The 109,131-nt window shown below is 71.2% G+C and carries 91 protein-coding genes and 2 pseudogenes; 50 read left to right on the forward strand and 43 right to left on the reverse strand.

The window, feature by feature from the left end; translation table 11 throughout:
* Positions 1–253: 253 nt before the first annotated feature.
* Positions 254–784 carry a Dps family protein gene (locus D0Y53_RS09625; protein ID WP_117203091.1) on the reverse strand — a complete coding sequence of 177 codons (531 nt, stop codon included), beginning with the start codon at positions 782–784 and terminating at the stop codon, positions 254–256.
* An 84-nt stretch (positions 785–868) separates the two neighbouring features.
* Here D0Y53_RS09625 and D0Y53_RS09630 point away from each other — a divergent pair, with 84 nt between their 5' ends.
* From D0Y53_RS09630 to D0Y53_RS09640, 3 genes are all read left to right on the forward strand, one after another.
* On the forward strand, positions 869–5,140 hold the full coding sequence (locus D0Y53_RS09630) for a DUF3418 domain-containing protein (RefSeq protein WP_117203014.1): 4,272 nt from the start codon (positions 869–871) through the stop codon (positions 5,138–5,140).
* 116 nt (positions 5,141–5,256) lie between these two features.
* Positions 5,257–7,449 carry a RelA/SpoT family protein gene (locus D0Y53_RS09635; RefSeq protein ID WP_117203015.1) on the forward strand — a complete coding sequence of 731 codons (2,193 nt, stop codon included), beginning with the start codon at positions 5,257–5,259 and terminating at the stop codon, positions 7,447–7,449.
* A gap of 96 nt (positions 7,450–7,545) precedes the next feature.
* Positions 7,546–9,081: a hypothetical protein gene (locus tag D0Y53_RS09640; protein WP_233511737.1), complete on the forward strand. Its 1,536-nt coding sequence runs from the start codon at positions 7,546–7,548 to the stop codon at positions 9,079–9,081.
* 633 nt (positions 9,082–9,714) lie between these two features.
* Here the strand turns inward: D0Y53_RS09640 and D0Y53_RS09645 are convergent.
* The gene (locus D0Y53_RS09645) at positions 9,715–11,823 is read right to left on the reverse strand and encodes a glycosyltransferase (RefSeq protein ID WP_117203016.1); all 2,109 of its coding nucleotides are present in this window, start codon (positions 11,821–11,823) and stop codon (positions 9,715–9,717) included.
* A 136-nt stretch (positions 11,824–11,959) separates the two neighbouring features.
* Here D0Y53_RS09645 and mrcB point away from each other — a divergent pair, with 136 nt between their 5' ends.
* Genes mrcB through tsaB form a run of 4 tightly spaced genes read left to right on the forward strand, consistent with a single transcriptional unit; the run spans position 11,960 to position 17,673 of the window.
* A complete protein-coding gene (gene mrcB / locus D0Y53_RS09650; protein ID WP_117203017.1) occupies positions 11,960–14,419 on the forward strand; it encodes a penicillin-binding protein 1B in 2,460 nt (819 codons plus the stop codon).
* Complete coding sequence (locus D0Y53_RS09655; RefSeq protein ID WP_117203018.1) at positions 14,416–14,949, forward strand: hypothetical protein; 534 nt, start codon at positions 14,416–14,418, stop codon at positions 14,947–14,949. Before mrcB ends, D0Y53_RS09655 begins: the two co-directional genes overlap by 4 nt.
* Before the next feature lie 7 nt (positions 14,950–14,956).
* Positions 14,957–16,984 (forward strand): DNA repair helicase YoaA, encoded by a 2,028-nt coding sequence (gene yoaA / locus D0Y53_RS09660; protein WP_117203019.1) that lies wholly within the window; start codon positions 14,957–14,959, stop codon positions 16,982–16,984.
* The gene (tsaB, locus tag D0Y53_RS09665; protein WP_117203020.1) at positions 16,981–17,673 is read left to right on the forward strand and encodes a tRNA (adenosine(37)-N6)-threonylcarbamoyltransferase complex dimerization subunit type 1 TsaB; all 693 of its coding nucleotides are present in this window, start codon (positions 16,981–16,983) and stop codon (positions 17,671–17,673) included. The genes yoaA and tsaB overlap by 4 nt, the downstream gene beginning before the upstream one ends.
* Before the next feature lie 122 nt (positions 17,674–17,795).
* Here the strand turns inward: tsaB and D0Y53_RS09670 are convergent, their stop codons facing one another.
* A complete protein-coding gene (locus D0Y53_RS09670; RefSeq protein WP_386724870.1) occupies positions 17,796–18,674 on the reverse strand; it encodes an energy transducer TonB in 879 nt (292 codons plus the stop codon).
* A gap of 133 nt (positions 18,675–18,807) precedes the next feature.
* Positions 18,808–19,755 (reverse strand): glutathione synthase, encoded by a 948-nt coding sequence (gene gshB, locus D0Y53_RS09675; protein ID WP_117203022.1) that lies wholly within the window; start codon positions 19,753–19,755, stop codon positions 18,808–18,810.
* Positions 19,756–19,937: 182 nt separating this feature from the next.
* Here gshB and pilG point away from each other — a divergent pair, with 182 nt between their 5' ends.
* From pilG to D0Y53_RS13275, 5 genes and pseudogenes are all read left to right on the forward strand, one after another.
* Entirely contained in the window at positions 19,938–20,339 is a 402-nt protein-coding gene (gene pilG, locus D0Y53_RS09680) for a twitching motility response regulator PilG (protein ID WP_117203023.1), read from the forward strand.
* A 20-nt stretch (positions 20,340–20,359) separates the two neighbouring features.
* Positions 20,360–20,725, forward strand: a complete 366-nt coding sequence (locus tag D0Y53_RS09685) for a response regulator transcription factor (RefSeq protein ID WP_117203024.1) — start codon at positions 20,360–20,362, stop codon at positions 20,723–20,725.
* A gap of 1 nt (position 20,726) precedes the next feature.
* Positions 20,727–21,281 (forward strand): chemotaxis protein CheW, encoded by a 555-nt coding sequence (locus D0Y53_RS09690; protein ID WP_117203025.1) that lies wholly within the window; start codon positions 20,727–20,729, stop codon positions 21,279–21,281.
* Between the two features lie 36 nt (positions 21,282–21,317).
* Positions 21,318–23,339, forward strand: a complete 2,022-nt coding sequence (locus tag D0Y53_RS09695) for a methyl-accepting chemotaxis protein (RefSeq protein WP_117203026.1) — start codon at positions 21,318–21,320, stop codon at positions 23,337–23,339.
* 94 nt (positions 23,340–23,433) lie between these two features.
* Positions 23,434–25,698 (forward strand): annotated as a pseudogene (locus tag D0Y53_RS13275) (FimL-related protein); the annotation flags it as partial.
* A gap of 946 nt (positions 25,699–26,644) precedes the next feature.
* Here D0Y53_RS13275 and D0Y53_RS13280 read toward each other — a convergent pair.
* The gene (locus tag D0Y53_RS13280; RefSeq protein WP_386724868.1) at positions 26,645–27,259 is read right to left on the reverse strand and encodes a pentapeptide repeat-containing protein; all 615 of its coding nucleotides are present in this window, start codon (positions 27,257–27,259) and stop codon (positions 26,645–26,647) included.
* 149 nt (positions 27,260–27,408) lie between these two features.
* Between D0Y53_RS13280 and D0Y53_RS13285 the strand changes: the two are divergent.
* From D0Y53_RS13285 to D0Y53_RS09710, 3 genes and pseudogenes are all read left to right on the forward strand, one after another.
* A pseudogene (locus tag D0Y53_RS13285) lies at positions 27,409–29,688 on the forward strand (response regulator); the annotation flags it as partial.
* Positions 29,681–30,874 (forward strand): chemotaxis protein CheB, encoded by a 1,194-nt coding sequence (locus tag D0Y53_RS09705; RefSeq protein ID WP_233511738.1) that lies wholly within the window; start codon positions 29,681–29,683, stop codon positions 30,872–30,874. The pseudogene D0Y53_RS13285 and the gene D0Y53_RS09705, both read left to right, overlap by 8 nt.
* Before the next feature lie 19 nt (positions 30,875–30,893).
* Entirely contained in the window at positions 30,894–31,376 is a 483-nt protein-coding gene (locus D0Y53_RS09710) for a chemotaxis protein CheW (protein WP_117203029.1), read from the forward strand.
* A gap of 26 nt (positions 31,377–31,402) precedes the next feature.
* Here D0Y53_RS09710 and D0Y53_RS09715 read toward each other — a convergent pair whose 3' ends face one another.
* Positions 31,403–32,137, reverse strand: coding sequence for a 16S rRNA (uracil(1498)-N(3))-methyltransferase (locus tag D0Y53_RS09715; protein ID WP_117203030.1), 735 nt, complete (start codon positions 32,135–32,137; stop codon positions 31,403–31,405).
* Positions 32,128–33,510: an adenosylmethionine--8-amino-7-oxononanoate transaminase gene (locus D0Y53_RS09720; RefSeq protein WP_117203031.1), complete on the reverse strand. Its 1,383-nt coding sequence runs from the start codon at positions 33,508–33,510 to the stop codon at positions 32,128–32,130. The genes D0Y53_RS09715 and D0Y53_RS09720 overlap by 10 nt, the downstream gene beginning before the upstream one ends.
* Before the next feature lie 104 nt (positions 33,511–33,614).
* On the opposite strand from D0Y53_RS09720, the gene nudE reads away from it, so the two are divergent.
* The 4 genes from nudE (at position 33,615) to D0Y53_RS09740 (ending at position 36,322) form a co-directional block, all read left to right on the forward strand.
* Positions 33,615–34,166 carry an ADP compounds hydrolase NudE gene (gene nudE, locus D0Y53_RS09725; RefSeq protein ID WP_117203032.1) on the forward strand — a complete coding sequence of 184 codons (552 nt, stop codon included), beginning with the start codon at positions 33,615–33,617 and terminating at the stop codon, positions 34,164–34,166.
* On the forward strand, positions 34,153–34,965 hold the full coding sequence (gene cysQ / locus D0Y53_RS09730) for a 3'(2'),5'-bisphosphate nucleotidase CysQ (protein ID WP_117203033.1): 813 nt from the start codon (positions 34,153–34,155) through the stop codon (positions 34,963–34,965). The genes nudE and cysQ overlap by 14 nt, the downstream gene beginning before the upstream one ends.
* 122 nt (positions 34,966–35,087) lie before the next feature.
* On the forward strand, positions 35,088–35,921 hold the full coding sequence (gene mazG / locus D0Y53_RS09735; RefSeq protein WP_117203034.1) for a nucleoside triphosphate pyrophosphohydrolase: 834 nt from the start codon (positions 35,088–35,090) through the stop codon (positions 35,919–35,921).
* 98 nt (positions 35,922–36,019) lie between these two features.
* Positions 36,020–36,322, forward strand: a complete 303-nt coding sequence (locus D0Y53_RS09740; RefSeq protein WP_117203093.1) for an Mpo1-like protein — start codon at positions 36,020–36,022, stop codon at positions 36,320–36,322.
* A gap of 794 nt (positions 36,323–37,116) precedes the next feature.
* On the opposite strand, the gene D0Y53_RS09745 is transcribed toward D0Y53_RS09740, so the two are convergent.
* A complete protein-coding gene (locus D0Y53_RS09745) occupies positions 37,117–37,461 on the reverse strand; it encodes a DMT family protein (protein ID WP_117203035.1) in 345 nt (114 codons plus the stop codon).
* A gap of 105 nt (positions 37,462–37,566) precedes the next feature.
* Here D0Y53_RS09745 and D0Y53_RS09750 point away from each other — a divergent pair, with 105 nt between their 5' ends.
* The 14 genes from D0Y53_RS09750 to D0Y53_RS09815 all read left to right on the forward strand — a co-directional run bounded on the left by D0Y53_RS09750 (position 37,567) and on the right by D0Y53_RS09815 (position 51,127).
* On the forward strand, positions 37,567–38,280 hold the full coding sequence (locus D0Y53_RS09750; protein ID WP_117203036.1) for a response regulator transcription factor: 714 nt from the start codon (positions 37,567–37,569) through the stop codon (positions 38,278–38,280).
* A gap of 18 nt (positions 38,281–38,298) precedes the next feature.
* Positions 38,299–39,567 carry a sensor histidine kinase gene (locus D0Y53_RS09755; RefSeq protein WP_117203037.1) on the forward strand — a complete coding sequence of 423 codons (1,269 nt, stop codon included), beginning with the start codon at positions 38,299–38,301 and terminating at the stop codon, positions 39,565–39,567.
* A 108-nt stretch (positions 39,568–39,675) separates the two neighbouring features.
* Entirely contained in the window at positions 39,676–41,175 is a 1,500-nt protein-coding gene (locus D0Y53_RS09760) for an efflux RND transporter periplasmic adaptor subunit (RefSeq protein ID WP_117203038.1), read from the forward strand.
* On the forward strand, positions 41,172–41,894 hold the full coding sequence (locus D0Y53_RS09765; RefSeq protein WP_117203039.1) for an ABC transporter ATP-binding protein: 723 nt from the start codon (positions 41,172–41,174) through the stop codon (positions 41,892–41,894). Before D0Y53_RS09760 ends, D0Y53_RS09765 begins: the two co-directional genes overlap by 4 nt.
* Complete coding sequence (locus tag D0Y53_RS09770) at positions 41,891–43,129, forward strand: ABC transporter permease (protein ID WP_117203040.1); 1,239 nt, start codon at positions 41,891–41,893, stop codon at positions 43,127–43,129. Before D0Y53_RS09765 ends, D0Y53_RS09770 begins: the two co-directional genes overlap by 4 nt.
* A gap of 118 nt (positions 43,130–43,247) precedes the next feature.
* Entirely contained in the window at positions 43,248–44,255 is a 1,008-nt protein-coding gene (locus D0Y53_RS09775) for an isoaspartyl peptidase/L-asparaginase family protein (RefSeq protein ID WP_117203041.1), read from the forward strand.
* Between the two features lie 293 nt (positions 44,256–44,548).
* Positions 44,549–44,929, forward strand: a complete 381-nt coding sequence (locus tag D0Y53_RS09780; protein ID WP_117203042.1) for a diacylglycerol kinase — start codon at positions 44,549–44,551, stop codon at positions 44,927–44,929.
* A 34-nt stretch (positions 44,930–44,963) separates the two neighbouring features.
* On the forward strand, positions 44,964–45,704 hold the full coding sequence (locus D0Y53_RS09785) for a TerC family protein (RefSeq protein WP_117203043.1): 741 nt from the start codon (positions 44,964–44,966) through the stop codon (positions 45,702–45,704).
* 64 nt (positions 45,705–45,768) lie between these two features.
* Complete coding sequence (locus tag D0Y53_RS09790; RefSeq protein WP_117203044.1) at positions 45,769–46,395, forward strand: LemA family protein; 627 nt, start codon at positions 45,769–45,771, stop codon at positions 46,393–46,395.
* Positions 46,396–46,446: 51 nt separating this feature from the next.
* On the forward strand, positions 46,447–47,355 hold the full coding sequence (locus tag D0Y53_RS09795; RefSeq protein WP_117203045.1) for a TPM domain-containing protein: 909 nt from the start codon (positions 46,447–46,449) through the stop codon (positions 47,353–47,355).
* Between the two features lie 14 nt (positions 47,356–47,369).
* Positions 47,370–47,858: a TPM domain-containing protein gene (locus tag D0Y53_RS09800; RefSeq protein ID WP_117203046.1), complete on the forward strand. Its 489-nt coding sequence runs from the start codon at positions 47,370–47,372 to the stop codon at positions 47,856–47,858.
* Between the two features lie 979 nt (positions 47,859–48,837).
* Positions 48,838–49,749, forward strand: a complete 912-nt coding sequence (gene lgt / locus D0Y53_RS09805) for a prolipoprotein diacylglyceryl transferase (protein WP_386724884.1) — start codon at positions 48,838–48,840, stop codon at positions 49,747–49,749.
* Between the two features lie 18 nt (positions 49,750–49,767).
* Positions 49,768–50,562: a thymidylate synthase gene (locus tag D0Y53_RS09810; RefSeq protein ID WP_117203047.1), complete on the forward strand. Its 795-nt coding sequence runs from the start codon at positions 49,768–49,770 to the stop codon at positions 50,560–50,562.
* Positions 50,563–50,626: 64 nt separating this feature from the next.
* Entirely contained in the window at positions 50,627–51,127 is a 501-nt protein-coding gene (locus D0Y53_RS09815) for a dihydrofolate reductase (RefSeq protein WP_233511739.1), read from the forward strand.
* Positions 51,128–51,276: 149 nt separating this feature from the next.
* On the opposite strand, the gene D0Y53_RS09820 is transcribed toward D0Y53_RS09815, so the two are convergent.
* From D0Y53_RS09820 to D0Y53_RS09860, 9 genes are all read right to left on the reverse strand, one after another.
* A complete protein-coding gene (locus D0Y53_RS09820) occupies positions 51,277–52,155 on the reverse strand; it encodes a symmetrical bis(5'-nucleosyl)-tetraphosphatase (protein WP_117203049.1) in 879 nt (292 codons plus the stop codon).
* A 22-nt stretch (positions 52,156–52,177) separates the two neighbouring features.
* A complete protein-coding gene (gene apaG, locus D0Y53_RS09825) occupies positions 52,178–52,576 on the reverse strand; it encodes a Co2+/Mg2+ efflux protein ApaG (protein ID WP_117203050.1) in 399 nt (132 codons plus the stop codon).
* A gap of 35 nt (positions 52,577–52,611) precedes the next feature.
* Positions 52,612–53,430, reverse strand: a complete 819-nt coding sequence (gene rsmA / locus D0Y53_RS09830) for a 16S rRNA (adenine(1518)-N(6)/adenine(1519)-N(6))-dimethyltransferase RsmA (protein ID WP_117203051.1) — start codon at positions 53,428–53,430, stop codon at positions 52,612–52,614.
* Positions 53,427–54,401 (reverse strand): 4-hydroxythreonine-4-phosphate dehydrogenase PdxA, encoded by a 975-nt coding sequence (gene pdxA / locus D0Y53_RS09835; RefSeq protein ID WP_117203052.1) that lies wholly within the window; start codon positions 54,399–54,401, stop codon positions 53,427–53,429. The genes rsmA and pdxA overlap by 4 nt, the downstream gene beginning before the upstream one ends.
* A gap of 1 nt (position 54,402) precedes the next feature.
* The gene (locus D0Y53_RS09840; RefSeq protein ID WP_117203053.1) at positions 54,403–55,749 is read right to left on the reverse strand and encodes a peptidylprolyl isomerase; all 1,347 of its coding nucleotides are present in this window, start codon (positions 55,747–55,749) and stop codon (positions 54,403–54,405) included.
* On the reverse strand, positions 55,746–58,106 hold the full coding sequence (gene lptD / locus D0Y53_RS09845) for an LPS assembly protein LptD (protein ID WP_233511740.1): 2,361 nt from the start codon (positions 58,104–58,106) through the stop codon (positions 55,746–55,748). Before lptD ends, D0Y53_RS09840 begins: the two co-directional genes overlap by 4 nt.
* A 169-nt stretch (positions 58,107–58,275) precedes the next feature.
* A complete protein-coding gene (locus D0Y53_RS09850) occupies positions 58,276–59,214 on the reverse strand; it encodes a histone deacetylase family protein (protein WP_117203054.1) in 939 nt (312 codons plus the stop codon).
* Positions 59,215–59,332: 118 nt separating this feature from the next.
* On the reverse strand, positions 59,333–59,896 hold the full coding sequence (locus tag D0Y53_RS09855; protein ID WP_117203055.1) for a cob(I)yrinic acid a,c-diamide adenosyltransferase: 564 nt from the start codon (positions 59,894–59,896) through the stop codon (positions 59,333–59,335).
* A gap of 10 nt (positions 59,897–59,906) precedes the next feature.
* Complete coding sequence (locus tag D0Y53_RS09860) at positions 59,907–60,482, reverse strand: DUF6580 family putative transport protein (protein ID WP_117203056.1); 576 nt, start codon at positions 60,480–60,482, stop codon at positions 59,907–59,909.
* 72 nt (positions 60,483–60,554) lie between these two features.
* Here D0Y53_RS09860 and ubiH point away from each other — a divergent pair, with 72 nt between their 5' ends.
* Positions 60,555–61,775: a 2-octaprenyl-6-methoxyphenyl hydroxylase gene (gene ubiH, locus D0Y53_RS09865; RefSeq protein WP_117203057.1), complete on the forward strand. Its 1,221-nt coding sequence runs from the start codon at positions 60,555–60,557 to the stop codon at positions 61,773–61,775.
* Entirely contained in the window at positions 61,772–62,965 is a 1,194-nt protein-coding gene (locus D0Y53_RS09870) for a UbiH/UbiF family hydroxylase (protein ID WP_117203058.1), read from the forward strand. Before ubiH ends, D0Y53_RS09870 begins: the two co-directional genes overlap by 4 nt.
* A 36-nt stretch (positions 62,966–63,001) precedes the next feature.
* On the opposite strand, the gene D0Y53_RS13115 is transcribed toward D0Y53_RS09870, so the two are convergent.
* The 4 genes from D0Y53_RS13115 to D0Y53_RS09890 form a co-directional block, all read right to left on the reverse strand.
* Positions 63,002–63,700 carry an EF-hand domain-containing protein gene (locus D0Y53_RS13115; RefSeq protein ID WP_233511741.1) on the reverse strand — a complete coding sequence of 233 codons (699 nt, stop codon included), beginning with the start codon at positions 63,698–63,700 and terminating at the stop codon, positions 63,002–63,004.
* A gap of 176 nt (positions 63,701–63,876) precedes the next feature.
* The gene (locus D0Y53_RS09880) at positions 63,877–64,434 is read right to left on the reverse strand and encodes a nucleoside deaminase (RefSeq protein WP_117203059.1); all 558 of its coding nucleotides are present in this window, start codon (positions 64,432–64,434) and stop codon (positions 63,877–63,879) included.
* A complete protein-coding gene (locus D0Y53_RS09885) occupies positions 64,434–64,811 on the reverse strand; it encodes a hypothetical protein (RefSeq protein WP_147319052.1) in 378 nt (125 codons plus the stop codon). The genes D0Y53_RS09880 and D0Y53_RS09885 overlap by 1 nt, the downstream gene beginning before the upstream one ends.
* Before the next feature lie 128 nt (positions 64,812–64,939).
* The gene (locus D0Y53_RS09890) at positions 64,940–66,727 is read right to left on the reverse strand and encodes a glutamine--tRNA ligase/YqeY domain fusion protein (RefSeq protein ID WP_386724889.1); all 1,788 of its coding nucleotides are present in this window, start codon (positions 66,725–66,727) and stop codon (positions 64,940–64,942) included.
* Positions 66,728–66,844: 117 nt separating this feature from the next.
* Here D0Y53_RS09890 and D0Y53_RS09895 point away from each other — a divergent pair, with 117 nt between their 5' ends.
* Together D0Y53_RS09895 and D0Y53_RS09900 are read left to right on the forward strand one after the other, a co-directional pair.
* Positions 66,845–67,105, forward strand: coding sequence for a putative signal transducing protein (locus D0Y53_RS09895; protein WP_117203062.1), 261 nt, complete (start codon positions 66,845–66,847; stop codon positions 67,103–67,105).
* Positions 67,105–69,303: a GGDEF domain-containing protein gene (locus D0Y53_RS09900; protein ID WP_117203063.1), complete on the forward strand. Its 2,199-nt coding sequence runs from the start codon at positions 67,105–67,107 to the stop codon at positions 69,301–69,303. The genes D0Y53_RS09895 and D0Y53_RS09900 overlap by 1 nt, the downstream gene beginning before the upstream one ends.
* Before the next feature lie 127 nt (positions 69,304–69,430).
* On the opposite strand, the gene D0Y53_RS09905 is transcribed toward D0Y53_RS09900, so the two are convergent.
* The 6 genes from D0Y53_RS09905 to oxyR form a co-directional block, all read right to left on the reverse strand.
* A complete protein-coding gene (locus tag D0Y53_RS09905) occupies positions 69,431–70,075 on the reverse strand; it encodes a hypothetical protein (protein WP_117203064.1) in 645 nt (214 codons plus the stop codon).
* A 60-nt stretch (positions 70,076–70,135) separates the two neighbouring features.
* Complete coding sequence (locus tag D0Y53_RS09910) at positions 70,136–70,717, reverse strand: DUF3501 family protein (RefSeq protein ID WP_117203065.1); 582 nt, start codon at positions 70,715–70,717, stop codon at positions 70,136–70,138.
* Positions 70,718–70,734: 17 nt separating this feature from the next.
* Entirely contained in the window at positions 70,735–72,090 is a 1,356-nt protein-coding gene (locus D0Y53_RS09915) for a heterodisulfide reductase-related iron-sulfur binding cluster (protein WP_117203066.1), read from the reverse strand.
* A 100-nt stretch (positions 72,091–72,190) separates the two neighbouring features.
* Complete coding sequence (locus D0Y53_RS09920) at positions 72,191–72,607, reverse strand: rubrerythrin family protein (protein WP_117203067.1); 417 nt, start codon at positions 72,605–72,607, stop codon at positions 72,191–72,193.
* A 125-nt stretch (positions 72,608–72,732) separates the two neighbouring features.
* Positions 72,733–73,155, reverse strand: a complete 423-nt coding sequence (gene rnk, locus D0Y53_RS09925; protein ID WP_117203068.1) for a nucleoside diphosphate kinase regulator — start codon at positions 73,153–73,155, stop codon at positions 72,733–72,735.
* Between the two features lie 71 nt (positions 73,156–73,226).
* Complete coding sequence (gene oxyR, locus D0Y53_RS09930; RefSeq protein ID WP_117203069.1) at positions 73,227–74,195, reverse strand: DNA-binding transcriptional regulator OxyR; 969 nt, start codon at positions 74,193–74,195, stop codon at positions 73,227–73,229.
* A gap of 139 nt (positions 74,196–74,334) precedes the next feature.
* Here oxyR and D0Y53_RS09935 point away from each other — a divergent pair, with 139 nt between their 5' ends.
* A complete protein-coding gene (locus D0Y53_RS09935) occupies positions 74,335–74,871 on the forward strand; it encodes a peroxiredoxin (protein WP_117203070.1) in 537 nt (178 codons plus the stop codon).
* Between the two features lie 225 nt (positions 74,872–75,096).
* The gene (gene ahpD, locus D0Y53_RS09940; RefSeq protein ID WP_117203071.1) at positions 75,097–75,642 is read left to right on the forward strand and encodes an alkylhydroperoxidase, AhpD family; all 546 of its coding nucleotides are present in this window, start codon (positions 75,097–75,099) and stop codon (positions 75,640–75,642) included.
* An 87-nt stretch (positions 75,643–75,729) separates the two neighbouring features.
* On the opposite strand, the gene D0Y53_RS09945 is transcribed toward ahpD, so the two are convergent.
* Complete coding sequence (locus D0Y53_RS09945; RefSeq protein WP_199492040.1) at positions 75,730–80,283, reverse strand: DEAD/DEAH box helicase; 4,554 nt, start codon at positions 80,281–80,283, stop codon at positions 75,730–75,732.
* A 211-nt stretch (positions 80,284–80,494) separates the two neighbouring features.
* On the opposite strand from D0Y53_RS09945, the gene D0Y53_RS09950 reads away from it, so the two are divergent.
* The 4 genes from D0Y53_RS09950 (at position 80,495) to pip (ending at position 86,253) form a co-directional block, all read left to right on the forward strand.
* Positions 80,495–80,692, forward strand: a complete 198-nt coding sequence (locus D0Y53_RS09950; RefSeq protein WP_117203073.1) for a hypothetical protein — start codon at positions 80,495–80,497, stop codon at positions 80,690–80,692.
* A 159-nt stretch (positions 80,693–80,851) separates the two neighbouring features.
* Positions 80,852–83,536, forward strand: coding sequence for a M1 family metallopeptidase (locus D0Y53_RS09955; protein WP_117203074.1), 2,685 nt, complete (start codon positions 80,852–80,854; stop codon positions 83,534–83,536).
* Between the two features lie 877 nt (positions 83,537–84,413).
* Positions 84,414–85,253, forward strand: a complete 840-nt coding sequence (gene prmC / locus D0Y53_RS09960; protein WP_117203075.1) for a peptide chain release factor N(5)-glutamine methyltransferase — start codon at positions 84,414–84,416, stop codon at positions 85,251–85,253.
* A 58-nt stretch (positions 85,254–85,311) separates the two neighbouring features.
* Entirely contained in the window at positions 85,312–86,253 is a 942-nt protein-coding gene (gene pip / locus D0Y53_RS09965) for a prolyl aminopeptidase (RefSeq protein ID WP_117203076.1), read from the forward strand.
* A gap of 342 nt (positions 86,254–86,595) precedes the next feature.
* Here pip and D0Y53_RS09970 read toward each other — a convergent pair whose 3' ends face one another.
* The 8 genes from D0Y53_RS09970 to D0Y53_RS12720 form a co-directional block, all read right to left on the reverse strand.
* Positions 86,596–87,060, reverse strand: coding sequence for a VOC family protein (locus tag D0Y53_RS09970; RefSeq protein WP_117203077.1), 465 nt, complete (start codon positions 87,058–87,060; stop codon positions 86,596–86,598).
* Between the two features lie 98 nt (positions 87,061–87,158).
* Complete coding sequence (locus D0Y53_RS09975; RefSeq protein ID WP_117203097.1) at positions 87,159–87,464, reverse strand: cupin domain-containing protein; 306 nt, start codon at positions 87,462–87,464, stop codon at positions 87,159–87,161.
* A gap of 37 nt (positions 87,465–87,501) precedes the next feature.
* Positions 87,502–87,843 carry a YciI family protein gene (locus tag D0Y53_RS09980; RefSeq protein ID WP_117203098.1) on the reverse strand — a complete coding sequence of 114 codons (342 nt, stop codon included), beginning with the start codon at positions 87,841–87,843 and terminating at the stop codon, positions 87,502–87,504.
* A gap of 102 nt (positions 87,844–87,945) precedes the next feature.
* Positions 87,946–88,362 carry an OsmC family protein gene (locus D0Y53_RS09985; RefSeq protein ID WP_117203078.1) on the reverse strand — a complete coding sequence of 139 codons (417 nt, stop codon included), beginning with the start codon at positions 88,360–88,362 and terminating at the stop codon, positions 87,946–87,948.
* 57 nt (positions 88,363–88,419) lie between these two features.
* Positions 88,420–88,971, reverse strand: a complete 552-nt coding sequence (locus D0Y53_RS12710; RefSeq protein WP_147319053.1) for a hypothetical protein — start codon at positions 88,969–88,971, stop codon at positions 88,420–88,422.
* A gap of 1,795 nt (positions 88,972–90,766) precedes the next feature.
* Complete coding sequence (locus tag D0Y53_RS09990; RefSeq protein ID WP_233511742.1) at positions 90,767–91,384, reverse strand: hypothetical protein; 618 nt, start codon at positions 91,382–91,384, stop codon at positions 90,767–90,769.
* A 1,128-nt stretch (positions 91,385–92,512) separates the two neighbouring features.
* The gene (locus D0Y53_RS12715; protein WP_147319054.1) at positions 92,513–93,064 is read right to left on the reverse strand and encodes a hypothetical protein; all 552 of its coding nucleotides are present in this window, start codon (positions 93,062–93,064) and stop codon (positions 92,513–92,515) included.
* Positions 93,065–94,007: 943 nt separating this feature from the next.
* Positions 94,008–94,298 carry a hypothetical protein gene (locus tag D0Y53_RS12720; protein WP_147319055.1) on the reverse strand — a complete coding sequence of 97 codons (291 nt, stop codon included), beginning with the start codon at positions 94,296–94,298 and terminating at the stop codon, positions 94,008–94,010.
* A 92-nt stretch (positions 94,299–94,390) separates the two neighbouring features.
* On the opposite strand from D0Y53_RS12720, the gene D0Y53_RS09995 reads away from it, so the two are divergent.
* Positions 94,391–94,642, forward strand: a complete 252-nt coding sequence (locus tag D0Y53_RS09995) for a hypothetical protein (protein WP_117203080.1) — start codon at positions 94,391–94,393, stop codon at positions 94,640–94,642.
* Positions 94,643–95,334: 692 nt separating this feature from the next.
* Here D0Y53_RS09995 and D0Y53_RS10000 read toward each other — a convergent pair.
* The 3 genes from D0Y53_RS10000 to D0Y53_RS13120 form a co-directional block, all read right to left on the reverse strand.
* The gene (locus D0Y53_RS10000; RefSeq protein WP_233511743.1) at positions 95,335–95,901 is read right to left on the reverse strand and encodes an NUDIX hydrolase; all 567 of its coding nucleotides are present in this window, start codon (positions 95,899–95,901) and stop codon (positions 95,335–95,337) included.
* Between the two features lie 261 nt (positions 95,902–96,162).
* Positions 96,163–97,095: a 5'-3' exonuclease gene (locus D0Y53_RS10005; RefSeq protein WP_233511744.1), complete on the reverse strand. Its 933-nt coding sequence runs from the start codon at positions 97,093–97,095 to the stop codon at positions 96,163–96,165.
* A complete protein-coding gene (locus tag D0Y53_RS13120; protein ID WP_158550636.1) occupies positions 97,092–97,691 on the reverse strand; it encodes a nitroreductase family protein in 600 nt (199 codons plus the stop codon). The genes D0Y53_RS10005 and D0Y53_RS13120 overlap by 4 nt, the downstream gene beginning before the upstream one ends.
* Before the next feature lie 126 nt (positions 97,692–97,817).
* On the opposite strand from D0Y53_RS13120, the gene D0Y53_RS10015 reads away from it, so the two are divergent.
* A complete protein-coding gene (locus D0Y53_RS10015) occupies positions 97,818–100,037 on the forward strand; it encodes a DUF1631 family protein (RefSeq protein ID WP_117203083.1) in 2,220 nt (739 codons plus the stop codon).
* Between the two features lie 58 nt (positions 100,038–100,095).
* Positions 100,096–101,223 (forward strand): NAD(P) transhydrogenase subunit alpha, encoded by a 1,128-nt coding sequence (locus D0Y53_RS10020; RefSeq protein ID WP_117203084.1) that lies wholly within the window; start codon positions 100,096–100,098, stop codon positions 101,221–101,223.
* Positions 101,224–101,412: 189 nt separating this feature from the next.
* On the opposite strand, the gene D0Y53_RS10025 is transcribed toward D0Y53_RS10020, so the two are convergent.
* Genes D0Y53_RS10025 through D0Y53_RS10035 form a run of 3 tightly spaced genes read right to left on the reverse strand, consistent with a single transcriptional unit; the run spans position 101,413 to position 102,860 of the window.
* Positions 101,413–101,877, reverse strand: a complete 465-nt coding sequence (locus tag D0Y53_RS10025) for a DUF3106 domain-containing protein (protein ID WP_117203085.1) — start codon at positions 101,875–101,877, stop codon at positions 101,413–101,415.
* Positions 101,878–101,883: 6 nt separating this feature from the next.
* Positions 101,884–102,276, reverse strand: a complete 393-nt coding sequence (locus D0Y53_RS10030; RefSeq protein WP_117203086.1) for a hypothetical protein — start codon at positions 102,274–102,276, stop codon at positions 101,884–101,886.
* Positions 102,273–102,860, reverse strand: a complete 588-nt coding sequence (locus D0Y53_RS10035) for an RNA polymerase sigma factor (RefSeq protein WP_117203087.1) — start codon at positions 102,858–102,860, stop codon at positions 102,273–102,275. Before D0Y53_RS10035 ends, D0Y53_RS10030 begins: the two co-directional genes overlap by 4 nt.
* Before the next feature lie 170 nt (positions 102,861–103,030).
* Between D0Y53_RS10035 and D0Y53_RS10040 the strand changes: the two genes are divergently transcribed.
* Both D0Y53_RS10040 and D0Y53_RS10045 read left to right on the forward strand, forming a co-directional pair.
* Positions 103,031–103,345 (forward strand): NAD(P) transhydrogenase subunit alpha part 2, encoded by a 315-nt coding sequence (locus D0Y53_RS10040; protein WP_117203088.1) that lies wholly within the window; start codon positions 103,031–103,033, stop codon positions 103,343–103,345.
* A complete protein-coding gene (locus tag D0Y53_RS10045; RefSeq protein WP_117203089.1) occupies positions 103,342–104,736 on the forward strand; it encodes an NAD(P)(+) transhydrogenase (Re/Si-specific) subunit beta in 1,395 nt (464 codons plus the stop codon). The genes D0Y53_RS10040 and D0Y53_RS10045 overlap by 4 nt, the downstream gene beginning before the upstream one ends.
* On the opposite strand, the gene D0Y53_RS10050 is transcribed toward D0Y53_RS10045, so the two are convergent.
* Positions 104,711–105,142 (reverse strand): hypothetical protein, encoded by a 432-nt coding sequence (locus D0Y53_RS10050; RefSeq protein ID WP_117203090.1) that lies wholly within the window; start codon positions 105,140–105,142, stop codon positions 104,711–104,713. The two genes, D0Y53_RS10045 and D0Y53_RS10050, sit on opposite strands and share 26 nt — an antisense overlap.
* A 92-nt stretch (positions 105,143–105,234) precedes the next feature.
* On the opposite strand from D0Y53_RS10050, the gene sufT reads away from it, so the two are divergent.
* Positions 105,235–105,783 carry a putative Fe-S cluster assembly protein SufT gene (gene sufT / locus D0Y53_RS10055; protein ID WP_117203100.1) on the forward strand — a complete coding sequence of 183 codons (549 nt, stop codon included), beginning with the start codon at positions 105,235–105,237 and terminating at the stop codon, positions 105,781–105,783.
* 431 nt (positions 105,784–106,214) lie between these two features.
* Positions 106,215–108,797: a pre-peptidase C-terminal domain-containing protein gene (locus D0Y53_RS10060; RefSeq protein ID WP_117203101.1), complete on the forward strand. Its 2,583-nt coding sequence runs from the start codon at positions 106,215–106,217 to the stop codon at positions 108,795–108,797.
* Positions 108,798–109,131 lie beyond the last annotated feature (334 nt).

The raw sequence follows: 109,131 nt of genomic DNA on the forward strand, positions 1-109,131 counted from the left end.
GTCCGAAGCCGATCTCCCGAAGCCTGGCCTGACTCGAGATCAGGCCAAAGATGAGCTGTGCCCAACTTCAATGACAGGAGGTCGTCAGGATGGCGCAGCACCCCCCAGCCCGCCGGGCGGCGACTCCTGCCGAAGCCGATCCTTCGATGCGCGTTGGGTCGTGTGCGAGCCGGCGGTTCGCAAGACGCACGTGCTCACCCCGCCAGCGGGGAAGCGGGCGGCCAGGAGGAGGGCGCTTGCGCGTCGGCCCGGGTTACTGCAGCAGCGAGCGCAGCATCCAGGCGTTCTTCTCGTGGGTCTGCAGGCGCTGGGTCAGCAGGTCCACGGTGGGGTCGTCGCCGGCGTCGTCGGCACCCTCGAGCACCTTGCGCGCGGTGCGGCACACCGCCTCGTTGCCGACCGTGAGCTGGCGCACCATCTCGCGCCAGTCGGCAGTGTCGGCCAGCCCCGGCTCCTCCGGGATCGAGGACAGGCGGTCGAATTCGGCGTAGGAGCCGGGCGCGTTGTAGCCCAGCGCGCGGATGCGCTCGGCGACCAGGTCCAGCGCGGTCCACTGCTCGGTGTACTGGGTCTCGAACATCAGGTGCAGGGTGTTGAACATCGGCCCGGTGACGTTCCAGTGGAAGTTGTGGGTCTTCAGGTACAGCGTGAAGCTGTCGGCGAGGAAGCGCGACAGACCCTCGGCGATCTGCTTGCGTTGCGCGCCGCTGAGCCCGATGTCGATCGCCGGCGCCGCCGCGGGTGCGGAACTGGATTTCGACGTCGCTGTCTGGGTCCTGGCCATCTGCGTGCTCCTGTTGGGGTCCAGCCAGCACAATAGGCCGGGTGGGCGTCATCGGGAAATGAATAGTTGCGAACGGGTCGATTCATGACTTCTATGGAACAGCGAAGCGGTCCCGCGCTGCGGCAAGCCCGGCGTGCGCTCGACGACGCGCTCAGCCGCGACCGCGGCCGCCTGCTGGGACTGTGGTCGCGCTGGAACGCGCGGCCGGCCGATACCGCGGCGCAGGCGGCGTTCGCACAGGCGTTGCAAGCCTCGGTTGCGCAGCGCCAGGCGCGGGCCGCGGCCCTGCCGCAGGCGCCGGTGGATCCGGCGTTGCCGATCGCTGCCGCCGCCGAGCGCATCGTCGAACTGGTTCGCACCCACCCGGTGGTGGTGGTCGCCGGCGAGACCGGCTCCGGCAAGACCACGCAGTTGCCCAAGCTGTGCCTGGCCGCCGGCCGCGGCGCCGCCGGCATGATCGGCTGTACCCAGCCGCGGCGGATCGCCGCGCGCGCGGTCGCCCGGCGCGTGGCCGAGGAACTGCAGGTGCCGCTGGGCGGCGCGGTCGGCTTCCAGGTGCGCTTCAACGACAACGTCAGCGAGCAGACCGCGGTCAAGTTCATGACCGACGGCATCCTGCTGGCCGAGATCCAGTCCGACCGCTGGCTGTCGCAGTACGACACGCTCATCGTCGACGAGGCGCACGAGCGCAGCCTCAACATCGACTTCCTGCTCGGCTACCTGAAACGGCTGCTGCCCCGGCGCCCGGACCTGAAGCTGATCGTGACCTCGGCCACGATCGACACCGCGCGCTTCGCGGCGCATTTCGGCGGTGCGCCGGTGGTGGAGGTCGAGGGCCGCGGCTATCCGGTGGAAATGCGTTACCGCCCGCTGCAGGCCGCAGGGGCGGAGACGTCGTCGGGCCACGGGGCGCGGGACGCGGGCGCGCGGCGGGAACACGACGCCGATTCCGTTTCCGTGCTCGACGGCATCCTCGCCGCCTGCGACGAGATCGCGCGCGAGCGACCCACCGGCGACACCCTGGTTTTTCTGCCGGGCGAGCGCGAGATCCGCGAGGCGCATCAGGCGCTGGAAAAGCGCAAGTACCGCCATACCGAGGTGCTGCCGCTGTACGCGCGGCTGTCGGCCAGGGACCAGGACCGGGTGTTCCATCCCGGTCCGCAGCGGCGCATCGTGCTGGCCACCAACGTGGCGGAAACCTCGCTGACGGTGCCGCGCATCCACTACGTGGTCGATCCCGGCATGGCGCGGGTCAAGCGCTACAGCCCGCGGCAGAAGCTCGACCGCCTGCACATCGAGGCGGTTTCGCAGGCCAGCGCCAACCAGCGCGCCGGCCGCTGCGGGCGGGTCGCGCCGGGGGTGTGCATCCGCCTGTACTCGGAAGCCGACTTCGCCTCGTGGCCGGAATTCACCGATCCGGAAATCCGCCGCGCGGCGCTGGCGGGCGTGATCCTGCGGATGCTGTCGCTGGGGCTGGGCAACATCGAAGGCCGCGTTTCGGCGTCGGCCAGACGCGCAGGTCCGCGTCGGCCAACGGACGATGCGAACGTCATCGAGGATTTCCCGTTCCTGGAGCCGCCCGATCCGCGCGCGATCGCCGACGGCTGGCAGCAGTTGAACGAACTCGGCGCGATCGATGCCGACCGCAAGCTCACCGCGATCGGCCGCACCATGGCGAAGCTGCCGGTGGACGTGAAGCTGGCGCGCATGCTGGTGGCCGCGCAGGCGCACGGCGTGCTGCGCGAGATGCTGGTGATCGCCAGCTTCCTCGGCATCCAGGACCCGCGCGAGCGTCCGCCCGACGCGCGCGCGGCCGCCGATGCCGCGCACGCACAGTTCGCCGATGCCAGGTCGGAATTCGTCGGCATCCTCAAGCTGTGGGACGCCTACCGCGCCGCGTACGAGGACCTGACCCAATCGCAACTGCGCAAATGGGCCGACCGCCACTTCCTCGGCTTCCTGCGCCTGCGCGAGTGGCGGGAACTGCACCGGCAGCTGAAGCTGCAGTGCGAGGCGTTGGGATGGCGGCTGGACGCTTTCGATGATGTCGCCGTCGGCTCGTCGCCGACATCTGCGCAGCGCGGGTCTGCGGACGCGGCGCGGGGCGGCGACGGGGGGAGAGCAAACCGTCAGGGACGCCGGAACCCCGCTTCTGCGGGGATGGCGGCGGCCGATGGCCCGGCGGCCGCCGACACGAAAGCCGCGGCCCGGCGTTACGCGGCCTTGCATCGCGCCCTGATCGCCGGCCTGCCGACCCAGCTCGGCCATCGCGCGCCGGCCGAGCCGGGCAGGAAGGCGGGCGCCTCGTACGACGGACCGCGCGGGCGCAAATTCCAGCTGTTTCCGGGCTCGGCGCTGGCGAAATCGTCCGCCTCGAAAGCGGCGCCGCCGTGGCTGCTGTCGGCGACGCTGCTGGACACCGAGAAGGTCTGGGCGCTGACCAATGCCGCGATCGAGCCGGAGTGGGCGATCGCCGAGTTGCCGCATCTGTTGGCGCGGCGCCATTTCGACCCGCGCTGGTCGCGGGCGCAGGGGCAGGTGCTGGGCAGCGAGCAGATCTCGCTGTTCGGGCTGGTGCTGGCGCCGAAGAAACCGATCCACTACGGCGCGCTGTTCCCGGAAGAGGCGCGGCAACTGTTCATCCGCGACGCACTGCTGACCGGGGAGATCGATACCCGCAGCGCGTTCCTCGCCCGCAACCTGTCCACGCTGGAGCGGGCGCGCGAGGAGGAAGCCAAGCTGCGCCGCGCCGGGCTGGTGGTCGACGAGGACTGGCAGGCGCGCTGGTACCTGGACCGGTTGCCGCCGGACGTGCACAACGTGCAGGCGCTGGACGCGTGGTACGCGAAGCTGCCGCCGGAGAAGAAAAAATCGCTGGAGTGGTCGCGCGAGGACCTGCTGGTCGGCGACGAGAGCGACGCCGCGCGCTTCCCGAAATACCTGGCGCTGGGCGACGCGCGGCTGGCGCTGCACTATCGCTTCGAGCCCGGCGCGCCCGACGACGGCATGACCGTGACGGTGCCGCTGCATTTGCTGGGGGCGCTGGATCCGGCGCGGCTGTCGTGGCTGGCGCCGGGGTTCGTCGCCGACAAGGCGGCGGCACTGATCCGCTCGCTGCCCAAGGCCCTGCGCCGCAATTTCGTGCCGGTGCCGGAGTTCGCCCGCGCCTTCGCCGAGGCCTGGCCGCAGCCCTCGGCCGACAGCCTCGAAGGCGAGCTGGCGCGCTTTCTGCACAAGACCACCGGCGTGGCGCTGGCGGCGACCGAGTTCGACCCCGGCAGCATCGAGCCGCACCTGCACGCCAACCTGCGCCTGCTGGACGCGCCGGAGGCGGGCCGGCCCGGCGCCGGCGGTCGCGACCGGCTGGCCGGTCACGTCCTGGCCAGCCATGTTCTGGCCGAGTCCCACGACCTGGCCGGGCTGCGCGCGCGTTACGGCGCCCGCGCCGCCGCGGCGTTCGCGCGGCACGCGGCCCAGGGCCTGGCGCGCACCGGCCTGACCGCCTTCCCGGAAGCGCCGATCCCGGATTCCGTGGCCGGCGCCGGCGGCGTGCCGGCATACCCGGCCCTGCACGACGACGGCGCCAGCGTGTCGCTGGCGGTGCACGCCGAGCGCGCCGTGGCGCAGGACGCGCATCCGCGCGGGGTGCGCCGGCTGCTGGCGCTGGCGCTGGCCGACAAGATCAAGCAGGCGCGCAAGCAGCTGCCGGTCGCGGCGAAGACCGCGCTGCTGTACGCCGCGATCGAGTCGGCGGCGCCGCGCGCCGGTGGCGGCCAGACCGGCGACCGCCTGCGCACGGACCTGGTCGAGGGCGCCTTCGCCGCGCTGACCGCGCAGGGTCTGGGCGGGATCCGCGATGCCGCGGCGTTCGCGCAGCGCCGCGATGCGGTCGCCAGGGCGCTGTTTGCCGAGGCGATGGCGCGCCTGCAGCAGGCCGAGACGATCCTCGCGCTGGTTGCGGAGGTGCGTGCGAAGCTGGATTCGACCCTGCTCGGCTGGGCCCGCGGCAACCTCGACGACATGCAGGCGCAGCTTGCCGCGCTGGTGGCGCCGGGATTCCTGCGCGAAGTCCCGGCGTCGGCGCTTGCCGAATACCCGCGCTGGCTCAAGGCCCTGGCGGTGCGCGCCGAGCGCGCGCTGCGCGACCCGGCCCGCGACCAGGCGCGGATGCTGGAACTCAAGCCCTTCGTCGATGCGCTCGCCGCCGCTGCCGACCGCGGCGCCGACCCGCAGTGGCAGGCGTTGCGCTGGGACCTGGAGGAGCTGCGGGTGTCGCTGTTCGCGCAGGAGCTCGGCGCCCGCGGCGGAGTCTCGGCGAAGAAGCTGGCTGCGCGCCTGGCGCAGTTGCGCGCCTGAGCCGCGGCGGCCTGTTCGGCGGGCGCGCGGGCGGCTAAGGTGTCCGCATCCCCACTGTCGTCGTGACCACCGTGCCGCCCCCCGAGCACGCCCGATCCCCGGCCTCGCCGGATGCCGTGCTGACGCCCGCGCTGCTGGCGGCGCCGTCCTGCGCGGCGCTGGCGCCAGCGCTGCGCGGGCTGTTGCAGGACGGCATCGCCGGCGGCGCGGTGGCGCTGCGCGACCCGGCGCCGGTGCTGGCCGACACGCTGGCCTCGCTGGCCTTGCTGGAAGCCGACGGCGAAGTGCTGGCGGCGGCGATCCTGCATGTCGCGCCCGCGCTGCGCGAGGCGCTGCAGCCGCGTCTTTCGCGCGAGTTTCCGGTCGTGGCCGCGCTGCTCGACGGCCAGCGCGCCGCCTCCCAGGTCTGGGCCCTGCACGCCGAACGCCACGCCCAGGGCGCCGGCAGCGAAGGCCTGCGGCGGCTGCTGCTGGCGATCGTGCGCGACCTGCGGGTGGTGCCGATCCTGCTGGCGCGGCAGCTGGCGCGGTTGCGCCACGCCGACCGTCTGCCGCCGGAACAGCGCCGCGCGCTGGCGCAGCTCACCCGCGACATCCACGCGCCGCTCGCCAACCGCCTGGGCATCTGGCAGCTGAAGTGGGAGTTGGAGGATCTCGCGTTCCGCCACCTGGAACCGGACACCTACCGCCGCATCGCCCGCCTGCTGGACGAGAAGCGCGGCGACCGCGAGCGCTACATCGAGCAGGTCAAGGCCGAGCTCGGCGCCGCGCTGGTCGCCCACGGCCTGCACGCCGAAGTCGCCGGCCGCCCCAAGCACATCTACAGCATCTGGAAGAAGATGCAGAAGAAGGACGTGCCGATCGGCGAGCTCTACGACCTGCGTGCGGTGCGGGTGCTGGTGGACGACGTCGCCGCCTGCTACGCCGCGCTCGGCGTGGTGCATGCGCTGTGGCTGCCGCTGCCCAGCGAGTTCGACGACTACATCGCCCGCCCCAAGCGCAACGACTACCGTTCGCTGCACACCGCCGTGGTCGGCCCGGAAGGCAAGACCCTGGAGGTGCAGATCCGCACCTTCGAGATGCACGCCCAGTCCGAGCTCGGCGTCGCCGCGCACTGGCGCTACAAGGAGACCGGCAGCAGCGGCACCGGGCGCTCGGCCGCCGGCGATGCCGCGCTCGACCGCAAGATCGAGTGGATGCGGCGGCTGCTGGAGACCCACGTCGATGCCGGTCGCGGCGAGGCCGGGCGCGACGGCGACGCCGCCGGCCTGCTGGGCGAAATCGACAGCGAGCTGGTCGAGGACCGGGTCTACGCGCTGACGCCCAAGGGCGAGGTGGTCGACCTGCCGCTGGGCGCGACGCCGCTGGACTTCGCCTACCACGTGCACACCGAGGTCGGGCACCGCTGCCGCGGCGCCAAGGTCGACGGCCGCATCGTGCCGCTGGACTACAAGCTGCGCAGCGGCGACCGGGTCGAGATCCTGACCGCCAGGAGCGGCGAGCCGCGCCGCGACTGGCTGGTCGTCGCCAACGGTTTCCTCGCCAGCGCGCGCTCTCGCGAGAAGGTGCGCAACTGGTTCCACAAGCTCGACCGCGCGCGCAACGTGCAGGCCGGGCGCGAGTTGCTGGAGCGCGAGCTCAAGCGGGTCGGCCTGCAGCACGCCGACCCGGCGCCGGCGCTGCAGAAGTTCAATGCCGACAGCGTGGAGGACCTGCAGGTGCTGGTCGCGCTGGGCGATGTCGGCCCGCACCAGGTGGTGCGGGTGCTGCTGGAACACGAGCGCGCCAGCGCCGAGCCGTCCGCGACGGAGACGGCCGCAGCGCGCGCACGCGCGGTGCGCAAACCGGCCGCGGCCACGACCTCGGCGGTCACCGTGGTCGGCGTCGGCAACCTGCTGGTGCAGATCGCGCGCTGCTGCCAGCCGCTGCCGGGCGAGGCGATCGCCGGCTACCTCACCCGCGGCCGCGGGGTCAGCGTGCATCGCGGCGATTGCGCCACCTTCCTGCGCCTGGCGGCGGCACAGCCGCAGCGCGTGCTGCCGGTGGAGTGGGGCAGCCGCAACGGCCGCAGCCACGAGGTCGACGTGCTGGTGGATGCGCTCGACCGCAAGTGGTTGCTCAAGGACCTGACCAACCTGATCGCGCAGGAAGACACCCACGTGCTCGACATCCACAGCGAGCACGCGGGCGGGGGGCGGGTGCGGCTGCGGCTGCGGCTGCGGGTGGCCGATTTCGGGCAACTGTCGCGGTTGCTGGGCAAGCTCGACGGCCTGCCGGGAGTGGAGCGGGCGCGCCGCGCCACGCCGTAAGCCGGACGCCGGGCGCCGCCACCGGCGCAGGACCGCGTGCGGGGCGCGTGCCGCGTGCACGCCGCACTGCGGGCGGCATCTCTTATGCTGCCGGCGATGCCCCACGATCGCGTTCCTCCCGAGCCGGCTCCGCGCGGGCACCGTGCGCCGACGCGCGCGCGCCGGCGTGCGCTGCCGCGCTGGCTGCCGCCGGCGCTGCTCGCGCTGGCGGTGGCGCTGGCGTTGCTGCTGGGATTCCGGCGCCCGCTGGCCGACTGGTTGTGGCCGCAGACCCGGGCGCAGGCGCTGCGTGCGCAGGCCGCGCAGGCGCTGGCGCAGGGCCGGTTGAGCGCAGCCGACGGCAGCGGCGCGCGCGAACTCTACGAAGCCGCGTTGGCGATGGAGCCGGACCGCAACGAGGCGCGCGAGGGCCTGACCCGGGTGGCCCAGGCGGCGCTGGCGCGGGCGCGCACCGCCATCGCCGCGGGGCACTTCGACCGCGCCCACCGCGACCTGGCGCTGGCGCAGGCGCTGGCGGCGCCGCAGGCGCAGACCGACGCGGTCGCGAGCGTGCTGCGCCAGCGCGAAGCCGCGCGCGCCGGCATCGCGCAATTGCTACAGCGCGCCGCTGCGGCCCGCGCCGGACAGCGTCTGGATGGCGCCGAGGATGCGGCCCTGCCGCTGTACCAGCGGGTGCTGGCGCTGGAACCCGGGCGCGTGGAAGCGCTGGAAGGACGCGAGGACGCGCTCGCCGACCTGCTGCAGCAGGCGCGGCAGGCGCTCGTGCGCGGCGAGCTCGCCGTGGCGGCGGCGCTGGTCGCCGCCGCGCGCGGTTACGACCCCGGGCACGGCGACCTGCCCGCGGCCGAGGCCGCGCTGGCGCGGACGCTGGAACAGGCGCGCCAGCAGGCCGAGGGCGAACGCCGCCGCGGCCGGCTCGAGCAGGCCGCGGCCGGCTACCGCGCGCTGCTGGCGATCGACGCCAACGACGTCGCCGCGCGCCAGGGGCTGGAGCAGGTCGGCGTGGCCTGGGCGCATCGCGCCGAGCGCCTGGCCGCGGATTTCCGTTTTGCCGCCGCCGCCGCGGCGCTGGAACAGGCGCGGGCACTGGCGCCGCGCGATGCCGCAGTGGCCGCGGCCGCGCGCCATGTCGTGCGCGCGCGGCAGGCCAGCGCGCGGCTCGGCTCGCCCTTGCCGCCGGCCGAGCGCGCGCGGCAGGTGCGGGCGCTGCTGGCCGCCGCCGCCGCGGCCGAGGCGCGCGGCGAGCTGCTGACGCCGCCCGGCGACAGCGCCTACGACAAGCTGCGCGCCGCACGCGCGATCGCGCCCGAGGATGCCGCGGTGCGCCGCGCCTCCGCGCGCCTGCTGCCGGCGGCACGCGCCTGCTTCGAACGCGAACTGCGCGGCAACCGCCTGCGCCGCGCCGGGGCCTGCCTGGATGCGTGGCAGATGCTGGGCGGCAGCGCTGATGTGGCCCCGGCGCGGCGCCGGCTGGCCGCGCGCTGGCTGGCGGTGGGCGAGGAGCGGCTGGCCGCCGGCGAACTGCAACCCGCCGCGTCCGCGCTGGCCGCCGCACGCGCCAGCGATCCCGCGGTCCCGGGACTGGCCGCCTTCGCCGCGCGCCTGCGCGTGGCCTCGGCTGCCGCGCACTGAGCCGCGCGACCGTCCAGCGGCCTTGTTTCCCCGGGTGAGCCTGCATGAACAGGTTCCTCTCCCGAGCGGGAGCCTCTGCGAGAAGCCGGCGGCCCCGCCTGTGCGGGACGCACCGTGAATCCACCTCCGAGCCGCGGAAGTTTTGCGGGGGAAGCCAGCGGCCCGGCCTGTGCGGGCACGCCATGAATCCATCCCTCATGTGCGGAAACATCTGCGGGGAAGCCGGCGGCCCGGCCTGTGCGGGACACGCCGTGAATACGTCCCTGTAGGCTCCTCGGCGGCATCCATGCCGCCGACGGTCCCGCACAGGCCGGGCCACCGGCTTCTGCGCAGTGAGTCGGCGCCTGCAGAAAAAAGCCGCCCGAAACGATGACATCCAACTCCCGAAGTCGCCGTCCGGCGGGCTGGGGGTGCGGAGAGTGGACCATGGATGGTCCACGACCCGACTTAAAGACAGGAGGTCGTCAGGAGGGCGCAGCACCCCCAGCCCGCCGGGCGGCGACTGTGTCCGAAGCCGATCTCACGAACGCAAGCCACCGATGGTCCACGACCCGACTTAAAGACAGGAGGTCGTCAGGAGGGCGCAGCACCCCCAGCCCGCCGGGTGGCGACTCCACGTGGTGGTTTACCCGACTAGTCGGGCCGGTCCCGGAGCAGCAGCCGGCGCACGCTGTCGCGTGCGGCATCCAGCGAGAAATGCCGGGCGACGTTGGTCAGGCCGCCGGCGCTGAGCCGCTGCCACAGCGCCGGGTTCTGGTACAGGCGCACGATCGCCGCGGCGAAGGCCTCCGCATCGTCGGCCACCAGCACGTCGTCGCCGTCGTGCAGGTGCATGCCTTCCACCGCCGCCGCGGTCGCCACCACCGGTTGCCCGTGCGCCATGCTCAGGTTGACCTTGCCCTTGACCCCGGCGCCGTAGCGCAGCGGCGCGAGCGCGATCCGGCAGCCGTCCATGTACGGCGCGATGTCGGGCACATGCCCGTGCACCTCCACGCCGGCGTAGGCGGCCAGGGCCTGGATCGCCGGCGGCGGGTGGCTGCCGATGCAGTGGAAGCGCACCTGCGGCAGCCGTGCGCGCACCAGCGGGAATACCGCCTCGACGAACCAGCGCACCGCATCCACGTTCGGCGGGTGGCGGAAGCCGCCGACGAACACCAGATCGCGGCGCTGCGCGAACGGCTGCCCGGGCCCGGCGACCTGGTGCAGGTTGGACAGCACCTCGACCGTGGCCTGCGGCGCGTCGCGCGCCAGCAGCGCGCGCTCGACCTCGCTGACCACCACGGTGACATCGCTGCGCGCGATCACGTCCAGCTCCAGCGCGCGCGTGCGTTCGGCCGTGCGCAACCGCGCCGGATCGCCGGCGAGTTCGGCGGCGCGGCGCTCGCGCAGGTAGTGCAGGTCGACGCTGTCGAACGCCACCCGCGCCTGCGGCGCGTGCCGGCGCAGCAGCGGCAGGAATTCGCGCGCCACGTAATGGCGGCAGGCCAGCACGCTGTGGAAGCGCGGGCCGTGCTCGCGCAGCCACGCCGGCGCGCGCCGCGCGAACGGCGCATACCAGGCTTCCACGCCCAGTTGCTGCAACGCCTCGGTGTCGCGGCCGCCGTGTTCGCGGTTGGCCGGCAGGAACACCACGTGCGCGCCTTCCTCGCGCAGCAGCCGCATCAGGTTGAGCAGCCGCAGCGAGCCCGAATCGTGGTCCGGCTGCGGGGTCAGCGCGTCGATCACCAGCACCTGGCGCTGGCGGCGGTGCAGCAGCGCGGGCGAGGGCAGGCTGCCGGGCGCGGGCTGCGCCGTGAGTTCGGCGCGCCGGTGCGCGGCGAAGCGCTCGCGGTTGCGGACCTGGCAGGCCTTGGCGCCGCTGCCGGTGTCGGTACCGGCGGTGGCGCCCTCGTCGTGCACCACCCGCGCGGCCGGCTGGTACAGCACGCGGCGGCCGGCGGCGCGCACCGCGAAGGCCAGGTCGGTGTCCTCGTAATAGGCCGGCGCGTAGCGGGCGTCGAAACCGCCGACCTGCGCGAACAGCGCGCGCGGGATCGCCAGCGCCGCGCCGCTGGCGTAGTCGACCTCGCGCAGGTAGCCGTAGCGCGGGTCGTGCGGCGAGTCGAAGCGGCCGTAGTTCCAGCTGCTGCCGTCGGCGAAGACCACGCCGCCGGCCTCCTGCAGGCGTCCGTCCGGATACAGCAGCTGCACGCCTACCAGGCCGGCGTCGGGATGCGCGGCGAAGGTGCCCAGCAGCGCGTCCAGCCAGCCCGGCTGCGGCACGGTGTCGTTGTTGAGGAACACCAGGAACTCGCCGCGGGCGAGCGCGGCGCCGTCGTTGCAGGCGGCGATGAAGCCGCCGTTGGCGGTGCGGCGGTGGTAGCGCAGGCCCGCGACCTGCGGCAGGGTGGTGGCGGTGGCGTCGGTGGAACCGTCATCGACGACGATGATCTCCACCGGCGCCTGCGGCGGATGCGCCGCCAGCGCGCGCAGGCAGGCCAGCGTGTGCGCGCACTGGCCGTAGACCGGGATCACGATGCTGGCGCGCGGGGCCGCCGCCGCGGGCACGGCGAATGGCGCGAACGCGGCGTCCGCGGGGCGGTACAGCGCCGCGGCCGCCGTCGCCGGCCGGCGCCGCAACTGGGCCCGCACCCGCGCCCAGCTCGCGCGCCAGCCGCGGCTGCGCACGCTGGCCGCGCCGCGCCGCAGCAGGCCGAGCGCGCGGTCGAACAGGAACCGCGCATCGGCCAACGACCACGGCATCGACGGAACTCCGGCTGACTGGGGACAGGCGCGCGCCGGGGACGCGGAATCGTCTGCGCTAGACTCCGCGCTTGCCTGGCACGCCGTGCCATTGTCGCATCCGCATGCCTGCCGGCGCAGGCCAGACCGAACCTCCATGCCGCGCATCGACCAAGACGAAGACGACTACGACGACAGCCACGCCCCCGCCGCCGACTGGCGCCGGCGGCTGTTGACCTGGGGGCTGGCGGCGGTGGGGCTGGGGCTCGGGTTCCTGCTGCCCTACAGCCTGTACCTCAACCACCAGGTCGGCGTGCGTTTCGGCCAGCTGCAGTGGCAGTTGCCGACCCGGGTCTACGCGCGGCCGCTGCTGCTGACGCCGGGGCTGGCGCTGGACACGCGCACGCTCAAGACCGAGCTCGACGCCGCCTCCTATCGCGACGACGGCGCCGGCGTGCGCCCCGGCACCTACCGCCACGACGGCGGCCACTGGCGCATCGCCAGCCGCGGCTTCCAGGACGTGGCCGGCATGGTCGGTCCGAGCCGGATCGAGGTCAGCGTTTCCGGCGGGCGCGTGACCGGCCTGCGCGACCTGGCGCGCAAGCGCGCGATCGAGTCGGCGCGGCTGGATCCGGCGCGCATCGCCACCCTGTACGGGCAGAAGCAGGAAGAGCGACGCCTGGTGCGGATCGAGGAGGTGCCGGAGCTGCTGGTCACCGGCCTGCAGGCGGTCGAGGACCGCGACTTCGCCCACCACCACGGCATCGACCTGTCGGGGATGCTGCGCGCGCTGTTCGTGACCGTGCGCTCGGGCGGGCAGACCAAGCAGGGCGCCAGCACCCTGACCCAGCAGCTGGCGCGCAGCGGGCTGCTCGGCATCGGCCAGGAGCAGACCCTGACCCGCAAGTTCAACGAGATCCTGTACGCGCTGCTGATCGAGGCGCGCTACGACAAGCGCACGATCCTGGAGACCTACCTCAACCAGGTCTACCTGGGCCAGCGCGGCGCGCAGGAAATCCGCGGCGTCGCCGCCGGCGCCGAGTACTGGTTCGGCCGCGACCTGCGCGACCTGTCGACCGCGCAGGTCGCGCTGCTGGTGGGCATCATCCGCGGCCCGTCCTGGTACGACCCGCGGCGCAATCCCGAGCGCGCCAAGGGCCGCCGCGACTTCGCCCTGGAGAAGTTCCACGAAACCGGCCTGATCACCGACGCCGAACTGGCGCGGGCCCAGGCCGCGCCGCTGGGCATCACCGACGCCCCCGGCAGCACCGCGGCCAACCGTTTCCCGGCCTATGTCGACCTGGTGCGCCGGCAGCTGGCGCGCGACTATCCCGCCGACGCGCTGCAGGGCGCCGGCCTGAGCGTGATGACGGCGATGTCGCCGGCGGCGCAGGCCTATGCCGAGGGCGCGGTGGCGAAAACGCTGAAGGCGCTGGATTCCAGCAAGCGGCCGCCGCTGCAGGCCGGGCTGGTGCTGACCGACGTCCACGACGGCGAGGTGCGCGCGGTGGTCGGCAGCCGCGATGTCGCCCAGCACGGCTTCAACCGCGCGGTCGAGGCGCAGCGCCCGGTCGGCTCGATCATCAAGCCGTTCGTGTACCTGCTGGCGCTGGCGCAGCCGGGGCGCTGGTCGCTGGCGAGCTTCGTCGACGACAGCCCGGTCACCATCACCCTGGACGACGGCAAGCGCTGGAGCCCGGGCAATTCCGACGGCCGCAGCCACGGCGGCGTGCGCCTGATCGACGCGCTGGCGCACTCGTACAACCAGGCCACGGTGCGCGTGGGGATGCAGGTCCGGCCCGAGCGCATCGCCGACCTGATCCACACCCTGGCCGGGATCCAGGCCAAGCCCAACCCCTCGCTGATCCTCGGCGCACTGGACCAGAGCCCGTACGCGATGGCGCAGCTGTACCAGTTCCTCGCCTCCGACGGCGAGATCCAGCCGTTGCACGCGGTGCGCGGGGTGATCGACCGCGACGGCAAGGTGGTCAACCGCTACGACAAGGCGCCGGCACCGGCGCAGGAAGGCGATGCGATCGCCGCGCGGCTGGTGACCCTGGCGCTGCAGCAGGCGGTGGTCGGCGGCACCGGGCGGCAATTGGTCGCCGACGGCCTGGGCCGGTTCAACGCCGCCGGCAAGACCGGCACCAGCAACGACAGCCGCGACAGCTGGTTCGCCGGCTGGACCGGCGACCACCTCGCCGTGGTCTGGGTCGGCAACGACCAGAACCAGCCGACCGGCCTGTACGGCGCCACCGGCGCGATGCGGGTGTGGTCGGCGCTGTTCGCGCGGCTGCCGAGCGCGCCGCTGCGGGTCGCCGACAAGGGCCTGGACTGGCAGTGGGTGGTGCAGTCCAACAGCACCGACGCCGGGTGTCCCGACGCGCGCCGCTTCGCCTTCGTCGCCGGTTTCGCCCCGGCCTACCAGCCCTGCGTCTGGGCCGAACCCGACCCCTACTACGAGCAGCAGGCAGCGGAAGCGGCGGCAGGCGAGGGCGGCTGGCGCAGCTGGTTCGGCTGGGGCGAGCGCAGCGATCCGGCGCGGCCGCAGCCCGCGCCGGCGCCGCAATCCGCACCGGCTTCTGCGCCCGCGCCGGCGCCGGTGGAAGCGCCGTGACGGTACGCGGTTCCAGCGGGTCGCGCGCGTTCGCCGCCGCTGCGGTATTGCTGCTCGCCGCCTGCGCCACGCCGCCGCTCGCGCTGCCGCCTGCGGCGCTGACGAGCGCATCGCCGGAGGCGATGGTGGCGGCGATCCGCGCCGCCGCCGGCGACGACGACGGCGAGCTTGCGGTGCAGCCGCTGCGCGAGCCGATGGTCGAGGACCTGCGCGAGGACGCGCTGCGGCTGCAGTCGCAGCAGCGTTACGCGGAGGCCGCGGCGGCGCTGGACCAGGCCCTGGCGCTGGTGCCCGGGGACCCGGCGTTGCTGCAGGAGCGCGCCGAGGCGGCACTGCTGCTGCGGCAGTTCGACGCCGCCGAACGCCTGGCGCGGCAGGCGTACGAGCTCGGCGCCCGGGTCGGCCCGCTGTGCCGCCGGCACTGGGCGACGGTGCGGCAGGCGCGGCTGGTCGCCGGCGACGCGGCCGGCGCGCAGGCCGCGCAGGTGCAGGTCGAGGCCTGCAAGGTCGCCGGTCCGAACCGGTTCTGAGCACCCGATGTCCGCACTGACCGACCGCAGCCGCGCCGCGCTGGCGCCGGGCGGCGCCCTGGCCGATACGATCGCCGGGTTCGCGCCGCGTCCGGCGCAGCAGCGCCTGGCCGCGGCGGTCGCACAGACCTTCGAGCAAGGCGACGTGCTGCTGGCCGAGGCCGGCACCGGCACCGGCAAGACCTACGCCTACCTGGTGCCGGCCTTGCTGTCGGGCCTGAAGACCATCGTCTCCACCGGCACCCGCGCGCTGCAGGACCAGCTTTACCACCGCGACCTGCCGCGGGTGCGCGACGCGCTCGGGGTCGGGCTCAAGAGCGCGCTGCTGAAAGGCCGCGCCAACTACCTGTGCCGCTACCGCCTGGAGCAGGCCAAGGGCGAGCGCTTCGCCAGCCGCGAGCAGGCCGCGCAGTTCCAGCGGATCCTCGCCTGGAGCGGGCGCACGCGCATGGGCGACCTGGCCGAACTCGACGGCCTGGCGGACGATTCGCCGCTGTTGCCGCTGGTCACCAGCACCGCCGAAAACTGCCTGGGCAGCGATTGCCCGTTCTGGGCGGAGTGCTTCGTGGTGCAGGCGCGCCAGCGCGCGCAGGCGGCCGACCTGGTGGTGGTCAACCACCACCTGCTGCTGGCGGACCTGGCGCTCAAGCAGGAGGGCTTCGGCGAAATCCTGCCGGGGGCGCAGGCGTTCGTGGTCGACGAGGCGCACCAGCTGCCGGAACTGGCCGCGCAGTTCTTCGGCGAAAGCCTCGGCGCGCGGCCGCTGCTGGAGCTGGCGCGCGACGCGCTGCGCGAATGCAAGGACGTGCCCGGCGCACTCGCGCTGCTGCAGCCGCCGGCGGCGCAACTGGAACATGCCGTCCGCGCGCTGCGCGCGGCGATGGAGATGCTGCCGCTGCGCGGCACCCGGCAGCGGGCGCTGCAGCCGGCGCCGGTAGGCGAGGCGTTCGAGGCGCTGGTCGGGGCGCTGGCGCAACTGGCTGCGGCGCTGGCGCCCTTGCGCGAAGCCTCGCCCGGCCTGGACGCCTGCCACGCGCGGGCGCTGGACGCGGGGGCGCGGCTGGCGCGCTGGCTGGGGGGAACCGGCTCGGAATCGTTTTCCGACGGGGATGCGTCACCGCGCGATGGCACGACGCTGGAGAACGACTCCGACCCCATTGCCTTTTCCGACGACGACGTGCGCTGGTACGAGCTGACGCCGCGCGGCTTCCGCCTGCAGCGCACGCCGCTGGACGTGTCCGCGCCGTTGCGCAGCCATCGCGAGCAGTCGCGCGCGGCCTGGGTGTTCACCTCGGCGACGCTGTCGGTAGCCGGCGATTTCGCCCACTTCGCGGCGCGGCTCGGCCTGCAGGCGCCGCGCACGCTGCTCGAACCCAGTCCCTTCGATTGGGACCGCCAGGCCTTGTGCTATCTGCCGCCGGGGCTGCCGCCGCCGATGTCGCGCGACTACACGGCGTCGCTGCTGGATGCGTTGCGGCCGGTGCTGGAAGCTTCCGGCGGCCGCGCCTTCGTGCTGTTCGCGTCCCATCGCGCGCTGCGCGAGGCGGCGCAGGCGCTGCGCGGATCGCCGTGGCCGCTGTTCGTGCAGGGCGAGGCGCCGCGCGCGCAGTTGCTGCAACGCTTCCGCGATTCGGGCAACGGCGTGCTGCTGGGCACCGCCAGCTTCCGCGAAGGCGTCGACGTGCCCGGCGACGCGCTCACCGTGGTCGCGATCGACAAGCTGCCGTTCGCCGCGCCCGACGATCCGGTGTTCGAGGCGCGGCTGCAGGCGGTGCGCCGCGCCGGCGGCAACCCGTTCCGCGACGAGCAGCTGCCGCAGGCGGTGATCGCGCTCAAGCAGGGCGCCGGGCGCCTGATCCGCACCGAGACCGACCGCGGCGTGCTGGTGCTGTGCGACCCGCGCCTGAGCGGCAAGAACTATGGCCGCGTGTTCCTGGAGTCGCTGCCACCGTTGCCGCGCACCCGCGAGCTGGTCGATGTCGAAGCGTTCTTTGCGGCACAATCGCCGCCGATGACGGGCACCGATCCGCAATGAAGCTGCTGGCATTCGAAACCTCGACCGAGGCCTGCTCGGTGGCGCTGTGGCTGGATGGCGCGGTGCGCGAGCGCTTCGAGCTGGCGCCGCGCCGGCACGCGGAACTGGCCTTGCCGTGGGCGCAGCAGCTGCTGGCCGAGGCCGGCGTGGCGAAGACGCAGCTGGACGCGATCGCGGTCGGCCGCGGCCCCGGCGCGTTCACCGGCGTGCGCCTGGGGGTGGCGATCGCGCAGGGCATCGCGCTGGCGCTCGACCGCCCGGTGGTGCCGGTGTCGACGCTGGCGGCGCTGGCCTGGCCCGCCGCCGGCGAGCGCATTCTCGCCGCGATTGACGCGCGCATGGGCGAGGTCTACCTCGGCGCGTACGTGCGCGAAGCCGACGCTCTGCGCGCGCTGCAGGCCGAGGCGGTGGGCGCGCCCGGCGCGATCCCGCTGCCCGCCGGCGCCGGCTGGCACGGCATCGGTACCGGCTTTGCCGCAGGCGACGGCGCGCTGCCGGCGCGGCTTGGCGCGAGCCTGGCGGCCGTGGCGGCGGACGCGTTGCCGCATGCGGCCGATGTCGCGCGGCTGGCGGCACCGGCGTTCGCGCGCGGCGAGGCGCTGGCGCCCGAGCGGGTCGAACCGGCCTACCTGCGCGACCACGTCGCGCTCACCCTGGCCGAGCAGCAGGCCCGGCGCGCGACGCGCTGAGCGACGCGAGCCCGGCGCCGCCAGCCGGGAATCTCACCGTCTCATCGTTCCCGGCGACGCATTGCGCGGCATGCCGGGCCGTGACCGCCCTCCGATCCACGCCCTCGACCGGCAGCCCTTGATCAGCGATCGACCAGGGTTCCGCCCGGCAGGAACTGCCAGGTGCGCACGACGTTGAGGATGTCCGGGTCCTCAGCCGTTTTCGGCAGCGGCGGATAGGGTTCGGCAAGCTTGGCGATGCGCAGCGCCGCGGCGTCCAGCAGCGGGATGTGGCTGGAGCGGACGATGTCGGCGCGCTCCACCGTGCCGTCGCGGCGGATGCCGACGTTGATCACCACCACGCCGCCGATGTGGCGCCGCCGGGCTTCGTCGGGATAGTTGAGGTTGCCCACGCGCTCGACCCGGTCGACCCAGGCGCGCAGGTAGGCGGCCCAGGCGTACTCGCGGGTGCTGGCGGAGACGAACTTGCGCGTCGGCCGCTTGGCGTAGCGCTGCGAGCGCAGGTGGATCTCCGCCGCCAGCCGCGCCATCGCCATGTCGTGCTCCAGCTTCAGCCGCCCGGGCGGCAGCGGCGTGGCCTGCACCTGCGGCGCGGTCTGCGGCAGCGGCGCGCGGGCGCGGCCGGCGCTGCTGCTGAGGATGCGCGCCTGCGGCGGGGGCTGCGGCGCCGGGCTTTGCGCCCGCAGCTCGTGCGGGGCCAGGCCGGCGTCGACCTTGGGCACCTGGCCGGTCTGGCTGTCGCGCGGGCGGGTGGTCTTGTCGCTCTCGCCGCCGCCCTGGTTGCTGGCCTGGGCGAGGAAGTCGGCCTGCTTCGGGGTCAATGCGGTCCGGGTCTGGGTCAGGATCACGTCCAGCGTCGGCAGCACCGGCGCGGCGTCGCTGACCACGAAGCCGACCCCGAGGATCAGCAGCCCGTGCAGCAGCAGCGACAGCACCAGGGTCGCGCTCAGGCGCTCGCGGTCGCCGATCTGCGGGCGGGGGGCGGCGACGGCGGCCATCAGTGCCGTCCCGGCAGGCCGGGCCACAGGCCGGGCGGGGCCTGCGCGCCGCTGGAAGGGTGCCCGTCGGCCGGCGGAGCCGGGTCCGGGCGAGGGCCGGCCCCGGGCCGCGGACGCCGTACGGCGGACGGCCCGATCACCCGCATCGGGCCTGGATCGCGTCGAACAGCTGCCCGGCGATGTTGAGGCCGAACTGCTTGTCCAGCTCGCGGATGCAGGTCGGGCTGGTGACGTTGACCTCGGTGAGATAGTCGCCGATCACGTCCAGGCCGACGAAGACCATGCCGCGACGCCGCATTTCCGGCCCCACTTGGGCCGCGATCCAGCGGTCGCGCTCGGTCAGCGGGCGGCCTTCGCCGCGGCCGCCGGCGGCCAGGTTGCCGCGGAACTCGTCGCCCTGCGGGATCCGCGCCAGGCAGTAGTCCACCGGCACCCCGTCGACCAGCAGGATGCGCTTGTCGCCGGCGCTGATCTCCGGGATGTAGCGTTGCGCCATGGCCAGGTGGCGGCCGCCCCCGGTCAGGGTCTCGAGGATGACGTTGGTGTTGGGGTCGCCGTGGCGGGCGCGGAAGATCGAGCGCCCGCCCATGCCGTCCAGGGTCTTGAGCACCGCCTCGCCGTGCTCGGCGACGAAGGCCTTGAGCGCGCCGGCATCGCGGCTGACCAGGGTCGGCGGGCAGCATTGCGGGAACTCCAGCGCCGTCAGCTTCTCGTTCATGTCGCGCAGCCCGCGCGGATCGTTGACCACGCAGGCGCCGGCGGCCTGCGCCAGCCCCAGGACCTGGGTGTCGTGGATGTAGTCGGGATCCACCGGCGGGTCGGTGCGCATCAGCACCACCTGGCCCGCGCCCAGGGGGATCCGCGACGCCGAGTCGAGCTCGAACCAGTCGGCGGGGTCGTCGCGGACCGCGAGCGGGGCGACCAGCGCCTCGGCCAGGCCGTCGCGCACCGACAGCCCGCCCGGCACCACGTAGAGCAGCCGATGGCCGCGCCGCTGCGCCTCCAGCAGCATCGCGAAGGTGGAGTCCTTGGCGACCTTGATCGACCCGATCGGGTCCATCACGATGACGACATCCAGCGACATGCGATCGATCCGCGACGGAACCCGGGGAATGGTAACAGGGGCGCCCGGCGGGCCGGACCGCGTGAACGCGTTCAGACAGCGGTGCCGGCCATCTGGTGCTTGACAGTGCCGCCGCGGGCTGGGATATAGACGGTTCGCAGCGACGCCGGCAAGCACGAAGCGCCGCGCACAGGGGAGCAGCAATGACGCCAGATGACAGCCACACCGGAAGCCTCGACGGCCTCCGCGTGATGGTGATCGACGACTCCAAGACGATCCGGCGCACCGCCGAGACGCTGCTCAAGCGCGAAGGCGCCGACGTGGTCACCGCCACCGACGGTTTCGAGGCGCTGGCCAAGATCGCCGACCACCAGCCGCAGATCATCTTCGTCGACATCATGATGCCGCGCCTGGACGGCTACCAGACCTGCGCCCTGATCAAGAACAACCAGCTGTTCAAGTCCACGCCGGTGATCATGCTGTCGTCCAAGGACGGCCTGTTCGACAAGGCCCGCGGCCGCATCGTCGGCTCCGAGCAGTACGTCACCAAGCCTTTCACGCGCGAGGAACTCCTCGACGCGATCCGCAAGCACGTCAACGCCTGACCGGGGGGCAGGGCAATCCAATGGCACGCATTCTCCTGATCGAGGACTCGCCGACCGACACGGCGGTGCTCACCCAGTTGCTGGAACGCAACGGCCACCAGGTGCTGACTTCGGGCAGCGCCGAGGACGGCATCGAGGTCTGCAAGCGCGAGCTGCCGGACCTGGTGCTGATGGACGTGGTGCTGCCCGGCATGAACGGTTTCCAGGCCACCCGCGCGCTGTCGCGCGACGGCGCCACCAGCGCGATCCCGGTGCTGATCGTCAGCACCAAGGGCATGGAGACCGACAAGGCCTGGGGCCTGCGCCAGGGCGCCAAGGACTACATCGTCAAGCCACCGAACGAGGGCGCGCTGGTGGCCCGCATCAACGAGCTGCTCGGCGCCTGAGATGAGCAGGCAGCGCGGCCCGTTCGAGATCCTCGCCGACTACGAGCAGCGCAGCCTGGCGCACGTCGCCGGCCTGCCCGAGCAGCTCGACGCGCCCGGGCTGTGGCGCGGGGTCGGCTTCCGCATCGGCGGCAAGCGGCTGGCGGCGGGTTTCGACGAAGTGGTCGAGATCCTGCCGATGCCGGAGGTGACGCCCGTGCCCGGCGCGCAGCCGTGGATGCTCGGGGTCGCCAACATCCGCGGCAACCTGCTGCCGATCGTCGACCTCAAGCAGTTCCTGGAAGGCGAGCGCACGGTGCTGTACGAGGGCCAGCGCGTGCTGATCGTGCGCCAGCCCGGCGGCGACGTCGCGGTGACCATCGACGAGCTGTTCGGCCAGCGCAGCTTCGTCGAGGAGCAGCTGCTGCCGGCCGAGGCGCTGTCCGACCACGACCTGGCCGGCGGCCGTTACGCGCATTTCGTCGATCGCGCCTACCGGCAGGCCGACAACGCCTGGGGCATCTTCAGCCTGGAACGGCTGGCCCGCACTCCCGAATTCAGACAAGCCGCGGCCTGACCGCCGCGCATCGCAACCGAAGGTCGAGGTCGAACCATGAGCACTGTAATGGACACTGTCGCCGGCAAGGGCCGCAACGTCGGCACCAACGTCTGGATCTGGTTGCTGATCCTGTCGCTGCTGGTGTTCGCAGGCAATACCATCTGGGCCACGACCAAGGCGGCGCGGCTGGGTGGCGCCAGCACCGCGGCCTCGAACCTGCAGGTGAACTCGCAGCGCCTGGCCAACCAGGGCCGCGAGGCGGTCGGCGGCGACGCCGAGTCGTTCGCCGCGTTCAAGGCCACGCGCCAGCAGATCGACAGCGACATCAAGCTGCTCAACGACCGTTTCGGCCAGACCGCGGGCGTCGCCGGCCCGATCAACACCGTCACCGACACCTGGGCGCCGTTGGCCGAGGGCGCCGACCAGCTGGTCGCCTCGGAGAAGGCGGTGCTCGGCCTGGCCGGTAACGCCAGCAGCTTTACCCAGCGGGTGCCACAGCTGCAGGCGCAGATGGACGAGGTGGTGCGTGCGATGTCGGCCTCCGGCTCGCCGTCTTCGCAGATCTACATCGCCCTGCGCGAGGTGGTGCTGGCCGCGACCATGGCCCGCCGCGTGACCGAGATCCAGGCCGGCGGCGCCAGCGCCTCGCTGTCCGGCGACGCGCTGGCGCGCGACGCCGGCGTGTTCGGGCAGGTGCTCAAGGGCCTGCGCGAGGGCGATCCTGCGCTCAACGTGCAGCGGCTGACCAACGCCAACGCGCTGGCGGCGCTGAACCAGGCCAACACCCTGTGGACCGCGATGAAGACGGACCTCGACGCGATCCTGGGCACATCGCAGAACCTGTTCCGCGCGCAGGCCGCCGCCGACGCCATCGCCACCGGCTCCGACAAGCTGCTGGCGGACAGCGAAAACCTGTTCAGCGCCTTCACCGCGTTCGGCTCGCTGAAGGACACCAGCATCATCGGTGGCGTCTGGGTCAGCATCGTGTCCGGCGCGCTGGCGTTGCTGGCGATCGTCGGCCTGCTGTTCTCGCTGAACCGCGCCCAGCGCCGCCGCTACGAAACCACCATGGAACTCAACAACCGCAACCAGGAGGCGATCATGCGCCTGCTGGACGAGATGGGCTCGCTCGCCGAAGGCGACCTCACGGTGAAGGCGACGGTCACCGAGGACATGACCGGCGCGATCGCCGACTCGATCAACTTCGCGGTCGAGCAGCTGCGCAGTCTGGTGCAGACGATCACCGACACGTCGGTGCAGGTGGCCTCCAGCGCGCAGGAGACGCAGGCCACCGCCATGCACCTGGCCGAGGCCGCCGAGCACCAGGCGCACGAGATCAACTCGGCCTCCGACCGGATCAACGAGATCGCGGCCAGCATCAACCAGGTGTCGAAGAACTCCGCCGAGTCGGCCGAGGTGGCGCAGCGCTCGGTGCGGATCGCGACCAACGGCGCCGGCGTGGTGCGGCAGACGATCGCCGGCATGGACTCGATCCGCGACCAGATCCAGGAGACCTCCAAGCGCATCAAGCGCCTGGGCGAGAGCTCGCAGGAAATCGGCTCGATCGTGGAACTGATCAACGACATTTCCGAGCAGACCAACATCCTGGCGCTGAACGCGGCGATCCAGGCGGCCTCGGCCGGCGAGGCCGGCCGCGGGTTCGCGGTGGTGGCCGACGAAGTGCAGCGCCTCGCCGAGCGCTCGTCCAATGCGACCAAGCGCATCGAATCGCTGGTGCAGACGATTCAGGCCGACACCAACGAGGCGGTCAGCTCGATGGAGCAGACGACCTCGGAAGTGGTCGCCGGCGCGCGCCTGGCCGAGGACGCCGGCACCGCGCTGGGCGAGATCGAAAACGTGTCGACCAACCTCGCCGACCTCATCCAGGGCATCTCCAGCGCGGCGCAGCAGCAGACCGCCGCGGCCTCGAACATCACCGAAGCGATGAACACGATCCAGTCGATCACCGCGCAGACCTCGCAGGGCGCCAGCCAGACCGCCGAGTCGATCGGCAACCTGGCCCAGCTCGCCGCCGACCTGCGGCGTTCGGTCGCCGACTTCAAGCTGCCGGCCTGACCGCCAGGATCGACGCAGGGATGAACATGTACGCACCTGTCCGCGTGTCCGCTGGCGACCTGTGCGCAAGGCGCGCGCGGCGGAGGGTGGCGCGATGACGACGGTGCTGCGCGACGCGATCGACTACACCACGCTGGGCTGGGTCAAGCCGGAGCTGGACGAAACCCTGCGCCAGGCGCGGCTGGAAATCGAGGCCTTCGCCGAGGATCCCACCGACACCAGCCGCATGCGTTTCTGCGCCGGCTATCTGCACCAGGTGCAGGGCACCTTGCGCATGGTCGAGCTGTACGCGCCGGCGATGGTCGCCGAGGAGATGGAGCAGCTCGCGCAGGCGCTGCAGGAAGCGCGCGTGCCCGACCACGACGAAGCCTGCGCCACGCTGATGCGCGGCGTGGTGCTGCTGCCCGATTACCTGGAGCGGCTGCAGGGCGGGCACAAGGACATCCCGATCGTGCTGCTGCCGCTGCTCAACGAGTTGCGCGCGGCGCGCGGCGAGACCGGACTGAGCGAAAGCGTGCTGTTCGCGCCCGACCTGCAGCGGCCGCTGCCGGACACGCTGGCGCCGGAAGCGACCGGCCCGCGGCAGTCGCGCGAGGTCAGCGCGGCGCCGCTGCTGGCACAGCTGCACGATGCGCTCGCCGGCTGGCCGGAGCAGGGCGCGCCGGCATCGGCGGCGGCGCTGGCGGCGGCGATCGACGGCCTGCTGGCGCAGGCCGGCGAGGAAGCCGGCCGGCGCATGCTGTGGGTGGCTTCCTCGGTGGCCGGCGCCCTGCGCGACGGCGCCTTGCCGCCGACCGCGGCGCTGCGCCAGGCCTTCGCCAGCGTCGAGCGCGAAACCCGGCGCCTGTTCGAGGACGACGGCTTCGGCATGCCGCGCGCCGAGGCGGCGCTGGAGCCGACCCGGCAACTGCTTTACCACGTCGCCCATGCCGATGCCGAGCACGCCGCGTTGCAGGGCCTGCGCGACACCTTCGAGCTCGACGCGCAGGCGCCGAGCGAATCGGAACTGGCGCACGCGCAGGGCAGCCTGACCGGCCGCAACCGCGCGCTGCTGGACACCGTGTCGGCCGCGGTCAAGGAGGACCTGCTGCGGGTCAAGGACGCGCTCGACCTGCATCTGCGCAGCGGCCAGGGCGACGTCGCCGGGTTGCAACCGCAGGTCGAGGCGCTGGGCCGGGTCGCCGACACCCTGGGCATGCTCGGCCTCGGCGTCGCCCGCAACGTCGTGCAGCAGCAGCGCGACGCGATGCGCGGCATCGTCAGCGGCGACCACGGCGCCGACGAGGGCGCGCTGCTGGATATCGCCGGCGCGCTGCTGTACGTGGACGCCTCGCTCGACGAGCAGGTCGCGCGTCTGGGCGGCCCCGGCGCCGGCGCCGACGACGACATGCTCGCCAGCGAGTCGCGCAAGGTGCTGGAGGTGCTGGCGCGCGAGGCGATCGCCAATTTCGCCGACGCGCGCCAGGCGTTCGTCGCCTTCGTGGAGACCAACTGGGACCACGGCGAACTGGTCGAAGTCCCGCGCCTGCTGCAGGAAGTCGCCGGCGCGCTGCGGATGCTGGAACTGCCGCTGCCCGCGCAGTACCTGACCGGCGTGCAGCTGTTTGCCGAACGCGAACTGATCGCGCGCCACCGGGTACCCAACGGCCGCCAGCTCGACACCCTGGCCGATGCGCTGGCCAGCCTGGAGTACTACCTGGAGGCGCTGCGCGAGCAGCGCCCCAACCGCGACGACATCCTCGATATCGCGCGCAACAGCCTGGAATCGCTCGGCTACTGGCCGCTGCCGGCGGCCGAGCCGGTCGCACCCGCAAGCGCACCGGCGCCCGACGCGGCCGACGCGCCGGCCCTGCCGGTCGAGCCGTCGCCGGTGGCGGCGGCTTTCGAGGTGCCTGGCATCGAGGTGCCCAATGTCGAGGCGCAGGCCGTCGAAGCGCCGAGCGCGGTGGAGGCGTCCGCCGCCCCCGCTCCCGTCGCGCCGCCGGCGCCCGCCGCGGAGCCGCGGCCGCAACCGGCACCCGCATCCGCCCCGGCCGCGGCGCCGGTCGGCCAAGGCACGGTCGGCGGCTTCGAGGTCACCGGCGACGAGATCGACGACGAAATCCGCGAAGTCTTCCTCGAAGAGTTCGAGGAAGAAATCGACAACCTCGACCAGTTGCTGCCGCCGTGGCGCGCTGCGCCCGAGGACCTGGAGAAGCTGCGCCCGATCCGGCGCGTGTTCCACACCCTCAAGGGCAGCGGTCGCCTGGTCGGCGCCAGGACCCTGGGCGAGTTCGCGTGGAAGACCGAGAACATGCTCAACCGCGTGCTCGACGGCACGCGCCCGGTCAGCGACGCGGTGGTGGCGATGGTCGACCAGGCCTTCTACACCCTGCCGCAGCTGCACGCGGCGCTGCGCGGCGAGGGCAGCCTCGGCGCGGATCTTGCCGGGATGCAGGAGGTCGCCGACCGCATTGCCGCCGGCGAGGACGCGTTCTACACCGCGCCTGCCGCGGCCATGGTGCCGGAGCCCGAACCGGAGCCCGAGCTCGTCGCCGATACGGCCGAAGCCGCAGTCGCCGCCGCCGCCGGGACGATCGCGCCCGAGCTGCCGGCCGGGCCCCAGGACACCGCGACCGGCGACGACGGCGTCGTGGCCAACGTCGATCCGGTGCTGCTGGAAATCCTCGACACCGAGATCAGCGGCCACCTGGCCACCGTCGACCAGTGGATTTTCGCCGCGCGCACCGCCCCGGCCAGTGCCGACGACGGCCTGCTGCGCGCCATCCACACCATGAACGGCGCTTTCGCGATGACCGAGGTGCCGGCGATCACCGACGCCATGACCCCGGCCGAGGCCTACGTCAAGCGCCTGCTGGTGGCGCATGCGATCGTCACGCCCGAGGGCGTCGATGCGCTGGCGCAACTGACCGAAACGGCCCGGCTCACGCTGGCCGCCCTGCATGCGCCGGCGCCGCGGGTGCCGCGCTGCGACGCGCTCGCCGCGCGCCTGGCCGCCCTGCGCGACAGCCTGCCCGAGGGCATCCTGCCGCTGGAGGAAACCGCGGCTCCGGCACTGCCGGTCGAGCCGGCCGACGACGCGCTGGCGCGGGAGCTGGCCGCGCTGGACCTCAGTGCCTACGGCGACCTGGCCGCCGCATTCGAGGACCCGGACGCCGCCCAGGCGGAGCCGAGCCGGATCGAACCCGTGGCCTTCAGCGACTTGGAGGCCAGCGGTCTGGAAGCCGAAATCTTCGCCCCCGGCCCGGAAGCGGCCACGCCCGCCGCGGATGCGCCGGCACCGGTCGAGGATCTCACCGCCGATTTTATCGAAGCCGAGCGCCTCGAAGCCGAGCGCCTCGAAGCCGAGCGCCTCGAAGCCGAACGCCTCGAAGCCGAACGCCTCGAAGCCGAACGCCTCGAAGCCGAACATGCCGCAGCCGAGCGTGCCGAAGCCGAACGCGCCGAAACCGAACGCGCCGAAACCGAACGCGCCGAAGCCGAACGCGCCGAAACCGAACGCGCCGAAGCCGAACGCGCCGAAGCCGAGCGCGCCGAAGCCGAGCGCGCCGAAGCCGAGCGTGCCGAAGCCGAGCGGCTCGAGGAAGCCGAGCGTCTGGAATACGCGCAGCTGGAGGCCGAATACGCCGAACAGGACCGCCTTGCCCGCGAGCAGCAGGCGCAGGCCGAACGTGCCGCAGCCGAACGTGCCGCAGCCGAACGTGCCGAAGCCGAACGTGCCGAAGCTGAACGTGCCGAAGCCGAACGCGCCGAAGCCGAACGCGCCGAAGCCGAACGCGCCGAAGCCGAACGCGCCGAAGCCGAACGTGCCGAAGCCGAACGTGCCGAAGCCGAACGGGCCGAAGCCGAACGTGCCGAAGCCGAACGTGCCGAAGCCGAACGTGCCGAAGCCGAACGTCTTGCTGCAGCCCCGGCCGCAATCCCGCCGGCCGCTCCGGACTCGCGGGCGCGGACGGCCGCAGCGGTCGAGGATCCGGACGAGGCCCTGGACCTCGCCGGGCTCGATCCGGAACTGGTGGACATCTTCGTCGAGGAGAGCGTCGACCTGCTGGACCATGCCGACGGCCTGCTGGCGCAGCTGCACGAGACCCCGGGCGAACGCGAGCTGCTGATCGGCCTGCAGCGCGATCTGCACACGCTCAAGGGCGGCGCGCGCATGGCCGGCATCATGGCCGTGGGCGAGCTCGGCCATGTGATGGAGTCGCTGCTGGAAGCGGTGGTCGACCAGCGCACCGAACTCGGCCGCGACAGCGTGCCGTTGCTGGAGCGCGGCATCGACCGCCTGCATGCGATGGTCACCCGCGTCGGCACGCGCCGCGCGATCGCCCTGCCGCAGCAACTGATCGCCGAATTCGACGCGCGTTCGCGCGGGCAGGCGTTCGCGCCGGCGGCGCACGACACTGGCGCCGCGGCCGCGCCCGCGCCGCTGCCGGCGCCGAAGGTCGAACTCAAGCCGCTGTCGGCGCCGATCGGCGAGCCGCACCCCGACGACGACGTCAGTGTGCGCGCCCCGCAGGAGCAGGTGCGCATCCGCGCCGACCTGCTCGACCGTCTGGTCAACTACGCCGGCGAGGTCGCCATCTACCGCGCCCGCCTGGAGCAGCAGCTCGGCGCGTTCCGCAGCGCGATGGTCGAGATGGAACAGACCAACATGCGCCTGCGCGACCAGCTGCGGCGCCTGGACAGCGAGACCGAAGCGCAGATCATCGCCCGCTACCAGCGCGAGCACGACACCGCCGATCAGACCTTCGACCCGCTGGAACTCGACCGCTTCTCGACCCTGCAGCAGCTCTCGCGCGCGCTGGCCGAGTCGGCCGCCGACCTGACCTCGCTGCAGGGCTCGCTGGACGACCTCACCCGCCAGTACGAAACCCTGCTGCTGCAGCAGTCGCGGGTCAGCTCGGACCTGCAGGAAGGCCTCATGCGCACGCGCATGGTGCCGTTCGACGCGCTGGTGCCGCGCCTGCGCCGGGTGCTGCGCCAGGCCGCGACCGACACCGGCAAGCAGGTCCAGCTCAAGCTGGAAGGCGCGCAGGGCGAGCTCGACCGCAACGTGCTCGAGCGCATGACCGCGCCGCTGGAACACATGCTGCGCAACGCGGTGGCGCACGGGCTGGAAGCGCCGGACGCGCGCCGCAAGGCGCGCAAGCCGGAAGAGGGCGAGATCCGGATCGCGGTGCGCCGCGAAGGCTCGGAAGTGGTGCTGGAGGTCGCCGACGACGGCGCCGGGCTCAATCGCCAGGCGATCCGCGAGCGCGCGCTGGCGCGCGGCCTGATCCGCGGCGACGCGGTGCTGGCCGACAGCGTGCTGGACGCCCTGATCTTCGAGCCCGGCTTCTCCACCGCCGACCACGTCAGCCGCCTCGCCGGCCGCGGTGTCGGCATGGACGTGGTCGCCAGCGAGGTGCGACAGCTCGGCGGCACCATCGACATCCAGACCCGGGCCGGCAAGGGCACCAGTTTCCTGCTGCGCCTGCCGCAGACGCTGGCGGTGACGCAGGCGGTATTCGTGCGCATCGGCGAAACCAGTTTCGCGGTGCCGATCGCATCGGTGCGCGGCGTCGGCCGCATCGCGCGCGCCGACCTCGACAAGCCGGGCGCGAGCTACGCCTACGGCGGCGAGGACTATGCCTTGCACGATCTGGGCGTGTTGCTCGGCGCCGGTGCGGCCAAGGCCGAGGGCCAGTTGCAGATGCCGCTGCTGCTGATCCGCTCCGGCGACCTGCGCGCAGCGGTGGCGGTCGACCAGGTGCTGGGCAACCGCGAAATCGTGGTCAAGCCGGTCGGCCCGCAGGTCGCCTCGATCCCGGGCATCTTCGGCGCCACCATCATGGGCGACGGCAACGTCGTGGTAATCCTCGACGTCGCCCCGCTGGTGCGCCGCCGCGCCGCGCAGCCACGCGATCTCGCGCCGGCGCCGGCGGTGGAAGCGCGCAGGGTGCCGCTGGTGATGGTGGTCGACGACTCGGTGACCATGCGCAAGGTCACCGGCCGCGTGCTCGAGCGCCACAACTTCGAGGTCGGTACCGCGAAGGACGGCATCGACGCGCTGGAGCGGATGGCCGAGCACGTGCCCGACCTGATGCTGCTCGACATCGAGATGCCGCGCATGGACGGCTACGAATTGGCCACCGCGATGAAGGCCGACCCGCGCCTGCGCGACGTGCCGATCATCATGATCACCTCGCGGACCGGCGAGAAACACCGCCAGCGCGCGATGGAGATCGGCGTCAACCGCTACCTCGGCAAGCCGTACCAGGAACACGAGCTGATGCGCAACGTGTTCGAACTGCTGGCGCAGGAACAGACCGCCGGCGCGACCGGCCGGGAGCCGCTGGGCCATGGCTGAACCGGCCATGCGGGTCGCGCTGCTGGCGCGCCCCGGCGCCGCCTGCGAGCGCCTGCAGGCGGCGCTGCAGGAAGCCGGAGCGCAGCTGGTGCTGGTCGCCGATCCGACCCAGGGCGCGGCCGTCGACGTCGCCGCGGCCGGGGCGCAGGCGGTGCTGGTGGCGCTGGAGCCGAGCGTGGAAGAGGCGCTGGACCGCTACGAGGCGCTGCTGGCGGATCCGGCGGTCACCGTGATCTTCGACGAGGCCGAACTCGCCGCGCAGCGCGACGGCTGGGACGCGGCGCGCTGGGTGCGGCACCTGGCCGCCAAGCTCCATCGCCACGGTGACGTGCTGCCGCCCGGCGCCGAAGCCGTGGCCGAGGACGTGGACCTGCAGCCCCAGCCCGGCGGCCTGAGTCTGTACCGACGCCCGGAAAGCGACGGTGATCTCAGCGCCATCGCCGGCGAGGCCGAGACCCTGGCCGTGGCCGTGCCGCGCGACCAGCTGGACTCGACCGCGGCGGCCCCCGACCGAGCGGGACCCGCCGCGGCGCCGGCGCCCCCGCTGGACCTGGGCGAACCCGCCGACGACCACCTCGCCCGCGACCGTTTCCAGCGCGACCTGGACGAGCTGCAGCAGCGGATCGCCGGCATGGAACTGGTCGATGCGCCGCGCCCGCGGGTCAACCGCGACGGCGCGGTGCTGGTGCTGGCTGGAATCGGCGGCCCGGATGCGGTACGACAACTGCTCGGCAGCCTGCCGGAGGGGTTCCCGCGGCCGGTCCTGATCCAGCAGCGTCTGGACGGCGCCCGCCACGACAAGCTGGTGCGGCAGATGCAGCGCGCCACCGCGATGCCGGTGCACCTGGCCGTGGCCGGCGAGGCGCTGCAGCGCGGCCATGTCTACGTATTGCCGGCGGAGCTGGGCCTGATCGCCGACGACGCCGGGCTGCGTTTCGGCGATGCCGGCGCCGACCTGCTGGCGCAGCTGCCGGCCGCCGACAGCGCCGTGATCCTGCTCAGCGGCAGCGATCCGGCGGTGGTGGATGCGGCCATGACCCACGCCGCCCGCGGCGCGCTGGTGGCCGGGCAGTCGCCCGACGGCTGCTACGACGCCGTCGCGGCCCAGGCGCTGGCCGCGCGCGGGGCCGAAGCCGGCGCGCCCGCCGAACTCGCCCGCAAGCTGGCCGCGCGCTGGCCGGCCTGAAGCCCAAGGACTCCCGCCCATGAATTCCTCCACTTCCCAGACCGATATCCGCGGCGTGCTGATCCAGGTGGCGGGCGCGCGTTTGCTGCTGCCCAACGCCACCATCGCCGAGGTGCTGTCGTTCGCCGCGCCGGAGCCGGTCGCCGGAGCGCCGGACTGGCTGCTCGGCCGCATCCGCTGGCGCGGCTGGCAGCTGCCGCTGATCGCCTTCGCGCGCCTGGCGGGCATCGCCGACGAACATGGCGGCCTGGGCAGCAAAGTGGTGGTGCTCAAGGCCCTCGGCGGCGATCCCAAAGCGCCGTTCTTCGCCCTGCTGACCCAGGGCTTCCCGCGTCTGGTGACTGTGTCGCGTGCGGCGCTGGCGGCCGACGATGGCGCCCTTGGCCAGGACCTGCCGGCCGGCGTGCAGGCACGGGTGGTGCTCAACGAGGATGCCGCGCTGTTGCCGGACCTGGAGCAGGTCGAGCAGCTGATCGGGCAGGCGCTGGCGCAGGCGGCCTGAGCACTGCGTCGCGCGCCCGGCGCGGTTCAGCCCAGATCGCCGTGGAGCGCCTGCAGTGCCGCGATCGCGGCGAGGCCGGCGGTTTCCGTGCGCAGCACCCGCGGCCCCAGCCGCAAGCCGGCGAAACCGTGATCGCGCAACGTGGCCAGGTCGCGCGCCGACCAGCCGCCCTCGGGGCCGATCGCCAGCACGATGCCATCGGCCGCGGCGACGCCCGCGTCCAGGCCGTGCGCGGCTTGCGGGTCCAGCAGCAGGCGCCGGGCCCCGGCGGGCAGCCGGGCGACGGCCGTCGCCAGCGGCTGCGGCGCGGACACCGGCGGCACCGTGGCGCGCCCGGATTGCCCGCAGGCGGCGACGACGACCTCGCGCCAGTGCGTCGTGCGCTTGTCGGCGCGTTCGCCGTCCAGCCGGACCTCGCTGCGCTCGCTGACCACCGGCACGATCGCCGCGACCCCGAGTTCGGTCGCCTTCTGCAGGATCCAGTCCATCTTCTCGCCGCGCGCGATGCCCTGCACCAGGATGATCGCCAGCGGCGATTCGTTGTCGGTCCGGCGAGCGGCGACGACTTCCGCCCGCACTTCGCGCTTGCCCACCGACACCAGGCGCGCGTCGTAATCGTGGCCGTCGCCGTTGAACAGCACGCAGGCGTCGCCCGGCTGCAGGCGCAGCACGCGCACCAGGTGCGCGGCGGCGGCGTCGGGCAGGACCAGGGTGTCGCCCGCACGCAGCGGCCGGTCGACGAAGCTGCGGGTCAGGCGCACCGGTCCGCCTCCGCCAGCGCGGTGGCGGTGGCGTGCGCCAGCAGGTCCAGCTGCGCGTCGTCGATGCAGTAGGGCGGCATCCAGTACAGCACGTCGCCCAGCGGGCGCAGCAGCACGTCGGCGTCCAGCGCCGCGCGGTACATGCGCAGGCCGCGGCGGCCGGCGATCTCCACCGCGTGGCCGTCCTCGCGGTTGTCCGGTTCCGGATGCAGTTCGATCGCCACCACCATCCCCAGCTGGCGCACTTCCGCCACCGCCGGATGGGTGCGGAACGGCGCCGCCAGCGCAACCATCCGGGCGGCGGTGGCGCGGTTGCGCGCCAGCACGTCGTCGGCGTCGAAGATGTCCAGCGAAGCCAGCGCCGCCGCGCAGGCCAGCGGGTTGCCGCTGTAGCTGTGCGAATGCAGGAACGCGCGCTCGCGCGAGTCGTCGAGGAAGCCGTCGTAGATGTCCTGCGTCGCCAGCACCGCGCACAGCGGCAGGAAGCCGCCGGTCAGGCCCTTGGACAGGCACATCAAATCCGGCTGGATGCCGGCCTGTTCGCAGGCGAACAGGGTGCCGGTGCGGCCGAAGCCGACCGCGATCTCGTCGGCGATCAGGAACACGCCGTACGCGTCGCACAGTTCGCGCACGCGCCGCAGGTAGGCGGGATGGTGCATGCGCATGCCGCCGGCGCACTGCAGCAGCGGTTCGAGGATGAAGGCGCAGATTTCGCCGGCGTGCGCGTCGAACAGCGCCGCCAGCGCGTCGGCGGCGCGCTCGGCGCAGGCGATCGCGGCGGCTTCATCGCGTGCGCCGAAGGCGTCGGGCGACGGCGCGAACAGCGATTCCAGCAGCAGCGGCGCATACACGCGCCGGTACAGCGGGATGTCGCCCACCGACAGCGCGCCCAGCGTCTCGCCGTGGTAGCTGCCGGTCAGCGCGACGAACTTGGTGCGGCCGGCGACGCCGCGGTTGTGGAACCAGTGGAAGGCCATCTTCAGCGCCACTTCCACGCCCGAGGAGCCGTTGTCGGCGTAGAACACCTTGGCCAGCGGCGCGCGCCCGGCCTCGCGCGGGGCGAGGGCGAGCAGGCGTTCGGCCAGTTCGACCGCGGGCGCGTGCGAGCAGCCGGCCAGGATCACCTGCTCCAGCGTCTGCGCCTGCCGACCGATGGCCGCGGCGATACGCGGTTCGGCGTGGCCGTGCAGGTTGGTCCACCAGCTGCTGACCCCGTCCAGCACGCGGCGGCCGTCGAAGCCGACCAGCCAGGCGCCGTCGCCGCGCGCCACCGGCAGCAGCGGCAGCGCATGCGGATGTTCGCGCATCTGCGTGCACGGATGCCAGAGCACGGCCAGATCGCGCGTACGCCAGTCGTCGGCGTCCGCTATCATCGTGCCGGCATGAAGCCCGTCCCGGTCAGTTTGGCTATGCATTGCCGCATTATCGCCGCATCCGCGTCGCTCGCGTCCGCCACGCCATGGCGCGGAGGCCGGCGATGAGCCGGCGCCTGCCGACGATCCACCACGTCAGCGAGCAGGATGCCGGCCCCTACCGGATGGAGCGGCTGGACCTGGAGTTCGGCAACGGCGAGCGCCGCCAGTACCAGCGCCTGCACAGCCGCGGCCACGGCGCGGTGATCGTGGTGCCGCTGCTGGACGCGGACACCGTGTTGCTGGTGCGCGAATACGCGGCCGGCACCCACCGCTACGAGCTGGGCCTGGTCGAGGGCCGGATCGATGCCGGCGAGGCGCCGCTGCACGCGGCCAACCGCGAGCTGCAGGAGGAGGCCGGCTACGCCGCCCGCTCGCTGCAGCTGCTGCGCATGCTGACGCTGTCGCCGCGCTACATGAGCCACCAGGCGCACGTGGTGGTCGCGCGCGACCTGTACCCGCAGCGCCTGCCCGGCGACGAGCCGGAGGAGCTGGAAGTGGTGCCGTGGAAGCTGCACGCGCTGCACGAACTGGCGCTGCGCGAGGATTTTTCCGAGGGCCGCTCGCTGGCGGCCCTGTTCATCACCCGGGAGTGGCTGCAGCATGGCAACGGATGAGATCGGGCGGCTGCGCGAAGGCGCGATCGCGCTGGCGCATGCGGCCGCGGCCGCGATCCTGGAGGTGTACCGGGGCGAGTTCGCGGTCGCGCACAAGGACGACCGCTCGCCGCTGACCGCTGCCGACCTGGCCGCGCACGCCTGCATCGTCGCCGGGCTGGAGCGGCTGGCGCCGGAGATCCCGGTGCTGTCGGAGGAGTCCGCGCAGGACGTGCCGACGCTGCAGCGCCGGCAATGGTCGCGGATGTGGCTGGTCGACCCGCTCGACGGCACCCGCGAGTTCGTCAAGCGCAACGGCGAGTTCACCGTCAACATCGCCCTGATCGAGGACGGCGTACCGGTGCTGGGCGTGGTGCAGGCGCCGGTGACCGGCGCGCTGTGGTACGGCCAGCGCGGCCACGGCGCGTTCCGTCGCGACGGCGACACCGAGGTCGCCATCCGTACCCGGGTGCCGGCGGCCGCGCCGCTGCGCGTCGCCGCCAGCCGCTCGCACCGCGATCCGCGCACCGAGGCGCTCATGGCCCGGATCGGGGAGGTGGAAACAGTCGGCATCGGCTCGTCGCTGAAATTCTGCCGCCTCGCCGAGGGCGCCATGGACGTGTATCCGCGCTTCGGGCCGACCAGCGAATGGGACACCGCCGCCGGACAATGCGTGCTCGAAGCCGCGGGCGGGATCGTGATCGATCCGCGCGGCCGGCCGCTGCGCTACAACCAGCGCGACACCATCCTCAACGGCGATTTCCTGGCGCTGGGCGATCCCGCGCTGCCGTGGCGCGACTGGCTGGATCCGCGCGCCTGACCGGTGCCCGGCGGCATCGGCTGCGCGCGCGGGCGCCCGAACACGAAAAGCCGGGCCGGGCGTTGCGCAAGCGGCGCCCCGTCGTCGGGGACGGCATCCGCAACCTTGTCGAGGGGAAACGCATGAACGACATCACCGGCGACCCGCGCGAGATCGCCACCCTGCTCGCGATCATGGCCCGCTTGCGCGATCCCGACGGTGGCTGTCCCTGGGACCTGCAGCAGAGCTTCGCCACGATCGCGCCGTACACGATCGAGGAGGCCTACGAGGTCGCCGACGCGATCGACCGCAACGACCTGGGCGACCTGCGCGAGGAACTCGGCGACCTGCTGCTGCAGGTGGTGTTCCATGCGCGCATGGCGCAGGAACGCGGCGCGTTCGCCTTCGCCGACGTGGTCGCGGCGATCTGCGACAAGATGCTGCGCCGCCACCCGCACGTGTTCGCCGGCGCCAGCGTCGACGGCGTGGAGGCGCAGACCCGGGAGTGGGAGGCGCACAAGCGCCGCGAGCGCGATGCCGCCGGGGAGGCGGACACCTCCGCGCTGGCCGGCATCGCCCGCGGCCTGCCGGAGTGGCAGCGCGCGCTCAAGCTGCAGCAGCGCGCCGCGCGCGTGGGCTTCGACTGGCCCGGGCCGGAGCCGGTGATCGCCAAGCTGCACGAAGAGATCGACGAGGCCCGGGTCGAGTTCGCCGCGGTCGCGGCCGCCGCGGACGATGCGCAGGCGCGCGACCGGCTGGAGGACGAGATCGGCGACGTGCTGTTCGTCTGCGCCAACCTGGCGCGGCACGCCAGGGTCGACCCCGGCAGCGCGCTGCGCCGCGCCAACGCCAAGTTCGAGCGCCGGTTCCGGGCGATGGAGGCGCTGGCGGCGGCCGACGGCGTGTCGTTGTCGCAGCTGCCGCTGCAGGCGCAGGATGCCTACTGGGAGCGCGCCAAGGCGGCCGAACGCGCATAGTCCGGGCCGCGCGCTGCGCGCGCCCGGGGCCGCGGCGATTGCCGGGGGCGCCCCATCCGGTCCGGACGCATCCGGCCGACATGCAGCAGGAGGCCACGATGAAACGCTACGCCAGCTTCGGCGAGTTCTATCCGTTCTACCTGTCCGAGCACGCCAACCGCAGTTCGCGGCGGCTGCATTTCGTCGGCAGCTGCGGCGTGCTGGCGCTGCTGGCGCTGGCGCTGGTGCAGCGCAACGCGTGGTGGCTGGCGGGCGCGCCGGTGTGCGGCTACGGCTTCGCCTGGGTCGGGCATTTCTTCTTCGAGAAGAACCGGCCGGCGACGTTCCGGTATCCGCTGTATTCGCTGATGGGCGACTGGGTGATGTTCAAGGACATCCTCCTCGGCCGCGTCCGCTTGTAGCCAACAGGCGATGGCAAGGCCAGTGCTCCGGCCTGTGCGGGATACGCCGCTAATCCGTCCTTGGCGCGGACACCTCTGCGCGGAAGTCCTGCCGAAGACACACCATGCAGACATTCCTTCAAGCGCGGGAGCTTCCGCGGGGAAGTCGGCGGCCCAGCCTGTACGGGACATACCGTGAAGATTTCCCTTCAAGTGCGGAAGCCTGTACGGGGGAAGCCGGTGGCCCGGCCTGTGCGGGACACGCCGTGAATACGTCCCGGTAGGCTCCTCGGCGGCATCCATGCCGCCGACGGTCCCGCACAGGCCGGGCCACCGGCTTCCGGGCAAGTGAGTTGGCGCTTGAAAAGAGAGCCACCCGAAGCGACAGACTCCACGCTCGCGCAGTCGCCGGCCGACGGGCTGGGGGTGCGGAGAGTGGACCATGGATGGTCCACGACCCGACTTAAAGACAGGAGGTCGTCAGGAGGGCGCAGCACCCCCAGCCCGTCGGGCGGCGACTCCCTCCGAAGCCGAGCTCCCTAGGTCAGGGCCACCAATGACCTGCGGCCCGACTAAAAAAACAGGAGGTCGTCAGGAGGGTGCAGCACCCGCAGCCCGCCGGGTGGCGACTCCCTCCGAAGCCGAGCCCCCTAGGTCAGGGCCACCAATGACCTGCGGCCCGACTAAAAGGACAGCAGGTTGTCAGGAGGGCGTGGCGCCCCAGCCCGCCGGGCGGCGCCCTGCCAGGCGACGACTCTTTGCGAAGCCGATTCCCCCGAATGAATCCGACGGTTCATCGGCGCGCATTGCGCGCTTCAGTCCAGGAAGATCAGCCACGCCGCCGCGACGATCAGGGCGAAGCCGGCCCAGTGGTTCCACTTCAGCGGCTGCCCCAGGTACCAGGCGGAAAAGCCGGCGAACACCAGCAGCGTGATCACCTCCTGCATGCCCTTGAGCTGCGGCGCGCTGTAGACCGCGCTGCCGAGGCGGTTGGCCGGTACCTGCAGGGTGTATTCGAAGAAGGCGATGCCCCAGCTGGCCAGGATCACCGTTAGCAGCGGTGCGGACTTGTACCGCAGGTGCCCGTACCAGGCGAAGGTCATGAACACGTTGGAGCCCAGCAGCAGGGCCACGGGCAGGAAACGGTCGAGGAGGGACATCGGGCGGCCGGACGGGTAGCAAACGGGGCCTCAGCCTAGCGCCTTCACACGCTTTCCACCCCGCACCCGGCATTCTTCACAAAGCTGAAGACAAGGAGCCCCCGCATGCGCGCCTCCCAAGACCCCGCAGGGCTGGTCCTGATCGTCGAGGACAACCGCAACATTTCGGAAATGGTGGGCGAATACCTCGAAGGCCGGGGCTTCGAGGTCGACTACGCTTCCGACGGCCTCGACGGCTACCGCCTGGCGGCGGAAAACAGCTACGACGTGGTGGTGCTGGACCTGATGCTGCCGCGGCTGGACGGAGTGGAGGTGTGCAAGCGCCTGCGCGAGGAAGCGCGCAAGTCCACTCCGGTGCTGATGCTCACCGCCCGCGACACCCTGGACGAGAAACTCACCGGGCTGTCGGTCGGCGCCGACGACTACCTGACCAAGCCGTTCGCGATCCAGGAACTGGAAGCCCGCCTGCGCGCCCTGATCCGGCGCGAGCGTCGCCAGGTCGGCGCGGAAGTGCTCAAGGTCGCCGACCTGGTGCTGGACCCGGCCTCGCTGCGCGCCACCCGCGGCGGAGTCGAGCTGCAGCTCTCGCCGATCGGCCTGAAGCTGCTGACGATCCTGATGCGCGAATCGCCGCGCGTGGTCAGCCGCCAGGAGATCGAGCGCGAGATCTGGGGCAACGGTCTGCCGGATTCCGACACCCTGCGCAGCCACCTGTACAACCTGCGCAAGACCATCGACAAGCCCTACGACAAGCCGTTGCTGCATACCGTGCAGAGCGCCGGCTACCGCATCGCCGACATCGAACAGCAGCCGGCCTGAGCCCGGCGGCGACCGGTCATGGCCCAGGGGTTGCCGCGTCAGTTGCGGGTCGCGTTCCTGCTGCAGGTGGCGCTGGCCAGCGTCGTCATCCTGGCCGGCACCTGGGCGTCGGTGACGCTGGTCACGCAGCAGCTCGCGCGGCGCACGCTGCAGCAGGAAGCCGCCTATTTCTGGACCCGGCGCGCCGGCGATGCCGCGCATGCCGCGCCCGACAGCCGGATCCTGCGCGGTTACGTGCTGCCGGCCGGCGCCTCGACGGCGATGCTGCCACCGCTGCTGCGCGGCCTGCCGCCCGGCCTGCACGCGCTGCGCGATACCCTGGTGCTGGTCGAGCAGCGCGACGGCACGCGCCTGTACCTGACCTACCCGCGGCGGGCGATCGGCTGGCTCGCGTTCCAGCTGGTGCTGCTGCCATTGCTGCTGGCGCTGCTGGCGCTGGCCGCGAGCGCGTGGTTCACCTATCGCAACGCCAGGCGGCTGGTGGCGCCGTTGCACTGGATGGCGCAGCAGGTGCGGCGCTGGGATCCGCTGGAACCGACCGGCAGTGCGCTCGCCGCCGACCGCCTGCCGCCCGGCGCCGGCATGGAGGCGCGGCAACTGGCCGGCGCGCTGCAGCGCATGGCCGAGCGCATGCGCGCGTTCGTGCGCCGCGAGCGCGATTTCACCCGCGACGCCAGCCACGAGTTGCGCACGCCGCTGACCGTGATCCGCGTCGCCAGCGACCTGCTGCAGAACGACCCCGATCTGCCCGAGCGCGCACGGCGTTCGCTGGCGCGGATCCAGCGCGCCAGCCGCGACATGGAGGCGGTGGTCGACTCGTTCCTGATCCTGGCCCGCGAGGGCGGAGTCGAGCCGCAGCGGGAAGACTTCGCGGTGCGCGAGGTGGTCGAGGAGGAAGTGGTGAAGGCGCAGTCGCTGCTCGCCGGCAAGCCGGTCGAGCTGGCGGTGACGGCGAACGCGGACCCGCGGTTGCACGCCCCGCCGCGGGTGTTCGCGATGATGCTGGGGCATCTGCTCGCCAACGCCTGCACGTTCACCGCGCACGGCCGGATCGAAGTGCGGATCGAGCGCGACCGGGTGGCGGTCAGCGACACCGGCATCGGCATGTCGGCCGACGCCCTGCAGCGGGCGTTCGATCCGTTCTACCGCGCCGATCCCGACAACCCCCTGGGCAAGGGCATGGGCCTGCCGATCGTGCGCCGGCTCGGCGAGCGGTTCGGCTGGCCGGTCGGCCTGGAGAGCGTGCCCGGGCGCGGCACCACGGCCACGATCCGCTTTGCCGGTTGAGGCCCGGCGGTTCCGGTCCGGAACCATCGTGGTTGCGCGCCGGTCAACCTGCGCGCTGCCCGGGCGTTAGCCTGAGCTGTCCCCCCTTGTCCCTGCGAAGCCATCCGAATGGGCCGACCCGCCACGCCTGCGAACATCCGCAACCTGCGCCGCCTCGGCGCCATCGTCCTGGCCGTCGCGGCCGCCGTGGCTGCGCTGTGGTGGTGGCAGCAGCGCACGCCCGCTGCGGAAAGCGGCTACCGCACGGTCGCGGTCGAGCGCGGCGACATCCGGGTGGCGATCTCGGCCACCGGCACCCTGAGCGCGATTTCCACCGTCACCGTGGGCAGCCAGGTCTCCGGCCAGGTGACCGAGGTGCTGGTGGACTTCAACGACAAGGTCGAAAAGGGCCAGGTGATCGCCCGCATCGACCCCAGCACCTATCAGGCGCAGATCGCGCAGGGCAATGCGCAGATCGCCAGCGCGCAGGCGCAATTGCGCCAGGCGCAGGCCAGCCTGCGCAATGCCGAACTGGACTACCGGCGCAAGACCGCGCTCGGCGGGCAGCAACTGGTGGCCGCCAGCGACATCGACCTGGCGCGCGCCGCGCGCGACCAGGCGCAGGCGCAGGTCAACGCGGCGCGTGCGCAGATCCGCCAGCAGCAGGCCTCCACCCAGACCACCCGGGTCAACCTCGAACGGACCGTGATCCGCTCGCCGGTCGACGGTGTGGTCCTGACCCGCAGCATCGAGCCCGGCCAGACCGTGGCCGCCAGCCTGCAGGCGCCGGAACTGTTCGTGCTGGCCGAAGACCTGTCGCAGATGAAGATCGAGCTGGCGGTGGACGAGTCCGACATCGGCCAGGTCCGCGCCGGGCAGGCGGTGACCTTCACCGCCGACGCCTTCCCCGACCGCCGGTTCAAGGGCACGGTGGAGCAGGTGCGGCTGTCGGCGACCACCACCAGCAACGTCGTCACCTATCCGGTGGTGGTCACGGTCGACAACAGCGACGGCACCCTGCTGCCGGGGCTGACGGTCAACGCCGAGATCGAGGTCAGCAAGCGCACCGGCGTGCTCAAGCTGGCCAATGCGGCGCTGCGTTACAAGCCGGCCGACGACGCCGCCGCGGCCGGGCCGCGGGCGCCGGCGACCCGCGGCGGCAGCGGCATCGCCGAGGATCTCGCGCGGGCGGCGGCGGGCCTGCGCCTGGACGCCACGCAGCAGGCGGCCTTCGACGCCGCGGCTGCGGCGATCCGGCAGCGCCAGGCCGCGCGCCAGGCGGCGCCGCAGCCAGGCGGCAACGGCCTGTTCGGCGGGCGCGGCTTCCAGTCCGGGGGCGGCAACGCCGGCGGCGACCTGCAGGCGCAGCTGCGGCAGCGGATGCTGGAACGCTTCCAGCAGGATTTCGCCGCCTTCCGCGCCGGTCTCGACGACGCCCAGCGCCGGCAATGGGACGCAACGGTGGCGGCACTGGTCGGCGCGCGGCGGACGCTGGTGTACAAGCTGGTCGACGGCCGGCCGCAGCCGGTGATGGTGCGGATCGGCGCCAGCGACGGCACCGACACCGAAATCGCCGGCGATGTCCGCGCCGGCGACCGGATCGTCACCGGCGAGCGCGCCGCGCAATGACCGCGGTGGCGCCCCGGGCCGCGGTGGCCGCGCCCCCGGTGATCCGGACCCGCGGCCTGGGCAAGGTCTATTCGGCCGGCACCCAGGCCGAAGTGGTCGCGCTGCGGGACGTGGACCTGGACATCGCGCGCGGCGGTTTCGTCGCCATCATGGGGCCGTCGGGGTCGGGGAAATCGACGCTGATGAACCTGATCGGCTGCCTCGACAAGCCCAGCAGCGGCGTGTACGAGTGCGATGGCGTGGACGTGTCCACGCTGGACGCCGAGCAGCTGGCCGCGCTGCGGCGCGACAAGATCGGCTTCGTGTTCCAGGGCTTCCACCTGCTGCCGCGGATGAGCGCGCTGGACAACGTGGCGATGCCGCTGGGCTACGCGCGGGTGCCGGCGCACGAGCGTCAGCACCGGGCGCGCGAGGCGCTGGCCGCGGTCGGCCTGGCCGAGCGCGCCGGGCACCATCCCAACCAGCTGTCCGGCGGCCAGCAGCAGCGCGTCGCCATCGCCCGGGCGCTGATCAACAACCCGGACATCCTGCTGGCCGACGAGCCCACCGGCGCGCTCGACAGCCGCACCGGCGAGGAGATCCTCGCGCTGTTCGGACGCCTGCGCGACGCCGGCCACACCGTGGTGCTGATCACCCACGAGGCCGAGGTCGCCGCGCACGCGGACCGCACCTACGTGATCCGCGACGGCCGCCTGCACGCGCAGGAGGCGGACGCATGAGCTTCCTCGATATCCTGCGCACCGCCGCGTTCGCCCTGCGCGGCAACTGGATGCGCAGCGCGCTGACCTCGCTGGGCGTGATCATCGGCATCGCGGCGGTGATCGTGATGGTGTCGGTGGGGCAGGGCACGCAGCGGGAGATCGACAAGCTGGTTTCCGGGCTGGGCTCGCAGCGGCTGGACATCTCGCCCGGCGCCGGGCGCGGCCCGGGCGGCGGCGTGCGCATGAGCGCCGGCAGCTTCTTCACCCTGACCCAAGGCGATGCCGAGGCGATCCGCGACGAGATCCCCGAGGTCCAGTACGTCGCCGGCGCGCTGCGCGGCAACACCCAGGTGGTGTACGCGGAAAACAACGCCTCCACCAGCTGGCAGGGCGTGCAGGCGGACTGGTTCGACATCAACGGCTGGACCCTCGCCGAGGGCCAGGGTTTCGATGCGCAGGCCTACGGCAGCGCCGCCAAGGTGGTGATCCTGGGCGACACCGTCCGGCGCACGCTGTTCGGCGAGGACAGCGGGATCGGCCAGAGCATCCGCCTGGGCCGGGTGCCGTTCACCGTGGTCGGCACGCTGGCGCCCAAGGGCCAGGGCGGCTTCGGCCAGGACCAGGACGACGTGGTGATGGTGCCGCTGGAGACCGCGCGCCGGCGCCTGCTGGGCACGATGGGACTGCCGCCGGGCGCGGTGATGCAGATCGCGCTGACCGTCGCCGATGCCCGCGACCTGGGCTATGCGCAGACCGAGGTCGAGGCGCTGCTGCGCCAGCGCCACCGGATCAGGCCCGGCGACGAGGACGACTTCAACGTGCGCAACATCAGCGAAATCGTCGCCACCCGCACCGCCACCACCAACCTGATGTCCAAGCTGCTGGGCGCGGTGGCGACCATCTGCCTGATCATCGGCGGCATCGGCATCATGAACATCATGCTGGTGTCGGTCACCGAGCGCATCCGCGAGATCGGCCTGCGCATGGCGGTGGGCGCGGCGCCCTCGGACGTGCGCCGGCAGTTCCTCGCGGAAGCGATGCTGATCTCGCTGATCGGCGGCGTGATCGGGATCGCGATCGGGGTCGTCGGCGCTTTGCTGGTCGGCCGGTTCAGCGGGTTGCCGGTGGCGCTGAACGCACAGGTGGTGGGGCTGGCGGCCGCATTCTCGATCGGCACCGGCCTGTTCTTCGGCTACTACCCGGCGCGCAAGGCTTCGCTGCTGGATCCGATCGAAGCGCTGCGCCAGCAATAGCCGACGGCACCGTCGTCGCCGATCGGCTGCAGGGGATGCTGCGGCATGCAGCGGGGTCCGGGCTGCGGAGGCATGGCGCCGGCGCTATCCTGCGGGGCATGGCTGCCGGAGGATCCCCATGCCGCGTCGTTTCCTGCTGTCCCTGTTGCTGCTGACCGTGTCCGCCCTGAGCGCCCACGCCGCCGAACCGCCGCGCACCGCGCTGGTGATCCATGGCGGCGCCGGCACCATCGAGCGCAGCGCCATGAGCGCCGCCGACGAACAGGCGATCCGTGCCGACCTGGAGCGCGCGCTGGAGGCGGGCAACGCGGTGCTGGCGGCCGGAGGCGCGGCGCTGGACGCGGTGCAGGCGGCGATCCAGGTGCTGGAGGATTCGCCGCGCTTCAATGCCGGCAAGGGCGCGGTGTTCAACGCGGTCGGCGGCCACGAACTGGACGCCTCGATCATGGAGGGCCACACGCAGCGCGCCGGCGCGGTCGCCGGAGTGACCACCGTGCGCCATCCGATCGCGTTGGCGCGCGCGGTGATGGAGCATTCGCCGCACGTGATGCTGGCCGGCGCCGGCGCCGAGGCCTTCGCCGATACCCGTCCCGAGATCGAGCGCGTGGCCAACGGCTGGTTCGACACCGACGTGCGCCGGCGGCAGCTGGAAAAGGCGCAGGCGGCGGAAACCGCGCAGGCCGCTGGCGGCGTGCCGGCGATGCCGGGCGGCTACTTCGGCACCGTCGGTGCGGTCGCGCTGGACGCGCACGGGCACCTCGCCGCGGCCACCTCCACCGGCGGCATGACCAACAAGCGCTGGGGCCGGATCGGCGATTCGCCGGTGATCGGCGCCGGCACCTGGGCCGACGCGCGCTGCGGCGTGTCGGGCACCGGCTGGGGCGAGTTCTACATCCGCAACGCCGTCGCGCACGACATCTGCGCGCGCGTGGCCTACCGCGGCGACAGCCTGGCGGAGGCGGCGGACGCGGTGGTGAACCGGATCGTGCCCGCGGCCGGCGGCGACGGCGGCGTGATCGCGCTGGACGTCGAGGGCAACATCGCGATGCCGTTCAACACCGCGGGCATGTACCGGGCCTGGATCGGGCCCGACGGCCGCCGCGGCGTGGCGATCTTCCGCGACTAGGGCAGCATTGCCGCCGGTCCGCGGTGCCGGCGCGTCGGCGCCCCGCCGTGCGCGGAAATCGCGGCCGGAAATCGCGGCCCGGCAGCGCCGTCGGCATCGGCCTGCCGCCACTGTGGCAAAATCACGGTTCTGCCGTGGCTCCGCCACGGCATTACCGGTAATCCCCCTGTCTCCCATGCCGATCTTCGCGCGTCTTCCCGCCGGCCATCCCGCCGTCCGCTCCGTGCGCGGGGCGGGTCGCCGGCGCGCCGCCGGGCGGGCGGGTGGCGTTGCGCCGGGATCGGCGGGCTGAGGTGGCCGACGAACTCGGCCATCTGCCGCGGCGTCCGGGCCGCATCCTGCTGGCGACCCGCTGGTCGCTGCAGGGGCTGCGCGCCGCCTGGCTGCACGAATCCTCGTTCCGGCTCGAGGTCTACCTGTTCGCGGTCCTCGCCCCGCTGGGGCTGTGGCTGGGCGCCAGCGCGATCGAGCGCGTGTTGCTGCTCGGCAGCTGCCTGCTGGTGCTGGGCATCGAGTTGCTGAATTCGGCGATCGAGGCGGTGATCGAGCGTTATGGCGACGAGCCGCACGCGCTCGCCGGCCGCGCCAAGGACATGGGCTCGGCTGCCGTGTTCGTGCTGATGCTGAACGTGGTGCTCACCTGGGGCCTGATCCTCGGTCCGCGCCTGTCCTGATTTTTCTCCCCCTCTTGCCTGGAACGATCGTTCGATGAGTCTTGCCATGCTTGCCGACCCGCAGACCTGGATCCTGCTGGTCACGCTCAGTTCGATCGAGATCGTGCTCGGCATCGACAACCTGGTGTTCATCTCGATCGCGGTCAGCCGCCTGCCGCCGGCGACCCGCGAGCGCGCGCGCAAGTTCGGCATCGCCGCGGCCTGCGTCACCCGCATCGCGCTGCTGCTGACGCTGGCGTACCTGGCGCACATGAAGCAGGACCTGTTCGTCGTCTACGGCCACGGCTTCTCGGTGCGCGACCTGGTGCTGCTGCTGGGCGGCATCTTCCTGGTGTTCAAGGGGGTGATGGAGATCCGCGACCAGGTCCTGGGCGAGCCCGAGTCCGAGGACATCCACACCAAGCCGGCCAACTCCTTCGCCGCGGTGATCGCGCAGATCGCGGTGATCGACATCGTGTTCTCGCTGGACTCGGTGATCGCCGCAGTCGGCATGGCCGACCAGTACGTGGCGGTGATGGTCGCCGCGATCCTGCTGGCGGTGGCGGTGATGCTGCTGGCGGCGCAGCCGCTGGGTCATTTCATCGACAACAACCCGACCATCAAGATGCTGGCGCTGGCCTTCATCGTGCTGATCGGTGCCTACCTGGTGGTCGAGGGCCTGGAGATCCACGTGCCCAAGGGCTACATCTACGGCTCGATGGGTTTCTCCGCCATGGTCGAAGGCCTGAACCTGTGGGCCAAGCGGCGCGCGCGGCTGCGGCTGCAGGAGGACTGACGCGTTCGTTGCGCCTTCACGCGCGCGGTGCTGCAATGCGCCGTCCCCTTGCCGGAGCCGGGCCATGCGCGTCGTCCTGCTGATCCTGATCGCCGCGATGCTCGGCGGCTGCGGCTACAACCAGATCCAGGGCAAGGACGAGGCAGTGACCGCCGCCTGGTCGCAGGTGCTCAACGTCTACCAGCGCCGCGCCGATCTGGTGCCCAACCTGGTGGCGACGGTCAAGGGCTACGCCAGCCACGAGGAGCGGGTGTTCACCGAGGTCGCGCAGGCGCGCGCGCAGGTCGGCAGCATCACCGTCGATGCCGGCGACCCGGCTTCGCTGGAACGCTTCCAGCAGGCCCAGGGCGCCCTGCAGGGCGCGATCGGGCGCCTGCTGCTGGTCAGCGAGAACTACCCGCAGCTCAAGGCCGACCAGACCTTCCTGCAGCTGCAGGCGCAACTGGAAGGCACCGAGAACCGGATCGCGGTCGAACGCCAGCGCTATATCCAGGCGGTGCAGGACTACAACACCTACATCCGCCGGTTTCCGGTCAACCTGACCGCGATGCTGTTCGGCTACAAGCCCAAGCCGAATTTCTCGGTCGAGAACGAGCAACGGATCCAGCGACCGCCGACAGTCGACTTCGGTGCACCCGCGGCACAGCCGCAACCACCCCCGGCGCGGCAACCCGCGCCGGCCGGTGGCTGATCGCACCGGCGCGCACCGGCACCGTGGCGCCGTCTTGACGGGTCCGTGCTGATGGTTGCCTGGAGCTCGTGGCGGCTGCCCGCGTGGCTGGGGCTGGCGCTGGGGCTGGCCGCTTTGCTCGCGTCGGGGTCGCTGCACGCGCAGCAGCTGGCGCCGATCCCGCCGCTGGACGCGCCGGTGGTCGACGTCACCGGCACGCTCGATGCCGCCACCAGACAGGCACTGGAAGCCCAGGCCTGGGAGCTGCAACAACGCAAGGGCAGCCAGCTGCAGGTGCTGCTGGTGCCGAGCACGCAGCCCGAGGACATCGCCGCCTACACCCAGCGCGTCTACGACCAGTGGAAACTGGGGCGCAAGGGAGTGGACGACGGCGTGCTGCTGGTGGTGGCCGTGGACGACCGCCGCGTGCGCATCCAGCCCGGCTACGGCCTGGAAGGCGCGATCCCGGACGCGACCGCGGCGCGGGTGATCCAGGAATACCTGGTGCCGAAATTCCGTGCCGGCGACTACGGCGGCGGCCTCACCGACGCCACCGCGGCGCTGGTCAAGCTGATCGATGGCGAATCGCTGCCGGCGCCGATGGCCGACAACCGCGGCGGCGGAGGCGGCGACTGGCTGTTCGCCTTGTTCGCCGCGTTCGTGGTGGCGCAGCTTGCGCGCGGGATCTTCGGCCGCGCCCCGGCGCCGGTGCGCGCGCTGCTGGGCGCCGGCGCGGCCGGCGGAGTGGCGTGGCTGATCGCGCAGGCGCTGCTGATCGGCGGGGCCGGCGCGGTGATCGGCCTGCTGCTCGGCCTGACCCGGACGCAGCCGGGACGTTATGTCCGCCATGGCGGCTGGGGCGGATTCGGCGGCGGCAGCTGGGGCGGCGGTTTCGGGGGTGGCGGCGGCTTCGGCGGGGGCGGTGGCTGGTCGGGCGGCGGCGGCATGAGCGGAGGCGGCGGCGCCTCCGGCCGCTGGTAGGGCGGACGATGGCCATGCGATGGCTCAAGCATCTGTTCGCGCCGTCGGCCGCGCGCCTGTTTCCGGCCGCTGCCCTGCAACGCATCGCCGCGGCGGTCGCCGCCGGCGAAGCGCGGCATCGGGGCGAGGTCTGCTTCGCGGTCGAGTCCGCGTTGCCGGCGCGCGCGCTGCTGGCCGGCCACGACGCCCGCAATCGCGCGCACGCGGCGTTCGCGCAGTTGCGGGTCTGGGACACGGCCGCCAACAACGGCGTGCTGCTGTACCTGCTGCTGGCCGACCACCGCATCGAGATCGTCGCCGACCGCGGCCTCGACGCGCTGATCGGCGCCGGGCAGTGGAGCGAAGTCTGCCGGCTGATGGAGCAGCGCCTGCGTGCCGGCGAGGCCGAGGCGGCGGTATTGCAAGGCGTGGCCGCGGTCTCGGACCTACTGGCCGAACATTTCCCGCGCCTGCCGGGAGCGGCAGACGCGAATGAGTTGCCGGATTTGCCGCACGTGTTCTGAAGCGGGTGGGCCTGGGCCGGGTCGGGCCCTACAAAACGGCCTTTTGCCAAGTGCGGGAGCCCTGTAGGAAAGAATGTAACCCGGCCTGTGACACGCTGTGGATACGTGCTTCAGCGTGGAAGTTTCTGTGAGGGAAGCCGATGGCCCGGCCTGTGCGCGACACACCGTGGAGACTTTCCTTCAAAGCGCGGAAGCCTTTGCGGGGGAAGCCGGCGGCCCGGCCTGTGCGGGACACGCCGTGAATACATCCCTGTAGGCTCCTCGGCGGCATCCATGCCGCCGACGGTCCCGCACAGGCCGGGCCACCGGCTTCTGGCAAGTGAGTCGGCGCTTGTAGGGAAAACCAACCAGAAGCGATGGACGCCAATCTCGCGAAGTCGCCGGCCGGCGGGCTGGGGGTGCGGAGAGTGGACCATGGAGGGTCCACGACCCGACTTAAAGACAGGAGGTCGTCAGGAGGGCGCAGCACCCCCAGCCCGTCGGCCGGCGACTCCTTCCGAAGCTGGTCTAACAAGAGCAGCCATGACTTGAAGTCAGGCCAGACATGACCTGCGCCCCAACTTCAAAGACAGGACGTCGTCAGGAGGGCGCAGCACCCCCAGCCCGCCGGGCGGCGACTCCCTCCGAAGCCGATCACACGAAGCGAGGCCATGCGTGGCCTGCGGCCTGACTCAAAGACAGGACGTCGTCAGGAGAGCGCAGCACCCCCAGCCTGCCGGGCGGCGACTCCCTCCGAAGCCGATCACGCGAAGCCAGGCCATGGATGGCCTGCGGCCTGACTCAAAGACAGGACGTCGTCAGGAGGGCGCAGCACCCCCGACCCGCCGGGCCGCGACTCGTCCGAAGTCCGCGCTCCCGGACAAGGGAAGAGCCGAAAGCCCGCAAGTGCATGACGCGGCGTGCGGCGCGCGTTGTGAATCGGGCGAGCGTGCTCCTGTCTTGCACGGCACAATAGGGGCTCCCCATCCCGGAGCCGCCGGTGGCGCCCTACCTGCACCAGATCGATCCGATCGCCATCCAGTTGCCGCAGTTCTCGCTGTTCGGCCTGACCCTGCACCCGGCGGTGCACTGGTACGGGGTCATGTACCTGCTCGGCTTCGGGCTGGCCTGGTGGCTCGGCCGCCGCCGCATCCGCGCCGGCCGCCTGCCGAGCGTCGACGAGACCGGCTTCGGCGACCTGATGTTCTACGGCATGCTCGGCGTGATCCTCGGCGGGCGCCTGGGCTACATCCTGTTCTACGACCTGCCGGCCTACATCGCGCAGCCGCTGCAGGTGTTCAAGATCTGGGAAGGCGGGATGAGCTTCCACGGCGGCCTGCTGGGCGTGTGCGTGGCGACCTGGTGGTGGGCGCGGCGGCGCAAGCTGCATTTCTTCGATGCGATCGATTTCGTGGCGCCGCTGGTGCCGCCGGGGCTGGGGCTGGGGCGGTTGGGCAATTTCATCAACGGCGAACTGTGGGGCAAGTACACGGAAGGCGGCTGGGGCGTGGTGTTCCCGCATGCGGAAGCCACGCTCGCGGGCCTGAGCCCGGCGCAACTGCAGGCGCAGCTGGCCAGCGGCGCGCTCGACCGTTACGCGCGCCATCCCTCGCCGCTGTACCAGGCGCTGCTGGAAGGCGTGGTGCTGTTCGCGGCGCTGTGGTGGTACTCGCGCAGGCCGCGGCCGCGCTATGCGGTGGCGGGGGTGTTCGCGGTGCTGTACGGGGTGTTCCGCTTCGCGGTCGAGTTCGTGCGCGTGCCCGACCCGCAGCTGGGCTACCTTGCCTTCGGCTGGTTGACCATGGGCCAGCTGCTGAGCCTGCCGCTGGTGGCGGTCGGGTTGTTCTGGCTGTGGCTGTCGCGGCGCTCGCCGACGCTGCAGCCGCAGCCGGCGACAGCGGCGAAAGACTGACGCGATGCAGACGTTGCCATGAAGCAGTACCTCGACCTGCTGCGCCACGTGCTCGAACACGGCACCGACAAGGCCGACCGCACCGGTACCGGCACCCGCTCGGTGTTCGGCTGGCAGCTGCGCTTCGACCTGAACGAAGGCTTCCCGCTGCTCACCACCAAGAAGCTGCACCTGCGCTCGATCGTGCACGAACTGCTGTGGTTCCTGAAGGGCGACACCAACATCGCCTACCTCAGGGACAACAAGGTCTCGATCTGGGACGAGTGGGCCGACGCCGACGGCGAGCTCGGCCCGGTCTACGGCAAGCAGTGGCGACGCTGGAGTAGCGGCGATGGACGCGAGATCGACCAGATCCAGTGGGTGATCGAGGAAATCAGGCGCAACCCGGATTCGCGCCGGCTGATCGTCAGCGCCTGGAACGTCGCCGACCTGCCGCAGATGGCGCTGATGCCGTGCCACGCGCTGTTCCAGTTCTACGTCGCCGACGGCAAGCTCAGCTGCCAGCTGTACCAGCGCAGCGGCGACATCTTCCTCGGGGTGCCGTTCAACATCGCCAGCTACGCGCTGCTCACGCACATGGTGGCGCAGGTCTGCGGGCTGGGGGTCGGCGATTTCGTGCACACGCTGGGCGATGCGCACTTGTACGTGAACCACTTCGCGCAGGCGCGCGAGCAGCTGGCGCGACAGCCGCGGCCATTGCCGCGCCTGCGCCTCAATCCTGGCGTCGACGACCTGTTCGCTTTCGGCTATGACGACATCGCCATCGAAGGCTACGACCCGCTGCCCGCGATCAAGGCGCCGGTGGCGGTGTGATGCCGCCGGCATGGGCGCGGGCATCCGCCGCCGTTCCCCCCGCCACCGACGACAAGGCAAGGACGTGACCGAGCTTTCCCTGATCGCCGCCCTCGACCGCGATTACGCCATCGGCAAGGGCAATGCGCTGCCCTGGTACCTGCCCGACGACCTCAGGCGCTTCAAGGCGCTGACCCTGGGCAAGCCGCTGTTGATGGGCCGCCGGACCGCGCAGTCGCTGGGACGCGCATTGCCGGGGCGGCGCAACCTGGTGATGACGCGTGGCGGCACGGTGCCGTTCGCGGGGATGGAAGCGGTCGATTCGCTGGAGGCGGCCCTGGCGGCAGCCGACGGCGATGGCGCCGCCGAGTTGTGCGTGATCGGCGGCGGTGAAGTCTTCGCCCTGGCCTTGCCGTCGGCGGCGAGCATGCATCTGACCCGGGTCGATACGGTGGTGGCCGGCGCCGACGCGTTCTTCCCGCGGTTCGACCCGGCGGCCTGGCGCGTCGTCTCGCGGCAGCCGCATGCCGGCGACGCGAAGCATGCCTTCGCTTTCGAATTCATCGACTACGCCCGCGTGCCCTGAGTACGACCGGGCGGGCGCGGACGGCGTGCCCGGCGAAGCGGATGTCGATGGCACCGCATTGTCCGGGGCGGTCGGTGGCGGACATGCCGCCGCCGGGCCGCGGGAACGGCTTCCGGGCGGCAGTCCGCCGCCGCAACGTCGCGCGGTCCTCAGCGCTTGTGCATCGCCATGGCGACGGGACGTGGCCGCGGCTGCGGCGGCGAGGCCGGCACGTCGCGGCCCGGCACCTGCACGATGCGCAGCTCCTCGCTGTCCAGCTGCAGCGCGGTCAGCTTGCCGCCCCAGACCGCACCGGTATCCAGCGCGTGCACGCCGTGGCCGATGAACAGGCCGAGCGCGGACCAGTGCCCGCAGACGATGCGCAGGTCGCGCGCGGCGTGCCCGGGCACTTCGTACCACGGGTACAGGCCGGGTTGCTGGGTGCCGGGCGGGCCTTTCTCGTCGAAGGCGATGCGCCCGCGCGGGGTGCAGAAGCGCAGGCGCGTGAACACGTTGATGATGGCGCGGTCGCGGTCGCTGCCGGCGAGTTTCGGCGACCACTCGGGGCGGTCGCCGTACATGTTCTTCAGCAGCTTGCGGTAGCCGTCGCCGCACAGCTTCTGCTCGACTTCGCGCGCGTGCTTTTCGGCCAGGGTCGTGGTCCACTTGGGGGCGAGGCCGGCATGCACCATCATCCAGCCCAGCGTGCGGTCGGCATGCAGCAGCGGTTGCTTGCGCAGCCACGCCAGCAGTTCGCCGCTGTCGGGCGCGAACAGCACGCGCTGCAGGTCGGGATTGACCCGGCGCTGCTCCTCCGGGCGGCGTTCGCCGATCGCCAGCAGCGACAGGTCGTGGTTGCCGAGCACGGTCACGCAGTGGGCGCGCAACGAATGCACCAGCCGCAGCGTCTCCAGCGACTGCCCGCCGCGATTGACCAGGTCGCCGCAGAACCACAGCCGGTCGACCGCGGGATCGAAGCGGATGCGCTCCAGCAGCCGCTGCGTGGGCGCGTAGCAGCCCTGCAGGTCGCCGATCGCCCAGGTGCTCATGCCGGCCGGTCCATGCTGCGCCTCAGTGCAGCGTGCGCGGCACGGCGAGGGTGAAGGCCGGGATCGTCGCCCGGAAGCGGGTGCCGTCGTCGGCCAGCATCGCGTAGCTGCCCTGCATCGTGCCCAGGCTGGTCCCCAGCACCGCGCCGGAGGTGTAGGTGAAGTCGTCGCCGGGCCACAGCCAGGGCTGCTCGCCGACCACGCCGTCGCCGACGACTTCCTCGACCTTGCCGTTGGCGTCGGTGATCCGCCAGTGGCGGCCGAGCAGCCGCGCCGGCTGCCTGCCGTCGTTGCGGATGCGGATGGTGTAGGCGAAGACGTAGCGGTCCTGGGCCGGTTCGGACTGCTCGTCGAGGTAGCGGGTGGCGACGTCGATGTCGAGGACGTAGTCGCCGCCGTCGTCGCGGGTGCGGTCGTTCATGGCCACAGTGTAAGCGCGAAGCGTGAACGCGCGGGCTAGGCGGCCGCGCGCAGGTTGGCCAGGCGGATGAAATCGGCCACCGACAGCTGCTCGGCGCGCGCGTCCGGGCGCAGGCCGGCGGCCTCGATCATGGCGCCGTCGGCGACCCCGGCCAGGGCATTGCGCAGGGTCTTGCGGCGCTGGCCGAAAGCCGCGCGCACCAGTTGCGCGAACCCCGCCGGATCGACGATGCCGACTTGCGTCGGCGGCCGCGGCCGCAGCCGCACCACTGCCGATTCGACCTTGGGCGCGGGCCGAAACGCGCCCGGCGGCACCGTGAACAGCGGCGTCACCGCGCAGTACGCCTGCAGCATCACGCTCAGGCGGCCGTAGACCTTGCTGCCCGGGGCGGCGGCCATGCGCTCGACCACTTCCTTCTGCAGCATGAAATGCATGTCGACGATCGCCGCGGCGTGCGCCAGGGCGTGGAACAGGATCGGCGAGGACAGGTTGTAGGGCAGGTTGCCGACCAGCCGGATCGGGGTGTCGCCGGCGAGCGCGTCGAAGTCGACGTCGAGCACGTCGGCGTTGAGCAGGGTGAGCGCACCGTGCGCCCGCGCCGCGGCGGCGAGCGGCACCAGCAGGTCGCGGTCGAACTCGATCGCGGTCAGCGCGCCCAGGCGGTCCAGCAGCGGCAGGGTCAGCGCGCCCTGGCCGGGACCGATCTCGACGATGCGGTCGCCGGGCCGCGGGTCGATTGCCAGCACGATCTTGTCGATCACCCCGCGCTCGTGCAGGAAGTTCTGGCCGAGGTGTTTCTTGGCCTCGCGGCGGAAGCCGTCGGCGTCGTGCGCGGGGGCGGGGCGCCGGCTCACGCGTGGCGCCGGTGGCGTGCCAGCCGCGTGCAGGCCTCGATCGCGGCGAACAGGCTCGACGGATCGGCGCGGCCGCTGCCGGCCAGGTCCAGCGCGGTGCCGTGATCCACCGCCACGCGCGGGTAGGGCAGGCCCAGGGTGAGGTTCACCGCGTGCGCGAAATCGCTGTACTTGAGTACCGGCAGGCCCTGGTCGTGGTACATCGCCAGCACCGCGTCGCACTCGCGCAGCCGCTGCGGCAGGAATGCGGTGTCGGCCGGCAGCGGGCCGCTCAGGCGCATGCCCTGCGCGCGCAGCGCGGCGAGCGCGGGGGCGATGACGTCCAGTTCCTCGCGGCCGAGGTGGCCGTCCTCGCCAGCGTGCGGGTTCAGGCCCAGCACCGCGATCCGCGGCGCGGCGATGCCGAACTCCTCGCGCAACGCCGCCTCCAGGATCCGCAGCGTGCGCTGCAGGCCTTCGACGGTGATGGCGTCGGCGACCGCGCGCAGCGGCAGGTGGGTGGTCGCCAGCGCCACCCGGACGATGGCGTTGGCCAGCATCATCACCACCTCGCGGCCGGCCTGGGCGGCCAGCAGCCCGGTGGTGCCGGTGTAGGCGATGCCGCCGGCGTTGATCGTGGCCTTGTGCACCGGGCCGGTGACCAGGCCGTCGCAGTCGCCGCGCAGGCAGGCGCCGGCGGCGGCCTGCAGCGCGGCGATCACGCTGGCGGCGTTGCCCGGCTCGGGGGTGCCGAAGCGGGCGGCGACGGGGTGGGGCATGTCCACCAGCGGCAGCACGCCCGGGGCCGCCGGGGCGTCGGCGGCGGCGAAGGCCAGCGGCAGCGCCAGTGCGGCCGCGGCGCGCTGCAGGCTGCCGCGATCACCGAACACGACCAGGTCGGCCTCCCAGGCGCGCTGCGCGGCGCGCACGCACAGCTCCGGGCCGACGCCGGCCGGCTCGCCCGGGACCAGCGCCAGCCGCGGGCGGGGCATCTCAGTCGCCGTCGGCCGGGGCGGTCGCGGGCGGGGCGGCGATCGCGGGCGCCGCCGCGGTCTCGGCCAGGCGGATGTCGACGTAGGCCTCGCCGCGCATCTCGCGCAGGAACCGGTCCCACTCTTCCTCCAGCTTGCGCTGGCCGATGCTCTCGCGCACCAGCTGGCGGCGGTTGTCGTCGGCCGCGGCGACCTGACGCGCGCCTTCGCGCTGCACGATGTGCCAGCCGGCCTGGGTCTTGAACGGAGCCGAGACCTGGCCGTCCTGCAGCGCCGCGACCTGGGCGCCGAAGTCCGGGCCGTAGGCGTCCTGCGCGAACCAGCCGAGCTCGCCGCCCTTGTCGGCGGTGGCGGTGTCCTCGGAGTGTTCCCGCGCCAGCGCGGCGAAATCGGCGCCACCGGCGATGCGGGCGCGCAGGGTCTCCAGCTCGGCCTGGGCGGCGGCGTCGCCGTCCTCGCCGGCGCGCACCAGGATGTGGCGCGCCTGCAGTTGCGTCACCGTACGCGGTGCCGCGGCGCTGGCGTCGCGGGTGTCGACCAACTGCAGCAGCTGGAAGCCGCTGGCGCCGCGGATCGGGCCGAGAATCTGGCCGGCCTGCATGCTGCTGATGGCCTGCGCGAAGACCGGCGGGATCTCGTCCAGGCTGCGCCAGCCCAGGTCGCCGCCTTCCAGGGCGTTGGGGCTGTCGGAATAGCGCACCGCGGCCGCGGCGAAATCGATCTCGCCGCGGTCGAGCTGCGCCTTGATGCCTTCGATCTTGCGCTGCGCGGCGGCGATCTGGTCCGGGGTCGCGCCTTCCGGCAGTCCCACCAGGATGTGCGCGAGGTGGTACTGGTTGCCGGCAGCCTGGTTGGCCAGCGCGGCGTCGACTTCGCCTTCGCTGACGCTGATCCGGCTCTGCGCGAAGCTCTGGCGCAGGCGCTGGATGGCGATCTCGTCGCGGACCGAGCTGCGCAGGTCGGCGATCGTCATGCCGTCGCGGGCGAGCTGGGCGCCGAGCTGGTCGAGGCCGATGTTGTTCTGCTGCGCGATGTTGGCGAGCGCGGCGTCGACTTCCTGGTCGCTGACGTTGATGCCGGAGGAGCGGGCGCGGGCCGTTTCCAGCTTCACCAGGATCAGGCGCTCGAGCACCTGCTTCTCCAGCACCTCGCGCGGCGGCAACTGGTCCTGGCGGGTGGCGTACTGCGAGAGCACGTTGCCCAGCGCGCGGTCGAGCTCGCTGCGCAGGACCACGTCCTCGTCCACCACCGCCACGATGCGGTCGATCGGCTGCAGCTGCTGGGCGGCGGCCTGGGCGGCCGGGAACGCGGCGGCAACGGCAAGGAGGCAGGCGAGCAGTCTGTTCATGGCATCGGGTCGGGGGAGTTGGCGTCGTCGTCGCTGCCGCTGACTTCCGACGGCGGTACGAGGTAGAGGTCCTCGCGGTAGTAGCCGAGGATAGCACGGCGCAAACGCGACTCCGTGTCCGCGCCGGCCGAACCCAGCCCCTTGAGCTCGATCTCCAGCTGGATCGAATTGCTCAAGTCGCCCTCGCGGTTGTGCAGGTAACGACGCCCCACCAGGCGCACCGCCAGGCAGCAGCTGTCCCACTGCAAGCCGGCGATGCCTTCCAGCAGTTGCCGGTCCTGCAGCGAGTAGTAGTAGCGGCCGACCACGCTCCACGCCGGGCTCAGCGGGTAGAGGAAGTTGAAGTCCACCTGTTCCAGCAGGTCGCGGCGGTAGCGGTAGCCGAGGTTGACGATGCCGTCGTCGCCGATCAGGTAGCGGGTGCGGACGCTGGCCAGATCCTTGCGGCGGAACTTGGGGTCCCACTGGTAGGAGCCGCCCAGGCTCCAGCGGTCGTTGATCGCGTAGCTGGCGTCGGCGACCCACGCGGACTTGCCGCGCTCCACCGGCGTCTCCCGCGGCGCGGTGACCAGCGACGCGTCGAAGTAGCGGATCTGGCCGAGGCTGGCGGACAGTTTCTCGCGGCCGTCGGACTGGCGCAGCAGCCGCGTCGACACGGCCAGGGTGAGCTGGTTGGCGTCGCTTTGGCGGTCGGCGCCGGTGTAGCGGTTGTCGCGGAACAGCTGGCCCCAGCTGAACGTCATCGGCCGGGTGTCGAACAACGGCAGCCCGGCCTGGTCGCGGTAGGGCACGCGCAGGTAGAACAGGCGCGGCTCCAGCGTGTGCAGGTAGCTCTCGCCGCCGAAGCTGGTTTCGCGGTCCAGGAACAGCCCCGCATCCAGCGAGGCGATCGGCAGGCTGCGGTGCGGCGCGTCGTCGCCCAGCGTGGCGGCGAGCGCGTCGTCGAGGCGGTAGCCGGTGTAGCGCCAGGCCAGCTTCGGGGTCAGGAACCAGCTGGCGCCCTGCAGCGGCATGCCGACGAAGGGCTTGAAGTCCGCGCGGCTGCCGCCGGCCCGGTCCGGATGCTGGAAGCGCACCGTTTCGGCGTCGAGGCCCGCGGTCAGCCAGCGCCCGAACGGCTGCTCCCAGCGCACATAGGCGCGCGGCAGGCGATCGTGCGGCAGATTGATGTCGCGCAGCGTGTAGTCCGACAGCTGGCTGTGGTCCGCCATCACCCCGGCGTCCCAGTAGCGGCCGTGGCCGTAGATGCCGATGTCGCTGCGCAGCCGGTACGGCGCCAGCCCGTCGACGTTGTTGCTGGAGTCCTCGAGGTAACGCGGGTCGCTGATCCAGTTGAGGTTGGTGCGCGCCTGCCAGCTGCCGAACAGGTCCTGCCGGGCATCGAAATGGAAGCGGCCGCGGTCCTCGCCGCGACGGTTGTCCAGCGCATAGCCGCCGGCGAGGAATTCGGCGGTTTCGCGCTCGCGCTCGCGATCGGTCAGCTGGTCGGAAGGCAGGTATTCCAGTTCCAGGGTGCCGCGGCCGGTGTCGGTGAGGTAGCGGAACTGCGAACCCAGTTGCACGCCGCGCTGGGTCATCAGCCGCGGCGTCAGGGTCAGGTCGTAGTTCGGCGCCAGGTTGAAATAGATCGGCTGGCGGTAGTCGAAGCCGTTGCGGCCGGAGGAGCTGACGCTCGGGTACAGCAAGCCGCTGCGGCGGCGGTTGTCGATCGGGAACGGGAACCAGGGCACGTACAGCACCGGCACCTTGCCGACCCGCAGGATCGCGTTGCGGGCCACGCCGGTGCCGGCCTCGGTGTCGACGTCGATGCGCTCGGCGCGCAGTTCCCAGCTGCGCTGCCCGGGCGGGCAGGTCGAATAAGTGGCGCCGTACAGCGCGCCCTGGGCGCCGTGCATCTCGATGTGCCCGGCGCCGCCGTTGCCGCGCCGGGACACCAGCTGGTAACGCACGTTGCGGATGCTGTGGGTGTCGGCGTTCTGGTTGCCCTCGGCGCTGTCGGCGACCAGGCGCATGCCCGCATCCTGGTAGCGCACGCTGCCGTCGGCGACGTAGTGCCCGCTGTCGCTGTCGAAGGTGAGCTTGTTGGTGCCCAGGAACTGGTCGCCGCGGCGCAGGGCGACATTGCCTTCGAATTCCGGCTTCGATTCGGTGCCGGCGAGCTGGTCGCCCTCGATGTCGGTGGGTTGCGCGGCCCGGGCATCGGCACTGCCGACCGGCGGCTGGGCATCGGCGAACGCCGGCACCGCCTCCTGCAGCGGGCACAGGCGCCAGTCCTCGGGGCGGTCCTCGGCGGCCTGCGCCGTCAGCGACATGGCGATGCACAACGGCAACGGCAGCAGGCGGAGGGCTTTGCGCACGAGGCGTCCGTGGGGCGGAAACGGCCGTTAGCTTGCCGCATCCCATGGACAGCGGCAATGCGGCACCGGCGCCGGCACGGGCGCCCGCGGGGGGTGACGGGGTTCCGGCGTGCGGCTCCGGCGGCGCGTCCCGCGCCGGGCGCCGGCATCGGCCGACGCCCGGGCCCGCTCAGTCGGTCGTTGCCGGCGCTGCCAGCAGCGCGCCGACATGGGCCACCGCGCAGGCGCGCAACGCGTCCAGATCGTAGCCACCCTCCAGCACCGAGACGATGCGGCCGTGCGCGTGGCGCGCGGCGACCGCGGCCAGCGCCCGGGTCAGCCAGGCGAAGTCGTCGGCGTGCAGCCGCAACTGCGCCAGCGGGTCGCGCCAGTGCGCGTCGAAGCCGGCCGACAACAGCAGCAGCTGCGGCGCGAACGCCTCCAGTGCCGGCAGCAGGCGCTCGCGCCAGGCCGTGCGGAACTCCGCGCCACCGGCGCCAGGCGGCAACGGCGCGTTGACGAGGTTGCCGACTCCGCGCTCGTCCCCGCCGCCGCTGTCCGGGTACAGCGGCCGCTGGTGCGAACTCAGGTACTGCACGCGCGGCTCGCGCTCGAAGATCGCCTGGGTGCCGTTGCCGTGATGGACGTCGAAATCGGCGATCGCCACGCGCGCCAGCCCGTGCCGGTCCAGCGCGTGCGCCGCCGCCACCGCGACGTTGTTGAACAGGCAAAAGCCCATCGCGGTGTCGGCGCTGGCGTGGTGGCCGGGCGGACGCACCGCGCAGAACGCGCGCCGGTCGTCGCCGCCGAGCACGCCGTCGACCGCCGCCACCGCGGCGCCGGCCGCGCGCAACGCGGCTTCGGCGGAGCCAGGCGACAGCAGCGTGTCCGGATCCAGCGCGAGCCGCTGCGTCGGGCGGGTTTCCAGCACCGTGTGCAGCAGTGAGGGCGCGTGCACGCGCAGCAGGGCGCCGCGGCTCGCGCGCGGCGCCTGGCGCCAGTGCAGGGCGTCGCCGAAGGCGTCGCGCAAGGCTTGCGTCACCACGGACAGCCGCTCGGGGCGTTCGACATGCGCGGGCCCGGGATCGTGGCCCAGGCATGCGGCGTGGGTGTAGACCGCGAGTGTCATGGCCGACCGCTGGCGGGGCCGGCAAGCGTCACGTCGCCGGCGTGCGGCACGCCGATCCGATCAGCACGATCCGGAGGGCCGGCAGATGCCGGCGGCCGGTAGGTCTCGCGAGCGCCGGCTAGGCGGACGCGGGCTTGCGGCGCTCGTGCTTCCACAGCACTTCGCCCTGGCCGCTGGCGCGGGCCAGCACGCGCGCCAGCACGAACAGCAGGTCGGACAGGCGGTTGAGGTAGCGACCCGCCTGCGGCCGCACGACCTCGTCGCGGGCCAGGGTAACGACCGCGCGCTCGGCGCGGCGGACGATGGTGCGCGCCAGCTGGCAGCGCGCCGCCGCTTCGCCGCCACCGGGGAGGATGAATTCCTTCAGCGGCGGCAGGTCGGCGTTGTAGCCGTCCAGCGCGCGTTCCAGCGCGTCGACGTCGGCGTCGTGGATCGCGGCATGGCCGGGAATGCACAGCTCCCCGCCCAGGTCGAACAGCTGGTGCTGGATCGTGGTCAGCAGCTCGCGGATGTCCTCGGGAACGGGTGCCGCCAGCAGTACGCCGAGTGCGCAGTTGGCCTCGTCGATGGTGCCGTAGGCGGCGACCCGCGCCGCATCCTTGGCCACCCGGGTGCCGTCGCCCAGGCCGGTGCTGCCGTCGTCGCCGGTGCGGGTGTAGATCTTCGACAGCCGGTTGCCCATGACGGCTGGCCTACACCGTTTGCGTGCGCAGCGCCGGCAGGCGCGCGCGCAGCAGCTCGAAGCCGCCGAACAGCGCCGCCGCGTAGGTCAGGGTGCCCAGCAGCGTCCACTGGAAGAACGGGATGCCGGCGAGGTAGGCGGCGCCGAGCCCGGCCGCGTCCTGCGGATACAGCGGCGAGGCCAGCCAGGCGCCGAAGTTGGTGACCGCGAAGAACAGCACCGAGCCGAGCAGCGAGTAGCCGAGCACCCGCGCGCCCGCGACCTTGCCGCGCAGGCCGAAGCCGAGCACGCTCGACAGGGCGACGCAGGCGTACACCGACCAGAAGCTGAGGCTGCCCAGGTAGCTGGCGTAGTCGGCGCCGTGCAGGGCCCCCAGCACCAGGTCGGACAGCAGCAGCGCCAGCAGCGGCACCAGCAGCGCCCAGCGTCGCGAGGCGAAGTACGCGCCGCCGAACAGCGCGATCGCCTCCACCGGCGAGAAATTCGGCGGATGCGGCAGCAGCCGGGTCAGCGCGGCGGCGACGATCAGGCCGGTCAGCAGCAGCGGGCCGGGGGCGAACAGGGTGGCGGAAGCGGGACGGTTCATCGGATGCACGCGGGTAGTGGAGCCGGAACCGTTAGCATAGCGCACCCCACCTGCGACCTCTCACCGGCAGGCATGAACGCGAGCGCGCAAGCACGGCATGACGTGGCGATCGTCGGCGGCGGCCTGGTCGGCGCCAGCCTGGCGATCGCGCTGGAGCGGATCGGCGTCGATGTCGCCCTGGTCGAGGCGACGCCGGCCGGCACCCTGCCGGCGGTGTTCGACCAGCGCAACCTGAGCTTCGCCGAAGCCACGGTGCAGGCGCTGACCGCGTTGGGAGTGCTGCAGAAACTGCAGGCGCCGGCGGCGCCGGTGCGCCGCATCCACGTCAGCCGCCGCGGCGATTTCGGCCGGGTCCGGCTCGACGCCGCCGATTACGGGCGCGAGGCGTTCGGCCAGGTGGTGGTCGCGCGCGATTTCGGTCTGGCGCTGGAGGCGCGGCTGGCGGAGCTGACCCGCCTCACCCGCTACCGGCCGGCGCGTTGCGTCGGCGTCGATGGTGTCGATGGCCATGCGCGCACGTTGCGGATCCGCGACGAAGTCGGCGAGCGCACGTTGTCGGCGCGGCTGCTGGTCGCCGCCGACGGCGCCCGCAGCGGCGTGCGCGAGGCGCTGGGCATCGCCGCGCAGGAACACGACTACGCGCAGACCCTGTTCGTGGCCCGGGTGCGCAGCGCGCGCGCGCCTGACGGCACCGCCTACGAGCGTTTCGGCGAGGACGGCCCGACCGCGCTGCTGCCGCGCGGCGACGGCCACTACGGCGTGGTCCACGGCGTGGCGCGCGCGGAGGCCGAGGCGGTCGCGGCGCTGGAAGATGGTGCGTTCCTCGCCCGCCTGCAGCGCGCCTTCGGCTGGCGCGTCGGCGCGTTCCTCGCGGTCGGGGCGCGCAGCATGTATCCGGCGGTCCGGGTGTGCGCCGAGCGCCTGGTCGCGCCGCGCGCGGTGCTGGTCGGCAATGCCGCGCAGGCGGTGCATCCGCTCGGCGCGCAGGGGTTCAACCTGGGCCTGCGCGACGCGCTGACGCTGGCGGAGCTGATCGAGGACGGCGCCGACCCCGGCGCCGACGATTTGCTGGCGGCCTACGTGCAGCGCCGGCGCGAGGATCGCGACCGCACGCTGGCGTTCTCCGACGGCCTGGCGCGGCTGACCGCGAACCCGGCGCCGCTGCTGCGGCCGTTGCGCAGCGCCGGACTGCTGGCACTGGACCGCCTGCCTGCATTGCAGGCGCTGCTGGTCGGCGGCGCGATGGGGTATCGCGGCCAGGTGCCGCGCCTGTGCCGCGGGGGGCAGGCATGAGCCGCCGCGGCGGACTCGAAGCCGTGGTGGTCGGCGGCGGCGTGGTCGGCGCGGCCTGCGCGTTGGCGCTGGCGCGGGCCGGGCTGCAGGTCGCGCTGGTGGAAGGCACGCCGCCGGCGCCGTGGCGCCGCGAACAACCCGACCTGCGCGTCTACGCGCTCGCCGCCGACAACGCGGCGCTGCTCGACGGTTTCGGGGTGTGGGACGCGATCCGCGGCGCGCGCGCGCAGCCCTACCGGCGGATGCGGGTGTGGGACGCGGCCGGCGGCGGCGAATTGCGGTTCGACGCCGACGCCTTCGGCCGCCGCGAATTGGGCTGGATCGTCGAGCAGAGCCTGCTGCTGGAGCGTCTGTGGGCGACGTTGCCCGTCGCCGGCGTGCGCGTGCGCTGCCCGGCGCGGGTGGTGGCGCTGGAGCAGGGCGGCGAGGGCGCGGATGCGGCGGGCGTGCGGCTGCAGCTGGACGACGGCAGTTGGCTGCAGGCGCGGATCGCGATCGCCGCCGACGGCGCACAGTCGACCCTGCGCCAGCTGGCGGGCCTGGCGGTGGATCGCCACGACTACAGGCAGCGCGGCGTGGTCGGCTATGTCGCCACCCGGTACCCGCACGAGGACACCGCATGGCAGCGTTTCCTGCCGGGCGGGCCGCTGGCGTTCCTGCCCTGCGCCGACGGCGCCTGCTCGATCGTGTGGAGCCTGCCCGACGCCGAAGCCGGGCGGGTGCTGGCGCTGGACGACGCCGCCTTCGCACGCGAACTCACCCGCGCCTTCGATGCGCGCCTGGGCGCGGTGCGCGCGCTGTCGCCGCGGGCCGCGTTCCCGCTGCGCCGGCAACTGGCGCGCGACTACGTCGCCGGGCGCGTGCTGCTGCTGGGCGATGCCGCGCATGTGGTGCATCCGCTGGCCGGGCAGGGCGTGAACCTGGGCCTGCGCGACGTCGCCGCGCTGCGCGACGGCGTGCTCGCGGCGCAGGCCGCCGGCGCGGACTGGAGCGCGGCGCCGCGGCTGGCGCGCTGGGCGCGCCGGCGCAAGAGCGAGAACGCCCTGGCCGCCTATGCGTTCGACGGCATCAACCGTCTCTACCGCAGCGATGCGGTGGCCGCGACCTTGCTGCGCGGTCCGCTGCTCGGGCTGGCCGGGCGGCTGCCGCCGGTGGCGCAGCAGCTGTGGCGCCGCGCTGCCGGTCTCTGAGCGCGGCGTCGGGCGAACGCGCCAGTCGGCGGCCGGCTACATCCAGCCCTTGAGCTCGTCCTGGCTGAGTCTGCCGTTGTGGTCGTGGTCCACCGCGTTGAATTCGGCGGTCAACGTGGCGTTGCTCCGGGCCTCGCCGCGACTGATGCTGCCGTTGTGGTTGGCGTCCAGCGTGCCGAAATCGATTTCGTAGTCGCCGACGATCGAATTGCCGGGGCTGGAGGTCACGGTCACGTCGGCCTGCGCGGCGGGCATGGCCGGCGGCGGATTTACCGTCGCCTGCGCGGCGGCCTCGGTGGCGGTCTGCGCGTCGCGGGCGGCATCGACGGCCGCCTGGCTCGCTGCCTGCGCGACATCGGCCGACTGCTCGGCGAAATCGGACGCGGCCTTGGTCTGCAGGTGGCCGGTGGCGGCGTCGTCGGCGACCGCGTTGGCGTTGGTGGCGGCGCCGATCGCCGTGCCGGCGGCAGTGCTGGCCTGGACTGCGCTCTGGCCGGCAACGGCGGCGTTGGCTGCGGCGGCGGGATTCTGCGGCTGGGTGGCGCTGAGGTCGGCGGCCGTGCTTGCCGCGGCCTGGGCCTCGGAAGCGGCGGCCGTGGCCTGCTGCGCGTCGTCGCTGGCGGCCTTGGCGTCGAGCTGCGCCTGCTGCTGTTCCTGGGTCTGGGCGAACGCCTGGCCGCCGCAGCCCAGCGCGGCCAGCAAGGCGAGGATGAGTGTCGGGGTTCTGCAGGTCATCGGAGGCGCCTCTGGGTGGGGGAAGCGCCACCCTAGGCAGGGCCGGGTCTATCCCGTGTCAATCCGGTGCCTTCGCGCGGCACGGTTTCCGGTGCGTTCAGTCTCTCCGGATTCCTGCGGGTGCCGCGGCATGCCCGCTGCGCGGCCGGGATCGGTTGCGGCCGCACGGGCCCGCTTCAGTAGAACGTGCCGCCCAGTTCGCCGTAGGCGCGCAGCACGACGCAGGCGGCGTCGCGGTGCAGGTCGCGCACCACCTCGATGCCGCGGCGCTGCAACTCGCCGACCCAGTCCGCGGGCAGCGGGCCTTCGTCGAAGTCGGTCAGTGCCATCACGTCCTCGCTGCGGGCGCCGATCAGCAGCCGGTCGATGCCGGCCCAGAAGGTGGCGCCGTAGCACTGGCAGCACGGCTGCGAGGAGGTGGCGAGGGTGATGCGGCCGCCGTCCTCGTTGAGCCGCGAGCGCTGCAGGCGCTGCTGGGCCAGCATGCAGGCCATGGTCTCGGCGTGCGCCAGCGAGCAGTTCTGCGGCAGCACGCGGTTGACGCCGATCGCGAGCACGCGGTCGGCGGCGTCGAACACCACCGCGCCGAAAGGACCGCCGCTGCGTTCGTCGATGTTGCGTTGCGACAGCTCGACCGCCAGCGCGACCTTGGCCGCGTCGCCGGCGAAGCTGTGCGCCAGGTCGAGGTCGTGGACCCACACCGGCAGGGTCAGGTGCAGTTGCGCCGGCAGCATCAGTGCGGCTCCGGGGCCGGCGGCGCGAGCGGAGCGGCCGCCGGCAGCTCGCTGCAGGTGCCGTCGATGCAGCGGCAGCCGTCGATCTCGCGGAAGCCGCACACCGACAGCGAGCCCGTCCGCGCGCACTGCGCCCGGACCGCGGCCGGATCGGTCGGGCTGTCCTTGTGCACGCAGGCCGGGTACGCGCCGCAGCAGTTGCCGATGTCCTTGACCGTGCAATCGGCGTCGGTGCGGCAGCTGCGGTCGAGCGCGACCGGTTCCGGCAGCGCCCGCGGCGGCAGCGGCCCGCCGGTGCGTACCTGGCGCTTGCGCAGCTGGTCGAGGTCGCGCGCCGCGGCCGGTGCGGTCGTGGCCGGTGCGGTGCTCTGCGGCATGCCTGCGTCTGCGGCTGGCGCTTGCGACTCCGCGGGGCTGGCCGCGGGCTGCGGGCGCGGCGCCACGCAGGCGGCCGTGGCCAGCGCCAGCCATGCGCACGACAGCGCGAGCCGGCGCGCCGCCATCGTCAGCCTTTCTGCGCCCAGGTGTCGCGCAAGGTGACGCTGCGGTTGAATACCGGAGCGTCGACGCGATGGTCGCGGCGGTCGGCGACGAAGTAGCCGAGGCGCTCGAACTGGAACGACTGCTCGGGCGCGGCCTGCGCCGCCGCCGGCTCGACGTAGCCGGTCACGGTGCGGCGCGAATCCGGGTTGAGGTGGTCGCGGTAGGTCTTGCCGCCTTCGTCCGCGTCCGGATCGGGCACGCTGAACAGGCGGTCGTACAGGCGGATCTCCGCCGGCACGGCATGTTTCGCGCTGACCCAGTGGATGGTGCCCTTGACCTTGCGGTTGGCGCCTTCCATGCCCGGGCGCGAGTCCGGGTCGAGCGTGCAATGCAGCTCGACCACGTTGCCGGCGGCGTCCTTGACCGCCTCGTCGCAGCGCACGATGCCGGCGCCGCGCAGGCGCACGTCGCCGCCCACGGTCAGGCGCTTGAAGCCCTTGGGCGGCACCTCCGCGAAGTCCTCGCGCTCGATCCACAGCTCGCGCGAGAACGGCAGGCTGCGCTCGCCGAAGGACGCGTCCTTGGGATGATTGGGGAAGGTCAGGGCTTCCTCGTGGTCCGGGCCGAGGTTGGTGAGCACCAGCTTCAGCGGCTCGACCACGGCCATGCGCCGCGGCGCGGCGGCGTCGAGGTCGTCGCGCAGCGCGCCTTCCAGGATCGAGATGTCGAGCAGCGAGTTCTGCTTGCTGATGCCGACCCGGTCGACCATCAGCCGCAGCGCGGACGGCGTGTAGCCGCGGCGGCGGATGCCCTGCAGGGTCGGCATGCGCGGGTCGTCCCAGCCGTCGACCAGGCCGTCCTCCACCAGCGCCAGCAGCTTGCGCTTGCTCATCACCAGATAGTTGAAGTTGAGCCGCGAGAACTCGATCTGGCGCGGCTTGCCGGCCTCCAGCGGGAAGCCGCGGTCCAGCAGCGGCTGCAGCAATTCCGGATGACCCGCGAGGTCCACCTTGTCCACGCACCAGTCGTACAGCGGCCGCCGATCCTCGAACTCAAGCGTGCACAGCGAGTGGGTGATGCCCTCGATCGCGTCCGACAGCGAGTGCGCGTAGTCGTACATCGGATAGATCGGCCAGGCGTTGCCGGTGTTCTGGTGTTCGACGTGCTTGATCCGGTAGATCGCCGGGTCGCGCAGGGCGATGTTGCCCGAGGCCATGTCGATCTTCGCGCGCAGGGTGCGGCAGCCGTCGGCGAACTCGCCGGCGCGCATGCGCCGGAACAGGTCCAGGTTTTCCTCGACGCTGCGGTCGCGCCAGGGCGAATTGCGCCCCGGTTCGGTCAGGGTGCCGCGATATTCGCGCACTTCATCGGCGCTGAGGTCGCAGACGAAGGCGTCGCCCTGGCGGATCAGTTTCTCGGCGCCGCGGTAGAAGACGTCGAAATAGTCCGACGCATGGCGCAGGCTGGCCCATTCGAAACCGAGCCAGCGCACGTCCTCCTGGATCGCGGCGACGTACTCGGGGTCTTCCTTCGCCGGGTTGGTGTCGTCGAAGCGCAGGTTGCAGCGGCCGCCGAACTCGGCGGCGATGCCGAAGTCCAGGCAGATCGCCTTGGCGTGGCCGATGTGCAGGTAGCCGTTGGGCTCGGGCGGGAAGCGGGTGCGGATCGCGGCGTGCTTGCCGCTGGCGAGGTCGTCGCGGACGATCTGGCGGATGAAATCCTGGCGGATGGCCTCTTGCCGCCCCGCAGGAGCGCCGGCGGGCGCCGGAGTAGAGTGGTCGGCAGCGGCGGAGGCGGGGGGCTGGGACACGGGGCGAGGATCGAGGGAAGCAGGGTGCAGTGTAGCCGAGGGCCTGGCGACGGGCTCCGGCCCGAGCATTGGCATGGAAGTTGCTAAATGTTGGCTAATGGATTAGGGAGTTGATGCATGCGAGTCGTGTACGAGCCCGCCAACCTGATCGACGCGCACCTGGTGCGGCATGCGCTCGAAGACGCCGGGATCCCGGCGTTCGTGCGCGGCGAGGCCTTGCTCGGCGGAGTCGGGCAACTGCCGGCCTGCGGCCTGCTCGCCGTCTGCGTGGCCGACACCTGCTGGCCGCAGGCGCGGGCGCTGGTCGAAGCGTTGCCGCTGTGCGCCGGCGAGCCCGTGCGCCCCGAGGTGTGCCCCGACGGCCTGCAACCGGCCTGATGGCGGTGTCGCGCGATCGCCTCCTGCGGGACGGGATCTTCGCCGCCGGGCTGGCGTTGCTGCTCGGTCTGTTCGCGGCCGGCGTGGTCGGGATGGCCTGGGGCGACGGCGACCAGGGGTCGATCCGGGTCGAGGCGCTGGGTGCGGGCGCGGGCGCAGCGCAGAACGATGTCCTGCTGCTGCCGGGCGGGGCGACGCGCGAGGCGGTGGCGCGCCTGCACCTGCAGTTGCCGCCGCCGGATGCGAACCGCTCGCGCTGGGTCGTCTGGCTCGGTCGCGACCCGGTGGATGCCGTCCGGCTGCAACGGCCCGCGGCCGGCGGGGTCGCGTGGCGCAGTCCCGATTACGACTTCTTCCGTCCCGGCGACACCCGGTCGCGGTTGCCGGCGGGTTTCGCCTTCCCGCTGCCGGGCGACTGGCAAGGCCCGATCGTGCTGGAACTGCACGCCCGCGGCGCGGTGCGCAGCGCCCTGCATCCGCGCCTGTTGCGCGAGTCCGATGCGGTCGGGCTGGCGTCCATGGCGGTCGCGCTGAATGCCGCCGCCTATGCCGGCTTGTTCATGCTGGCGCTGATCGTGCTGGTGCTGTACGCGGTGACGCGGGAGCGCTCGTTCGTCGCCGCCTTCGTCTGCGCCGGGGCCGGCTTGCTGTTCCTGGTGGCGCGCAACGGCCATCTGTTCCAGCTGCCGGTGTTCGACCTGCTCGCCGGCTGGCGCAGCCAGGCGATCTGGGCGCTGCTGCTGCTGTTCGCGGCCAGCCTGGTGCAGTTGCTGCTGCGCTACGCCAGCCTGCGCGGGGGCAGCGCACCGCTGGCGCGCCTGTTCGAAGGCTATGCCTACGCGCTGGTGGCGCTGGCGGCGCTGTGCCTGCTCGACTTGCCGCCGCTGCGGCCGTGGATGCAGCCGCTGGCGCTGCTGGTCGTGGCCGGCACCGGCATCGGCGGGGTGGTGATCCTGGGCGACGCGGTGCGCCGGCGCCTGGCGCTGTCCGGGTGGATCCTGGTGCTGGCGCTGCTGACGCTGGGCGCCGTGGCCGCCAACGAGGCCATGGCGCGCGGCTGGCTGGCGGACCTGCTGTGGACGCGCTACGGCTACCAGGTGGGGACGGTCGCGACCCTGGCGCTGCTGTCGCTAAGCCTGTTCAGCCGGATCGGCGAATATCGCGACCAGCGCGACCGCGACCATCTGGCGCGGGTCGACAGCGAACGCCGCATGGCCCGCGAAGCCGCGCGCAACGCCCTCACCCTGGCGCTGCGCACGCGCCTGCGCGACCAGGCCGTGGCCGACATCGAATGGACCGCGGCGCGGCTGCTGCTCGAACACCTGTTGCCGCAGGTGCCGACGACGACCGCGGCGGTGGTCGCCCACGACTACCACGACCAGCACCTGCTGATGGTGGAGCCCGCGCAGCGCAAGCAGGCGCTGGCCGACGACATCGCCGCGCGCAGCCTGCCGCTCAAGCGCCTCGCCGCCCAGGGCGTGCCGCTGCAGCAGCCGCTGGCGCAGGCCGCGGGCGCCGCCACCGAGGCGCTGGTGCCGCTGCCGGTCCGCGCTCCGGGCTGGGGCCTGTTGCTGCTGCAGCGCGCCGGCGAGGAGGGCTTCAGCACCGAGGAGCTGGCGCTGGCCGGCGAGTTCGCGCGGCTGGCGACCCTGCATGTGGACGAGACGCTGGCGGCCGAGCAGTTGCGGCGCTCGGCCGAGCTGGATGCGCTGACCGGCGCCTTCAACCGCCGCAGCATCGACCAGTGGCTGGCGCGCGCGTTCCTGGATGCCAGCCGCCGGCAGCAGGCGCTGTCGCTGCTGTTCATCGACATCGACCGGTTCAAGTCGGTCAACGACCGCCTCGGCCACGCCGGTGGCGACCACTGCCTGCGCGCGGTCGCCGCGGCGCTGCGTGGCGCGCTGGAGGACGGCGACCTGCTGGGCCGCTACGGCGGCGAGGAATTCGTGGCCTTGCTGCCCGGTCGCGCCGGCGCCGATGCGCGCGAGATGGGCGAGCGCCTGCGCGCGGCGGTGGAGCGCAGCGAGATCGAGTACGAGGGCCGTGCGGAAAAAGTGACGGTCAGCATCGGCGTGGCCACCCGGCTGGAGCGCGAGAGCACCCCGGCGGCGGCGATCGAGCGCGCCGACAAGGCGCTGTACGCGGCCAAGCGCGGCGGCCGCAACTGCGTGCACGTCGCGCCGGCGATGTTTACCTGAGGCTGCGGCCCGGGGTCGCGGCGCCGCCGCGGCCGGCGCTTGCTGCGCCTGCCGTCGCACGGCGACGCGGCCGTGTCCGGCGAGCGGGGCGCCCGCACCCGCGCACGGCGGCTCGCGACGCGACCCTTCATTGCCGGCTGATCGTGCAGACGTAGACCAGCTCGCAGGCGCCGGCACCGGTGTCCTCGCGGCTGAGCGAGCTGCGCCAGCGCCAGCCGTCGGGCGCCTCGGCCTGGACCAGCCAGCCGTCGATGCGCACGCGCTCGCCGGCGCGGACCGCGCGCAGCGCGGCCGCGGCCGCCGCGCCGGCCGGAATCAGGTGCATGTTGGCGCTGGAGCGGGCGATCTCGCGCGGCGGCAACGGCGGCGCGCCGCTCCATCGGTAGTGGTACCAGCGCCCGGACTGGGTCACGTCCAGCCGCTGCGCCAGGCCGTCGGCGGCCATCGCCCCCCAGCCCAGCGCCAGGTCGGTCGGCGACAGCTCCGCCTCGCGGCCGCGGCGGTAATCCTTGCGCGACAGCACCCGCGCCTCGACGCTGAAACCGGCCAGCGGCTGCAGTTGCGCGACCGCCAGCCGGAACGGCTGCAGCGCGGCCGGAACCGCGCTCTGCAATGGCGGCTGGCCGCCGGTCACCCGCGGCGGCGGCGGGCAGTGCGGGTCGGCGCCGGGCGCCAGGGCCGCGACCGTCGGCGCGCGCGGCGACAGCGGCGAGTACCACCAGCCGATCGCGGCCGCGACCAGCGCGATCGACCACCAGGAACGCAAGTGCATGCGCGAGCGTCGTGCGGAACCGCGCGCAGTATGCCGCCGCGCGCCGCGCGCGCCCAGCGGTCAGTCGAAGTCGGCGAGCAGGGCGCCGCGCAGCGGCTCGCCGACCGTCGCGCGCAGCGGCATGCGCGGGTCGTCGATCCCGAACGCCAGCGCGGCGCCGCCGCGCAGGGCGGCGATCGCGGCGTCGGCGAATTCGAAGCGCAGGAAGTGCACCGCCGAGGTCTTGGCGTCGGTGCTGCGGTCCAGGTCCTCGTCGGCCCGCACCGGAATCGGGTCGAAGCCGTCGACTTGCGCGAACAGGCGGTGCTCGATTCCGCCGAGGCCGGCCAGCGCGCGCCGGCGCTCGGCCTCGTCGGCGTATTCCAGCAGCAAGGTCGCCTTGAGGTTGCGGCCGTCGGGGATCAGCGGGTTGTAGGCCGCGAGCTCCTCCTCGATGCCGGCGGCCTCGAAGATGCGTTCCACCCGCAGCATCTCCTGCACCTGGTATTGCACCGTCAGCCGGTCCTCGAACAGCAGCGTCGCGTGCGTACCCAGGGACAGGGTGCGGGCGCGCTTATGGGCGATGGCGCGGGCGCGGAATTCGCCGCGCTGCGCGGCGTAGCGTTCCAGTGACAGCAGGTCGTCGCGGCTGAGCTTGTGCATGCCTGGGGTCGTCCGGGTCAGATGCCGTAGGCGCGCCGCAGCAGCGACAGCGGGTGGTCGGGGGCGGTGCCGTCGACCAGGCCGTGGGCGATGTGCGCGGCCGCCATCGGGCAGTCGCTGGCGAAGTGCGCGGCGCCGGCCTGGGCGACGCGGGTTTCCACCGGCTTGGCGATCTTGCGCGCGCGCTCGTAGGTGGCCTTCTTGACGCCGTAGGTGCCGTCGTGGCCGGAACAGCGTTCGATCGCGGCGACCGTGGTCCCGGGGATCAGTTCGAGGATCTGCCTGGTGCGCGGGCCGATGTTCTGCACCCGCTGGTGGCAGGGCGCGTGCAGCGCGACGGTGCCCAGCGGCTGCGCGAAGTCGGTCTTCAGCAGGCCGGCGCGATGCCGATGCATCAGGTAGTCGAACGGATCGAAGAATGCGCGCTTGACCCGTTGCACGTCGGCATCGTCCGGGAACATCAGCGGCAATTCCTGCTTGAACATCAGCACGCACGAGGGGATCGGCGCGATCAGGTCCCAGCCGTCCTCGACCGCTGCCAGCAGCAGCGGCAGGTTGCGCTGCTTGTAGCGGGCCACGGTGTCGAGGTCGCCCAGCTCCAGCCGCGGCATGCCGCAGCACTGCTCGCGCTGCACCAGCTTGACCGCGATGCCGTTGTGGCGCAGCACCGCGGCCAGGTCCTCGACCATCTGCGGGCGGTTGTGGTTGCCGTAGCAGGTGCTGAAGATCGCGACCTTGCCGCTGGTCGGCCCGGCGGCGATCGCCGCTTGCCCGCTGTCGTCCTCGCGCAGCCGGCGCTTGGCGGTGTCGGCGTGGTACTCGGGCACCTGCGCGTCGCGGTGCACGCCGAGCGCACCTTCCATCGCCTTGCGCAGCGCCGGCTGGCGGTTGCCCCAGTTGACCGCCTCCACCACCACCGGAATCGAGGCCAGCTTGCCGACCGTGGTGGTGCTGGCCAGCACCTTCGCTCCCAGCGGCGCGCCGTGCTCGCGGAAATGCACCGCCTTGGCCCGCAGCATCAGGTGCGGGAAATCCACGTTCCACGGGTGCGGCGGCACGTACGGACACTTGGTCTGGTAGCACAGGTCGCACAGGTAGCACTGCTCGACGACCTTGCCGTAGTCGGCCTTGGCGACGCCGTCGACTTCCATCGTCGCCGACTCGTCGATCAGGTCGAACAGGGTCGGGAACGCGTGGCACAGGCTGACGCAGCGGCGGCAGCCGTGGCAGATTGCGAACACGCGCTCAAGCTCGGCATCCAGCCCGGCCTGGTCCCAGAAGGCGTCGCGGGTCCAGTCCAGCGGGTGCCGGGTCGGTGCCTCGAGGTTGCCTTCGCGCGGCGTGGCGCGGTCCTGGTCGCCGGCTTCGTTCATCGCTCCACCCCCGGGCACGGTTGCGGGAGCGCCGCGCCGCCGTCGTGACACGGCGGCGCAGCGTCGGCAGGGCGCGATGCGGGGCGCATCGCGGCGGCGCTCAGGCCAGTTCGCCCAGCGCCTTGGTGAAGCGGTTGGCGTGCGAGCGCTCGGCCTTGGCCAGGGTCTCGAACCAGTCGGCGATCTCGTCGAAGCCTTCCTCGCGCGCGGTCCTGGCCATGCCCGGGTACATGTCGGTGTACTCGTGGGTCTCGCCGGCGATCGCGGACTTGAGGTTGTCGCCGGTCGGGCCGAACGGCAGGCCGGTGGCCGGATCGCCGGTCTGTTCCAGGTATTCCAGGTGGCCGTGGGCGTGGCCGGTCTCGCCTTCGGCGGTGGAGCGGAACACCGCGGCGACGTCGTTGTAGCCCTCCACGTCGGCCTTGGCGGCGAAGTAGAGATAGCGACGGTTGGCCTGCGACTCGCCGGCGAAGGCGGCCTTCAGGTTCTCTTCGGTGCGGGTGCCTTTCAGGGACATGGCGTCACCTCATGGGTTGCGGGACGAGGCCCGGACCAGACCGGGACCCGTCGAGCGTAGCGCCGCGCCGGTCAAAGATGAAATCGATTGTCGCGATGGTTCCGATAGCGTCGCTGAATGCCGGATCAGCGGTGGTACTCGCCCGCGGCTTCGGGCTGGTAGCGCACTTCCAGGACCCGCAGGCGGATCGTGCGCCCGCCCGGCACCGGCCATTCGATCGTCTGGTCGACGCGCAGGCCGAGCAGGGCGCTGCCGACCGGCGCCAGGATCGAGACCCGGTCGCTGCCGCCGGTGGCGTCGCGCGGGTAGACCAGGGTGAGCTCGCGCTCCTCGCCGCTGGCCTCGTCGCGGAAGCGCGCGGTCGAATTCATGGTGATGACGTCGCCGGGCATGTCCTTGGGTTCGCGCAGTTCCGCGCGCGCCAGCTCCTCGCGCAGGCGGTCGAGACCGGCGTCGTGCGCCTGCTCGAGCAGGGCTTCGATGCGCTCGCAGTCCAGGCGCGAGACAATCAGCGGGGGCGCGGGGTTGTTTCCGTTCTCGGGGGACATCGGTGCTCTCCAAAGCAACGCGGGCGGAGCGTCGCGCGCCCCGCCCGCAAGTCAGCGAATCGGCGACAACGTTAGCCCGCGCGGGCCGCGCGATCAACCGCGGGGCGGCTGCGGGCGGCGTTGCCGGCCAAATCCGGGGGCGGGGCGAACAGGTCCCCCGGCAGGTCGCGGAACACCTGCGCCAGCTGCCGCAGGAATCCGCCCATCGCCGAGCTCTTGCGCCAGACCAGCGCGATCCGCCGGCTCGGGGTGGAATCGCGGAAGGTCAGCAGGCGGATGTCGCGGGACTGCGCCACCGGCGGCTTGACCGCCAGCGTCGGCAGCAGGGTGACGCCGACCTCGGCCGCGACCATCTGCCGCAGGGTCTCCAGGCTGGTGGCCTGGAACCCGGATTTCTCGCTGGCCCCGGCCAGGTGGCAGACATCCAGCGCCTGGTCGCGCAGGCAATGCCCGTCCTCCAGCAGCAGCAGGCGCTGGTCGGCCAGCTCGCGCAGGGTCAGCGTGTCCTGCCCGGCCAGCGCATGGCCCTGCGGCACCGCCAGCACGAACGGCTCCTCGAACAGGAACTCGGCATGCAGCTGGTCGTCGTGCAGCGGCAGCGCCAGCAGCCCGGCGTCGAGCTTGCCCGCATGCAGCCGGGCCAGGATTTCCGGACTCTTTTCTTCCACCAGCAGCAGTTCCAGACGCGGGAAGCGCGCGCGGATCCGCGGCACCGCGTGCGGCAGCAGGTAGGGCCCCAGCGTCGGGAACAGCCCCAGGCGGATGCTGCCGGCCTCCGGGTCCTGGGTGCGGCGCGCGGCTTCCTTCAACTGTTCGACGGCATCGACGATGTGCCGCGCGCGCGCGGCGATCTCGCGCCCGGCCGACGTCAGCATCACCTTGCGTGGCGCACGCTCCACCAGGACCACCCCGAGCTCGTCCTCGAGCTTGCGGATCTGGGTCGAGAGCGTCGGCTGGCTGACGAAGCAGGCCGCGGCGGCGCGGCCGAAATGCCGGTGTTCGGCGAGGGCGACGAGGTAGTGGAGGTCGCGCAGATTCATTTCGATAGCTTATCACTATCGCAAGGATCAAAACAATTGGCTTGATGGATTGCGAACCTGCCCCGACAATAGCGCCATCGACGCGATCGTCCCGATCCGGTTCGACCTTCCACCCCCCCTGCCATCCAAGGAGACCCCCATGCTCACCATTGGCGACAAGTTCCCCGCGTTCAAGCTCAAGGCCACCGTCTCGACCGACCTGGATACCGCTTTCGTCGACATCGACAACGCCAGCTATCCGGGCAAGTGGACCTGCGTGTTCTTCTACCCCAAGGACTTCACCTTCGTCTGCCCGACCGAGATCAAGGGCTTCGCCGACGTCAACCAGCAGTTCCTGGACCGCGACTGCCAGATCCTGGCCGGCAGCACCGACAGCGAGTTCGTGCACCTGGCCTGGCGCAAGGACCACAAGGACCTGCACGAGCTGCCGTTCCCGATGCTGGCCGACATCAGGAAGGACCTGGTCTCGGCGCTGGGCATCCTCACCGACGAGGGCGTGGCCCAGCGCGCGACCTTCCTGGTCGACCCGGAAGGCGTGATCCGCTTCGTCTACGTGACCGACGGTTCGGTCGGCCGCAACCCGGCCGAGGTGCTGCGGGTGCTCGATGCGCTGCAGACCGACGAGCTGTGCCCGTGCAACTGGAAGCAGGGCGACGCGGTGCTCAAGGTGGCCTGACGCCCGCTCCACGCAGGTATCCGGCTGCGGCCGCTGCCTGCACCCTTTCCGCGCGACACGCCGTCCCCCCGGCGCTCCCTCCCCGGTCGCGCGGGTGCGAAGGCGGCTACGGCCGCCTTCGTTTTATTCCCGGCAAGTCCGCCCGGATCCGGCGCCGCCCGCGGCAATCGTCGCGGAACCGGGCGCGGATCCCGCCGCGACTTGCCCATCACCCAGGAGTCCGACATGAATCTTTCCGAATTGCGCAATGCGCTCCCCGATTACGCCAAGGACCTCAAGCTCAACCTCGACGCGGTGCTGAGCGAAGCCGGCGCCGCCGGCCTCGACGCCCGGCAGCTGCGCGTGATCGCGCTGGCCACCGCGATCGCCGCCCGGCACGCGCCGCTGGTGGCGGCGCTCGAGGGCTTCGCCGCCGAGCAGCTCTCGCCCGAGGAGCTGAACGGCGCCCGCGCCGCGGCCGCGATCATGGCGATGAACAACGTCTACTACCGTGCCACCCACCTGATCCACAACGACGAGTACGCCAAGCTGCGCACCGGCCTGCGCATGAACGTCATCGCCAACCCCGGCGTGGACAAGATCACCTTCGAGCTGGCCTGCCTGGCGGTGTCGGCGATCAACGGCTGCGGCGCCTGCATGGACTCGCACGAGCGCGTGGTCCGCGAGCACGGCATCGGCGCGCAGGGCGTGCAGAGCGCGCTCAAGATCGCCGCGGTGGTGCATGCGGTGGCGGTGACCCTGGAACAGACGCGGGCGCAGTCGCAGGCGTAAGCGGGACAGCGCGCGCCGGCAATGCCCGCGGCCGCAGCGTGCGGCCGCGGGCATTGCCCCGGGGCCGGACGCCGCCGGCGTTCGCGCTCAAGGCCGAGCCTGGATGCGGGCTTCCGGGCTCGGTGCCGCGTCGGCCGCGTGCGCATGCGGTTCGCGCAGCAGCATGCCGCGTGCGACGCGCTCCTCGTCGGGCGGCAGCGGCGCCAGCCATTCGATCTGGCCGGCGACCAGCGCCGCCAGCGCGAGGCCGTCGCGGTACAGCACCCGCGCGCCCGCCAGGCGCGGCACCTTGCTGCCCGGGAGCACGGTGCCGACCAGGTTGAGCGGGTCGGACGCCGACAGCACCAGCAGCTCGCCGTCCGGCGCCTGCCTGCGTACCCGGCGCAGCGCGGCGACCGCCTCGGGCAGGGCGAACTGCTCGCCGGAGAGGCCGGCGACGAAACGTCCGCCGCGGATCTCGCCGCGCGCTTCCAGCCGGTGATAGACGCGCAGCAGCTCGCGCCACGGCGGCAGCCAGGCCGCCTCGCGCTCGAGCAACCGCCAGCCGACCACGCCGTAGCGGCGCAACAGGGTGCGGGCGATGTGCTCGATCGCCTCAGGGTCGGGGCGCGTCGCCGGCTGGGGGACGCCCCCGGTGCGGGCATCCGGTCGCGCCCGCTGCGGCCGCGGATCCGCAGACGGCCCGCTGTCGCCGGAGAGCGCGGAAAAGGCGGGCGTCAGCGTCCAGCGCCCGGCGTCCTCGATCCCGGACAGCGCCGCGCGGCGGCCGCGGCGATGGAACGCCGACGGCCGCCGGGAGGGCGGCAGCAGCAGCGCACGCAATCCCGCGAAACTGTCGCAGTGCACGCGGCCGCGTGCGACCAGTTCGGCCAGCGCGTCCTCCAGTTCGGCGTGCAGCAGGTGCGTGCCGGTGGCCAGTTCGTCGAAGAACGAGGCGCCGTGCGCGCGCAGGTGGTCGGCGACTTTCTGCGCGCGGCTGGACAGCGCCGGCGGCTCCGCGCGCTCGCCGGCGGTCGCGCGCGTCCACAGCGCCAGCTGCCGCCGCGGCAGCAGCGCGACCGGGGTCGTGCGCACCGGTGCGTTGCAGCCGCTGCCGCCGTCGGCGGTCGCGGGACTGCCGCGCAGGCGCGTCCAGGCGATGCGGCCGGCGGTGCACAGCTCGTCCAGCCACGGCAGCGAATAGTCCGACACCCGCGCCGGCAGCAGTTCGCTTTCCCACGCGCCGGCCGGCGCCTCGAACCCTTCCAGCTGCGCCAGCACCCCGGCCAGCGCTTCCGGACCGCTGACGCGGGTTGCGCGCGTCACCCGCTGCCAGTCGAACAGGAAGCGCATGAACTCGTGCGCCGCGACCGGCTGGATCTCCTGGCGCAGGCGGCCGAGGGTGGCGCGGTGGATCCGCGCCAGTAGGCTGCGCTCGCACCATTCCTCCGCGCCGCCACCGCTGAAGCGGCCGCGCATCGCATAGCCTTCGCCCTCCAGCTGCGCCAGCGCCAGGTCGACGTCCAGCTGCGGCAGCGCCAGCGTCTCGGCCAGGGCGCCGGCCGCCACCGGACCGAGGCCGCCCAGGCGCGCGCGCAGCAGTTCCACCAGTGCGGCTTCGCGGCTCCAGGATTGCTGCGCGAATTCGGCCGGCGCCGCGATCGCCGGCGTCGACCGCGCCTGCGGGTACAGCGCCTGCGCCTGCGGCAGGCGCTCGGCGGCGAACCACAGGCTGGCGCCGACGTCGATGCGGGTGGCGCGGTGATCGGCGGCCAGCGCCTGCAGCAGCTGCGCCCAGCCGGGCCGGGCGAGCGCCTCGCGCGCGCTGACGCAGCCCAGGCCCATCAGCGCGTCGTGCATCTCGTCGGCAGTGCGCGCCTGCGGCCAGGCTTGTGCGCGCACCTGCGCGATCGCGTCGGGATCGAGCCGGCCGAGGTCGCCGGCGCTGCCGGCATCGGCGTAGCGCCGGCTCATCACCGCCTGGGTGCGTCGTTCTTCCAGCGGCGCGTCGTCGAGGAAGGCGTAAGGACGCGCATTGAGTGCCTCGGCGGCGAACGGCGAGGGCGCGGTCAGGTCGCAGGCGACGACCTCGACCGCGCCGGTCTCGATCCGGCGCAGCAGCGCCAGCCAGCCGTCGCTGTCCATCGCCTCGTGCAGGCAGTCGTCCAGCGTCTGCGCGACCAGCGGGTGCTCGGGGATCTCGCGCTCGCCGACGATGTTCTCCAGGCACGCGACCTGGTCGGGGAACACCGTCGCCAGCAGGTCCTCGGATTTCATCCGCTGCAACTGCGGCGCGACCTTGCGGCCGCCGACGAAGCGCGGCAGCGCCAGCGCGGTGGTCGCGTTCCAGCGCCAGCGCACGCCGAACAGCGGCGCGTCCAGCAGCGCCTGCACCAGGATGTGCTCGGCGCTGGCCGCATGCAGGTAGCCGGCGACCTCGATCAGCGGGAACGAATGGCTGGTCGACAGCGACAGCACGATCGCGTTCTCGGTCGCCGCCGCCTGCAGCTCGAAGTTGAACTTGCGGCAGAAGCGCTTGCGCAGCGCCAGCCCCCAGGCGCGGTTGAGGCGGCTGCCGTAAGGCGTGTGAATCACCAGCTGGGTGCCGCCGGATTCGTCGAAAAAGCGCTCCAGCACGATCCGCCGCTGCGTCGGCAGGACGCCGGTTTCGGCCAGCTGGCGCGCGCAGTAGTCGACCAGCTGGCGCGCCGCGGCAGCGTCCAGGCCGAGCGTGCCGAGCAGCCAGGCCAGGGCCGCGTCCTCGCCCTGCGGCAGCCGCGCGGCGATTTCCTCGCGCAGCCGCGACACCCCCAGCGACAGCTCGTCGCTGCGGCCGGGCGCCTCGCCCAGCCAGAAGGGGATGTTCGGCGGCTGGCCCTGCGCGTCCTCCACCCGCACCCGGCCGGTCTCGATCCGCAGGATCCGGTAGCTGGCATTGCCGAGCTGGAACACGTCGCCGGCCAGCGACTCGACCGCGAAATCCTCGTTGACGCTGCCGATCGCGATCGACTGCGGCTCCAGCAGCACGGCGTAGTCGCCGGTGTCGGGGATGGTGCCGCCGGACATCACCGCGGTCATGCGCCCGCCGGCGCGGCCGCGCAGGCGTCCGTGCACGGCGTCGCGGTGCAGGTAGCTGCCGCGCGGGCCGCGGCGGGTGGCGTAGCCGTCGGCCAGCATCCGCACCACCGCGTCGAAGTCGGCGCGGGCCAGGTCGCGGTACGGCCAGGCGCGGCGCAGCCAGTCGTACAGCGCGTCCTCGCTCCATTCCGTGGACGCGACTTCGGCCACGATCTGCTGCGCCAGCACGTCCAGCGGCGCGCGCGGAATGGTCAGCGCATCGAGCTCGCCGCGGCGCACGCAATCCAGCAGCGCCGCGCATTCGACCAGGTCGTCGCGCGAGGACGGGAACAGCCGCCCTTTCGGCACGCCGCCGACGCTGTGCCCGGAGCGGCCCACGCGCTGCAGGAACGCGGCGATCGAGCGCGGCGAGCCGAGCTGGCAGACCAGGTCGACCTCGCCGATGTCGATGCCCAGCTCCAGCGAGGCGGTGGCCACCAGCACCCGCAGGGTGCCGGCCTTGAGCCGCTGTTCGGCGTCCAGCCGCAGCTCCTTGGCCAGGCTGCCGTGGTGCGCGGCGACGTGTTCCTTCCCCAGGCGCTCGCCCAGGTGCCGCGCGGCGCGTTCGGCCATGCGCCGGGTGTTGACGAACACCAGCGTGGTGCGGTGCGCGGCGACCAGTTCGGCCAGGCGCGCATAGACCAGCTCCCACTGCTCGTTGGACATCACCGCCTGCAGCGGCACCGGCGGCAGTTCCAGCGCCAGGTCGCGGGCGCGGTCGTAGCCGATATCCACGATCGCGCAGTCGGCCATCGATGCGCCGGAATCCGCGTCGTTGCCGGAACGATTCCCGCATGGCGCCGACTCCCCCTCTCCCACTTGTGGGAGAGGGATGGGGTGAGGGTCCATCAGGCCGCGACGCACCAGGTTGCCCGCGCCCACCAGGAACCGCGCCACCTCGTCGATCGGTTTCTGCGTCGCCGACAGGCCGATCCGCGTCAGCCGCGTGCCGCACAGCGCTTCCAGCCGTTCCAGCGACAACGCCAGGTGGCTGCCGCGCTTGCTCGCGGCGACCGCGTGGATCTCGTCGACGATCACCGTGCGCACGCTGCCCAGCATCGCCCGGCCCGAGTCCGAGCCCAGCAGCACGTACAGCGATTCGGGCGTGGTGACCAGGATGTGCGGTGGCGTGCGGCGCAATGCGGCGCGCTCGGCCTGCGGCGTGTCGCCGGTGCGCACCGCGGTGCGGATCTCGACATCGGGCAGACCCAGCCGCGCCAGTTCCGCGCGGATGCCGGCCAGCGGCGCCTCCAGGTTGAGGTGGATGTCGTTGGACAGCGCCTTCAGCGGCGAGACGTACAGCACCCGGGTGGCGTCGGCCAGGCCCTGCGCCAAGCCCTCGCGCACCAGCGCGTCGATCGCCGCCAGGAACGCGGTCAGGGTCTTGCCGGAGCCGGTCGGCGCCGCGACCAGGGTGTGGCGGCCGGAGCGGATCGCCGGCCAGGCCTGCGCCTGGGCCCGGGTCGGGCCGCCCGGGAAGGCGCGCGCGAACCATGCCGCCACGGCGGGGTGGAAGTCCTCGAGCGGCGGCGCGGGCGACGGCATCGCCGGATTATCGTGCCGCCCGCCAGGGGCAGGATGAATGCCGAAGGCGAGCCGGAGCTGCGGGGTCATCGCCGGACGATGGCGGACCGGTGTCGCAGGATTTGCGACCGGCGGCCGTGCCGTGGCCGCCGCCGCGTTCACTCCACGCGTTCACTTCATCCTTACGGGTCCTCACGATCCTGTCGTCCTTCCCCGCCGCTGGAGTCCCGCCATGACCACCGCCCTCGACAAACCCCTGCGTCGCGAGATCCTGATCGAGGACCGCGCCTACACCCTCACCATCGATCCCAACGGCCTGAAGCTGGTGGAGAAAGGCCGCCGCAACGGCGTCGAACTGGTCTGGGAGGAACTGCTCAGCGGCGACGCCGCGCGGGCGAGCGCGCAGCAGGCGTCGATGGCCGGCGGCTGACGCGCTCCGGGGCGCGCCTGCGCGGCGCGTCGCCTTGCCTGCACGGCGTTGCGACCGCCGTCGCGCGCCGCATCCGCAATCCGTGGCCCGGTACTTTTGTCAGGGTCGGCGGACCGCTGCGCCGCGCTAGTCTCCCCGGATACCCAGGGAGACGATCCGATGATCCTGCCGCGCCGCTGTTTGCTCACCACCGCCCTGCTGGCCGCCACCGGGCTGGCCACGGCCGCCGAGGCCACCGTTCCCACCGGCCCGCTGCCGCGCACCGTGGTGCCCAGCGAGGTCGCGCTGCAGCTGACGATCGACCCCGCGCAGCCGCGGTTTTCCGGCCATGTCGAGCTCAGCGTCGATGTCGCCAGCGCCACCGACACCATCTGGATGCACGGCAAGGGCCTGAACATCACCCGCGCCGTGTACATGCCGCGCAACGGCCGCAACCAGGTGCTGACGGCGCAGGAAGTCGATGTTTCCGGCGTGCTCAAGCTGACCGCGCCGCTGGCCATCGCCCCCGGCCAGGGCGTGATCGCGATCGACTACGACGCGCCGTTCGGCGAGCTGCAGGGCGCCTACCGGGTCAAGCCCGACGGCCGCGACTACGTCGTCACCCAGATGGAGCCGCTGGGCGCGCGCACCGCGTTCCCGGGCTTCGACGAGCCCAGCTTCAAGCAGCCCTGGCGCATGACCCTGATCGTGCCCGACGCCGCCGTCGCCGTGGCCAACGCGCCGGAGGTGGCGAGCACCGATCTCGACGGGCCGATGAAGCGGGTCGAGTTCGCCCGGACCCAGGCGCTGCCCAGCTATTTGATCGCCTTCGCGGTCGGCCCGTGGGACGTGGCCGCCGGCCCGGACATCGCCGCCAACGGCGAGCGCAGCACCCCGATCAAGCTGCGCGGCATCGCCGCCAGCGGCCAGGGCGAGCGGATGCGGTATTCGCTGGCCAACACTCCGGCGATTGTGACCGCGCTGGAGGACTACTTCGGCATCCCGTACCCGTTCGCCAAGCTCGACAACCTGGCCGCGCCCGACTTCTGGGCCGGGGCGATGGAGAACGCCGGCCTGATCGTGTACCGCGACAGCCTGATGTTCCCCGACGAGACCTCCGCCGTCGGCCGCCGCCAGGCGTTCTGGGGCGTCAGCGCGCACGAGCTCGCGCACCAGTGGTTCGGCGACCTGGTCACGATGAAGTGGTGGGACGACCTGTGGCTGAACGAAGGCTTCGCCACCTGGATGGGCAACAAGATCCACGGCCAGCTGCAGCCCGACGCGCACACCGACCGCGGCCTGCTGGAGGGCGCGCTCGGCGCGATGGGCGCCGACAGCCTCGCCAGCACCCGCCGCATCCACGAGCCGATCAAGGACTTCACCGACATCCAGTCCGCGTTCGATGGCATCACCTACCAGAAGGGCGGCGCCACGCTGAACATGTTCGAGCAGTACATCGGCGCCGAACCGTTCCGCACCGGCATCCGCAACTACCTGCAGGCGCACGCGCGCGGCAACGCCACCAGCGCCGACCTGATCGAGGCCGTGGCCGCGCAGAGCGATGCGCCCGAAGCGGTGGCCAAGGCGTTCTTCAGCTTCATCGACCAGCCGGGCGTGCCGTTCGTCCGCGTCGACCTGGACTGCAGCGGCGCCACGCCGGCGCTGCTGCTGGAGCAGCAGCGCTACCTGCCGCTGGGGTCGACCGCCAGCGGCGCGGGCCTGTGGGGCATTCCGCTGACCGTGCGCTATGCGGACGGCGCCACCGTGCGCACGCAGAAGCTGCTGTTCGACGGCAAGCAGGGCCGGATGGAACTGTCCGCGGCCACCAGCTGCCCGAGCTGGGTGATGCCCAACGCGCACGGCACCGGCTACTACCGCTTCGCGCTGGCGCCGCAGCTGCAGTCGGCGCTGTCGGACGCGTTCGCGCAGCTGGACGAGCGCGAGCAGCGGGTCTACGCCGACTCGGTCACCGCCGCCTACGGCGCCGGCCGCCTGACTCCGTCGCAACTGCTGGCCGCGCTGCCGCAGTTCGCCTCCGCGTCGGTGCGGCAGACGGTCACTGCCGGCATGTACGGCACCGAGTGGATGGCCGAATACCTGCTGGCCGACGACGCCGCGCGCGACGCGTTCCACGCGCAGGTCGCGGACATCTACCGCGCCCGCCTGCAGCAGCTGGGCATGACGCCCAAGGCCGGCGAGCCGGACGACGATGCCCTGCTGCGCAGCAGCCTGGTCGGGTTCTTCGCCGAAACCCTGAAGGACCAGGCGGTGCGCGCGCAGATGGACCGCGCCGGTCGCGCGGTGCTCGGCCTGGGCGGCGACGGCGCGCTGCATGCGGACGCGGTCGCGCAGGACCTGCGCGGCACCGCGCTGGCGGTGGCGGTGCAGAGCGGCGGCAAGGCCGCGTTCGACGCCGCGGAAAAGCACTTCCGCGCCAGCCAGGACGCGGTGCTGCGCAGCCAGCTGCTGGGCGCGATGGGCAGCACCAGGGATGCGGCGCTGAACGAGCGCGTGCGCGCGCTGGTGTTCGAGCCCGGGCTGTTGCGCCGCAACGAGATCTTCCCCGCGGTCGGCGGCCAGACCGGCGACCGGGCCACCCGTCCGGCGTTGCGCGCCTGGACCGACACCCATTTCAAGGAGATCGAAGCCAAGCTTGCCCCGGCCGGGGCCGCGGTGGTCCAGCTGTACGCCGCCGGCATGTGCAGCGAGGCCGAGGCGAGCACGCTGCAGGACAAGTTCGCCGCACGCATGCAGGACGTCGAAGGCGGCCCGCGTCAGCTCAGGCAAACCGTCGAGGCCATCCGCATGTGCGCCGCGCAGGTGCAGGCGCGCAAGGGTCAGCCGCTGAAGTTCCCGATGCACTGACCGCCGCCGCGGGCGTGCGCCAGTCGCCGCCCGCATGTCACCGCCCAGGATCGCCGGCCCAGCGCCGGCGATCTTTTTTTGTGCCTCTCCCAAGCACGGAAGCTTCTGTGGGGGAAGCCGGCCTGCGCGGGACACGCCGTGAGACTTCCCTTCAAGTGCGGAAGCTTTCGTGGGGGAAGCCGGTGGCCCGGCCTGTGCGGGACACGCCGTGAATACATCCATGTAGGCTCCTCGGCGGCATCCATGCCGCCGACGGTCCCGCACAGGCCGGGCCACCGGCTTCTTGGCAAGTGAGCCGGCGTGCGTGGGAACAACCAGCCGAAGCGACGAACCTCCAACCTCGCGCAGTCGCTGCCCGGCGGGCTGGGGGTGCGGAGAGTGGGCCATGGATGGCCCACGACCCGACTTAAAGACAGGAGGTCGTCAGGAGGGCGCAGCACCCCCAGCCCGCCGGGCGGCGACTCCGTCCGAAGCCGATCTCACGAACGCAGGCCACCGATGGTCCACGCCCCGACTTGAAGACAGGAGGTCGTCAGGAGGGCGCAGCACCCCCAGCCCGTCGGGCGGCGACTCCGTCCGAAGCCGATCCCCAGATTGCAGGCCGGGTTGGCCTGCGCCCCGACTTGAAGACAGGAGATCGTCAGGAGGACGCAGCACCCCCAGCCCGCCGGGCGGCGACTCCCTCCGAAGCCAATCTCACGAACGCAGGCCACCGATGGTCTACGACCCGACTTAAAGACAGGAGGTCGTCAGGAGGGCGCAGCACCCCCAGCCCGCCGGGTGGCGACTCCGTCCGAAGCCAACCTCCGGTTCCGTGCCGGCCCCCGCCGGGAGAGAAGTTTTTCGCACACGCCGTGCGCATCGCTACCATGCGCGCATGCCCCGTCTCGACGAGCTATTGCGCAATGCCACGGCCCGCATCGATGGCGCCGACGCCGCGCTGCTGCTCGCGCACGCACTTGGCCGGCCGCGCTCCTGGCTGTATGCGCATGGCGACGAGGAGATCGACGCAGCGGCTGCGGAGGACTTCATGGCGTTGCTTGCGCGCCGCGAAGCCGGCGAACCGGTCGCCTACCTCACCGGCCATCGCGGCTTCTGGCGCTTCGACCTCGCGGTCACGCCCGATACCCTGATCCCGCGCCCGGAAACCGAATTGCTGGTGGAACTGGCGCTGGCGCGCCTGCCGCCCGCGCGCGCGCTGCGGATCGCCGACCTGGGCACCGGCAGCGGCGCGATCGCGCTGGCGCTGGCGCACGAACGCCCGCGGGCGCAGGTCGTCGCCACCGATGCCAGCACCGCCGCGCTCGCGGTCGCGCGCGGCAATGCCCGCGCCCTGGGCATCGCCAATGTCGAGTTCCGCGAAGGCGACTGGCTGGCGCCGCTGGCGGGCGAGCGCTGCGACCTGATCGCCGGCAATCCGCCGTACGTGGCCGTCGGCGATCCGCACCTGACCCAGGGCGACCTGCGCTTCGAGCCGGCGGCCGCGTTGTCCTGCGGCGACGACGGCCTCGCCGCGATCCGCACGATCGTGCGCGACGCGCCGGCGCATCTGCTGCCGGGCGGCTGGCTGCTGCTGGAGCACGGCTGGGAGCAGGGCGCGGCGGTGCGTGCGCTGCTGCAGGCCGCCGGCTTCACCGCCATCGCCACCGAGCGCGACCTGGAAGCCCGCGACCGCGTCACCCTCGGCCGCCTCCCGGTGGCGGGTGCGCCCGGCTGATCGCCAGGCAGACGCGGCAAGCCCGCTACACTGTCGCCATCGCACCACGGAGCTCCCCATGCACACGCTCTATCCCGAGATCGAGCCTTACGACACCGGCATCCTCGACGTCGACGCGCGTCACCGGCTCTACTACGAGCAGTGCGGCAACCCCGCCGGCAAGCCGGTGGTGCTGCTGCACGGCGGCCCCGGCGGCGGCTGCAGCGCCAAGATGCGGCGCTTCCACGACCCGGCGAAGTACCGCATCATCCTGTTCGACCAGCGCGGCAGCGGCCGCTCCACCCCGCACGCGGACCTGGTCGACAACACCACCTGGCACCTGGTCGCCGACATCGAGACGCTGCGCAACCGGCTCGGCATCGACAAGTGGCAGGTGTTCGGCGGCAGCTGGGGCTCGACCCTGGCGCTGGCGTACGCGGAAAAACACCCGCAGGTCGTCACCGAGCTGGTGCTGCGCGGCATCTTCATGCTGCGGCGCTGGGAGCTGGAATGGTTCTACCAGGAAGGCGCCAACCGCCTGTTCCCGGACGCCTGGGAGCACTACATCGCCGCGATCCCGCCGGTGGAGCGCGCCGACCTGATCAGCGCCTTCCACCGCCGCCTGACCAGCGACGACGAAGCCACGCGCCTGGCCGCCGCGCGCGCCTGGGCGGTGTGGGAGGGCGCCACCAGCTTCCTGCACGTGGACCCGGATTTCGTCACCGGCCACGAAGACCCGGCGTTCGCGCTGGCGTTCGCGCGGATCGAGAACCACTACTTCGTCAACGGCGGCTTCTTCGAGGTCGAGGACCAGCTGCTGCGCGATGCGCCCGCGATCGCCGACATCCCCGGGGTGATCGTGCACGGCCGCTACGACGTGGTCTGCCCGATCCAGAACGCCTGGGACCTGCACAAGGCCTGGCCCAAGTCCGAGCTCATCATCAATCCCGGCTCCGGCCACTCCGCGTTCGAAGCAGAACACGTCCACGCCCTGGTGACGGCGACCGACCGCTTCGCCTGAGCGCAGCCGGCGTCACGCCGCGCCGCCTGCCTTCCCCGCATCCCGTGCGAGATCCCGGCTTGGCCTTCCCTTCTCCCCGCATGCGGGGAGAAGGTGCCGAAGGCGGATGAGGGGCGCTCTTCAGCTCTTCGCTCTTCGCTCCTCGCCCTTACACCCCTGCGACAGCTCCGCCCGGCCTGGAGAGCAAATTGCCCCGTCGATGGAGCCAGGAGCGGCGGCGGGCGGGCACGACCAAGCGTTGCGGCGGCCGCCTGCCTCCGTCCTGGCGGCCCGGCGCCCTGACATCCGAATCAAACCGGGCCGCGAAGCTTCGGCTCGAAGGAATTGTCAGGCCGTGGACGTTCAGGCACGAACCGCCGCTTCGATTGCGGCGATGTCGATTTTCTTTTGCTTCATCATCGCCGCGATCGCCTTGGCGGACACCTCCTTGTCGGCCTTCAACGTCAATTCCGTCAGCCGCCTCGGGAACACCTGCCACGACACCCCGTAGCGATCCTTGAGCCAGCCGCAGTGGCTTTCCTCGCCGCCGTTGGCGGTTAGCGCTGCCCAGAGCCTGTCGGTCTCTGCCTGGTCGTCCGTCTCGACCGCAATCGACACCGCCTCGGACAGGGTGAACATCGGCCCTGCATCGAGGATCTGATACGGCACCCCGCCCAGCGTGAAGTCGATCAGCCAGGCGGCGCCATCTCCGGAGATATCGAAGGTCGCCTCGACCCGGCTTCCCGGAATCAGGGCGCAGTAAAACTCTGCGGCCTCACGCCCGCGACCGTCACGGAACCAGAGGCAGGTACGTATGGAACTGGTCATCGCATTGCTCCTCGGGTGAGTGGGTCGATGCAGTAGTTTCGTACGGTCCAACGCCGGAATTAAGCCGCGCCGCGAAGTGGCGGCGCCTGGACGAATTGTCAGGCGCTACTGTCGATGATGATGAGCGTGCCGTGGCTTCCTTCCGCCACGGCGTGCGGCACCCCGGCAGGCACTATGTAGACCTCTCCGGTGCCCACACGCGTCACCGCCGCTCCGATCTGCAGGTTCATTTGCCCCTCCAGGACCAGCAAGGCCTCGTCGAACGCATGCGATTCGTTGGGGTACGCCCCGCCATCCATCCGGACGACCTTGAGGTTGGCGCCCGCAGCCTGGCCGACCACCCTGGAATGCCAAGCCTCGTCGAGGGACGATGCGAGGGCGACGAGATTTGTGTGTACAGCCATCATGCAACTCCACTACCGCGCCATTCCAGGACCGCCCTCAGGACTGCGGATCGAACCCGAAGATGCGCAATTCTTGTTCGCATCGGCAGGCCTTCGCAATGCGCGCAGCCCACGCGACGGCCTCCTCGCGCGAGGGCAGTTCGAGCACGGTGAAGCCGCCGTCAAGCGGGGGCGCCCACGGGTAGCCGCCCGCGGCGACCGAACCGTCGGCCGCGACGAGCACGGGCGGCACGTCTTCGTCGATGCCGCCGCCGAAGACGTAAACACCGGCGGCCTTCGCCTGATCGATCACGGCGTGCGCGTCGCGGCCCACCGCCTCCCACTCGCCGTCGGGCACGTCCATCGCCGCGCTGGGGAAGGAGATCAGATACTTGGCCATGGTGCGCTTTCCCTGGAGATCGGTGACGGTTGCGAAGTACACGCGCGTGGCCCGACACCTGAATCAAGCCGCGCCACGAAGCGGTGGCGGCGGGGGCGGATGTCAGGCCGCGGGCTCGCGCCATGCGACCCGCTGGACCTGGCAACCGGCCCTGAGCGTGTTGTGGACTTCCGCCAGGCGATCCGTTTCTGCGAGCAGCAGCTCGATCTGCCCGGGAGGGGCGGACGACTCGATCTTGGCGGCGTAGACCACCGCTTCCGCTCCACGCCCGACCCCATCGAACTGCGTGCTGGCGACGACCTCACAGCCGCTGATTTCGATGCCGAGCCGAGCCGCCTCGCGGTAGAGGTCGTTGCAGTAGCAGGTCGCCAGTGCAGCCATCAGCAACTCGCCGCCATTTACGGAGCTGCCGGGGCCGGCGGCCTTCGCGGACACCGCCAGCCGCTGCTCGACGCCGGCCGTGGAAAGCCGAACTTCGTGCTGGTTCGAGTGGTTGCGGACGTGGGCCGAAATTTCCATATGCGAAATTCCTTCCTGAGCGGCCTAACACCCTGAATGAATAGTTAGGTGCCGATCTCACTTGTCCAGCATCCTGTTTACAGACGCAACTCTATCGCCGTCAGCTGAGTAGAGCTCAAAGGCCACTGTGCCACGGGAAACTGCTACCCCCGGAGCTGCTTCTACCACGAGCCGAAGACTGCCATTTGCTTTGGCGCGCAGCCGATATGGCGGAGAGAGAGCGGCAGTGCCGCGGTTGCCAGACGCGACTACGCTGTACGACACGGTAGGCGGTGCGGCGCCTGAGATTGCAGCGTTGTCCGCTGTTGAGGCGTAAGCCATTCCGGGGCCATACCTGACTTCGGACAGTAGAAGATCGTTCGCACCGCTGTTTTCCAGGTAGAGGTCGTAGGCGCGTTCGTCCGAGCCTTGGTCGGCAGCTTGAACTAACTCAACGCGCACAGGGGTATTTGACCCAAACAGATTGCTTGGCAGATTACGCGGGCTGGGCAATGCGGCGATTGGTTCGGGGTCAAAGTACTTGCGCCACAGTTCACCGAGTTTGTCCAGATTGGTAAGGAACGCCGTGATGCCCGCGAGCAAAGCCGCCGTGAGGGCGACAGCCTTCACGCCACGAGCTAGGCGGGTGGGCTGCTTCTTCTTCGGGCGCTTGCTAACAGCCATTGGCACCTAACACTCAAGTTAAGCCGAATTGCAGCGCGTAGCTGGCAACATGGCAAGCTCTTTCTGCCATGTTGCCGGCGTAGCGATGCAATTTCGGCTTGAATGCACTGTTAGGCGGCACGGGTAAGTAGCCATGAGAGCCACCAGCTAAACGCGAGAAACGCTAGCACCACCGGAAGCGCGACAAGAATTCGGATGGGCGAGAAGGGGCGCGGTGAAATGGACTGCCCATGGCGCGACGAGAATAGCCAGCCGAAGAATGCCTCTCCAAGCACATAGAGGGGCGGCCCGAAGAGAACTAGCAGGATCCATTGCAAATATGACTTTGGCAGATCTGGCCAAAACTGGAATGCAAGAAGAGCTGCTACGAGCAGCCATGCGACCGCCAAGGCGATAAATCGACGAGGTAGCGAATCAGCTTTCACCCGTGCGACTCCTCTTGCGTGTGCCGCCTAACGCTCAAGTTAAGCCGCATCGTGCAGCGGGTTGGGCCAGGTGGCAAGCTCCACCTTCCGCCTGGGCCAGCCCGCGAAACGATGTCAGCTTGAACGCATTGTTAGGTCTCATCTGCTGGAGCTCGAAGTACCGTTTTGGCGAGCTCATTGAGACTCGAAAAGTATGGGTTGGCGCTGAGACCGCGGATGCTTGAAATTATCTTCGCAAGGTCAGGGTGATCTGCGGACGGTACGAGATAGTACCCACCGCTGGCGACAACAAACGAGCCACGGACGTTTGGGCTAGTGAACCGAGCTCCAAGCGCATGCCCTTTGTCGTCCCAGAACAACCACCCTCCATCCTCAACGTCAACGCCTTCGCAGTGGGCCATCGCGTCTCCCGGAGACGCAAAAACGTAAAGTTGGCATTCGTCGGTGGCCAGAGCGAAGACTATGGGACCTAACGCTCAAGTTAAGCCGCAGCGTGCAGCGGGGTGGGACAGGTGGCAAGCTCCACCTGCCGCCTGGCCCGGCCTGCGGAACGATGTCGGCTTGAACGCATTGTTAGGCCCCATCTAGTAATCCGCAACCACTCGCCATTGCGCTCCGTCACGCTGAAGTCCTGCCACCCATGGGCCACCGCTCCCGTCGCAGAATGTTCTGGCCACGAGAGCAAGCGCCATCCCTGTCGATTCTTGCACTGCTGCTCTGCTGATTCGAACTAGCCTGGGACTTAAAGATCCACGACAACTTCCGGGCTCGCCCAACGCGGGTAGCTTCTCAGTGCTACTAACATAAATCACGCCTGGTAGCTTCGGATCTATGTTACTCGTCTGGGTCTGTGACAGGTGATCAAGCAATTCTTGTAAAGGGATAGGTAGTGAAGAATCACCGCGATTGACCAGCGATCCTTGAGGCCTAATCGTCGCCACTTCGTACTTGTCCCACGGCCCGCCGTGGTCTACTGATCGGAGCGTGGCTGATACTCGATCAAAGTACATTGGCTCCCTTAAGCAGTTTTTCTGCGAAGGACTACACAGAGGTGGCTTTCTGAGTTCGTTAGTGAGGAGGCTTCTCACGATCATGGCTTGATCGGAATCAGATGCAGCCACGAAGTCACGCTCTTGAGCGCGCTTGGCCTGCAGCTCAGTCCAAGAATCCATGGCTAAGGGATAGACAAAAAGTCCGGCCACCACTATTGCACCTGCAGCGCTCAAGGAAGCTATGGCAGACGCTCGAATCTTCGACATGGGGCCTAACACCTGAATTAAGCCGAGCCGCGAAGCGGCTTCGGCTTGAATGAATTGTTAGCCCCCGGGCTTGGAGGCTGAGTATTGATCTAGGATGTGGACAAAGAATTCGGTTAGCTCGGAAAAACAAGCTGCGATCTCGGACCAGCTGGACTCCGGGTACTTTGTATCAAACTGCGTAATCAACAAGTTGATGTGACTGCCGTTGTCATCAGAGATCATTTCCGAGGCAGAGAACAGTTGCTGCTCTGAAAAGTGCACAGAGCCAGAGGTTCTATCGTAGGTATCGGAAACCCAGGTAAGGGTTTTGGACAGGCGCTCAATCAAGTACTGGTCAGTGAGCCTCTTTCCATCGCTGCATCTGAATGATCTAAGCTTTTCGCCGCCAATTACGCGCCTAGCAAGATCTTCGCGATCGGAAACGTATGTATAAGCAAGGACACGGCTGACCGTGTCAATTTGCATTCTTACAATTGCTCGGCCGCAAAGCATGTTCTTAGCGTTGATCATAGAGATCAAACCGTGGCCCAGCCCTAGCGTGCGTTTTGTCGCGCCGGCAAGGATCAGGTCCGTGTAGTACATGTTGCTGCCTTCCTTGCCGAAAGCGCGCAGCATCGCGCTCGGAACCTTGTCCAGAGCGTCGTTGAGGTTCTGAAGTGCGCTGCTTAGTGTCACCGGGGGCTAACGCTCAAGTTAAGCCGAATTGCAGCGCGTAGCCGGGCACATGGCAAGCTCTCTGTGCCATGTGACTGGCGTAGCGATGCAATTTCGGCTTGAACGCATTGTTAGGCGCGTGCATTTGTACTATCTGTCCAATACACACAGGTGCGCTGTCGCCTCAGTAGGAAGAAGCTCGCGCTTGAGAGTGACACCATCCGACCGTTCTGTGTCGACGTGGACAAATCTGCCGCGCTCAAATTGGAGATTAAGTATCTTCTCGTCAAGCCCGGAATTGGCGGCATTAGGTTTCAGTAGAGGCACCCTAATTGAAAAATGATCTGTCTCCACATCCCAGACGCTGAGTGCGTCGAGACGTGGCCACCAGCCATCCATGCTTTTGACTGGAACAAACGATCGCACGCCTGCCGCCGGATACACGCAAATGGCCTCCAAGGTTCCGTCGGAACGTGTTGCGGCTCGTAGGCGAAGCCCCTCCTCCGTTGTAACGTCAGTTTGGGAAAAATTTGAGCGGATAGGAGTTGTCGCCCCCGCCGAGGAAAAAATAAGAAGACCAGCAAGTGTTGCTGCAAAGCATTTCACGATAGATCCTCGAGACTCTGCTTTTTTGCGCGCCTAACACCTGAGTTAAGCCGCGCCGCGAAGCGGCGTCGGCTTGAATGATTTGTTAGGGCGCACCTGTGTGTCCCAACGCCGTGCCATCTTGGACGTAATAGATGGTCTTGACACCCTTGTGCATATCCTTAAGTTCGAAGCGCATCTTGTGCGCACAAACGCACATTGCGGCAGTTCCGGATGGCGACTTGGTAGGCAATAGAACTGTTGCTGAGTCTCGGTACTCCCGCAACTCCGGTGTGCCCGGCAAGTAGGCGCAATTGAGTTCAGAGATCACATCCAAGAACACGGAGGTACCTGAGCGAGTGGCTTCGACGACAGCCGCTTTGTCTCGAGGGATCTCGCTCTCACAAGCCTCCGAGTCCGAGACGAGGGCAATTTGTCCGGCGTGAGCGAAGCCGCAAACAAGAGCAGTTCCGAGGAATGCTTGCAGGATGGCAAGATGCTTCATGTGCGCCCTAACGCCTGAATTAAGCCGAGCCGCGCAGCGGCTTCGGCTTGAATGAATTGTTAGATTGCAATACCGCCGACCACATATGCGGCGGACACAATGCTAAGCGCAGACTGGGCAATCACAAGAGCTACTTGAAGCTGGCTGGCTTTCGCATGGTGGCGCCCAATCACAGCATAGTCGCCTGCCTTTGCAATCTGGGTGATGTGTTCGTTGAAGCGATTGAGAGGCCAGAACAGGCCGCGGTTGACTTGGCTGTACATTGATTCGACATCTAGAGGAATATCGCTACTCGCTAGTTCGGCGCCAAAGTTTCTGCCATCTTCAGCCGCGGTGGTGCTTGCCAGGACGAACGCGGCCAGGAGCTTTTGAAGTGCGGCAAAAGTTGCGGCGACCAAGAAGAAAGACGCACCGACTTTGAGACTTGATGCACTGAGGTGCTCGCTGAGCGAAGAAAAGTTGGCGATGAGTAGGCCGAATGCGGCGCCAAAGCCAGCGAGCAACCAGCTAGAGAATTTATCCACGGTAAGGCTAAGTTTCTGCGCCCCGGAGGAAAGGATGCGACCAGCTGCAAGGCTCGTTTGCAGCGCTATTGCGGCCTTCTGATCCACTGCGCACTCCCCCTGTGCAATCTAACACCTGAGTTAAGCCGCGCCGCGAAGCGGCGTCGGCTTGAACGAATTGTTAGAGCCCACCTGCACTGAAGCTAACCCAGAGCAGATAGGCCAAAGCGAATGCAAGGATGCCAAGCGCGAAACAAAAATAGAAGCGATTGCGACGAGCTACCTCTGCCGATGACTGATGAACTACGGGTGCAAGTGTCCAAAAGACAATTTGCAGCAATGCAAGAAACACGAGAAGCAGCCACAACTTATGAACGCCAAGTGCAGGTATGGGTAGCAGGAGGCCTATGACAAGGGCAAGCAGGTGCAGTAGAAAAACGGATCGCTTCCAGCGGCGTGAGAACTCGAGTGGCTTCCCGCAGGTTGTACAGACCTGTGGTTCTCCGAATGCAGCGAGGCCGAGGCGACTATGAGCACTGGGATTTAGGCAGTCGGCAGTCATAATTTCTGTCGTGGGCTCTAACACCTGAGTTAAGCCGAACTGCGTAGCGCAGGCAACGGCGTGGCAAGCTTTCTTTGCCACGCCGTTGCTGGAGCGAAGCAGTTTCGGCTTGAACGAACTGTTAGGGCGCAAGGTAGCAGAAGACCAGAGCAGTCGGGCGCGAAGCGCACGGCAAGTCCCCGCATGCAGCTGCCTGTGCCGTCCGAAAGCCGAGCTGTGCGAGCGCACCGCGAAAGTCTGCGAGGAAACGCAGCACCCGACGAAAGTGCTTGCATGTCTGCTGCCGCGAGAAGCCGCGGGCGCCAACCGATGCCGAGGCAAGCACGAGCCGTTGAACGATGCAGGCGCCGAGCGCCAGGAACCCAACGGAAGAACCGGTTGGCAAGCTGCGCCTGCGCACCGCTTGGCGCAGCTACGGAAGCATTGCTCTAAGCGGCCTAACGCCTGAATTAAGCCGAGCCGCGTAGCGGCTTCGGCTTGAATGAATTGTTAGGTGCCGGGCTCCGGGTACAACACGAACCCAAAGCCAGACGCCTGTGCATCTCGGAATGCTTGACCCACAACATCTTCTCGGCCTTCGAATTGGACGTAGTTTGTCACCTCTTTGGAGCGCTCCGTCTCCATGCGGGACCAGCCCTTGCCGCCCAGCTCCGAAGAAGCCCGCTCCTCTGCCGCGTCCAGATCGGGTGCTGCAATGAAAAGCAAAGCCGCAAGCTTTGTGCCGGCTGCAAAGCGAGGATTCGCTTCGGATGCTTCGAGATTTGCGCGCAGCAGCAGCATGGCACCTAACACTGGAATTAAGCCGACGACAAGCGCGTAGCGATTGGCGTTCGGCTTGAATGACGAGTTAGACCGCGAATCTGGAGAGACACATGGACGACATGAAAATCAACGTGAAAATGATTACCGGATCAGTTGAAATGAAAACGTGGTTCGAGGCAGACATGCAGCCAAGCGGTGATTGGCTTCTGTCTGGCAATAGCTGCGCGATCCATCGGCGCGCCGACGGGAGTATCCGCGACGTGAAGTTCCACAAGACCGGCTGCAACATGACGATACCAATGGGCTACAGCCCGCCCAGCTTTTTCGACCGCCTGTTCAACCGCAAGCGGTCTAACACCTGAATTAAGCCGCACCGCGAAGCGGTGTCGGCTTGAATGAATTGTTAGGGCGCATCTGCGATGACCCACGGCAGCTCAGCTATGAAACTACGGCACACCGCGCCCTCTACGCGAAACTCTTGCTGTGCCAGTGGCGATGGCGCAGTGAATGTGAAATCGAATACCCCTGACGGATCTAAGTCAGAGCCGTCTGTGAGCGGTGCTTTTCCGAAGAAATAGTACTCCCCACCGTACAAGTGCTTGCCTGGCTCGGTCTCGTTGTATTCGTACGTCTCGGCAGGTAACGCAGGATCGATTCCCGCGCCTGCGAAGAAGGCAAGTACGTCTTGTGGGAATGGACTAGTGCCGAGTGCTCTGAAGTTGACGCAGTAAGCGCACGAGCACTGATATGGAGAAGCGGCGGCAATCGATTGGTAGGCACTTCGAGTGCGATCCGGGTCTACCACAACACTCAACCCACGAATCTCGATGGTCTCCATATGCGCCCTAACACCTGATTAGCTCCAACTCGGAGCGGTAACGACCCGATATTCAGCTCGCTGGATTGCCCTGTCAATTCCGCTTATTCAATGATTTGTGTGCGGAATCGCGGCGCCTGGGGCGGCGCGCAACAGATCGAAAGCCGGGCGATAAGAAATAGCACCGCGGTTTCGGTGATATGCACGGCTGTTTTCAGCCGGGCCATCATCCGGTCGTCATGCGATCGGCGTGCCGTCCGGGTTGCGCTCCAGCATCCACAGGCCGGCCCACAGCTTGAGGTCGAGCTCGTAGCCTTCGCGGTGTTTTTGCATCAGCCATGCCGGCGCGTCGGCGCGCGGGATTTCGTGCACGACGATGTCCTCGGTGGCGTCGCCGCCGCCGGGGCCGACGCGGGTGAGATCGGTGGCGCGGACAAAGGCGATGCGCTCGTTGCTCATGCCCGAGGAGGTCGGGCCGACCAGCAGCACTTCGACCTGGGCCGGGTGCCAGCCGGTTTCCTCGATCAGCTCGCGGCGCGCGGCGTCTTCCAGCGTGTCCTCGCCGGGCTGGTCGCCGACCAGGCCGGCGGGCATCTCGATGGTCTTGCCGCCCAGCGGGATGCGGGTCTGCTCGACGAACAGCACGCGGTCGTCCGGGGTGACGGCGATGATGATCACCGCCATGCCGTCGGCGTGGGTGCGCTCGGCGTATTCCCAGCGGCCGCGCTGCAGCAGGCGCAGCCATTTGCCTTCGTACAGGGTGCGCAGCGGCGCGGTGAGGTCGGCGGCGTGGTCCATGTCCATGCGCCGATGCTACCGCGCGGTTGTGACCGGCGTGGCGAGCGGGCGGCCCCTCATCCGCCCTTCGGGCACCTTCTCCCCGCAGGCGGGGAGAAGGAAGCGGCCCGCAGGGGGAGAAGGTGGGCGGCCCGCAGGGGGAGAAGGTGGGCGGCCCGCAGGGGGAGAAGGTGGGCGACCCGCAGGGGGAGAAGGTGGGCGGCCCGCAGGTGGGGAGATGGAAGGAAGGCGGCCCGCAGGCGGAAGGGAGGAACGGCAGCCGTCGCGTTATTGCGGCGTGGCGTAGTCCAGGCCGGCGGCTTCGTGCAGGCGGCGGCGGGTCAGCGGGCCGAAGCCCAGCGTGTCGCACAGCGCGCGCAGGCCGCTCGCATCGGCGGCGGCGCGGGTGAAGTCGCGGTCGTGATCCAGCGGCGTGTCCAGCGGCGCATCCAGCGCGATCGTGCTCAGCTGCCGGCACAGCAGCGCCTGCTCGCGGTGCGCACGCAGCTTCGGCGCCGCGGCCGCGGCGCCGCGGAAGCGCAGGAAGGGGATTTCGTCGATGCGCGCCAGCAGCGCATCGAGGCTGCCGAAGTGCGCCAGCAGCACCGCCGCGGTCTTGGCGCCGATGCCGGGCACGCCGGGGATGTTGTCGACCGCGTCGCCGCACAGCGCCAGGTAGTCGGCGATCTGGTGCGCATCGACGCCGTGCCGCGCCTTGACGCCGGCCGCGCCCCAGCGCTGGCCGCGGGCGAAGTCCCACTGTTCGTCGTCGGCGCCGAGCAGTTGCGACAGGTCCTTGTCGGCCGACACGATCACGCCGCGGTGGCCGCGCGCGCGGGCGCGGTGCAGGGCGCTGCCGATCAGGTCGTCGGCTTCGTATTCGCGGTGCGCCAGCGTCGCCAGGCCGAGCGCGCCGCACAGGGTCTTGCAGTGCCCGAACTGGCGCTTGAGCGCTTCCGGCGCCGGCTCGCGGTTGGCCTTGTAGGCCGGATACAGCGCGTTGCGGAAGCAGCTGTCCAGCGCCTCGTCGAAGGCGACGGCGATGTGCTGCGGGCGCGCGCGCTCCAGCAGCTCCAGCAGGAAACGGGCGAAGCCGTGCACGGCATTGGTCGGCCAGCCGTCGGCATCGTGGAACTCGTCGGGCATCGAGTGCCAGGCGCGGAACACGTACAGGCTGGCATCGACCAGGTACAGCGTCGGGCGTGCGCGGCCGTCGCTCATGCGGGCCGCCCCGCATCCATTTGCGGCGGCGGGGTCCAGTCGCTGAGCAGTTGCAGCGGATCGGGGCGGGTGCGCTCGGGGATGTCGAGCTTGGGCGTGCCGATGTGGATGAAGCCGGCGATGCGTTCCTCGTCCTCCAGGCCGAGCAGGCGCCGGATCGCCGGGTCGTAGGCCGGCCAGCCGGTCAGCCATTGCGCGCCGAAACCGCAGGCCTGCGCCGCCTGCAGCAGCGCGAAGCACACGCACGAGGCCGAGGAGAAGCGTTCGGATTCGGGGATCTTCGGGTCCGGCCCGAGCCGGGCGATCACCGCGATCACCAGCGGCGCATGCGCGAAACGGTGACGGTCCTTGTCCAGATCGACCGGACCGATGGCCGGATCGCGTTCCAGAGAGCGGGCGACCAATGCCGCGCCGAGGGCGTGGCGGGTGTCACCCGCGATGCGCAGGAATCGCCACGGCGTGCGTTTACCATGGTCGGGTACGCGCACCGCGGCGCGCAGCATGCGTTGCAGCGTGGGGTCGTCGGGACCGGGGGCCGCGAGTTGCTTGGCGGGGACCGAGCGACGCGTATTCAGGCAGTCGAGACTTACGCTCATGGTTCGGCCGGTACTGGGATCGTCATCACGGATTCCATTCATGCATGTAGGCGAGGATCGTTGCGACAATTTATTCACGTTTGCGTCATTTTTTGCCGTTGAACGTCGACGCAAGGGGAATTAGCGGTGTCCACTCATCCTACCGGTCTGGCCCAGGTGTCGGCATCCGATCCGGCACGCCTGCTCGATGAACTCAAGCGCATCGCCGTGGAGCAACTCGGCGCGGTGCCGGGCGGCCTGTACGGGCCGATCGAGGATCAGCTGCACGACAGTCTGCGCGTGGGCAGCGGCGGCGGCCAGCGCAAGGACCTGATGACGGTGCTGGCCCTGCGCCAGCGCAGCGCCGGCTTCGTGATGCGGTTCCGCGAACTGGTCGCGCGCAGTTTCGACGATTTCCGCGGCCGCGGCTTCCTCGGCAAGCCGTCGATGCCGATGGGACTGGTGCGCGAGAACGAGCTCGACTTCCACCTCGCCGGCCAGCGTCTGGCCGAATCGATCGGCCGCCGCTACCAGCGCCCGCTGGAAATGCTGGACCTGCGCTTCGAGTCGCTGGCCGCCGCCCTGGGCGTGCCGACGGCCACCAACCCGGTCGGCGCGACCCGCCTGGCCGGAGCGTTCCTGCAGACCTTCCGCGACGCCGACATCTCCGAGACCCTGCAGCCGCTGCTGTTCCGCCAGTACGAACAGGAACTGGCCAAGGTGCTGGGCGAGCTCTACGGCCGCCTCAACACCGAGCTGGCGGCGAAGGGGTTCCATGCCGACCTGCGCCGCGATCCGGCGGCCGCACCCGCGGCGCCGGCAGCGGACGCGACCGGCTTCGTGCCGGGGGTGGCACCGGCCGCGCCGGAGCCGACGCCGACTGCGAGCGCGGCGCCCAGCGCAGGTACCGACCTGTTCCGCACTTCCGCCGAGGCGCGGGTGCAGCACCAGCGCCTGCGCGACCTGCTGCACCAGTGGCGCGACGGCATGCTCGGCAACCAGGCCGTGCCCGACGGGCAGGGCCCGGAGCGCCGCCTGCCCGGGCGTCGCGAACTGCGGGTGCAGGAGCTGGTCAGCGTGGCCTCGCTGCTGCAGCGCGACCATGCACGCCAGTTCGAGGCGGCACTGAACGGCAAGTGCGGGCTGCACGAGGCGATCCGCGAAGAACTGCTGGAAGGCGCGCGCCGGCTCGGGCTGGATCCGGACCACACCTGCCTGGACCCGGCGCAGGAAGACGCGATCGACCTGACCGGGCTGCTGTTCGAGTCGCTGCTCAAGAGCCATGCGCTGGTGCACGAGTCGCGGCGGCTGTTCGCGCGGCTGGTGATGTCCTACGTCAAGGTCGCGCTGACCGACGAGAACCTGTTCGTGCGCCCGGACCATCCGGCGCGGCGCCTGCTCGACGCGCTGGCGCTGAGCTGCGAAAGCAACGACGGCGCCTCACCGCAGGATCGCGAGCTGCTGCAGCGCGCCGGCGCGCTGGTCGAGCGCGTGGTCTGCGAATACAACGAGGATCTGGCGATCTTCGAACTCACCGCCAACGAGCTGCGCGACCAGCTGGAACAGCAGCGCCGCCGCGCCGAGGTGGTGGAGCGGCGCTCGGCGGAAACCGTGCATGGTCGCGAGCGCCTGCTGCAGGCGCGGCTGCAGGCCGCCGGGGTGCTGGCGCAGCGCCTGTCCGGGCGTGAGCTGACGCCGACCATTGGGCTGTTCCTGGAGCGCCACTGGCAGCATCACCTGGTGCAGGTACTGCTGCGCGAGGGCCAGGCCTCCGAGCGCCACGCCCAGGTGATGGCGCTGGCCGACGAGCTGATCGCGGTCGACGAGGCCGCCGCCCGCGGCGCCGGCAGCAACGTCGCCGAGCGCGTGCTGGCCCTGCATGCGGGCCTGGTGGAATGCCTGTCCAGTTCCGGCCTGGACGACCAGGTCGCCAGCGAATGGATGGCGGGGCTGGCGCGGACGCTGGCGTTCCCGGACACCCCGCGCGAGCAGCGCCCGCAACCGGAGATGCCGCAACTGGCCGACGACAGCGACGATACCCGGCTGTTGCGGGTCGTGGGCGGCAATGCCGCGCTCGACTTCGACCCGGAAGTCGCCGCACGCATGCGCGACCTGCGCCCGGGCGACTGGCTGCGGCTGCACGAGCACGGCGTCGGGGGCTCGGTCAAGGTCGCCTGGATCAGTCCGCTGACCTCGCGCCTGCTGCTGGTCAACCGCCGCGGCGTGCGCAAGCTGGTGGCTTCGCCCGAGCAGCTGGCGGGGCTGGTCAAGAGCGGGCAGCTGTCGGTGGAGGCCGACGAGTTGCCGTTCGACCAGGCGATGCGCCAGGTGCGGGAGACGCTCGGCCAGGCCGCGCGCGCTGCCTGACTGCGCGCGGCCTGCGCGCATTCGCTAGGATGCGCGGATCGAGGCGACGGAGCCGGGCATGGCGGTGATCATTGGAGTGGCGCGGGAAACCGCGGCCGGCGAGCGTCGCGTGGCGCTGACGCCGGAGACCTGCAGGAAATTCGTCGCCGCCGGCGCCAGCGTGCGGGCCGAGCGCGGCCTCGGCCGCGGCGCGCATTTCCCCGACCAGGCCTACGCCGCCGCCGGCGCGCAGCTGGTCGCCGACGCCGACGCGGCGCTGGCGGGCGCGGACCTGGTGCTGTGCGTGCAGCCGCCGCCGGCCGCCATGATCGAACGCCTGCAGCACGGCACGGTGCTGGTCGGCAGCCTGCAGCCGCAGGCCGATCCGGCGCGTGCAGCCGCGTTGCAGGCGCTGGCGATCGTCGCCTTTCCGCTGGAGCGGCTGCCGCGCACCACCCGCGCGCAGGCGATGGACGTGCTCAGCTCGCAGGCCGGCATGGCCGGCTACAAGGCGATGCTGATCGCCGCGCAGCTGGCGCCGCGCTTCTTCCCGATGCTGACCACCGCCGCCGGCACCATCCGCCCGTCGAAGGTGCTGGTGGTCGGCGCCGGGGTCGCCGGGTTGCAGGCGATCGCCACCGCCAAGCGGCTCGGGGCGCAGGTCGAGGGTTTCGACGTGCGCCCGGAAACGCGCGAGCAGATCCAGTCGCTGGGCGGCAAGTTCCTCGACCTGGGCGTCAGCGCCGCCGGCGAGGGCGGCTATGCGCGTGCGCTTACCGACGAGGAGCGCGCCGAGCAGCAGCGCCGCCTGAGCGAGCATCTGAAGACCATCGACGTCGTCGTCTGCACCGCCGCGGTGCCGGGGCGGCCGGCGCCGAAGATCCTCGATGCGGCGATGGTGGAGGGCATGCAGCCCGGCAGCGTGATCGTCGACCTGGCCGCGGAAACCGGCGGCAACTGCGAGCTGACCCGGCCCGGGGAAACCATCGAGCGCGACGGCGTCGTCATCGCCGGGCCGCTGCACCTGGCCAGCAGCGGCGCGCTGCACGCCAGCGAGATGTACGCGCGCAACGTGTTCAATTTCGCCAGCCTGCTGCTCAAGGACGGGGCGCTGGCGTTCGACTGGGACGATGAGCTGCTGGCGAAGACGGTCTGGCCGCAGCCGCCCGCGGCCGCGGCTCCCGCCGCTGCCGCGTCCGCGACCTGAGCTGCGGCCACCGCATGCGCGCCTGAGCCGCGCCCACCGCATCCGCGACCTGATCCGCACCTGCCGTGCGCCGGGGCAGGAGCGAGGTGTGAGTCGCGATGCCTGTCGGGCGCGGCATCGCGACTTGCGTCGCGCCTGCGGTAGAGCCGGCCCTGGGCAGGGCGCGCGCGCGGCGGGCAAGCCGCCGCGTCAGTCGTTCGCGCCGGGCGGATACGCCTGCACCCAGGCGCGGCGCTGCTCGGGGGTCATCGCGCGCCAGCGCTCGCGCAGGGCCTTGCGCTGTTCCGGGGTCATGGTGCGCATCTGCCCGAACAGCGCCCGCATCTGCGTGCGGCGCTCCGGATCCATCCGCTCCCAGCGGTGCAGGCCGTGGCGCGCGCGGGCGCGCTGCTCCGGGGTCATCGATCGCCAACCCTGCGCGTGCGCGTAGATCCGTGCGCGCTCGTCGGGATTGGCGTTCCAGCGCTCGCGCAGCGGCGCGATCAGCACTTCGCGCTGTGCCGGGGACAGTTGCTCCCAGGCCGGCAGGGCGGGGGCCGGCGCCGTCGCAGCCTGCGGCGGCGGGGTCGGGTCGCCGGCCAGGGCGGTGCCGGCGGCCAGCGCCAGCAGCAGGCCCAGGCGGGCCAGGCGGAAAGTCGGGGGGGGGGTGCGCATGGGGGGTTACTCCGAGGCGAGCGTGACGGCATCGCGCGATGCCAGCCACAGGTAGAAATCGGGATCCTGGTCGAGCGTGGCCGGGGCGGTGTCGACGGCGGCCGGCTGCGTGGCCAGCGGCAGGCCGACGCCCGGCGCCGGGTCCGGCGTGCCCGGCCCCCGCAGCCCGAAGGCCAGGGCCAGCACCAGCGCGGCGGCCGCGCCCCAGGACCAGGCCGGCATCCGGGGCGGCTGCGCCCGGACTTCGCCGGCGAGCGCCGCCTGCAGGCGGTGGTGCAGTTGCGCGCGGGCGCGCGGCGAAAGCGCCGCCAGCGCCTGCCGGTGGTGCGCGCGCGCGGCGCGGTCGACGGCAGGCGCGTCGAGGTCGCGGCCGGGCTGCGGGGGGGTGTGTTCGTTCATCGCCAGTCCTCCAGTTGCTGCTGCAGCGCGGTCCGCGCGCGCGACAGGTGCGTCTTCACCGAGCCCTCGCTGCACCCCATGACGCGCGCGGTGGTCGCGACGTCGAGTTCCTCCAGCACCCGCAGCGTGAACGCCTCGCGCTGCCGCCGCGGCAGCGCCGCCAGCGCCGTCGCCAGCCGCGCGTAGCCTTCGCGGCCGTCGTGGGCGCGCGCCGGGTCGGGACCCGGGTCGATCCAGTCGATCCCGCCGCTGTCCTGCGCCGGCGCCGGCAGCAGCCAGCGCAGGCGGAAGTTGCGGCGCCGCTGCAGGTCGACGACGCGGCTGCGCAGGACACTCCAGAACAGCGGCGGCCACTCCGGCGCCGGGCGCGTGCGGTAGGCCAGCATCTTCAGCATCGCGTCCTGGACCGCGTCCAGGGCGTCCTCGCGCTGGCGCAGGCCGAGTTCGGCGAAGCGGAACGCGCGCGGGCCGATCTCGGCCAGGAACCGCTCCAGCGTGGGCGCCGGGTCGGCCGCGGCCGTGGCCGCGGTTGCGGCGTCGGGGAAACGGTCCTCGGCGGCGGGGGCGTTCACGCGCAGCAGCATAGGGCGGGCGGCTCGACCCCGGTATCGCGGCGCAGCGGCGTGCTGCAGACTGGAAAACGCGTCCGCAGGTCTGGGGTTGACCGCGGCGGCCGCCGGATCGCGGCCCGCGGCGCGGCCGGGCCGCCGCCGGCGCGGTTATGATGCGGCCACCACCGCGCGGGGAGGCACCGATGGGCGACGGATTCGTGGCGCTGTACGTGTTCATGCTGGCGGCGATCGCCGGCCACGTGATCATCTCGCGGGTGCCGGTGATCCTGCATACGCCGCTGATGTCGGGCTCCAACTTCATCCACGGCATCGTCCTGATCGGCGCGATGGTGGTGCTGGGCCACGCCGATACCCCGCTGGAGAAGGCGATCGGCTTCGTCGCGGTGCTGCTGGGCGCCGGCAACGCCGCCGGCGGCTACGTGGTCACCGAGCGGATGCTGGAGATGTTCAAGACCAGCCGCAAACCCGGTGCCGGCCAAGCCGGGGACAAGGCATGAGCTGGCTGCCGCTGCTGGTGAAGACCAGCTACTTCATTGCCGCCACCTTGTTCCTGCTCGGCCTGCAGCGCATGGCCAGCCCGAAGACCGCGCGCAGCGGCATCCAGTGGGCCGGCATCGGCATGCTGATCGCCACGTTCGCGACGTTCCTGCTGCCGGGGCTGCACAACCTCGGCTTGATGGTGGTCGCCATCGTCATCGGCGTCGGCCTGAACTGGGCGTGGGGCCGGAAGGTGCCGATCACCGACATGCCGCAGATGGTGGCGCTGTTCAACGGCATGGGCGGCGGCTCGGCGGCGGCGATCGGCGCGGTGGAGCTGCTGCGCTTCTCGCTCGCCGGCACCGCGCCGCCGCCGCGGCTGACCCTGGTGCTGGGCGTGGTCGGCGCGCTGATCGGCGCGGTCTCGCTGTCGGGTTCGGTGATCGCCTGGGCCAAGCTCGACGGGCGCATGGACAAGCGCTACACCTTCCCCGGCCAGCAATGGTTCAACGCGCTGGTGGCGCTGGCCGCGGTGGTGCTCGGGGCGCTGGTGGTGCAGTCGCTCGGGGTGCCGCTGGTGATCGCCTTCTTCGTCGCCGCGCTGGCGCTGGGCGTGCTGATGACGCTGCCCATCGGCGGCGCCGACATGCCGGTGGTGATCTCGCTGTACAACGCCTTCACCGGCCTGGCGGTCGCGTTCGAGGGCTACGTGCTGGGCAACGAGGCGCTGATCATCGCCGGCATGATGGTCGGCGCGGCCGGCATGCTGCTGACGCGGCTGATGGCCAAGGCGATGAACCGGCCGATCTCGGGCGTGCTGTTCTCCAACTTCGGCGGCGGCAGCGGCCAGGCGCAGGCGATCGCCGGCGCGCAGAAACCGATCGAGGCCGGCGACGTCGCCGCGATGATGGCCTACGCCGAACGCGTGGTGATCGTGCCCGGCTACGGCATGGCGGTGGCGCAGGCGCAGCACAAGATCTGGGAACTGGCGCAGCGGCTGATCGAGCGCGGGGTCAAGGTCAAGTTCGCGATCCATCCGGTCGCCGGGCGCATGCCCGGGCACATGAACGTGCTGCTGGCCGAGGCCGGCGTGCCCTACGACCTGATCGCCGACATGGACGACATCAACCCGGAGTTTCCCAATACCGATGTCTCGCTGGTGATCGGCGCCAACGACGTGGTCAACCCGGTGGCCCGGACCGATCCGGCCTCGCCGATCTACGGCATGCCGATCCTGGATGTGTCGCAGTCGAAGAACACCGTGGTGATCAAGCGCGGCAAGGGCACCGGTTTTGCCGGCATCGAGAACGCGCTGTTCTACGCCGACAACACGCGGATGCTGTACGGCGACGGCGCGGAGATGGCCGGCGCGCTGGTCGCCGAGCTCAAGGCGCTGGACGGCGGCCACTAGCGGCGAGCGCCGCCAGCAGCAGCGCCGCCGCCAGCCAGGCCAGGTCGGCCGGGCGGTTGGCGAGCCCGGCCAGGGTCCAGGCGTAGCGCGGCCCGAGCCGCAGCGCCGATTCCCACGGCAGCAGGCCCAGCAGCCGGCCGACCTGCGCGGCGGCGATCCCCCAGTTGGCCAGGACGATGGTGGCGGCGGTGGCGGCCACCGCCGCCAGCGCGCGCGGCCAGCCGGCCGGCGCCCGCGCCAGCCGCAGCAGCAGCGCCGCGTCGAGCGCCGCGAGCACCGCCATCCAGCTGCATTGCCGGTCGCGGATCAGGGCAAGCAGGATCCAGGCGGCGGCAAAACCGCCGCTGCCCAGCACCAGCAGGGCGGATGCCAGCCAGCGCGATGGCCGCGCCTTGATGTCGATCATGGCAAGGCTCCATGCCTGCGCAAACGCCACAGCATAGCGTCCGCGCGGCGCTAGAATGGCGCCGCCGCCCCTTTTTTCCGGTCCCGATGAACATGTATTCCCGCAGCAGCGAACCCGTGCGCTTCGAACGCGACTGCGCCGCCGTGCTGGTGCCGCAGGGCGACGCCGTGACCCTGCCGGCCGGCAGCGTCGGCTACATCACCCAGGCGCTGGGCGGCAGCTACACGGTGTTCGTGGAGGGCAACCTGTTCCGGATCGCCGGCGAGGACGCCGACGCCATCGGCAAGGAGCCGACCGCGCCGCTGGCGCTGGAAGACGCCACCGACGACGCCGTGGAGGAGCTGGTCTGGCGCCAGCTGCGCACCTGCTACGACCCCGAGATCCCGATCAACGTGGTCGACCTGGGCCTGGTCTACGAGGCCGCGGTCCTGCACCGCGACGACGGCCAGCGCCTGGTCAAGGTGCGGATGACCCTGACCGCGCCCGGCTGCGGCATGGGCGACATCCTGATCGAGGACGCGCGCAGCAAGCTGGAGCTGATCCCGACGGTGGCCGAAACCGACATCCAGCTGGTGTTCGACCCGCCGTGGACGGCCAGCATGATGTCCGAAGCCGCGCGCCTGGAAACCGGAATGTACTGAGCGCCGGCGGCGGCGCTGTAAACGGTTCCAGAAAAGTTGGAACCGGTTACGTTCCAGATCCGTGATGCAGATCACGCTTTCGACGCCCGAATTGCTGCGCGTGCAGCTTGAGTTGCCGCGGGGTGTCGCTTAGCGTCAGTTTGCGGCCCGATTCGGGGGCCGCCCCAGGGTCCGATCTCGCAGCACCGGCGTCGTTGCCGGGCCGTGCCGGGCCCTTGCCGCTGCCGCGGCCCATTCCGAAGCTTCGGGGGAAGCATGGACGCTGGAAGGTTGTGCAGGCCGGTCGCGGGGGCGACCACGGTCACAGGCACCCGTGTGGAGGCGGTCGACGACGACGTCCAGTCGTCCGGCCGGCGCGAATGTGGGGAGCTCGACCGATCGCCCGCCGGGCGACCGCACCACCAACCGCAACCGTCAAAGGAACACACATGATGCAGTCCCGCAGTCGTGTTCGTTGTCTTGCCGTGCTTTCGCCATTGGCGTTCGCACTGGCCGCCGTGTCCGCGCAAGCGGCCACCCGGGTCGATCTGCACAAGCAGGATGCGACCCAGCTCTACAAGCAGTACAAGGCCGTCGGCGCGCAGCTCGGAATGCCGGTCAAGGCCGGCGACCGCCATGCCGAAATGCTGGCGCTGGACGCCGATTCCGGCCTGCGGCTGCTGACCAGCGCCACCGACCGCGACGGCACCCGCCACTACCGCTACCAGCAGACCTTCCGCGGCATCCCGGTGTTCGGCGAGCAGGTGATCGTCAGCGAAGGTAAGGACGGCGCCGTGCGCAGCCTGTTCGGGCACAAGGTGGAAGGGCTGGCGCGCGAACTGCCGGCGGTGGCCGCACGCGTCGCCAAAGCCAATGCGTTGACCCTGGCCCGGCATGCGGCCTTCGGCAACCGCGTGGCGGCGATGAAGATCTCGCGCGAGAAGGCGCAGCAGATGATCTTCGTCGACGACAACAACCGCGCGCACCTGGCCTGGGTCGTGGAGATGTTCGCCGACAGCGCCAAGGGCGGCGCGCCGACGCGCCCGTTCGTGATCGTCGACGCGCGCAGCGGCAAGGTGCTCAAGCACTGGGACGGCCTGACCACCGCCGACATCGGCACCGGCCCCGGCGGCAACCAGAAAACCGGCCAGTACGAGTGGGGCTCGGGCGGCATCTACGGCTACCTCGACGTGGCGCAGAGCGGCTCCACCTGCACCATGAACAACGCCAACGTGAAGTCGGTGAACCTCAACGGCGGCACCAGCGGCACCACGGCGTTCTCCTACACCTGCCCGCGCAACACCTACAAGACCATCAACGGCGGCTACTCGCCGATCAACGACGCGCACTTCTTCGGCGGCGTGATCACCAAGATGTACCCGGCCTACACCGGCTACAACGCGCTGTCGTTCCAGCTGGTGATGCGCGTGCACTACAGCAGCAACTACGAGAACGCGTTCTGGGACGGCTCGACCATGAGCTTCGGCGACGGCGCCAGCACGTTCTACCCGCTGGTCAGCGCCGACGTCGCCGGCCACGAGGTCTCGCACGGCTTCACCGAGCAGCACTCCAACCTGACCTATTCCGGCCAGTCGGGCGGCATGAACGAAGCCTTCTCCGACATGGGCGGCGAGGCCACCGAGTACTACTGGAAGGGCAGCAACGACTTCCTGGTCGGCAGCGAGATCTTCAAGGGCAGCGGTTCGCTGCGCTACATGTGCAACCCGACCCAGGACGGCGGCTCGATCGACAACGCCGCCGACTACACCAGCGGCCTGGACGTGCACTACTCCTCGGGCGTGTACAACAAGGCGTTCTGCACCCTGGCCAAGACCGCGGGCTGGGACACGCCGAAGGCGTTCAAGGTCTTTGCCCGCGCCAACGCCCTGTACTGGAGCGCCAGCAGCACCTTCAATGAAGGCGCCTGCGGCGTGCAGACCGCGGCGACCGACCTGGGCTACAGCGTGGCCGACGTCACCGCGGCGTTCACCGCGGTCGGCGTGAGCTGCAGCGGTGGCGGCGGTGGCGGCAGCACCGGCGGCCCGCTGACCAAGGGCGTGGCGGTCACCAACATCTCCGCCAGCACCGGCAGCTCGGTGACCTACACCCTGGACGTGCCGGCCGGCGCCAGCAACCTGACCTTCACCATGTCCGGCGGTACCGGCGATGCGGACATGTACGTCAAGTTCGGCAGTGCCCCGACCGACAGCTCCTACGACTGCCGTCCGTACAAGAGCGGCAACTCGGAGAGCTGCACCTTCGCCACGCCGTCGGCGGGCACCTACTACGTGCGGTTGAAGGCGTACTCGGCGTTCTCCGGCGTCAGCCTGGTCGGCGACTACAGCACCGGCGGCGGTGGTGGCGGCGACGGGGTGCTGACCAAGGGCGTGCCGGTCACCGGCCTGTCCGCGGCCACCGGCAGCTCGGTCAACTACACCCTGAGCGTGCCCAGCGGTGCCAGCAACCTGACCTTCACCATGTCCGGCGGTACCGGCGATGCGGACATGTACGTCAAGTTCGGCAGCGCCCCGACCGACAGCTCCTACGACTGCCGTCCGTACAAGAGCGGCAATGCGGAGAGCTGCACCTTCGCGGCGCCGTCGGCGGGCACCTACTACGTGCGGCTGAAGGCGTACTCGGCGTTCTCCGGGGTCAGCCTGGTCGGCGACTACAGCACCGGCGGCGGTGGCGCGCAGACCTACAGCAACGGGAGCAACTACAACATCCCGAACCCCGGCACGATCGACAGCCCGATCACGGTCTCCGGCCGTAGCGGCAACGCTCCGAGCAACGCGTCGGTGTCGGTCAACATCGTCCACACCTACCGCGGCGACCTGCAGATCGACCTGGTCGCGCCGGACGGCTCGACCTATCGCCTGAAGAACTCCAGCGGCAGCGACAGCGCCGACAACGTGGTCGCGACCTACACCGTCAACCTCTCCACCGAGGCGTTGAACGGCACCTGGAAGCTGCGGGTCAAGGACGTGTACTCCGGCGACACCGGTTACATCGACAGCTGGAGCGTCACCTTCTGATTTTGCGAGTGTTGTCCCCACAGGACTTTCGACCCCGGCCTTGCGCCGGGGTCTTTTTATGGCTCATCTCCCGAGCGTGGGAACCTGTGAGAGAGAAGCCGGTAGCTCAGCCCGTGCGGCTTGGGCTGCGCGCCGCGGATGACGCCTGTCTTCGAGGGGGCTTTGAAGGCGCTGTCGTCATCCCCGCGAAAGCGGGGATCCAGTGTGTTGAAACCGTCAAAAACGAGATACGACCCGGCTTCGGAGGGAGTCGCCGCCCGGCGGGCTGGGGGTGCTGCGCCCTCCTGACGACCTCCTGTCTTTAAGTCGGGTCGTGGACCATCCATGGTCCACT

Source organism: Cognatiluteimonas weifangensis (assembly GCF_003416885.1).
Taxonomy (GTDB): domain Bacteria; phylum Pseudomonadota; class Gammaproteobacteria; order Xanthomonadales; family Xanthomonadaceae; genus Cognatiluteimonas; species Cognatiluteimonas weifangensis.

Bases quoted from the DNA above. Each gene is read 5' to 3' on its own strand.
- D0Y53_RS09625 (WP_117203091.1), bottom strand. From the start codon at position 784: ATGGCCAGGACCCAGACAGCGACGTCGAAATCCAGTTCCGCACCCGCG.
- D0Y53_RS09630 (WP_117203014.1), top strand. From the start codon at position 869: ATGACTTCTATGGAACAGCGAAGCGGTCCCGCGCTGCGGCAAGCCCGG.
- D0Y53_RS09640 (WP_233511737.1), top strand. From the start codon at position 7,546: ATGCCCCACGATCGCGTTCCTCCCGAGCCGGCTCCGCGCGGGCACCGT.
- D0Y53_RS09645 (WP_117203016.1), bottom strand. From the start codon at position 11,823: ATGCCGTGGTCGTTGGCCGATGCGCGGTTCCTGTTCGACCGCGCGCTC.
- mrcB (WP_117203017.1), top strand. From the start codon at position 11,960: ATGCCGCGCATCGACCAAGACGAAGACGACTACGACGACAGCCACGCC.
- yoaA (WP_117203019.1), top strand. From the start codon at position 14,957: ATGTCCGCACTGACCGACCGCAGCCGCGCCGCGCTGGCGCCGGGCGGC.
- tsaB (WP_117203020.1), top strand. From the start codon at position 16,981: ATGAAGCTGCTGGCATTCGAAACCTCGACCGAGGCCTGCTCGGTGGCG.
- gshB (WP_117203022.1), bottom strand. From the start codon at position 19,755: ATGTCGCTGGATGTCGTCATCGTGATGGACCCGATCGGGTCGATCAAG.
- pilG (WP_117203023.1), top strand. From the start codon at position 19,938: ATGACGCCAGATGACAGCCACACCGGAAGCCTCGACGGCCTCCGCGTG.
- D0Y53_RS09685 (WP_117203024.1), top strand. From the start codon at position 20,360: ATGGCACGCATTCTCCTGATCGAGGACTCGCCGACCGACACGGCGGTG.
- D0Y53_RS09690 (WP_117203025.1), top strand. From the start codon at position 20,727: ATGAGCAGGCAGCGCGGCCCGTTCGAGATCCTCGCCGACTACGAGCAG.
- D0Y53_RS09695 (WP_117203026.1), top strand. From the start codon at position 21,318: ATGAGCACTGTAATGGACACTGTCGCCGGCAAGGGCCGCAACGTCGGC.
- D0Y53_RS09705 (WP_233511738.1), top strand. From the start codon at position 29,681: ATGGCTGAACCGGCCATGCGGGTCGCGCTGCTGGCGCGCCCCGGCGCC.
- D0Y53_RS09710 (WP_117203029.1), top strand. From the start codon at position 30,894: ATGAATTCCTCCACTTCCCAGACCGATATCCGCGGCGTGCTGATCCAG.
- D0Y53_RS09720 (WP_117203031.1), bottom strand. From the start codon at position 33,510: ATGATAGCGGACGCCGACGACTGGCGTACGCGCGATCTGGCCGTGCTC.
- nudE (WP_117203032.1), top strand. From the start codon at position 33,615: ATGAGCCGGCGCCTGCCGACGATCCACCACGTCAGCGAGCAGGATGCC.
- cysQ (WP_117203033.1), top strand. From the start codon at position 34,153: ATGGCAACGGATGAGATCGGGCGGCTGCGCGAAGGCGCGATCGCGCTG.
- mazG (WP_117203034.1), top strand. From the start codon at position 35,088: ATGAACGACATCACCGGCGACCCGCGCGAGATCGCCACCCTGCTCGCG.
- D0Y53_RS09740 (WP_117203093.1), top strand. From the start codon at position 36,020: ATGAAACGCTACGCCAGCTTCGGCGAGTTCTATCCGTTCTACCTGTCC.
- D0Y53_RS09745 (WP_117203035.1), bottom strand. From the start codon at position 37,461: ATGTCCCTCCTCGACCGTTTCCTGCCCGTGGCCCTGCTGCTGGGCTCC.
- D0Y53_RS09750 (WP_117203036.1), top strand. From the start codon at position 37,567: ATGCGCGCCTCCCAAGACCCCGCAGGGCTGGTCCTGATCGTCGAGGAC.
- D0Y53_RS09755 (WP_117203037.1), top strand. From the start codon at position 38,299: ATGGCCCAGGGGTTGCCGCGTCAGTTGCGGGTCGCGTTCCTGCTGCAG.
- D0Y53_RS09760 (WP_117203038.1), top strand. From the start codon at position 39,676: ATGGGCCGACCCGCCACGCCTGCGAACATCCGCAACCTGCGCCGCCTC.
- D0Y53_RS09765 (WP_117203039.1), top strand. From the start codon at position 41,172: ATGACCGCGGTGGCGCCCCGGGCCGCGGTGGCCGCGCCCCCGGTGATC.
- D0Y53_RS09770 (WP_117203040.1), top strand. From the start codon at position 41,891: ATGAGCTTCCTCGATATCCTGCGCACCGCCGCGTTCGCCCTGCGCGGC.
- D0Y53_RS09775 (WP_117203041.1), top strand. From the start codon at position 43,248: ATGCCGCGTCGTTTCCTGCTGTCCCTGTTGCTGCTGACCGTGTCCGCC.
- D0Y53_RS09785 (WP_117203043.1), top strand. From the start codon at position 44,964: ATGAGTCTTGCCATGCTTGCCGACCCGCAGACCTGGATCCTGCTGGTC.
- D0Y53_RS09790 (WP_117203044.1), top strand. From the start codon at position 45,769: ATGCGCGTCGTCCTGCTGATCCTGATCGCCGCGATGCTCGGCGGCTGC.
- D0Y53_RS09795 (WP_117203045.1), top strand. From the start codon at position 46,447: ATGGTTGCCTGGAGCTCGTGGCGGCTGCCCGCGTGGCTGGGGCTGGCG.
- D0Y53_RS09800 (WP_117203046.1), top strand. From the start codon at position 47,370: ATGCGATGGCTCAAGCATCTGTTCGCGCCGTCGGCCGCGCGCCTGTTT.
- D0Y53_RS09810 (WP_117203047.1), top strand. From the start codon at position 49,768: ATGAAGCAGTACCTCGACCTGCTGCGCCACGTGCTCGAACACGGCACC.
- D0Y53_RS09820 (WP_117203049.1), bottom strand. From the start codon at position 52,155: ATGAGCACCTGGGCGATCGGCGACCTGCAGGGCTGCTACGCGCCCACG.
- apaG (WP_117203050.1), bottom strand. From the start codon at position 52,576: ATGAACGACCGCACCCGCGACGACGGCGGCGACTACGTCCTCGACATC.
- pdxA (WP_117203052.1), bottom strand. From the start codon at position 54,401: ATGCCCCGCCCGCGGCTGGCGCTGGTCCCGGGCGAGCCGGCCGGCGTC.
- D0Y53_RS09840 (WP_117203053.1), bottom strand. From the start codon at position 55,749: ATGAACAGACTGCTCGCCTGCCTCCTTGCCGTTGCCGCCGCGTTCCCG.
- D0Y53_RS09850 (WP_117203054.1), bottom strand. From the start codon at position 59,214: ATGACACTCGCGGTCTACACCCACGCCGCATGCCTGGGCCACGATCCC.
- D0Y53_RS09855 (WP_117203055.1), bottom strand. From the start codon at position 59,896: ATGGGCAACCGGCTGTCGAAGATCTACACCCGCACCGGCGACGACGGC.
- D0Y53_RS09860 (WP_117203056.1), bottom strand. From the start codon at position 60,482: ATGAACCGTCCCGCTTCCGCCACCCTGTTCGCCCCCGGCCCGCTGCTG.
- ubiH (WP_117203057.1), top strand. From the start codon at position 60,555: ATGAACGCGAGCGCGCAAGCACGGCATGACGTGGCGATCGTCGGCGGC.
- D0Y53_RS09870 (WP_117203058.1), top strand. From the start codon at position 61,772: ATGAGCCGCCGCGGCGGACTCGAAGCCGTGGTGGTCGGCGGCGGCGTG.
- D0Y53_RS13115 (WP_233511741.1), bottom strand. From the start codon at position 63,700: ATGACCTGCAGAACCCCGACACTCATCCTCGCCTTGCTGGCCGCGCTG.
- D0Y53_RS09880 (WP_117203059.1), bottom strand. From the start codon at position 64,434: ATGCTGCCGGCGCAACTGCACCTGACCCTGCCGGTGTGGGTCCACGAC.
- D0Y53_RS09885 (WP_147319052.1), bottom strand. From the start codon at position 64,811: ATGCCGCAGAGCACCGCACCGGCCACGACCGCACCGGCCGCGGCGCGC.
- D0Y53_RS09895 (WP_117203062.1), top strand. From the start codon at position 66,845: ATGCGAGTCGTGTACGAGCCCGCCAACCTGATCGACGCGCACCTGGTG.
- D0Y53_RS09900 (WP_117203063.1), top strand. From the start codon at position 67,105: ATGGCGGTGTCGCGCGATCGCCTCCTGCGGGACGGGATCTTCGCCGCC.
- D0Y53_RS09905 (WP_117203064.1), bottom strand. From the start codon at position 70,075: ATGCACTTGCGTTCCTGGTGGTCGATCGCGCTGGTCGCGGCCGCGATC.
- D0Y53_RS09910 (WP_117203065.1), bottom strand. From the start codon at position 70,717: ATGCACAAGCTCAGCCGCGACGACCTGCTGTCACTGGAACGCTACGCC.
- D0Y53_RS09915 (WP_117203066.1), bottom strand. From the start codon at position 72,090: ATGAACGAAGCCGGCGACCAGGACCGCGCCACGCCGCGCGAAGGCAAC.
- D0Y53_RS09920 (WP_117203067.1), bottom strand. From the start codon at position 72,607: ATGTCCCTGAAAGGCACCCGCACCGAAGAGAACCTGAAGGCCGCCTTC.
- rnk (WP_117203068.1), bottom strand. From the start codon at position 73,155: ATGTCCCCCGAGAACGGAAACAACCCCGCGCCCCCGCTGATTGTCTCG.
- oxyR (WP_117203069.1), bottom strand. From the start codon at position 74,195: ATGAATCTGCGCGACCTCCACTACCTCGTCGCCCTCGCCGAACACCGG.
- D0Y53_RS09935 (WP_117203070.1), top strand. From the start codon at position 74,335: ATGCTCACCATTGGCGACAAGTTCCCCGCGTTCAAGCTCAAGGCCACC.
- ahpD (WP_117203071.1), top strand. From the start codon at position 75,097: ATGAATCTTTCCGAATTGCGCAATGCGCTCCCCGATTACGCCAAGGAC.
- D0Y53_RS09945 (WP_199492040.1), bottom strand. From the start codon at position 80,283: ATGCCGTCGCCCGCGCCGCCGCTCGAGGACTTCCACCCCGCCGTGGCG.
- D0Y53_RS09950 (WP_117203073.1), top strand. From the start codon at position 80,495: ATGACCACCGCCCTCGACAAACCCCTGCGTCGCGAGATCCTGATCGAG.
- D0Y53_RS09955 (WP_117203074.1), top strand. From the start codon at position 80,852: ATGATCCTGCCGCGCCGCTGTTTGCTCACCACCGCCCTGCTGGCCGCC.
- prmC (WP_117203075.1), top strand. From the start codon at position 84,414: ATGCCCCGTCTCGACGAGCTATTGCGCAATGCCACGGCCCGCATCGAT.
- pip (WP_117203076.1), top strand. From the start codon at position 85,312: ATGCACACGCTCTATCCCGAGATCGAGCCTTACGACACCGGCATCCTC.
- D0Y53_RS09970 (WP_117203077.1), bottom strand. From the start codon at position 87,060: ATGACCAGTTCCATACGTACCTGCCTCTGGTTCCGTGACGGTCGCGGG.
- D0Y53_RS09975 (WP_117203097.1), bottom strand. From the start codon at position 87,464: ATGGCTGTACACACAAATCTCGTCGCCCTCGCATCGTCCCTCGACGAG.
- D0Y53_RS09980 (WP_117203098.1), bottom strand. From the start codon at position 87,843: ATGGCCAAGTATCTGATCTCCTTCCCCAGCGCGGCGATGGACGTGCCC.
- D0Y53_RS09985 (WP_117203078.1), bottom strand. From the start codon at position 88,362: ATGGAAATTTCGGCCCACGTCCGCAACCACTCGAACCAGCACGAAGTT.
- D0Y53_RS12720 (WP_147319055.1), bottom strand. From the start codon at position 94,298: ATGCTGCTGCTGCGCGCAAATCTCGAAGCATCCGAAGCGAATCCTCGC.
- D0Y53_RS09995 (WP_117203080.1), top strand. From the start codon at position 94,391: ATGGACGACATGAAAATCAACGTGAAAATGATTACCGGATCAGTTGAA.
- D0Y53_RS10000 (WP_233511743.1), bottom strand. From the start codon at position 95,901: ATGGACATGGACCACGCCGCCGACCTCACCGCGCCGCTGCGCACCCTG.
- D0Y53_RS10005 (WP_233511744.1), bottom strand. From the start codon at position 97,095: ATGAGCGACGGCCGCGCACGCCCGACGCTGTACCTGGTCGATGCCAGC.
- D0Y53_RS13120 (WP_158550636.1), bottom strand. From the start codon at position 97,691: ATGAGCGTAAGTCTCGACTGCCTGAATACGCGTCGCTCGGTCCCCGCC.
- D0Y53_RS10020 (WP_117203084.1), top strand. From the start codon at position 100,096: ATGGCGGTGATCATTGGAGTGGCGCGGGAAACCGCGGCCGGCGAGCGT.
- D0Y53_RS10025 (WP_117203085.1), bottom strand. From the start codon at position 101,877: ATGCGCACCCCCCCCCCGACTTTCCGCCTGGCCCGCCTGGGCCTGCTG.
- D0Y53_RS10030 (WP_117203086.1), bottom strand. From the start codon at position 102,276: ATGAACGAACACACCCCCCCGCAGCCCGGCCGCGACCTCGACGCGCCT.
- D0Y53_RS10035 (WP_117203087.1), bottom strand. From the start codon at position 102,860: ATGCTGCTGCGCGTGAACGCCCCCGCCGCCGAGGACCGTTTCCCCGAC.
- D0Y53_RS10040 (WP_117203088.1), top strand. From the start codon at position 103,031: ATGGGCGACGGATTCGTGGCGCTGTACGTGTTCATGCTGGCGGCGATC.
- D0Y53_RS10045 (WP_117203089.1), top strand. From the start codon at position 103,342: ATGAGCTGGCTGCCGCTGCTGGTGAAGACCAGCTACTTCATTGCCGCC.
- D0Y53_RS10050 (WP_117203090.1), bottom strand. From the start codon at position 105,142: ATGATCGACATCAAGGCGCGGCCATCGCGCTGGCTGGCATCCGCCCTG.
- sufT (WP_117203100.1), top strand. From the start codon at position 105,235: ATGTATTCCCGCAGCAGCGAACCCGTGCGCTTCGAACGCGACTGCGCC.
- D0Y53_RS10060 (WP_117203101.1), top strand. From the start codon at position 106,215: ATGCAGTCCCGCAGTCGTGTTCGTTGTCTTGCCGTGCTTTCGCCATTG.